Below are 93,561 nucleotides of genomic sequence, written 5' to 3'. Positions count from 1 at the left end.
TCACGCCCTGAGACATTCGACAAGCTTTTTATGGCTTCAGTAAGGGCGAGTGGCGCGCTTCGAGAGCCAGCAAATATTTTGCTTCATCGTACTGGGTTCTGGCCTTCCAGCAGCGGTAAATGATCCTTATCCATTTGAACGCCAGTGCCCGGATCGCAGACTGATGAGATTTGCCCTTCTCTCTGAGGCCCTGATAATACAGTCTGGCCCAGTATGATGAATTAACCGTCTTGGCAGCCCATTCAACAAAGGTTTGCCTGACGAACTTGGCACACTGCCATCGCCAGTGAACCCAGGATTTCTGGCCACTTCGTTCTGTCACCGGTGCAATACCTGCGTAGTTTTGAATTTCTTCAGCGCTGTTAAACCGGTCACGGTTATCACCAAGTGCAGCAAGCATTCGTGGGCCCATACACGGCCCCATGCCCGGAAGTGATTTGAACAGCTCCGCATCTGGCAATGTGTCAAACAACGCTTCGATTCGTTCGTCATAGGTTTTGATGATTTCACTCACGACTTTAATTTGTGTCGCCAGTGCTGTTGCCATCAAAGCATTAGCCTCTATAACGCTCGGGTCTGTAGTCAATGGGATCGCGTTATCAATACTCGCAACACGTTGCTCGGTAAGAGCCATTGCGCGGCCACCTTTGGCATTCAGAAAGTTGCGGATCGTGTCGCGCCTCGCTCGTTTCAGTTGTTGCAGACTGGGCCACCGGATAATCAGCTCACACAATAGTAAGCTACCCCGATGTGAGAACCACTCCAGTGGCTGAGGATAATACTGTTTAAGTGTGTTGATTATCCGGTTCACAAAACGGCGTTTATCTTCAACCAGCTGACGGCGCTGCTCAACCAGTTGCTGGAGTAACCGGATATCCGCATTGTCGGGTTCAATGGCTTTTATCTTTTGGGGATAACGCAGCATTAACTCTAATGCCAGCTCGGCATCCTGCGGGTCATCTTTAGCGCCGCTGGGCGAGAAGGCCTGCCGGTAACGAGCCAGGGACAAAGCGTGGACGGGGAAAACGGTGATAAATGGATATTTCTGAAGAGCATACACCACGGGACCTTTCTTCAGCTCAACGGCGATAGCGATCCTGCCTTTTACCTTCTGGTGTAACTCGGTAAGCCAGACATCAAGTGCTTCCGGCGTATGTTCAATCACATGGAATGTGCGTTCACCGTTTTTAAACTGAACACAGACATCGTGCTTTTTATCTGCCCAGTCCAGACCAACGTGCGCAGCAAATTGATTAGTCGCAGTCATCACCAACTCCTTTTTATCGGGGATTGGTATGCATTCCACGCTCTTCGAAAGAAATATAGCCAGCAGTTTATCTGCATGCCCTGAGTATTCGTTAGCGAACGTGGAGCACCCACTGGCTCGAAAGAAAAGCGGCGATCATCACGTGATTCTCGCTCAATATTCGTAACCAGTAAGCGCATACCCTGAATCACTTAAAGTGTAATTCTCAGGGTGCGAATGACTATATTTCGCTCTTCAGACAGACCCGGCAGGCTCAGCGCTTCAAAGGAGCGGTGCCTGAGCACTTCAGCCATCAGTTTATCCAGCCGTTCTGGCGTAATGAAGCCGTCCTTCTCACCCATTTCCAGCAGCACTTCATGGGCGGCTTTGATGGTGCCAGACGCGCCCAGCGCGACGTTCCAGCCCTGAATGCGGAACTGCCAGGTTAACGTCTCCAGTTTTTGCGCAGCGGCCATTCGGGCGCGCTGGAAATTTTCCGGGCTGATAGTACCGCCAGGAAAATAGATTTGTGCGAAACTGACGCACCCCATGCGACGGCTTTCGACCAGTTTGGGCTCGAAGTTTTCGCCGATGACTAACTCCGTCGAGCCCCCGCCGATATCGATCACAAGCTTGCGGCCTTTTTCCGGCTGCGTATGCTCCACGCCCATAAAAATCAGGCGGGCTTCTTCGTTACCGGAAATGATTTCGATCGGGTAGGGGATGACCTTCTCCGCGCGCTTTAGAAAATCGGTGGCGTTTAGCGCCTGGCGCAGGGTATGGGTGCCTACGATACACACGCTTGACGGGGAAAATCCCTGTAGGCGTTCGGCGAATAACGATAAGCAGCTTAACCCGCGTTCTATCGCTTCTTCACTTAACATATTGTCTTCGCCGAGACCATCCGCCAGATGTACGCGCTGTTTCAGCCGACCGATGATCTGCATGGCGCCATCCACCACGCGGGCAATGACCATATGAAAACTGTTCGAACCGAGGTCGACCGCCGCGAACTCCTGCGGCCGGGGTGTCTTGTCATGTATTGGCATAGCGTTAGTCAGGTTGCTCGAGTGATTTGATGTAGTCGTAAATCGCCAGTTGCGACTGCACCTTGCGACGATTTCCGCGCGGCACGTAGCGATTACTCAGTTCTTTATCTATGTAGCGGGCTTTTACCGTGTCGCTAAACAGGATGTCAATAATATCCAGCACGCGTTGCTTAAGACATGGGTCGAGCAGCGGCGCAGCAACTTCGATACGGTAATCGATATTTCTCGTCATCCAGTCAGCGGAGGAAAGATACACCTGCTTGTCGCCGCCGTTGGTAAAAATATAAACCCGGTCATGTTCGAGATAGCGATCCACGATACTGATCACGCGGATATTGTCGCTAATGCCTTCCAGATTTGGAATCAGCGAACACATCCCACGAACCAGCAGATTGACCGGCACACCCGAGCTGGATGCGGCGTACAGACGGTCGACCAGCCCCTTGTCCACCAGGTTATTCAGCTTCAGCGTAATGCCGGAGGGGAGACCTTGCTGGGCGTTGGCGATTTCTTTATCGATCATCTCGTACAGCAGGCGTCGTGAGTTCTGCGGAGAGACCAGCAAATAGTCGAACGTCACCGGGCGGTAAGGGTTCTCGATAAAGTTGAACACGCGACGGACTTCGTTCGTGATACGCGCATCGGCGGTCAGTAAGGAATAGTCGGTGTACAGGCGTGCCGTTTTTTCGTTGAAGTTCCCTGTGCCGATGTGCGCATAACGCACCACCTCATCGCCTTCTTTACGCGAGATGAGGAACAGTTTGGCGTGAATTTTCAGGCCTGGCGCCGAGAAGATCACATGTACGCCTGCTTCGGTCAGCCGCTTCGCCCAGTGGATATTCGCCTCTTCATCGAATCGCGCCTGCAATTCTACCACCACGGTGACTTTCTTGCCGTTATGGGCGGCGTGAATCATCGAGTCGATGATGCGTGAATCCTTCGCCACACGGTAGATGTTGATTTTGATCGCCAGCACGCTGGGGTCAAAGGAGGCCTGGCGCAGCAATTCCAGCACATGTTCGAAAGTGTGATACGGATAATAGAGCAGAACGTCGCGCTCGCGAATGGCGTCGAACCCGTTGCGGAACTTCTCTTTATCGAACCAGAGATGGCGCAGTCGCGGCAGCGGCTTGTTCACCAGATTGGCTTTGCCCACGTTGGGGAAGCTAATGAAGTCTTTGAAGTTGTGATACCGACCGCCGGGTACGATGGAGTCGTAGCGGGAGATGGTCAGCTTTTCACGCAGCACTTCCACCAGCGCGTTTGGCATATCGCGCTGATAAACAAAACGCACCGGCTCGGCGGTCAGGCGTTGTTTCAGGCTGGAGGACATCAGCTCCATCAGGCTCGATTCCATCTCGTGCACCAAATCGTATTCGGCATCACGGGTCATCTTCATTGAGTAGGCATTCAGCGCGTCGTAGTCAAAGAAGCCTTTGAAGATGTCGTCCAGGCAGTAGCGCAAAATGTTATCCAGCAGGATCATCGGCTTACGGCGACGCGGCGCTTCCGGCGGCAGATTCACAAAACGCGGCACTTTGTCGGATGGAATTTCCAGCAGCGCGTAGCGGATAGCATCGCCACGAATAATCTCTACGGCCAGATAGGTGTAATCATCTTTCAGAAACTGAACTAAATCTGTCTCGCGATTGATCAGAATTGGCGTGATGTGTTGGCGTAAGTAGTGTTTAAAATAATGCCGCAGCCAGCTTTGCTGGTTGGCCGACAGTTGGCGTTCGTTGATTAAGAAGATCTGATTACGCGCCATTTCCAGCAGCAATTCGTTGTACAGGCTGTCGAATTCCTGGTCGGCTTTTAGTACCCGGGACTGGATCTTACCTAGCAGATGGCGAGAATGAGAATTAGAACCCTGTTCTTCGCTGATTATGATGCGACGTTTCAGTTCGGCGAAACGAACTTTATAGAACTCGTCAAGGTTATTGGAATAGATGCCCAGGAAGCGCATGCGTTCAATAAGCGGATTTGATTTATCCGCAGCTTCCTGGAGCACGCGTTCGTTGAACGCTAACCAACTTAGCTCTTTCTCGATGTATAGTTTTTCCTGACCCATTACAACTCACACTCCGTTTTATTCACGGGACACTGCCTGATTATTATGGCGAGCATTGCGCTCAGATGTCCAACTGTGCCAGAAAAATATGACAATAAACCGTCAGATAAGCAAAGAGATGAGGGGAATTCCTGAGGCGTAGGCCGGATAAGGCGTTGACGCGCCACCCGGCATTGAAACGTTGGATTGCCTGATGGCGCTTCGCTTACCCGTCCTGCGAGGGAATGTTATTACTCGGCGGCATAGCCTTGCGGCGGCAGGCGATTGCCATCCAGCCAGGCGGCGTTATCACGCATTTCCAGACGGCCATCCACAAACCAACTGACGACCAGCGGATAGATAGCGTGTTCCTGCGTCTGAACGCGGGCCGTAATTTCATCTTCGCTGTCGCCTTCAAAGACCGGAATCTTCGCTTGCAGAATAACCGGGCCGCCGTCGAGTTCATCGGTAACAAAATGGACAGAGGTTCCGTGTTCTTCATCGCCGTTTTCCAGCGCCTGACGGTGCGTATGCAACCCCGGGTATTTTGGCAGCAGGGAAGGGTGAATATTGAGTAGACGCCCCTCATAGTGGGCGACGAACGCGGGGCTCAGGATGCGCATATAGCCCGCCAGCACCACGAGATCGGGGGCGTAAGCGTCTATTTCACGCATCAGTTCGCGGTCAAACGCTTCACGGCTGGCGAATTGATCGGCCGTTAACGCATGTGCCGGAATTCCGGCCTCACGCGCGCGTTCAAGGCCGAACGCGTCGGCCTTGTTGCTGAATACTGCCCGAAGGGTGCCTTTGATTTTTTTCTCTTTGCAGGCATCGATAATCGCCTGCAAATTGCTTCCGTTGCCGGAAATAAGCACCACAAGATTCATCATTGAATAACCACGCGCTGTTCGGAATCAGAAGCTTTAATGATACCGATTTTCCAGGCGTTTTCACCTTTTGCTTTCAGCAGGGCGAGGGCGTTATCCACTTCCGCTTCCGGCAGGGCGATCACCATCCCGACGCCGCAGTTGAAGGTGCGATACATTTCATGCTGGCTGACGTTGCCCGCGGTTTGCAGCCAGTTGAAGACGGCTGGCCATTGCCAGGAAGATTCGTCAATCACCGCCTGGGTGTTGTCCGGCAATACGCGAGGAATATTTTCCCAGAAACCGCCGCCGGTCAGGTGGGCGATGGCGTGCACATCGACTTTTTCAATCAGTTCCAGAATGGACTTCACATAAATGCGGGTTGGCGCCAGCAGGTGATCGGCTAACGGTTTGCCTTCCAGCTCGGTGTTTTCCGGGTCGCAACCGCTGACTTCAACGATCTTGCGTACCAGAGAATAGCCGTTGGAGTGCGGGCCGCTGGAGCCAAGGGCAATCAGCACATCGCCATCGGCCACTTTGGAACCGTCGATAATTTCTGATTTTTCCACCACGCCGACGCAGAAACCGGCGACATCGTAATCTTCGCCATGATACATCCCTGGCATTTCAGCGGTTTCGCCGCCGACCAGCGCGCAGCCTGATTGCAGACAACCTTCGGCAATACCGTTGATCACGCTGGCGGCGGTATCGACGTCCAGCTTGCCGGTCGCGTAGTAATCCAGGAAGAACAGCGGCTCCGCGCCCTGAACGACCAGATCGTTGACGCACATCGCCACCAGGTCGATCCCGATGGTGTCGTGGCGTTTCAGATCCATCGCCAGACGCAGTTTTGTCCCTACGCCGTCAGTGCCGGAAACCAGTACAGGCTCACGATATTTTTGCGGCAATGCGCACAGCGCGCCGAAGCCACCCAAACCACCCATGACTTCCGGGCGGCGAGTTTTCTTCACTACGCCTTTGATTCGATCAACCAGAGCATTACCAGCGTCAATATCAACACCGGCATCTTTATAGCTAAGAGAGGTTTTGTCGGTCACTGCTTAGGTCCCCACGCGTTACTTGCGGTGAAAATTAAATTCGGCGCAATTCTAACAGGGAAAGCAAACGTTTGCGAGCCTGCTCTGCATCCGTTTTTATCTGCCGAATTTTTCAGCGTTTTACCGTTGTGTACCCATTTGTTTGAACTGCTCCACGAAAATGAAACCGGGTTCATTACCGTGCTTGAAACCTGCGCCAGTTATGCACAGTATCGTACTGAAACCGGTTTCTGTTTTGCTTCGGGTTGTCAGCGTAGCGGCGTTAACATTGCAATTACAATGAGGGAAACGTATGTCTGGATTTAAAGCGAATTTCATGTGGGGCGGCGCCGTTGCCGCTCACCAGTTAGAAGGCGGCTGGCAGGAAGGCGGAAAGGGGATTAGCGTGGCGGATGTGATGACCGCCGGTGCGCATGGCGTTCCGCGGGAAATTACCGACGGCGTGATCGCCGGGAAAAATTATCCTAACCATGAGGCTATCGATTTCTATCACCGCTACAAAGACGATATTAAGCTCTTTGCCGAGATGGGCTTTAAATGTTTTCGCACCTCTATCGCCTGGACGCGCATTTTCCCGCAGGGGGATGAATTACAGCCGAATGAAGCGGGTTTGCAGTTTTATGACGCCCTGTTTGATGAATGCCTGAAGTACGGTATTGAGCCGGTGATTACGCTGTCGCATTTTGAAATGCCTTACCATCTGGTCACGGAATATGGCGGCTGGCGTAACCGTAAGCTGATCGATTTCTTCGTGCGCTTCGCGAAAGTGGTATTTACCCGCTATCAGCACAAAGTGAAATACTGGATGACCTTCAATGAGATCAACAACCAGGCCAATTATCACGAAGATTTCGCGCCGTTCACCAACTCGGGGCTGAAATACCTGCCGGGCGAAGATCGTGAACCAGTGATGTATCAGGCGGCGCACTATGAGCTGGTCGCCAGCGCGCTGGCGGTGAAAGCGGCGCGGGAGATCAACCCGGCATTGCAGATTGGCTGCATGATCGCCATGTGTCCGATCTATCCGCTGACCTGCGCGCCGGACGATATGATGATGGCGATGAACGCGATGCACCGTCGCTACTGGTTTACGGATGTGCATGTGCGCGGGAAATATCCGCAGCATATCCTCAACTACTTTGCGCGTCGGGGCTTTGCGCTGGATATCACCGATGAAGATCGCACAGCCCTGTTACAGGGCTGTGTGGACTATATCGGTTTCAGCTATTACATGTCTTTTGCCACGAAAGCGACCGCAGATAACCCACAGCTCGATTACGACGAAACGAAAAGTCTGGTCTCCAATCCGTATGTGCAGAAGTCGGACTGGGGCTGGCAGATCGATCCTGTGGGGTTACGCTACTCGCTCAACTGGTTCTGGGATCACTACCAGCTACCGCTGTTTATTGTCGAGAACGGCTTTGGCGCGATAGATATTCAGCAGGCAGATGGTTCCGTTGACGATCGGTATCGTATCGACTATCTCGCAGCGCACATTCGTGAAATGAAAAAAGCCGTTGTGGAAGATGGCGTTGATTTGATGGGCTACACTCCGTGGGGCTGTATTGATTTGGTGTCGGCGGGGACGGGCGAGATGAAAAAACGTTATGGCTTTATCTATGTCGATAAAAATAATGACGGCAGCGGGACGTTAGCGCGCCATCCGAAGAGATCTTTTGCCTGGTATCAAAATGTGATTAAAAACAACGGAGAAAATATTTAAGATTCAATGCGTTGTTATTCAGCCCCGCCATCTGTGCGGGGCGTGTTTTATACTCATTCTCCAGACGTATGTCACTTTGGTTGATCCATGTCAAGCATACGTTGTGTTGCGCCAGAGAGGAAAAGCGGTATAATCCGGCGATTTTTTTTGTGGTTGCCACTCGTCTGAGGAAAGGAGAAGAGTATGAAGATCGTGGAAGTCAAACACCCACTCGTCAAACACAAGCTGGGTCTGATGCGTGAAAACGACATTAGCACCAAACGCTTTCGTGAACTCGCCTCGGAAGTAGGCAGCCTGCTGACCTATGAAGCGACCGCAGACCTGGAAACCGAAACGGTAACCATCGACGGCTGGAATGGCCCGGTTGAAATCGAACAAATCAAAGGTAAAAAAATCACCGTGGTTCCTATCCTGCGTGCCGGTCTGGGCATGATGGAAGGCGTCTTGGAGCATGTGCCGAGCGCGCGTATCAGCGTGGTGGGCATCTACCGTAACGAAGAAACGCTGGAGCCCGTTCCGTACTTCCAGAAACTGGTATCCAACATTGATGAGCGTATGGCGCTGGTGGTTGACCCGATGCTGGCAACCGGCGGTTCAATGATTGCGACGATCGATCTGCTGAAAAACGCAGGCTGCCACAGCATTAAAGTGCTGGTGCTGGTTGCTGCGCCGGAAGGCATTGCGGCGCTGGAGAAAGCGCACCCGGATGTTGAGCTGTACACCGCATCGATTGATAAGGGACTTAACGAGCACGGATACATTATTCCGGGCCTCGGCGATGCCGGCGATAAGATCTTTGGTACGAAGTAAGTGAATGAATAATAAAGAGCCGACTTTAAGAGTCGGCTTTTTTTTGAATAAAACACCCATAACATACAACACTCAGAGGAAAACACTATGACGCGCCGTGCTATCGGGGTAAGTGAAAGACCGCCGCTTTTACAGACAATCCCGCTTAGTTTGCAGCATTTGTTCGCCATGTTTGGCGCAACCGTGCTGGTGCCAGTCCTGTTTCATATCAACCCGGCTACCGTTCTGCTGTTTAACGGCATCGGTACGTTGCTGTATCTCTTTATTTGTAAAGGTAAAATCCCTGCATATTTAGGGTCGAGCTTTGCCTTTATTTCGCCGGTTCTGCTGCTGTTGCCGCTGGGGTATGAAGTGGCGCTGGGTGGTTTTATCATGTGCGGCGTGCTGTTCTGCCTGGTCTCTTTTATCGTGAAGAAAGCCGGAACCGGCTGGCTGGACGTGATGTTCCCGCCTGCGGCGATGGGCGCAATCGTTGCCGTTATCGGTCTGGAACTGGCGGGCGTGGCTGCGGGAATGGCCGGGTTGCTGCCTGCTGAAGGGCAATCCCCGGATACCAAAACCATTACCATCTCCCTTGTGACCCTGGCGGTGACGGTCTTTGGCTCCGTGCTGTTCCGGGGTTTCCTGGCCATTATCCCGATCCTGATCGGCGTGCTGGCAGGCTATGCGCTGTCATTTGCAATGGGAGTGGTGGATACCGCGCCAATTGCCGAAGCGCACTGGTTCGCGCTGCCGACGTTCTATACGCCGCGCTTTGAATGGTTTGCCATTCTGACAATCCTGCCAGCGGCGCTGGTGGTGATTGCCGAACACGTAGGCCACCTGGTCGTGACGGCGAACATCGTTAAAAAGGATCTGGTTCGTGACCCTGGCCTGCATCGTTCGATGTTTGCCAACGGGTTATCAACGATGATTTCCGGGTTCTTCGGTTCTACGCCGAACACCACCTACGGTGAAAACATCGGTGTTATGGCGATCACCCGCGTGTACAGCACCTGGGTTATCGGTGGCGCGGCGATTTTTGCCATTCTGCTCTCCTGCGTGGGTAAACTGGCCGCTGCGATTCAGATAATCCCGCTGCCGGTAATGGGCGGCGTATCGCTGCTGTTGTACGGCGTGATCGGCGCATCCGGTATTCGCGTATTGATTGAATCAAAAGTCGATTACAACAAAGCGCAGAACCTGATCCTGACCTCGGTGATTTTGATCATCGGCGTCAGCGGCGCGAAAGTGCATATTGGCGCGGCGGAACTGAAAGGAATGGCGCTGGCGACCATCGTTGGGATCGGCCTGAGCCTGATCTTCAAACTGATCAGCGTACTGCGCCCGGAAGAAGTGGTGCTGGATGCGAAAGACGCGGATACGCCGCAGCAATAATCCTGAAACCGGGCAGTGCTGCTGCCCGGTTCTATCGTGATGGAATTCTGTGGTAAACTCATCGCGATTTTATGGAATCCTGGATTGAGGTATCTCTGAACACTCCGGCACAGCTCTCTCTGCCACTTTATCTTCCTGACGACGAAACTTTCGCAAGTTTCTGGCCGGGGGATAACGCCTCTTTACTGGCTGCACTGCAAAACGTGCTGCGTCAGGAACATAGCGGATATATTTATCTCTGGTCGCGTGAAGGCGCGGGCCGTAGTCATCTGCTGCACGCGGCGTGTGCTGAACTGTCGCAACGCGGCGACGCGGTAGGCTATGTGCCGCTGGATAAGCGCACCTGGTTCGTACCGGAAGTGCTTGACGGCATGGAACATTTGTCGCTGGTGTGTATTGACAATATTGAATGTGTCGCCGGAGATGAACTGTGGGAAATGGCGATCTTTGATCTCTATAACCGCATCCTTGAGTCGGGAAAAACGCGCCTGCTGATCACCGGCGATCGTCCTCCACGTCAGCTAAAGCTGGGATTACCCGATCTGGCTTCTCGTCTGGACTGGGGGCAAATCTACAAGCTGCAACCTCTCTCTGATGAAGACAAACTCCAGGCGTTACAACTGCGCGCCAGACTGCGTGGGTTTGAACTGCCGGAAGATGTCGGGCGTTTTCTGTTGAAGCGGCTGGATCGCGAGATGCGTACGCTATTTATTACGCTGGATCAGCTCGATCACGCCTCAATCACCGCACAGCGTAAACTCACCATTCCGTTCGTTAAAGAGATTCTGACGCTGTAACGCTGCCGTTTTTGCCCGGTGACCGGGCAAAAAACTCAGGCAATATCTTCCAGTAAGTGCTCAACCAGCAGTGGAATCGGCCTGCCGGACGCGACGCTTCTGCCGTTTTCTCGCCATAGCGCTGTACCGCTAATATCCAGATGTGCCCACGGGATATCCGACGGGCAAAAATGATGCAGTAACCAGGCTGCGGAAGCGCTGATTGCCGCATTGTTCGTCGGCGTATTACAGAGATCGGCTATGGCGCTTTCGGTCTGCTTTTTCAGTCGTGCATCCAGAGGTAAAGACCAGACTTCATCTCCGCTCTGCCGTCCAGCCTCTGTTAGCGCCTGTCTTAACGCATCGTCCTGAGTCATCAGCCCGCTGAGTTCGTAGCCAAGCGCTTTCACCACCGCACCGGTCAAGGTTGCCATGTCGATGATATAACGGGCCTGCGGTTGTCGTTGGCTCGTCCATGCAATGGCGTCGGCCAGCACCAGCCGTCCTTCGGCGTCGGTGTTATTGATTTCCACTGTCATACCGTTGCAGGCGCGAGCAACGCTGCCAGGCTGCATTGCGTTCGGGCCGATCGCGTTTTCGGCCAGCGCCAGTACGCCCATTATGCGTACGGGCAGTTTTAACTCCGCAACCGTCAGGAGCAGTCCCAACACGTTGGCTGCGCCACACATGTCATATTTCATGGTGTACATACCCGCGCCCTCTTTCAACCACAGGCCACCGGTATCAAACGTTATCCCTTTACCTATGTAGCAGCGTACCGGGCCGTCACTTATGCCGTTGTAATGAATGGCAAGTAAACGCGGTGGACAGGTCGATCCTTTGCCAACTGCATGGAGCAGTCCGAGACCTTGTTCAACAATTTGTTGTTCATCAAGGACTTCACAGTGCAGCGCAGGAAAAGAGGCGCACAGGGTTTGTGCCTCGTTGACCACGAACTGCGGCGTACAGCAATCGGAGGGGGTATCCGCCAGCCGCCTTGCAGTGACCATGCCGTTGGCAATAGCCTGCTGCTGCCTGAACACTTTTTCACGTTTCTCGTATTGTTCTGGCTGGCAGAACGCGGTGATATGGCGGATGCGAGTGGCAGTGGCATCCGTTTTTTTCAATTGTAAATCATTGAGCGTATACGCCTGATTAAACAGAAAACGCAGCAGCAGCGCCAGTACAGTGTCATTTATTTCGGTGACATCAATCAGCACATTTTCGCTGGCAGGCGAGGCCAGCAGCGGTCGTATCGCATTGAGTAAACCTTCGGTCAGGCTGTCCTGCCAGAGCGCATCAGGCAACAGGGTAATTCGCGTAAAAGGCGCGCAGCCAAAGCGGGTATCCGCTACTTTATCTTGCGCCAGTACGCGCATTTCCGCGAGCAGAGCGGAATCCCGCAATAAAGAACAGCCAGGAGGCGCGATAAGATGGCCTTGTGGTTGAACCTCTGCGGGTGAGCAAATCAGTTGGTATGAAATCATTTTTCTTCCTCGACTGGAGCACGTATCCGTGCGGCATAGTCTTGCATCCATTCTTCATCGACGGGGTGATAATGGGTTTTCTCGTGCTGGCGTTCGGCGCGAAATACGGTGAGCGGTTGGCGTGCGGTAGCGACAACGAACGAGAATGTTTTGATGTTAGTGGCTGCGCCAAACTCGCCTTTACGGTTCATGCAGACCACCGAGAGGTCGCCTGTGCGACCAAATCGCGACATCAATTTATCTTCCAGCTCAAACACGACAGAATCAGCCGCTTGTTGCGGTGTCATTCCCTGCGCCATGCGACGAACAATTTCATAGCTGGCGCAGCCTTTCATCAGATCTTCACCGACGCCCGTTGCCGTCGCCGCGCCGACTTCACTGTCGCAATAGAAGCCGGAACCAATAACCGGCGAGTCGCCAATGCGGCCGCGTTTTTTCATAAACAGGCCGCTGGTGGAGGTGGCAACGCTCATCGACCCCAGTTTATCCAGACCAATAATGCCAACCGTATCGTGGCCGTTATATGGACTTAAGCCTTTATCCAGCGTCTCCCGGCAGCGTTTTTGATAGTGCTGGATGGCTCTGTCGGTGAGCATGGTTTTATCCGCAAATCCCTGGCTCAGTGCCCATTCACGCGCACCCTGGCCAACCAGCAGACAGTTATAGCGCTGACGGCTTAACGCATGTGCGACGCGCACCGGGTTGGCAATATCCACCAGATTTCCGACCGCCCCAAACGCGAGGGTATCGCCGTCCATATAGGCGGCATCCAGTTCGACCTCGCCATTTTCAGTAGGCAGTCCGCCATAGCCCACGGATTTATAAAACGGAAAGTCCTCAACGGTTGCGACGGCGTCTACCACCGCCATTGCGACCGGGTTTCCCGCAGCCAGTGCAGACGCGGATTCCGCCACACCTTCAAGCGCCATTCGCCAGGTTGCGATAATTCCCCACATGGTTTACTCCTGTTTTGCAAGTGGTGCATCGGGCTGCGTTACGGCAGCCAGTTCCGCCGCGCGGTACTGTTTATCGACGATCCGCATAAAGGGCAGATACAGCATTGCGCCAATCAGCAGGTTAATGAGCTGCATGACGCTGCCGCTAATATGTCCGGTAACGATAAAACCGCTAATGACTGGCGGCAGCGTCCACGGAATAAAGACGCCCGTGGTGACGGCGACCGCGCCGAGCTTCATCGCGGTATACTGCACGGTGACCAGCACCAGCGGCACCAGGTTGAAGGGGATCAGCATTATCGGATTCATTATCACCGGCAGACCGAACAGAATCGGTTCGTTGATGTTGAACACGGACGCTCCGGCACCGAGCCGCGCCACTTCCCGCATGTTTTTACTGCGTGCAAAGAAAAGCATGGCTAACACCAGCGACAACGTTGCGCCCGCGCCGCCCATCCAAATCATGTCAAAAAACTGTTCTGTAATGATGTGTGGGGGTGTGGTGCCAGCCTGAATAGCCGCAATGTTGTCGGTCTGGTTTTCCATCCATAGCGGGCGGATGATGCCGTTAACCATTGAGCCGGAGTTAATACCGACCGACCACAAAATAGTGATGCTGAACACTGTCATCAGCGCGCCAAAGTAAGAGGTGCCGTAATGACGAACCGGTGTGGCGACCACTTCGTAAATAAACTGATGGATGGTCTGGTAATGGGTGTTTTCAAACAAGATGCGAATGCTCAGTACCAGTATCATGACCAGTAAGGCGGGGATCAGCGCGGCAAAAGATTCTTGCACCGCCGGTGGCACACCTTCTGGCATTTTGATCACCAGATTTTTACGCTTTAGCCAGCAGAAAAGTTCAGTCCACAGCAGCGAACCGATCATCGCGACGAACAACCCTTTTGTGCCAATCCATTCTACGGGGATCACGGTAATACCGCCGTTTTCCGCCACTTTGATAAACGGTGTAAGGATCAGAAAACAGACCAGCGCCAGAATGCCGCAGGAGATGCGATCTTCGCCGTAGTGTTCCGCCAGACGAAATGCGACCAGGAAACTGATAAACAGCGACATCGTTGAGAACACCGCGTTAAACGGGATCTCAATAATCGCACTCCAGCTCTCGCCAAAAGCCTGAGACATAAACTGCTGATAGTTTTGATTCGGAAACGAAGAGATCACCAGCAGAATAGAGCCGACGATAATAAACGGCATAAACGAAACGTATGCGCCACGAATCGCGCCGAGATGCCGCTGCTGAGCGGTTTTCGCCGCCAGAGGCATCAGTTTTGCTTCAAGAAATCCCAGAACATTGTTCATTGTGAACTCCGTACAAGATTAACTCACGTTGTGTGTGCTATGCATGAGGATTATCTGCGAAGGCGTGTGAACGAAAGGTGAAATAGCTCACAATGTGATCGCGATTAGCATATAAATCTCATAAGATTAATTATCTAAAAATCGACAGGGATTCTTGCGATGGAAATAAAATTGCACGCCAATGCCACTACCACACCGCGTATTCGTCGCTATCTTCAGCAGTCTGAAAAAAGCGACAGAGAGCTTGCCGCCGAGCTTGGGATTTCTGTTACGACAGTGAGGCGATGGCGACATCGTGATCGGGTTAGTGATGGGCAAACTACGCCGAAGACGATATACAAAGCGATGAGACAAGAACAGGTTATTCTGGTGAACGCCTTGCGTGACGCAACAGGTGCGCCGCTGGATGACCTCTTATTGTTGGTGAACGAGGTGCTGGGCATTGTTGTGTCGCGCGCGACGTTGAATCGTTATCTTAAACCGGCGACACCTCGGCGACAGCGGGTGTCGTTACAAGGGAAAAAAGCGTTAAAATCCGGGATGCTGCTGAATCATCTGGCGCTGTATCACCTTCCACTCTCGTTACATATGGACGACGGTGGCGAACATCATTTGTTCTGGGCGCGCGAGCCGATGAGCGGCTGGTGCTTTGCCCGACTGTATGCGGGTATTTCACCGCAGCGGGTCGTGGTCTGGCTGGATGAATTGCTGGAAACCTGCCCGGTTGATATACAATCTATTGAGACAAATATTTCTGATCGCATATGCCCGCAGCTAAAAACGCACCTGGCGACGCGCGGCATGTCATGCCAAATAACCGGTACGATTCCCGGTTGGGTGCCGGTGACAATACCGCTGAATGAGATTGTTCCCCGGCTAAATAGTGAATCTGCCAGCGAGCTGCTTATCCGCTTATGTGAATGCTACAACCGTGGTAAGACACAGAAAAAACTGGGGGATTGTACGCCGCAGGACTTTCTGGAAGCGCTGCGGCGCATGGATTAGCTCACGATTTCCAGCACCTGCTCCGGCGGGCGGCCAATACGCGCCTGACCGTTGGCGACGACAATCGGTCGCTCCATCAGTTTCGGGTTTTCCACCATCGCCTGAATCAGCGCCTCTTCGCTCAGGTGGCTGTCAGCCAGATTGAGAGACTTGTAGAGATCTTCTTTCTGGCGCATCAGTTCGCGTGCGCTGGACATCCCTAACATACGCAGCAGTTCACGCAGCGTCGCCGCGTCGGCAGGTGTTTCCAGGTAAAGCACCACTTCCGGTTCAACGCCGTTGGATTTCAGCAGGCTCAGCGTGTCGCGACTCTTTGAACAACGCGGGTTGTGGTAGATTTTTACTGCATCAGACATGATTTCTCCTTTAGCGCGAACTGTAGGCCGGATAAAACGCGATAGCGTCGCCACCCGGCAACAGAACGAATACTACATTTTGGTGTATGGCTTAAAGCGTTCCTGCAACTGGCGCAGCTGGTCGATACGGGCATCGTAACGCGCCTGTTGCTGGCTGCCCAGCTTGACCTGAGAACTTGCGCTGCTGAGCATAGAGATCGCCTGATCCAGTCGCCCGGCCAGCGCATAGCCTTCGGCGCGCGCCGCCAGTTCCTGATCGCGGTTATTGAGCGCCGCTTCAGCCTGCGCCAGGAGATCCCAGCCGTTGCCGTCGTCTTTATTGTTGAAAGTGTAGCGATTGAGGATGGTCGTGGCTTCTCTGGCTTGCCCGCCCTGTAAATAAGCATTCGCCAGGTTTAGCTGCAATACCGGGTTTGCGCGCAGATCGCGGGCATTTTTCAGACGGTTAATCGCTTCGCTGGTTTTCTTCTGCCCCAGATCGATATCGGTCGCCAGGTCGAGATACCACGCGTTATTCGGTTCAGCCGTCAGCAACGGTTGCAGCGCTTTGCGAGCTTCGTCGTACTTGCTGGCTTCCATCGCCTGTAGCGCCCGGCCATATTGCGCCGCACGCTGTTGGCGCACGTTTCCTTTTTCCCATGCGTCGAGCAGGTCGCTGGTAAGCTGATTACGGCCAGAATTGTACATCCCCAGCGTACGCGCCTTCGCCAGATAAAAATCTTCCGACGATTCCACTACCACCGGGCGCATCTGGTTTGCACGGTTGCGGGCATCCGCCAGACGGCTTTCCGGCAGGGGGTGCGTCAGCAAAATTTCGGGAGGACGCGTGGAGTAGCGCGCCTGGTCGAGCAGTTTTTCCAGGAACGTCGGCATCGCTTGCGGATCGAACCCTGAACGTTGCAGCACCTGAATACCGATTCGGTCTGCTTCCTGTTCGTTTTGTTGGGTGAAGCTGATCATCCCCTGACGCGTTCCCGCCAGCGTACCGGTCAGCGCCGCCATACCGGCCTGTGGGCTGGCCATCGCCAGAAGAATAGAGCCTAAGGCGCCGACCCAGGTCAGCGGAGCGCTGCGCTTTTGATCTTCCATCGCGCGCGCCAGATGGCGTTGGGTTACGTGGGAAATTTCGTGCGCCATCACCGAGGCCAACTGACTTTCGTTATCGGAATAGCGAAAGAGCGCGGAATGCAGCACAACGTTGCCGCCGAAAAAGGCGAAGGCGTTAATTTCGTCGTTGTTAATCAAAAAGAAATGGAACGGGGTTTTCACGGAGTCCGCATGAGAGACTAAACGCATCCCCAGCGCGTTGATGTACTGACTTAACAGCGGATCGTTGATCAACGGCGCGCTGCCGCGCAACTGGCGAACGTAATAGTCGCCCATTTGCATTTCCTGACCGATAGAAAGCGTGCTTCCTGCTGAGGTCCCCATATCCGGTAGCGTGTCTGCGGAATCTGCAAACGCGGGGGCTACCTGACCGATAGTCAGCGCAGCGATGAGGGTAGCAACCAGGTTTTTCTTCAACAGCCTGAACATAGACCTCTGTCCTGTTTTCTTTAATATAGCCATTTGACCGATGCCGCGACGTATCGTTCCGCCACGCCAGCACAGGGAGTGTAACTGCGAAACCCGGTGGTGAATACCCCGCTCAAATGACTTTTCAGTTTCCTGAATCAGCAACAAAAAGCGAAGTCTTTTTTGTGACATTTAGATACAATTCGGGATCGCAATCCCGCTATTGAGGTTCAGGGAACGGTTTCTATGCTTGAGATGTTGATGCAGTGGTATCGCCGTCGTTTTAGCGACCCGGAGGCGATCGCCTTGCTGGTTATCTTGGTTGCTGGTTTTGGCATCCTTTTCTTTTTCAGTGGGCTTCTGGCGCCGTTGCTGGTGGCTATTGTCCTCGCTTACCTGCTGGAGTGGCCTACGGTCCGTCTGGAGGCGATTGGCTGCTCCCGGCGTTGGGCCACCTCAATCGTACTGATTGTTTTTGTCGGCATTTTACTGCTGATGGCGTTTGTCGTGATGCCGGTGGCCTGGCAGCAGGGGATCTATTTGATTCGCGATATGCCGGGCATGCTCAATAAGCTCTCTGATTATGCCGCCACGTTACCCCGTCGTTACCCGGCGCTGATGGATGCCGGGATCATTGATGCGATGGCGGAAAACATGCGCACCCGGATGCTGACGTTAGGTGATTCGGTCGTGAAATACTCCCTGGCCTCTCTGGTCGGGTTGTTGACGCTGGCGGTGTATCTGGTGTTGGTGCCGCTGATGGTCTTCTTCCTGATCAAGGATAAAGAGCAGATGCTGAATGCCGTGCGCCGGGTTCTGCCGCGCAATCGCGGGCTGGCCGGGCAGGTCTGGATGGAGATGAACCAGCAGATCACCAACTATATTCGCGGCAAAGTGCTGGAGATGGTGGTGGTTGGCGTAGCGACCTGGCTTGGCTTCCTGCTCTTTGGTCTCAACTACTCGCTGCTGCTGGCGGTTCTGGTTGGATTCTCGGTATTAATCCCCTACATCGGCGCGTTCGTGGTGACCATTCCGGTGATTGGCGTGGCGTTATTCCAGTTTGGCCTCGGAACGGAGTTCTGGAGCTGCTTTGCCGTGTATCTGATCATTCAGGCGCTGGATGGAAACCTGCTGGTGCCGGTACTGTTTTCAGAAGCCGTCAACCTGCATCCGCTGGTGATTATTCTGTCGGTGGTGATTTTCGGCGGCCTGTGGGGCTTCTGGGGCGTGTTCTTCGCCATCCCGCTAGCGACGTTAATTAAAGCCGTGGTACATGCCTGGCCGGACGGACAGGTCAGCGACGGTTAAGCACGATTATCACTCTGCCCGGTGGTGCAACGTCATCGGGCGTTCCACGTTTTATCCGCTTTCTCCTTTCCTGAACGTTTTCCGAATGTGCTGTCCCGCCCTCCTTTTTTGCTTTCAACTTACCGGTATAGATGGTTTTTTAATCTCACAAGGACAAGACCAACCGGAGAAAAAAATGGGTCATCAGATGCACACGCAGCAAAAAGTGGGGTGGGGCGGTTATCTCGCCTTTTTTATTACCATTATCCTTTTTTCAGGCATGTTCGCGAAAAGTACGGAATGGTGGCGAGTGTTTGATTTTACCGTGCTCAATGGCGCGTTTGGCCTGGTTAACGCGGCAGGCGACATGGCGGTTTCATTTCGCGGCACTGGCGGTACCGGGGCGAGAGACGGCTTTTTATTCGCACTGGAGCTGGCGCCATCGGTTATTTTATCGCTCGGCATTATTTCCGTGACGGAAGGGCTGGGCGGACTGCGCGCCGCGCAGCAGTTGATGACGCCGATACTCAGGCCGATTCTGGGCATCCCCGGCATTTGCTCTCTGGCGCTTATCGCCAATTTACAAAATACGGATGCCGCCGCCGGGATGACCAAAGAGCTGGCGGAAGAGGGGGTGATTACCGAACAGGAACGGGCGATTTTCGCCTGCTGGCAGACAAGCGGCAGCGCGATTCTGACGAACTACTTCTCATCAGGCGCCGCGCTATTTGCCACGATAACCGTACCGGTTATTACGCCGCTGGCGGTCATTTTAGTCTTCAAATTTATCGGTGCGAACCTGTTGCGGGTGTGGATCGCGCAGCTTGAACATCGTCGTATGAAACAGGAGGCCTGAAATGAGCGCACAGGTACGTAAAAACGTTATGGATCTGTTTATCGACGGCGCGCGGCGCGGTTTTACCATCGCCACCACCAGCCTGTTGCCCAACGTCGTCATGGCCTTTGTCATTATTCAGGCGCTGAAGGTGACGGGGTTGCTGGATATCGTCGGGCGAGTGTGTGAACCGGTAATGGCGCTATGGGGTTTGCCGGGAGAATCGGCGACCGTTTTGCTGGCTGCGGTGATGAGTATGGGCGGCGGCGTGGGCGTCTGCGCCAGCCTGGTGGTTACTGGCGCGCTGTCCGGTCACGATGCCACTGTGCTGTTACCCGCCATTTACCTGATGGGCAACCCGGTTCAAAATGTAGGGCGCTGCCTGGGAACGGCGGGCGTTCATCCGCGTTATTACCCGCATATTATTGCGGTGTGCGTGATTAATGCCCTGGTCTCTATTTGGGTAATGCAGGCTATTGTTTAAAAAGGACTATCATGGACTGTTCCATTCTTAATCTGACGCTTTTTCAGCGCGGACACGTATATGCCCCGGACGATCTGGGCCAGCAGGACATTCTGGTTGCCAACGGCAAAATTGTCGCTATTGCGCCGACTATCGCTGCGAAAGACTTCCCCGGTTGCCAGCAGATCGATCTTCACGGTGATATCGTCTGCCCGGGATTTATCGATCAGCATGTTCATCTCATCGGCGGTGGCGGCGAAGCCGGGCCGCATACCCGTACGCCAGAGGTGCGGCTGTCACGGTTGGTTGAAGCCGGTATCACCTCCGTTGTCGGGCTGCTGGGAACGGACGGCATCACCCGCCATCCTGAATCTCTGCTGGCGAAAACGCGCGCGCTGGAATATGAAGGGATCAGCGCATGGATGTTAACGGGGGCGTATTCTCTGCCCTCGCCAACCATCACCGGGAGCGTCGATCGCGATGTGGCGTTGATCGATAAAGTGATTGGCGTGAAATGTGCCGTCTCCGATCATCGTTCTTCGGCGCCGAATTCCGCCGCGCTGGCGACAATGGCGGCGCAGTCCCGCGTGGGGGGATTACTGGGCCAGAAGCCGGGAATCAGCGTCTTTCATATGGGCGACAGCCCACACATGCTGGAACCGCTGTACGATATTCTCGCCAACGCCGATGTCCCTATCACGAAACTGCTGCCGACGCATGTTAACCGTGCCGAACCGCTGTTCCAGGCGGCGCTGGAATACGCGCTTGATGGCGGCTACATCGATATTACCAGCAGCATTGATGAACCGATCGATCCGGCGACGGCCATCGTGACAGCCTTGCGCCATGAGGTTCCGCTGTCGTGCATTACCCTGAGTTCTGATGGCAACGGCAGCCAGCCGGAATTTGATGAGCATGGGAATTTGACGGGCATTGGCGTGGCGGGTTTTGAGTCGCTGATCGGCACGCTGCGTCAGTTAGTTACGCAGCATAAACTGCCGCTGGAGCAGGCGCTGCGTCCGCTTACCCGCACCGTTGCGGAATTTCTCGGCTTTGAGCATAAAGGACGTCTGGCGGCAGGTTGTGACGCCGACATTCTGGTGCTGAATCAGGCGCTGGAAGTCAGCCATCTGTGGGCGAAAGGCAAAGCGGTGGTGAAAGACGGCAAAGCGTGCGTGAAAGGAACGTTTGAATAAACGACGCGTATGCCGGATGGCGGCCTGATAAGACGCGTTAGCGCCGCATCAGGCTTTATCCGGCAAAACGTAAATCAGGCGTTTTCTTTCAGCCAGTTCAGCACCACATCGTGGTGGTTACTGGTTTTAAAGTCGTCAAATACGTGTTCGATCTTGCCGTCAGCGTCGATCAGGAAGCTGATGCGATGGATGCCGTCGTAGGTTTTCCCCATAAAGGATTTTTCCCCCCAGACGCCGAATTGCTCGCAGACCTGATGATCCTCATCGGACAGGAGCGTAAAGTTAAGCAGCTCTTTTTCGGCGAAACGAGACAGTTTTTCAGGTTTATCGGTGCTGATCCCCAACACGTCTACGCCTGCTTTTTTCAGATCGTCCATGTTATCGCGTAAACCACAGGCCTGTACGGTACAGCCGGGCGTCATGGCTTTAGGGTAGAAATACACCAGTACGCGCTGTCCCTGGAAGTCGGTCAAATTTACTTGTTCTCCGTCTTGATCCGGCAAGCTAAATTTCGGTGCGATGTCACCGGCTTTCAGTGGATTCATTACTTAACTCCATCCTGTTCATCATGTTGTGAGTAATTAACAACGTTAATACTGCCTTGCGCATTGAGTTCTGTACATAGTGCTTTAAAGGCATGCTCAATATTTACGGCATCATGGGATGCCGGACTGTGCGCGGTGATTTGAACAAACAGCTGTGCAGCCTTTTCATTTTCAGCAGGTTGCGTGCGGGAGACCAGCTCAGCGATGTTCATCTGATGGCTGTCGAAAAGCGCGGTAAAACGTTCAATTAAATGCGGAGAATCTTCCACCTCGACCTGTACCCATACCGTTGCGGGCATGGCCGGACGGGGGCGAGCAGTGGTGCGCTTCATCACAATCAACAAATCCAGCTCTGCGCCTTTCAACGGCAAGGTTGATTCAATCAGGGTGATGGCGTTCCAGGAACCAGACAGCAGCATGATAAACGTGAATTCATCGCCCAGCATGGCCAGTCGGCTGTCTTCGATATTGCAGCCGCAACTGCTGACATGGCGGGTGATAGTATTCACAATTCCCGGGCGATCGGCACCCAGCGCAGTGATAACCAGGTAATGTTGTGATGACGATGTCAAACCGGTTCTTCCTTTGAGAGGTGAGGTAATCATAAGGAAAGCATAAAAAAAACCTGCATACAATAATCAGAAGGGCTATGGTCTCTTGCTTTTATTGTCGTACCAAACGTACCATTGAGAAACTTGTTTGCACAGAGGATGGCCCATGTTCACGGGAAGTATTGTCGCGCTTGTTACACCGATGGATGAAAAAGGTAATGTCTGCCGGTCAAGCCTGAAAAAACTGATTGATTATCATGTCGCCAGCGGTACTTCGGCGATTGTTTCTGTTGGCACCACCGGCGAATCCGCCACGCTGAGCCATGACGAGCATGGCGATGTGGTCATGATGACGCTGGAGCTGGCGGACGGGCGTATTCCGGTTATCGCCGGAACGGGCGCGAACGCGACGGCGGAGGCCATTAGCCTGACGCAGCGTTTCAACGACAGCGGCGTTGTCGGTTGCCTGACAGTGACGCCTTACTACAACCGCCCGACTCAGGAAGGTCTGTTCCAGCATTTCAAAGCCATCGCTGAACATACTGACCTGCCGCAAATTCTGTATAATGTGCCGTCCCGTACAGGCTGCGATATGCTGCCGGAAACCGTCGGCCGTCTGGCGAAAGTAAAAAATATTGTCGCAATCAAAGAGGCGACAGGGAACTTAAGTCGGGTTCACCAGATCAAAGAGCTGGTTTCAGACGATTTTATTCTGCTCAGCGGTGATGATGCGACCGGGTTGGACTTCATACAGCTCGGCGGTCATGGCGTGATTTCCGTTACCGCGAACGTTGCGGCGCGTGATATGGCGGAAATGTGCAAACTGGCGGCGGAAGGTCGTTTTGCTGACGCGCGGGTGATTAATCAGCGTCTGATGCCGTTACATAACAAACTATTTGTCGAACCCAATCCGATCCCGGTGAAATGGGCATGTAAGGAGTTGGGACTTGTGGCGACCGATACGCTGCGCTTGCCGATGACGCCGATCACCGATACGGGTCGTGAGATTGTCAAAGCGGCGCTCAAGCATGCCGGTTTGCTGTAAAGTTTAGGGAGATTTGATGGCTTACTCAGTACAAAAGTCGCGCCTGGCCAGGGTTGCGGGTGTTTCGCTCATTATGCTGCTCGCGGCCTGTAGCTCTGACTCGCGCTACAAGCGCCAGGTGAGCGGTGATGAATCCTATCTGGAAGCCGCGCCGCTTGCTGAACTTCATGCGCCAGCAGGGATGATTCTGCCGGTAACGACGGGCGACTATAACATTCCGGTGACCAACGGCAGCGGCGCTGTCGGCAAAGCGCTGGACATTCGTCCGCCTGCTCAGCCGTTAGCGCTGGTGACCGGCGCGCGTACCCAGTTTACGGGCGATACCGCAACCTTGCTGGTGGAAAATGGTCGCAATACTAACCTGTGGCCGCAGGTTGTCAGCGTGATTCAGTCCAAAAACTACACGATTGAAAAACGTGATGACGCCAGCCAGACTCTGACGACCGATTGGGTTGAATGGAACCGTCTGGATGAAGACCAGCAGTACCGTGGACGTTATCAAATCTCGGTGAAACCGCAGGGTTATCAGCAGGCTGTAACGGTGAAACTGGTGAATCTGGAACAGGCTGGCAAGCCTGCCGCAGATGCCGCTTCGCTACAGCGTTATAGCGCTGAGATGATGAACGTAATCTCGGCGGGTCTGGATAAAACCGCCACCGACGCTGCGAACGCCGCGCAAAACCGTTCTGCCGCTACGATGGATGTGCAGAGCGCCGCAGATGACACCGGTTTGCCAATGCTGGTCGTCCGTGGGCCGTTCAACGTGGTGTGGCAGCGTCTGCCAGCCGCGCTTGAAAAAGTGGGCATGAAAGTGACCGACAGCACGCGTTCTCAGGGCAGCCTGGCAGTGACCTACAAACCGCTGTCTGACAGCGGCTGGCAGGATCTGGGCGCAACCGATCCGGGGCTGTCGTCCGGCGACTATAAATTGCAGGTGGGCGATTTAGACAACCGCAGTAGCCTACAGTTTATCGATCCGAAGGGGCATACCCTGACGCAGAGCCAGAACGACGCGCTGGTTGCCGTCTTCCAGGCAGCGTTCAGCAAGTAAAAATTGAGGGGCTGGAGCAATCCAGCCCTTTTTTCTGATATGATACGCAAACGTGTGCGTCAGCAGAAAAACGCAATTTTTACCGTAATTTCGCCCCCAGGCTGTAGGTCGGATAAGGCAACGCCGCCATCCGGCAAAGTGTGGCAGAAAATGAATTTTTATCGTTAATTCACACCAGGAGTAATAAAGATGCAAAAGCAAGCTGAGTTGTATCGTGGTAAAGCGAAGACCGTATACAGCACGGAAAACCCGGACCTGTTGGTGCTCGAATTCCGCAATGATACGTCAGCAGGGGATGGCGCGCGCATTGAACAGTTTGATCGCAAAGGGATGGTGAACAACAAGTTTAACCATTTCATCATGACCAAACTGGCAGAAGCGGGCATCCCGACCCAGATGGAGCAGCTGCTGTCCGATACCGAGTGTCTGGTGAAAAAGCTGGATATGGTGCCGGTCGAGTGCGTGGTGCGTAACCGTGCGGCTGGTTCTCTGGTCAAGCGTCTGGGCATTGAAGAAGGCATCGAACTGAACCCACCGCTGTTCGACCTGTTCCTGAAAAACGATGCGATGCACGATCCGATGGTCAACGATTCTTACTGCGAAACCTTCGGCTGGGTGAACAAAGAGAATCTGGCGCGCATGAAAGAGCTGACCTACAAAGCTAACGACGTGCTGAAAAAGCTGTTTGACGATGCCGGTCTGATCCTGGTCGATTTCAAACTGGAGTTTGGTCTGTACAAAGGCGAAGTAGTGCTGGGCGATGAATTTTCCCCGGACGGCAGCCGCCTGTGGGACAAAGAGACGCTGGATAAAATGGACAAAGACCGTTTCCGCCAGAGTCTGGGCGGCCTGATCGAAGCCTATGAAACCGTCGCACGTCGCCTGGGCGTGCAGTTAGATTAATTCTTCCCCCGTCAGCATCAACCGGAGAGTCAATGCTCTCCGGTTTTTCTCTACCACCATTATTCTAATGGTAATCTTGCGCTGAACCGCCTACGATCATCATCATAATGAATAGTATGTTGAGGTGATTATGCGCTGGCAAGGGCGTCGTGAAAGTGACAATGTAGAAGACAGACGCAATAGCTCCGGCGGCCCGTCAATGGGCGGGCCGGGTTTTCGTTTGCCCAGTGGCAAAGGCGGAATCATTCTGCTGATTGTCGTGCTGGTGGCGGGCTATTACGGGGTGGATCTTACCGGTTTAATGACCGGGCAGCCGATTTCTCAGCAGGAAACGACGCGTTCGATCAGTCCAAATGACGACGAGGCCGCGAAGTTTACCTCCGTCATTCTGGCGACCACAGAAGATACCTGGGGTCAGCAGTTTGAGAAAATGGGGCGCACATATCAGCAGCCTAAGCTGGTGATGTACCGTGGCGCGACGCGCACAGGATGCGGTGCGGGTCAGTCCGTGATGGGGCCGTTCTATTGCCCGGCGGATGGCACGGTCTACATCGATCTTTCCTTCTACGATGACATGAAAAACAAACTGGGCGCGGATGGCGATTTTGCCCAGGGTTACGTTATCGCCCACGAAGTGGGGCACCATGTGCAAAAACTGCTGGGCATCGAACCGAAGGTCCGTCAGCTGCAACAGACCGCATCGCAAGCGGAAGTGAACCGACTCTCCGTACGTATGGAGCTACAGGCGGATTGCTTCGCGGGCGTCTGGGGGCACAACATGCAGCAACAGGGCGTACTGGAATCCGGCGATCTGGAAGAAGCGTTGAATGCGGCGCAGGCGATTGGCGACGATCGTCTGCAACAACAAAGTCAGGGACGCGTGGTGCCGGACAGCTTCACTCACGGCACTTCCGAGCAGCGCTATACCTGGTTTAAACGCGGTTTTGATAGCGGCGATCCGGCGCAATGTAATACCTTCGGCAAAGGTTTTTAACATACCGGGGCAGGGATGTCTGACAATGACGCATTGCGGGCGCTAACCGCACAAATGGCGCAGGAAGGGATTCGTCGGCTGCTGGTGCTCAGCGGCGATGCGTCCTGGTGTCGTGAACGGGCGCTGGCGCTGCGAGAAGCATTGGCTGGCGACTGGCTGTGGGTGGCAACCGATGCGCCCGCCGCGCCGCACTGTACGCCGCAGGCGTTACAAACGCTACTGGGACGCGAGTTCCGCCACGCGGTTTTTGATGCGCAGTTGGGGTTTGATGCCTCGGCATTCGCGGCGCTGAGCGGCACGCTGCGAGCCGGAAGCTGGCTGGTGCTGCTGACGCCGCCGTATTCTGCATGGGAATCCCGTCCCGATGCGGATTCGCTGCGCTGGAGCGACTGCCCGCAGCCTGTTGCAACGCCACATTTTATCCAGCACCTCAAACGCGTGATGTCCCGTGACGAGCAGACGTTGCACTGGCAGCAGTCTCAACCGTTTTCATGGCCGCGCTTTCCTGCCCGTCCCCACTGGCGACCCGCTACGGGTGAACCACAGCCTGAGCAGGCCGCGATTTTGCGGCATCTGTTGCGGATGCCGCCCGGCGTGGCCGCCGTTACGGCAGCGCGAGGTCGGGGTAAATCGGCGCTGGCCGGGCAGTTAATTTCGCGGATGAGCGGGACGGCTATTGTAACTGCGCCGTCGAAAGCGGCGACGGACGTACTGGCGCAGTTTGCCGGTGAGAAATTTCGCTTTCTCGCTCCTGATGCGCTGCTGGCGGGCACGGAAACGGCCGACTGGCTGATTGTCGATGAAGCGGCGGCAATTCCTGCGCCGCTGCTGCATCGCCTGGCGTCGCGTTTTTCACGCATATTGTTGACCACCACCGTTCAGGGTTATGAAGGGACGGGACGCGGTTTTCTGCTGAAGTTCTGCGCCCGTTTTCCTCATCTCCGGCGTTTTGAACTGCGACAGCCTGTTCGCTGGGCGCAGGGGTGCCCGCTGGAACAATGGGTCGGCGAAGCGCTGATATTCGACGACGAGACGTTTGCCCATGCGCCGCAGGGGGCGATTCGGTTCTCTGCTTTTACGCAGGCGCTCTGGCATACCGGGCCGGCGCAGCCGCTGGCGGTGTATCAGCTGCTTTCCGGCGCGCACTACCGTACCTCTCCACTCGATCTGCGTCGCATGATGGATGCGCCGGGGCAGCATTTTCTCGGCGCTTTTACGGCTGAGCGGGTAGCGGGGGCCGCCTGGCTGGTGGAGGAGGGCGGATTATCGGCCGCGCTGAGCCAGGCCGTGTGGGCGGGCTATCGTCGCCCGCGCGGAAATCTTGTCGCGCAGTCGTTGGCCGCTCATGGCGGCGATCCGCTGGCGGCGACGCTGATCGGGCGTCGGGTGAGCCGTATTGCCGTCCACCCGGCCCGCCAGCGGGAAGGGATTGGGCAGCAGCTAATCGCTGAGGCATACGGCGGTGCCAGCCAATGCGACTATCTCTCCGTCAGTTTTGGTTATACCGCCGAACTCTGGCGATTCTGGCAGCGTTGCGGTTTTGTGCTGGTGCGGATGGGGAACCACAAGGAGGCGAGCAGCGGCTGTTATACGGCGATGGCTTTGCTGCCCATCAGCGAGGCCGGCGCGCGGCTGGCGCACCGCGAGCACCAGCGTCTGCGCCGGGATGCGGAGATACTGGCTCGCTGGAACGGCGAAGCGATCCCGGTTATCCCGCTGAAAGCGTCTACGCTTAATGATGATGACTGGGATGAACTGGCGGGCTTTGCGTTTGCCCATCGACCGTTGCTCACGTCGTTAGGCTGTCTGAGTCGACTGCTTGAGCGCTGCGAGCTGGCGCTCCCCGCGCTGCGTGGACGTCTGGAGGAGAAATGCAGCGACGCGAATCTGTGTATCCGGCTGGGTTTGTCTGGGCGCAAAGCGCTGCTTATCGCCCAGCGCCGGGAAGTCGTCCATGCGCTTACCGCGCTGGATGACGAACGGGCGCAGCGGTTACGCGAACGCGTTTTGCAATGGCAATTTTTTCACTAACTCCTTCAATTTCCTGGCATGGTCATTGTGATTAAGCGGCGTAGAATCTGTTCTATCAGTTAAGGAGATCGCCATGAAACATGACCATTTTGTTGTTCAAAGCCCCGATAAACCCGCGAAACAACTGCTGTTGCTGTTTCATGGCGTGGGCGATAACCCGGTCTCAATGGGAGAAATTGGCTCCTGGTTCGCACCGTTATTTCCAGAGGCGCTGGTGGTCAGCATTGGCGGCGCGGAACCTTGTGGCCCGGCGCCTGGGCGTCAGTGGTTTTCGGTTCAGGATGTGACGGAAGAGAACCGCCAGGCGCGGGTTGATGCGATTATGCCGGTATTTATCGAGACGGTTCGCTACTGGCAGAAACAGAGCGGCGTTGGGCCGGAGGCTACCGCGCTGATTGGGTTTTCGCAGGGGGCGATTATGTCTCTTGAGAGCATCAAAGCCGAGCCGGGTCTGGCATCGCGCGTGATTGCTTTCAACGGACGCTACGCCAGCTTACCGGAAACCGCCACGACCGCCACAACGGTACATTTGATTCACGGCGGTGAAGACCGGGTGATTGAGTTATCTCATGCGGTTGCCGCACAGGAAGCGTTAGTCCGTGCCGGAGGCGATGTGACGCTGGATATCGTCGAGGATTTAGGCCATGCGATTGACGATCGCAGTATGCAGTTTGCGCTCGACCATTTGCGCTATACCGTGCCGAAACACTACTTTGATGAAGCGTTGAGCGGCGGTAAGCCGAATGATGATGATATTATCGAAATGATATAAGCCGGAACTGAACCGTAGGCCGGATAGGGCGAAGCCGCCATCCGGCATTCAGACGGTATGTTGACTGATGGCGACACGCTTATCAGGCCTACAGGTTTATCTGACTATTTCTTTGGCTGATCTTTCTTCGGCCAGTCGTCGTCATCGTCCCACTTATCGTTAAAATCACGATGCGGGGGCAGCTCCGGTTTATTGGCGAGGAATTTTTTGTGATCGACCCGCTTGAGGTCTTTGATCACATTGATCAGTACGCCCACCAAAAACACCAGCACCAGAATCCACCAATATTTTGCCAGCCAGTCCATGCTTATTTCCTCTTACAGGAACACGCGTCAGGCGACGAGTTGTTCCATGATACGTTGATACATGCGGGCAAGCAGTTGCAGATCGGCTGCATTAACACATTCATTAATTTTATGAATGGTGGCGTTGACCGGCCCGAGTTCGACTACCTGCGCCCCCATACGCGCAATAAAGCGCCCGTCGGACGTTCCACCCGTAGTGAGTAACTGCGGTTTTATCTCATTATAGTGCTCAATGGCGTTCACCACCGCATCCACCAGCTTGCCGCGCGCCGTCAGGAACGGCTGGCCGGAAAGCCACCAGTCCACCGTGTAGCGTAATTGATGTTTATCCAGCAGTGCGTGAACGCGCTCTTTGAGAGTCTCATCGGTCAGTTCGGTGCTGAAGCGGAAATTGAACTGAATAAACAGCTCGCCCGGAATGACGTTATTGCTGCCGGTGCCAGCCTGAATGTTGGCAATCTGCATACTGGTCGCCGGGAAAAATTCATTTCCCTGATCCCACTCGATCGCCACCAGTTCATTCAGCATCGGCGCTGCGCGATGCACCGGGTTATCCGCCAGATGGGGATAAGCGACGTGCCCCTGCACACCGTGGATCGTCAGGTTACAGGTCAGCGACCCGCGACGGCCATTCTTGACCACATCCCCGACGATTTCAGTGCTGGACGGTTCGCCGACCAGGCAATAATCCAGACGTTCGTTACGCGCCATCAGCGTTTCGACCACCTTCACGGTGCCGTTTTTCGCGCTGGCTTCTTCATCCGAGGTGATAAGGAACGCCAGACGCCCCTGATGATCTGGATGCTGGGCGACGAAACGTTCAGCCGCAACGACCATCGCCGCCAGAGAGCCTTTCATGTCCGCCGCACCACGGCCAAACAGCATTCCGTCGCGGATTGTCGGTTCAAAAGGCGGGTTGATCCAGCGATCGACATCACCCGCTGGTACGACATCGGTATGCCCGGCAAAGGCCAGCGTTTCACCTTGTCCGCGCCATGCCCAAAAATTCTGTGTATCGCCAAAATCCATATGCTCAACGGTAAAACCGATTGCACGCAGGCGTTCAATCATTAACGCCTGGCATCCTGCGTCATCTGGACTCAGGGAAGGGCGGCGAATAAGCTGCTGTGTCAGCTCAATAACCGGGCACGACATAGACTACACCTCATCAAAAAACTGCTGATAACTGGATTCGCTAAAACCCAGCAGCATAGGCTTCCCGGTCGCGCAGAGCAATGGGCGTTTGATAATTGCTGGCATTTCAGTCATTAATGCTGCGGCGGACGCCGCATCCGTGATGCCGTTACGCGTGGCTTCATCAAGTTTACGCCATGTCGTTCCGCGTGTATTCAGCAAGGGCTGCCAGCCTGACTCCGCAATAAACGTATTCAATAACGCGGCATCGATTCCGTCTGCGCGGTAATCGTGAAAGCGGTAGTCAATATCGTGCGCCTCCAGCCAGCGCCGCGCCTTTTTAATCGTGTCACAATTTTTGATGCCGTAGACGGTGATCATGTTGAATCCTTTTACGCGAATTACGAATAATTAAGCAATATTATCGTGGTATCCGTCAGTGCGGAACTGCCATATACCGGTTATTTATCATGACATAATAAACGGTAAATATAACATTGTTGAACTCTTGTGAATAATAATTCTGAAATGTTGCTTAATAAGCATCTCATCGGGAAGTATAAATCCAGCGAGCTGCAATAGGCTGTTTCTTAACTGAAATGAGCGCGGTTTTCAGAAGTGGATTAATGTTTCAAAATATTGCAGTAAGTCACATAAAATTTATGGTTACAGGGTCATAGTAATGCCATGAACCCCATTCACCGGAGGATGTAATCACTGCAATCGGTTAAATTATCTTCTCTTGAGGATAATGTTTTCGTAGAATAGCCATAATAATAAGAGAGGTTGTTATGATTGAACGTGAACTGGGGAACTGGAAAGATTTTATCGAAGTTATGCTTCGCAAATAAATTTCTGGAAGATATCCTGATCCTGAAAAGGATAAGAAAAAGGCGACTCAAAGTAAGTCGCCTTTTTTGTGCCTTATTCCGGCTTCGGTTTCAGCGGGAAGCGGCGACGTACCAGCACAAAGAACAGCGGTACGAAGTAAATCGCCAGAATGGTGGCGGAGATCATCCCGCCCATGACGCCTGTCCCGACGGCATGCTGGCTCCCGGAACCCGCCCCGTTGCTAATCGCCATCGGCAGCACCCCGAAAATAAAGGCCAGAGAGGTCATCAGAATTGGGCGTAAACGCTGGCGGCAGGCATGCAGCGTGGCATCCAGCAGATCGTGGCCTTTCTCGTTCATCTCATTGGCGAATTCGACAATCAGGATCGCGTTTTTCGCGGAAAGGCCGATCACCGTTAGCAACCCGACCTGGAAGTAAACGTCATTTTCCAGTCCGCGCATCCAGGTGGCGAGCAGCGCGCCAATAACGCCCAGCGGCACCACCAGCATAACCGAGAACGGCACCGACCAGCTTTCATACAGCGCGGCCAGACACAGGAAAACGACCAGCAGCGAAATGGCGTACAGCGCAGGCGCCTGCGCGCCAGAGAGGCGTTCCTGATAAGACATCGCCGTCCATTCAAGCCCAAATCCCGTTGGCAACTGGCGAACCAGCGACTCCATTACATCCATTGCCGTACCGGTACTGACGCCAGGCGCCGCTTCGCCGACAATCTCGACCGCCGAGTAGCCGTTATAGCGCTCCAGACGCGGAGAGCCCGTTTCCCAGCGTGACGTCGCAAAGGCGGAGAAAGGCACCATGCCGCCGTCTTTATTACGCACATACCAGAGATTGATATCGTCCGGCAGCATGCGGTATTTCGCCGCCGCCTGTACATAGACCTTCTTCACGCGACCCCGGTCCATAAAGTCATTGACGTAACTGGAGCCCCATGCGGTTTGCAGCGTGTCATTGATGTCGTCGATAGAGACGCCCAGCGCCTGGGCTTTGCGCTGATCGATATCAATTTGCAACTGCGGACTGTCGTCCAGACCATTGTGACGCACGCGGGTCAGCGCACTGTCCTGCGCCGCCAGCTCAATCAAACGATCGCGCGCGGCCATTAAGGCATCATGACCGGCGCCCGCGTGATCCTGAAGTTCCATATCAAACCCTGCGGAACTGCCCAGACCGCTGATTGCCGGTGGACTGCTGGCGTAAACGCGCGCTTCTTTAATCTTGTTAAAGGCTTTCGTGGCGCGTTCAATAATGGCAAACGAGGTGCCGGTTGTGGCGTTGCGTTCGTCCCAGTCTTTTAAGCGGACAAACATGCGCGCCACGTTTTGACCGTTCCCGCCAGGCCCCGATCCCACCGTCGAGAAGACGGACATGACGTTGTCTTTCTCCTGGGTGAAGTAATATTTTTCAACTTCTTGCACCACTTTTAAGGTCTGCTGCTGCGTGGAGCCGCTTGGCAACTGTACCGAGGTAATAAACATCCCACGGTCTTCCTGCGGCAAGAAGGAGGTCGGCAGACGCAGGAACAGCACCACCATCGCGCCGAGCAACAGAACGTAGATCAGTATCCAGCGCAGGCTGCGATGCAGGATCTTCGCAACGCCTTTCTCGTAGCGTTCAGCGTTGCGGTTGAACGTCCGGTTAAACCAGCCGAAGAAGCCTTTCTGTCCGTGATGCTCGCCTTTGTGCAGGGGTTTTAGCAACGTGGCGCACAGGGCGGGCGTCAGGATCATCGCCACCAGCACGGAGAGCACCATCGCGGCGACAATCGTGATGGAGAACTGGCGATAGATAGCCCCGGTTGTACCGCCAAAGAAAGCCATCGGCACAAATACGGCTGACAGCACCATCGCGATACCGACCAGCGCCCCTTGTATCTGCCCCATCGATTTTCTGGTGGCTTCGCGCGGCGAAAGACCTTCCTCGCTCATGATGCGCTCGACGTTTTCCACCACCACGATGGCGTCATCGACCAGCAGGCCGATCGCCAGCACCATCGCGAACATCGTCAGCGTGTTAATGCTGTAGTCGAAGGCATACAGGACGGAGAACGTCCCCATCAATACCACCGGTACGGCGATAGTGGGGATCAGCGTGGCGCGGAAGTTTTGCAGGAACAGGTACATCACCAGGAACACCAGCGCGATGGCTTCCAGCAGGGTTTTCACCACATCGATAATCGAGGCTTTGACGAAGGAAGTGGTTTCATACGCCACCTTATACTCCAGACCGTGCGGGAAGTATTCGGCCAGCTCGTCCAGGCGGTTAAGCACCAGTTTGGCGGTTTCCATTTCGTTGGCGCCAGAGGCCAGTTTTACCCCCAGACCGGAGGCCGGATTACCGTTGAAGCGGCTGAGATAATCATATTTTTCAGCGCCCATTTCGACGGTCGCCACATCGCCCAGCTTGACCTCTGAACCGTCCTGGTTGACGCGCAGCGTGATATCACGGAACTGCTCGGGCGTTTGCAGCAGCGACTGGGCGTTGATTGTCGCATTGAGCGCCTGCCTGTCGACCGAAGGCGTGCCGCCAAGCTGCCCGACGGCAATTTGCGCGTTCTGTGATTCGATGGCATCCGTGACATCTTTCGCGGTCATCTGGTAGCTGTTGAGTTTGGCCGGGTCCAGCCAGATACGCATCGAATATTGCGAACCGTAGGCGTCGATATCCCCTACGCCGTTTACGCGGCTGAGCGGGTCCTGGATATTACTGGCGACATAGTCGGCGATGTCCTGTTTATCCATTGAACCGTCGGTGGAGACAAACGCAATGGTCAGGATGTTGGTGTCCCCGGTTTTACGGACCGTGACGCCCTGGTTCTGTACCGCCTGCGGCAATTTACGCATTGCCGATTGCAGCTGGTTTTGTACCTGCTGGACGGCTTCATCGGGGTCGGTTCCGGCCACAAAACTGAGCGTCACCGTTGCCTGGCCCGTCCCGCTGCTTTGCGACGACATATACATCAGATTATCGAGGCCGGTCATATTCTGTTCGATAACCTGAGTGACGGTATTTTCCAGCGTCTGCGCGGATGCCCCCGGATAATTCGCGGTAATGCGGACGTTTGGCGGCGCCAGGTCGGGATATTGCTCTACGGGCAAAGAGAGAATGGCCAGGGTGCCCGTCAGACACAACAGGATTGCCAGCACCCAGGCAAAAATGGGGCGATCGATAAAGAAATTCGCCATTAAAGGAGGACCTCGTGTTTCTGCGTATAATTATTGGGTATGACCTGCTTCACTGTAGCGGCAAGGTACGTGTCAAACGTGGAGAAAAAAAGAAGATAATGTAAATTATCATGCACGTTTACAGCATACATTTTGTGCCAGTGCCGCCCTGTCTGTATTCCCGCCGTGCGGTGCTTTGCCGTTCTTTACGCTAATTGACCCTCTTCATCTTCCGATGAGCGAAAACTGATGCTGACCAGCGTCCCGCCCCCTGACGGTTGCGAGAAATTCAGCGTGCCGCTAAGTCTTTCCGCACGCTCGCGCATAATGTTCAGACCGTAGTGCCCCGTTGGTTCGTTCGGTTCGCCAATGCCGACGCCGTTATCCCGAATATAGACCGTATGGTTGCCATCGGGGGCGGTGACGCAGCTAACGGCGATCTCCGTGGCGCTGGCGTGTTTAATCGCATTCAGCACCGCCTCGCGAACGATTTGTAACAGGTGCACCTGCATTTGCGCATCCAGCGCCAGCGTCGGTAAACGGCAATCCAGCGTCAGTTTCGCAGAGGTCTGGCTTTGCAGGGTATCCAGCATTTCATGCAGCGCAGAAGGTAAGTCGGCCTGCTGTAAGGTCAGGCGGAAGGTGGTCAGCAGCTCGCGCAACTGACGATAAGCGTCGTTCAGCGCCCGGGAGAAATCTGCCATGATGCTTTGCGCGGGGAGATTATCTTCTGGAATTGAGCGCTTCAGCAGCGTCAACTGAATGCGCAAATAGGAGAGCACCTGCGCCAGTGAGTCATGCAGCTCGCGGGCGATAGTCGCGCGCTCTTCCATCAGCAGCAGTTGCTGGAAATGTTTTTGCGCCTGATTAAAGTACAAACCGCGCCCCAGCATGGTCGATACGCTGTGCAGCAGCGGGGTGGAGGCGCTGACGTTGGGGCTTTGCCAGTGCAGTTCGCCGTAGACCGTTTCCTGCATCGTGACCGGTAGAATCTGCATGGGCAAATCAGCGCTTTCCGCTCCTTCGCTGATCCGCCAGTTATCGCCCACGGTTAATTCCAGATAGTAAGCGGCGTCATGTTCGCGGACGATCTGTAAAATATGGCGGAAACAGTGAACGTCGATTTGGCTGGTATTGAGCGCCTGTGAGCACTGGTACAGCACTTCCAGACGGCGGTTGGCTTCGTGCAGATCGTGGGTTTTTTCTTCTACCGAAGCTTCGAGAGAGCGGTACAGCTTATGCAACTCGCTCGACATCTGGCTAAACGTTTTGGCCAGCAGCCCCAGCTCATTCGGCAAGTGGGTATTCAGCGGCGGGATGTCGAACTGACCATGTTCAATGTGCTGGCTGGCGGCGACCAGTTGGTTAAGCGGCTGGACTACCTGCTGGCGAATACGCCGCAGGGTGAAAAAGACCAGCGTGAAGATCCCGATACCGCCCGCCAGCGATATGCCGACCACCAGCATCACCTTGCGCTCGGCATAGTGTTGCAGCGCCAGAACGAAGAGATCGATCTGATCGACATAGTTATTGATATTGGCGCGATACCACTTTATATCCGCATCCACCAGTCTCGTGTTCATCTCCAGCCAGTTCGCATGCAGTTGCCCGTAACGGCTTTTAACCGTCTGCGGGACGTACCAGGCGTTCAGGTTACTTAACGCGGGAGAGTTGAGCGCTTGCTGAAAAAGCTGACGGTGCGCGTTCAATTGCGGACTGCCGCTTTGCAGATCGTAACCCAGTCGGTAGCTCTGCATACGCAGTGAACCGGCCACGTTAATGGCCTCGGCATCCCGCAAACTGCTCGCCAGCGTCAGCAGGGCGATACCGGTTGAGAGAATCGACAGCAGCACAATGTAAAAAAAGGCCCGGGCCAGGCTGGCCGAGACAGGGCGTTTGACGACCACGCGCGTAATCCCCGAAAAATATGCTCACAGTGAACGGATAAATATTGGCAAGTGTAACTGAAACGCAATTTCACCAGCGATGAAATAAATTGATCTGCCACAGGTTCTGGATAAATAGTTGTGCGTCCTGGGCAAATGAACATTGCCGACCCCTTCGGCGTCGGTTAATAACATTCATATAAAGAATAAGGTTTTTGCCACCAAAACAGAAGGACGCCATGAATCGTTTTATTATGGCCAATAGCCAACAGTGCCTGGGATGCCATGCCTGTGAGGTCGCTTGCGTAATGGCCCACAATGATGAGCAACACGTACTGCACCAGCGGCATTTTCAGCCCCGAATTACGGTGATCAAACATCAGCATCAGCGCAGCGCGGTAACCTGCCACCACTGCGAGGATGCGCCTTGCGCCCGGAGTTGCCCAAATGGCGCAATCCGTCATGTCAAAGACAGCGTTCAGGTCAACCAGCAAAAATGTATCGGCTGTAAATCCTGCGTGGTTGCCTGTCCCTTCGGCACAATGCAGATAATCCTTACGCCAACAGGTCAGGATCAGGTTAAAGCCACGGCGCACAAATGTGATTTGTGTCTGGATCGCGAAGGCGGCCCGGCCTGTGTTGAAAACTGCCCGGCAGATGCGTTGCAATTGGTAACGGAGGCGTCGCTGACCCGGCTGTCGAAAGCGCGGCGTCTGCGCACCGCGCGTCAGGAAAATCAGCCTTGGCATGCCTGTGTGACGGGAGTCACTCCTGGTGCGCTCAATAAAGTCGAACAGATGCGGGCGACACCCCCACGCGGCGAGCCGGATAAGCTGGCGATTGACGCGCGAAAAACCAGCTTTGATGAAATCTACCTGCCGTTTCGTACCGCGCAGGCTGAACGCGAAGCGGCCCGTTGCCTGAAGTGCGGTGAACACAGTATCTGCGAGTGGACGTGCCCGCTGCACAACCATATTCCGCAGTGGATTGAGCTGGTAAAAGCAGGAAACATTGACGATGCGGTGGCGCTGTCGCACCAGACTAACTGCCTGCCGGAAATTACCGGGCGCGTATGCCCGCAGGACAGGCTGTGCGAAGGCGCCTGTACGGTGCGCGATGAGTATGGCGCGGTGACGATCGGCAATATTGAACGCTACATTTCCGACCGGGCGCTGGACAAAGGCTGGCGGCCAGACCTGAGCGGCGTGCAGCAGCAGGATAAACGCGTGGCGATTATTGGCGCAGGCCCGGCCGGGCTGGCCTGCGCGGATGTGCTGGCGCGTCATGGCGTGAGCACGACCGTGTTCGATCGCCACCCTGAAATTGGCGGCCTGCTGACCTTTGGCATTCCCTCTTTTAAGCTGGATAAATCACTGCTGGCGCGCCGTCGCGAAATCTTCAGCGCGATGGGAATTCATTTTGAACTGAACTGCGAAGTCGGCAAAGACGTCAGGCTGGCGTCGCTGCTGGATGAGTACGATGCGGTTTTTGTCGGCGTCGGCACATACCGTTCCATGAAGGCCGACCTGCCAAACGAAGATGCGCCGGGCGTATATGATGCGCTGCCGTTCCTGATTGCCAACACGAAACAGGTTATGGGGCTGGATGAATTGCCTGACGAACCTTTTATCGACACCGCTGGGCTTAATGTTGTGGTGCTGGGCGGCGGCGATACCGCGATGGACTGCGTGCGTACCGCGCTGCGTCATGGCGCAAGCCAGGTGACCTGCGCATATCGTCGCGACGAGGCGAATATGCCGGGGTCGAAAAAAGAGGTAAAAAACGCGCGGGAAGAGGGGGCGAACTTTGAATTTAACGTACAGCCGGTTGAACTGGTGCTGAATGCCGACGGTTGCGTCAGCGGCGTGCGTTTTTTACGTACTCAGCTTGGCGAACCCGATGCGCAGGGGCGTCGCCGCCCGATGCCCATCGCGGGCAGCGAGTTTGTCATGCCCGCCGATGCGGTAATTATGGCGTTTGGTTTTCATCCGCATGGTATGCCGTGGCTGGAGGCGCACGGTGTGAAAGTGGACGACTGGGGGCGCATTGCGGCAAATGTCGAAAGCGCGTTCCGTTACCAGACCAGTAATCCTAAAATCTTCGCGGGCGGTGACGCCGTGCGCGGCGCCGATCTGGTGGTGACGGCGATGGCGGAAGGGCGTCACGCCGCGCAGGGGATTATTCAGTGGCTGGGGATCATGCAAACCGGATAAGTCTCCATTCGGCGCGAGCAGCATGATAGCGCGCAGACAAAACCGGCCTTGCGGCGTAAGATTACCTGTCTTCTTATGCTGTGGAGCCGGTATGTCGCAAAAAATTACTCTCATCAAAGACAAAGTTCTCTCTGATAACTACTTTATCCTGCGCAATATTACCTACGATCTGACCCGTAAAAATGGCGATGTGATTCGCCATAAGCGCGAGGTTTACGATCGCGGTAATGGCGCAACGATCCTGCTGTATAACCGCGAAAAACAGACCGTGGTGCTCATCCGCCAGTTTCGCGTTGCCACCTGGGTGAACGGCAATGAAAGCGGCCAGTTGATAGAAACCTGCGCCGGGCTGCTGGATAACGACGAGCCGGAAGCGTGCATTCGCAAAGAAGCGATTGAAGAGACCGGCTATGAAGTGGGTGAGGTGCGTAAACTTTTTGAGTTATACATGTCGCCTGGCGGCGTGACGGAACTGATTCACTTCTTCATTGCAGAATACAGCGACAGCCAGCGGGCAAACGCAGGCGGCGGTGTGGAAGATGAAGATATTGAGGTACTGGAACTGCCATTGACACAGGCGCTGGAGATGATCAAAACCGGCGAGATACGAGACGGTAAGACCGTGTTATTGCTCAATTATTTGCATTTTTCCTCGCTAATGGATTGATAAATAAGGTTTATATTTCTTTACATAATGATGTCGCTATCCGACAAATCTGATTGAGCCACAGGAGTCACGCAAGGAAGATACCGCCTAAAGCCGTTTCGTTTTTCTTCTGGGGTTGTACCGTCCATGCGCAATCGCGTTATTTTCGTTTTCCTGCTCGGCCTGCTGCCGACGTCGCTGACGTGGGCGGCGCCAGCGCAGCAGACTTTCTCTGACTGGCAGGTCACCTGTAACAATCAGAATTTTTGCGTGGCGCGTAATACCGGCGAACATCGCGGGCTGGTGATGACCTTAAGCCGCAGCGCCGGGGCGCATACCGATGCGGTACTTCGCATTGATTTGGGGGGGCTGACCTCACCCGGTGCGAAAGAGGCGGAGATTGCGCCGCGTCTGCTGCTGGATGAAAAACCGCTGCCGCTAAATGCCGGGCAATGGCGCATTACGCCCTGGCATCTGATGACGGACGACACCGCCACCATTGCTGCGTTTTTACAGACCATTCAGGAAGCCCAGGCGATTACCCTGAAAAAGGGAAAACAGACGATTTCTCTGGTGGGGCTTAAAGCTGCGCTGTTGTTTATCGACGCACAGCAAAAACGCGTTGGCAGCGAAACGGCGTGGATTGATAAAGGGAATGATCCACCGCTCAGCGTGCCGCCCGCGCCAGCGCTGAAAGGCGTGGCTATCGTCAACCCAACGCCGACGCCGCTCTCTTATGATGAACGCAACGATCTGCTGGATTACGGTAACTGGCGGATGAGCGGTATTCACTGCTCGCTTGACCCGATGCGCCGGGAAGTGCGCGTCGCGGCCCTGACCGATGACAAAGCCCTGCTGATGACCGGTTGCGAAGCCGGAGCCTATAATACGGTCGATCTCGCGTGGATTGTCTCACGCAAAAAACCATTCGCTTCCCGCGCCGTACGGTTGCGTTTGCCCTTTAACTCCGGGGCTGAAAGCAATGATATGGAGCTGATGAACGCGGTTTTTGACGAGAAATCCCGGGAATTAATCACGCTGGCAAAAGGGCGTGGGTTGGCCGATTGCGGTATCCAGACGCGCTGGCGTTTTGACGGCCAGCGTTTTCGTCTGGTGCGTTATGCCGAAGAGCCAAGCTGCGATAACTGGCATGGGCCAGATGCCTGGCCCACGTTGTGGATCACACGTTAGGGGCGCCCGGTGGCGCTAACGCTTACCGGGCCTACGGCTGTTTTGTAGGCCGGATAAGACGCATCGCGTCGCCATCCGGCAAAGCGCCCGGTGGCGCTAACGCTTACCGGGCCTACGGGCCATTTTGTAGGCCGGATAAGACGCATCGCGTCGCCATCCGGCTTCCGACCCACTCATCCATTTTCACGCTTTAAGCACCTTATGCGCTTTTTCGACGATATTCTCGACCGTAAAGCCGAAATAAGGGAACAGTTTTTCGGCCGGGGCCGATTCGCCATATCCCGTCATCCCGACAATCGCGCCTTTCAGCCCGACATATTTGTACCAGTAGTCGGCAATGCCCGCCTCAATCGCCACGCGAGCGGCAACGTTCGACGGCAGCACGGATTCGCGATACGCCTCATCCTGAGCATCAAAAATATCCGTCGAAGGCAGGGATACCACCCGGACGTTATGGCCTTCTCCGGTCAGCTTTTCCGCCGCCAGTAGGGTGATTTCCATTTCAGACCCGGTGGCAATCAGGATCACATCCGGCTTACCGCCGCTGTCTTTCAGCACATAACCACCACGGGCGATCTCCTTCACCTGCTCCGGGGTACGCTCCACCTGCGCCAGATTCTGCCTTGAGAGAATCAGCGCCGTCGGGCCGGTATGGCGCTCAACCGCCAGCTTCCAGCCGACTGCCGCCTCAACCTGATCGCACGGACGCCAGGTGCTGAAATTTGGCGTCAGACGCAGGCTGGCCAGCTGCTCCACGGCCTGGTGCGTCGGCCCATCTTCACCCAGCCCGATGGAGTCGTGGGTATAAACCATGATCTGCCGGGCTTTCATCAACGCCGCCATTCGCGCCGCGTTACGGGCGTATTCCACAAACATCAGGAAGGTCGCGGTGTAAGGCACAAATCCGCCGTGGTGGGCAATGCCGTTGGCAATGGCCGTCATACCAAATTCGCGCACGCCGTAGTGAATGTAATTCCCGGCCGGATCTTCTTTCAGCGACGTCGAACCTTTCCAGATAGTCAGGTTACTGGGCGCGAGATCCGCCGAGCCGCCGAGCAGTTCCGGCAGTATTGGGCCGTAGGCGTTCAGCGTATTTTGCGATGCCTTGCGGGTGGCGATTTTGGCCGGGTTGGCCTGCAATTCAGCAATGTATTTTCGCGTCGTGGTTTCCCAGGACTCTGGCAACTCGCCGCGCATTCGTCGGGTAAACGTTCTTGCCAGATCGGGATATGCTTTCTGATACGCCGCGAACTTCTCCTGCCATGCCTGCTGCGCTTTTTCACCTTTTTCACGCGCATCCCAGGCACGGTAAATCTCTTTCGGGATCTCAAAAGCAGGGTGATGCCAGCCCAGTTTCTGGCGGGTCAGCGCCACTTCTTCTTCTCCCAGCGCCGCGCCGTGAGACTCCTCTTTCCCGGCTTTATTCGGTGAGCCGAAGCCGATTACCGTCCGGCAAATAATCAACGACGGTTTGTCTTTCACACTCTGCGCTTCAAGAATCGCTTTCTTCACGGCTTCGGGATCGTGTCCGTCGATCTCATGCACTACATGCCAGTGATACGCTTCGAACCGTTTGGCGGTATCGTCGGTAAACCAGCCTTCGGTTTCGCCATCAATTGAGATGCCGTTGTGATCGTAGAAGCCGATTAGCTTGCCCAACCCCAGCGTACCCGCCAGCGAGCAGACTTCGTGCGAAATCCCCTCCATCAGGCAGCCATCGCCCATAAAGACATACGTGTAGTGATCGACGATGTCATGATCGGGCTGATTAAACTGCGCGGCCAGCGTGCGTTCGGCAATCGCCAGACCGACGGCGTTCGCCAGTCCCTGACCTAATGGCCCGGTGGTGGTTTCAACGCCTGGCGTATAGCCGATTTCCGGGTGTCCCGGCGTTTTTGAATGGAGCTGACGGAAGTTTTTCAGCTCCTCGATTGGCAGATCGTAGCCGGTCAGGTGCAGCAGGCTGTAGAGCAGCATTGACGCGTGGCCGTTGGAAAGAATAAAGCGATCGCGGTCATACCAGGTGGGGTCGGTCGGGTTGTGGCGGAGAAAATCATTCCACAGCACTTCAGCAATATCCGCCATGCCCATCGGCGCGCCGGGATGACCGGAATTGGCTTTTTGTACGGCATCCATACTGAGCGCACGAATGGCATTGGCAAGGTCTTTTCGGGACATAAATCACTCCGTGGCAAGGTTTACAGTTTGGCGGCGAGCAGGTCTTCCAGTTTGCGTTGGTCAACGGCGAACAGGCGGATACCTTCCGACAGTTTCTCAACGGCCATCGCGTCCTGATTATGTTCCCAGCGGAATTCCGCTTCGGTCATCGGGGTTGGGCGATGGAACGTCTGCGATGACGGCACCAGTTTGCGGATCACCGGCTCTTCTTTTTCTTGTAGCGCTTTCAGTAGGTTGGGAGAAATGGTCAGGCGATCGCAGCCTGTCAGCGCCAGGATTTGCTCGGTGCGACGGAAACTGGCCCCCATGACGATGGTTTCGTAGCGGTGACGTTTGAAGTAGTCATAGATATTACGTACCGATTTCACCCCCGGATCTTCTTCCACGACGTAGGGGTCCATCGGGCTGTGCGCCTGATACCAGTCATAGATACGCCCGACGAACGGCGAAACCAGAAAAACGCCCGCTTCCGCGCAGGCGCGCGCCTGTGCAAAAGAGAACAGCAGCGTCAGGTTACAGTTGATGCCTTCTTTCTCCAGCTCTTCCGCCGCCCGTATCCCTTCCCAGGTTGACGCGAGCTTAATTAAAATGCGCGATTTTTCCACGCCCTGCTGCTGGTAGAGGTCAACCAGGTGGCGGGCCTTCTGCATACTTTTTTCTTTATCGAAGGATAAGCGCGCGTCCACTTCCGTAGAGACCCGTCCGGGGACGATTTTCAGAATTTCCGCACCGAAATTGACGGCCAGTTTATCGCTGGCCTCGGCGACCTGCTGCTCCTGGGTTTTACCGCGTTTCTTGCCCCAGGCGATCGCGTCATCAATCAAATGGCTGTATTGCGCAAGGCCAGCCGCTTTTAGCAGCAGTGAGGGATTGGTGGTGGCGTCCTGAGGCTGATAATGGCGAATGGATTCGATATCGCCGCTGTCTGCCACGACAGTGGTGAATTGTTTGATGCCGTCTAACTGGTTCATAGGAAATACTCCTTGAAAAGTAAAGCGTTAGGTGAGTGCGTTGATTCACACTTCTGAGAAATTCATGCAGTACACAACAAAAAAGCATAGCAGACAGGCATGGTAATGCGGGTTTAAGCGGGTAACATGGATGCTATAAATTGATAACAAATTCTTTCTTTGAGTAGTGAGAGTATGGCTACCTTCAAAGTTTATGCCGCGCAGGGAGGTGATAATGTGCGGCGCACCAGAGGTTACCCGCGCCACTTTTTTGATCGATACGTGAAAGGAACAACAAGATGGATGACCAATTAAAACAAAGCGCCCTCGATTTCCACGAATTTCCCGTTCCAGGTAAAATCCAGGTTTCCCCGACCAAGCCCCTTGCCACACAGCGCGATCTGGCGCTGGCCTATTCGCCTGGCGTAGCGGCGCCGTGTCTTGAAATTGAAAAAGACCCGCTGGCGGCTTACAAATACACCGCTCGCGGCAATCTGGTCGCGGTGGTCTCTAACGGAACGGCGGTGCTCGGCCTGGGCAACATCGGCGCGCTGGCCGGTAAACCGGTAATGGAAGGTAAGGGCGTTCTGTTTAAGAAATTCGCGGGCATCGACGTGTTTGATATTGAAGTCGATGAACATAACCCGGATAAATTCATTGATGTCGTTGCTGCGCTGGAGCCGACGTTCGGCGGGATTAACCTCGAAGATATTAAAGCGCCTGAATGTTTCTATATCGAGCAGAAACTGCGTGAGCGCATGAATATTCCGGTATTCCATGATGACCAGCACGGAACGGCGATTATCAGCACCGCCGCTATTCTTAACGGCCTGCGCGTGGTGGAAAAAAATATCTCTGACGTGCGGATGGTGGTTTCCGGGGCAGGGGCGGCGGCAATCGCCTGTATGAACCTGCTGGTGGCGTTGGGGATGCAGAAACACAATATCGTGGTCTGTGACTCGAAAGGCGTTATCTATAAAGATCGCGAACCCAACATGGTGGAGACCAAAGCGGCCTATGCGGTGGTGGATGACGGCAAACGCACGCTGGATGACGTGATCGACGGGGCGGACATTTTCCTGGGCTGCTCCGGCCCGAAAGTGCTGACCCAGGAGATGGTGAAAAAAATGGCGCGTGCGCCGATGATCCTGGCGCTGGCGAACCCGGAGCCGGAAATTCTGCCGCCGCTGGCGAAAGAGGTGCGTTCAGACGCCATCATCTGTACCGGACGTTCCGACTATCCGAACCAGGTCAACAATGTGCTCTGTTTCCCGTTCATCTTCCGTGGCGCGCTGGATGTCGGCGCAACCGCGATCAACGAAGAGATGAAACTGGCGGCGGTACACGCCATTGCCGAACTGGCGCACGCCGAACAAAGTGAAGTGGTCGCTTCCGCCTATGGCGATCAGGACTTGAGCTTCGGCCCGGAATATATCATTCCAAAACCGTTCGACCCGCGCCTGATTGTGAAGATTGCGCCTGCCGTGGCGAAAGCGGCGATGGACTCCGGCGTGGCGACGCGGCCGATCGCTGATTTCGATGCCTACATCGATAAGCTGACCGAATTTGTCTACAAAACCAACCTGTTCATGAAGCCAATCTTCTCTCTGGCCCGTAAAGCGCCGAAGCGCGTGGTGCTGGCGGAAGGGGAAGAGGCGCGTGTCCTGCATGCGACGCAGGAGCTGATTACGTTAGGTCTGGCGAAACCGATCCTGATTGGTCGCCCGAGCGTGATCGAAATGCGCATTCAGAAGCTGGGGCTACAGATCAAATCGGGTGTGGATTTCGAGATCGTCAACAATGAATCCGATCCGCGCTTCAAAGAGTACTGGGGTGAATACTATAAGATCATGAAACGCCGTGGCGTGACGCAGGAACAGGCGCAGCGGGCGGTGATCAGCAATACCACGGTGATTGGCGCGATCATGGTTCTGCGCGGTGAAGCGGATGCGATGATCTGCGGCACCATCGGCGAATACCACGAACACTTCAGCGTGGTGCAGGAACTGTTTGGCTACCGTGAGGGCGTCCACGCGGCGGGGGCGATGAACGCCTTGCTGTTGCCGAGCGGCAACACCTTTATCGCCGACACCTATGTCAATGACGATCCGACGCCGGAGCAACTGGCGGAAATTACGTTAATGGCTGCGGAAACGGTGCGCCGCTTTGGTATTGAGCCGAAGGTGGCGCTGTTGTCGCACTCCAACTTTGGTTCGTCTAAGTCGGTCGCTGCTTGCAAAATGCGTCAGACGCTGGAGTTAGTACGCGAACGCGCGCCTGAGCTGATGATCGACGGCGAAATGCACGGTGATGCCGCGCTGGTCGAAAGCATTCGCAACGACAGAATGCCGGACAGCCCGCTGAAAGGGGCGGCGAATATTTTAATTATGCCTAACGTGGAGGCCGCGCGTATTAGTTACAACTTACTGCGTGTCTCCAGCTCGGAAGGCGTGACGGTAGGGCCGGTATTGATGGGCGTTGCCAAACCGGTGCATGTATTAACGCCGATCGCTTCTGTTCGCCGTATCGTTAATATGGTGGCGCTGGCGGTGGTCGAAGCGCAAACGCAGCCACTGTAATTTCACTTTAATTCATTCCGGCGCGGGGTTCCCCGCGCTTTTTTATTTCCTCCTTTCTTAGTGATCTACTTCACCTTTTAAATCTGCTTGCCGAATTTTGTTATTTACTCTGACAAAAAATTGCCACGATGAGGTCAGTTTCAGCGGAGGCGGTGAGCAATGGATAAAGAACGCATTATTCAGGAATTTGTGCCGGGGAAACAGGTCACGCTGGCGCATCTGATTGCCCACCCGGGTGAAGAACTGGCGAAAAAGATCGGCGTTCCCGAAGCGGGCGCCATCGGCATCATGACGCTAACGCCAGGGGAAACGGCGATGATCGCGGGCGATTTAGCCATGAAAGCTGCCGATGTTCATATCGGTTTTCTCGATAGATTCAGCGGCGCGCTGGTGATTTATGGCTCCGTTGGCGCCGTCGAAGAAGCCTTATTGCAAACGGTCAACGGGCTGGGACGCTTATTAAATTTCACGTTGTGCGAATTAACAAAAAGTTAATTGGGGGGCGGCAATGAAACGTATTGCGTTTGTCGGCACCGTTGGCGCGGGGAAAACAACGCTTTTTAACGCCTTGCAGGGAAATTATTCCCTCGCCCGAAAAACACAAGCCGTGGAATTTAATGACAACGGCGATATCGATACGCCGGGAGAATATTTTAGCCATCCTCGCTGGTATCACGCCTTAATTACCACGCTACAGGATGTGGATACGCTGATTTATGTACATGCGGCAAATGACCGCGAAAGTCGCTTACCCGCCGGGTTATTGGATATTGGCGCCAGTAAACGACACATCGCCGTCATCAGCAAAACGGACATGCCGGATGCCGACGTCGCCGCCGCGCGACAGCTACTGAGCGGGTTGGGATTTCAGGAGCCGATTTTCGAGCTCAACAGCCATGACCCGCAAAGTGTGCAGCACCTGGTGGATTATCTGGCAGCACTCACCGAACAGGAGGAAGGCGCAGGTGAAGAAACTCATCACAGCTAACGATATTCGTGCGGCTCACGCACGCGGCGAACAGGAAATGTCGGTTGTTCTGCGCGCCAGCATCATTACCCCGGAAGCCCGCGAAGTTGCGGAACTGCTGGACTTCACGATCGTGGAATGCGACGAATCGGCACCGGCTGTCGCGCCGGTGGAAGACGCGAAAACCGAAAGTCAGCGCATTCGTGAAACCATCATCGCGCAACTGCCGGAAGGGCAATTTACCGAAAGCCTGGTCGCGCAGCTGATGGACAAAGTGATGAAGGAAAAACAGTCGCTGGAGCAGGCTGACATGCAGCCGGGCTTTAAGTCGGTCACCGGCAAGGGCGGCGTAAAAGTGATCGACGGCAGCAGCGTGAAGTTTGGTCGCTTCGACGGCGCGCAGCCCCACTGCGTCGGCTTAACGGATTTGGTCACCGACAAGGACGGCAGCAGCATGGCCGCCGGGTTCATGCAGTGGGATAACGCCTTTTTCCCGTGGACGCTGAACTACGACGAGATCGATATGGTACTGGAGGGCGAACTGCATGTGCGTCATGAAGGCGAAACCATGATCGCGAAAGCCGGGGACGTGATGTTTATCCCGAAAGGCTCCAGCATTGAGTTTGGCACACCGTCGACCGTGCGCTTCTTATACGTTGCCTGGCCTGCGAACTGGCAGTCCTGCTAAGGCGGATGTATGAAGGATTTCATTACCGAAGCATGGCTCAGAGCGAATCATACGCTCAGCGAAGGAGCGGAGATCCATCTTCCCGCTGACGCTCGCCTGACGCCATCTGCCCGGGAATTGCTGGAAAGCCGCCATTTGCGTATCAAGTTTCTGGATGAGCAAGGCCGTCTTTTTGTCGATGACGATGAGCAGCAATTACAGCCGGTGCACGGTTTGACCAGCAGCGATACGCACCCTAAGGCGTGCTGCGAACTGTGTCGCCAGCCGGTGGCAAAAAAGCCCGATACGCTGACCCACCTGACCGCCGACAAAATGGTTGCGAAAAGCGATCCGCGCCTGGGATTTCGCGCCGCGCTGGACAGCACCATCGCGCTGGTGGTGTGGCTGCAAATTGAGTTGCCGGAGCAGTGGCAACCCTGGCTTGCTGACATTCGTTCCCGCCTGGGCAACATCATGCGTGCCGATGCGATGGATGAACCGCTGGCCGCGCAGGCCATTGTGGGGCTAAACGAAGACGAATTGCATCGTCTGTCCCATCAGCCGCTGCGCTATCTCGATCACGATCATCTGGTGCCGGAAGCCAGCCACGGCCGCGATGCCGCGCTGCTGAATCTGCTGCGTACCAAAGTGCGTGAGACGGAAGTCGTGGCCGCTCAGGTCTTTATCACCCGCAATTTTGACGTGCTGCGCCCGGATCTTCTACAGGCGTTGAACCGCCTCTCCAGTACGGTCTACGTGATGATGATTTTGTGCGTGACGAAGCATCCGCTCACCGTCAGCCAGATTCAACAGCGACTGGGAGGGGAGCAATGATCATTGAACGTTGCCGCGAACAGGCCTTACGCGCGCCCGCCAGGGTGGTCTTCCCGGATGCGCTGGATGTCCGTGTCCTGAAGGCGGCGCACTATCTGCAACGGCATGGTCTGGCGCGACCGGTTCTTGTCACCAGCCCGTTTGCGCTACGCCAGTTTGCGCTCACTCACCGTATCGCGATGGATGGCATTCAGGTGATTGACCCACAGAGCAATCTGTCTATGCGCGAGGTGTTCGCCGGGCGTTGGCTGGCGCGGGCGGGAGAGAAAACACCGCCGGATGCGCTGGAAAAACTGAACGACCCGCTGATGTTCGCCGCCGCGATGGTGAGCGCAGGTCATGCCGATGTGTGCATTGCCGGCAACCTCTCTTCGACAGCGAACGTGCTACGGGCAGGGCTACGCCTGATCGGTTTGCAGCCGGGCTGCAAAACGCTGTCGTCGATCTTCCTGATGCTGCCGCAGTACACCGGGCAGGCGCTGGGATTCGCCGATTGCAGCGTGGTGCCGCAACCCACGGCGGCGCAACTGGCGGATATCGCCATCGCCAGCGCGCAGACCTGGCGAACCATTACCGGAGAGGAGCCTCGGGTCGCCATGCTGTCGTTCTCCAGTCATGGCAGCGCGCGTCACCCCAATGTCGCCAATGTGCAGCAGGCGACAGAGATCGTTCGTGAGCGCGCGCCGGATTTGATTGTTGACGGCGAGTTGCAGTTCGACGCCGCTTTTGTCCCGGACGTCGCCGCGCAAAAAGCGCCCGCCAGTCCGTTACAGGGCAAAGCCAATGTGATGGTCTTTCCGTCACTGGAAGCGGGCAACATTGGCTACAAAATCGCCCAGCGTCTGGGAGGATATCGCGCCGTTGGGCCGCTGATTCAGGGGCTTGCCGCACCACTTCACGATCTCTCCCGAGGCTGTAGCGTACAGGAAATTATCGAACTGGCGTTGGTGGCAGCAGTGCCGCGCCAGACTGACGTGAGTCGTGAACACGACTCGCAAACACTGGTTGTATAAAGGTCCCGTCTGGACCCCCTTACCGAAGAGGAAAACACAATGGAAGCATTAGGAATGATTGAAACCCGGGGCCTGGTTGCACTGATTGAGGCCTCTGATGCGATGGTTAAAGCAGCACGCGTGAAACTGGTTGGCGTGAAGCAGATTGGCGGCGGTCTGGTCACCGCGATGGTGCGTGGCGATGTGGCAGCGTGCAAAGCCGCTACTGATGCCGGCGCCGCAGCGGCGCAGCGTATTGGCGAACTGGTTTCCGTACACGTCATTCCGCGCCCGCACGGCGATCTGGAAGAGGTGTTCCCGATCAGCTTCAAAGGTGACAGCAATATCTAAGCTGGATGGCTACGTCTGATCGTGTAGGCCGGAGAAGACGCGAACGCGTCGCCATCCGGCAATGAGATGGCATCGATGCCGGATGGCGCCTCGCTTATCCGGCCTACAGTTTCGGCACGCAACACACAACACATGGAGGCGGGTATGAAGCTGGCAGTCGTCACAGGACAAATTGTTTGTACGGTGCGCCATGAAGGACTCGCGCATGACAAATTGCTGATGGTGAAAATGATTGATGCCGAAGGGAATCCCGACGGGCAGTGCGCCGTTGCAATCGACAGCATTGGGGCGGGAACCGGGGAGTGGGTGCTGCTGGTTAGCGGCAGTTCTGCCCGCCAGGCGCATCGAAGCGAATCCTCACCTGTCGATCTGTGCGTGATTGGTATTGTCGATGAAGTGGTGGCTGGCGGGAAAGTCGTTTTCCATAAATAGGACTGAACATCATGAATCAACAGGATATTGAACAGGTGGTAAAAGCGGTATTGCTGAAAATGAAAGACAGCAGTCAACCTGCCGCCGCCGTTCATGAAATGGGCGTCTTTGCCTCCCTGGATGACGCCGTTGCCGCAGCGAAAGTGGCTCAGCAGGGGCTGAAGAGCGTGGCCATGCGCCAGCTCGCTATTCATGCGATACGTGAGGCGGGTGAAAAGCACGCCAGAGAACTGGCGGAACTTGCCGTGTCAGAAACCGGCATGGGACGCGTCGAAGATAAATTAGCGAAAAACGTGGCGCAGGCGCGCGGTACGCCGGGCGTGGAATGCCTCTCGCCGCAGGTACTGACCGGCGATAACGGTCTGACCTTAATTGAAAATGCGCCGTGGGGGGTTGTGGCGTCGGTCACGCCGTCCACCAATCCGGCGGCAACCGTGATTAACAATGCCATTAGCCTGATTGCCGCAGGCAACAGCGTGGTCTTTGCGCCGCATCCGGCGGCGAAAAAGGTTTCTCAGCGCGCCATTACGCTGCTTAACCAGGCGGTTGTTGCCGCAGGCGGCCCGGCTAACCTGCTGGTGACCGTTGCGAATCCGGATATCGAAACCGCCCAGCGCCTCTTTAAATATCCCGGTATCGGTCTGCTGGTGGTGACCGGCGGCGAAGCGGTCGTTGAAGCTGCCCGTAAACACACCAACAAACGTCTGATTGCCGCAGGCGCCGGGAACCCGCCGGTGGTGGTGGATGAAACCGCTGACCTGGCGCGTGCCGCGCAGTCCATCGTCAAAGGCGCATCCTTCGATAACAACATCATTTGCGCCGACGAGAAGGTGCTGATTGTTGTCGATAGCGTTGCCGATGAACTGATGCACCTGATGGAAGGGCAGCATGCGGTGAAACTCACCGCCGCACAGGCCGAACAGCTTCAGCCGGTATTGCTGAAAAATATCGACGAGCGTGGCAAAGGAACGGTCAGCCGCGACTGGGTTGGGCGTGATGCCGCCAAAATCGCCGCCGCGATTGGGCTGACGGTGCCGGAGCAAACGCGCTTGCTGTTTGTGGAAACGCCTGCCACGCACCCGTTCGCGGTCACGGAACTGATGATGCCGGTACTGCCGGTGGTGCGGGTCGCCAATGTAGAAGAGGCCATTGAGCTGGCGGTCACGCTGGAAGGCGGTTGCCACCATACGGCGGCGATGCACTCGTGCAACATCGACAACATGAACCGGATGGCAAACGCCATTGATACCAGCATCTTCGTCAAGAATGGGCCGTGTATCGCCGGGCTGGGTCTGGGCGGCGAAGGCTGGACCACCATGACCATTACTACGCCAACCGGGGAAGGGGTGACCAGCGCGCGCACCTTCGTGCGTCTGCGTCGCTGCGTGTTGGTGGATGCGTTTCGCATCGTCTGATACCGGCCCCGCAGACTGTCTATAAGGAGAAAAGAGATGGCGCACGATGAACAACGTTGGCTGACGCCGAGACTCCAGAAAGCCGCTGAGCTGTGTAATCAGCATCCCGTCGCCAGCGATTCGCCGCTGTGGCTGGGTATTGATTTAGGGACGTGCGATGTGGTGTCGATGGTTGTCGACCGCGATGCGCAGCCGGTCGCCGTTTGTCTGGACTGGGCTGACGTCGTGCGTGACGGCATCGTCTGGGACTTCTTCGGCGCCGTCACCATCGTGCGTCGCCATCTCGACACGCTCGAACGCCAGCTTGGCTGCCAGTTCACCCACGCGGCGACCTCATTTCCGCCAGGCACCGACCCGCGTATCTCCATCAATGTTCTGGAATCCGCCGGGCTGGAGGTCAGCCATGTGCTGGATGAGCCGACCGCCGTGGCGGATCTGCTGCGACTGGATAACGCGGGCGTGGTGGATATCGGCGGCGGTACGACGGGGATCGCCATTGTGAAGCAGGGCAAGGTGACTTACTCCGCTGATGAAGCGACCGGCGGACACCATATTTCCCTGACGCTGGCCGGAAACCGCCGCATCGAACTGGAAGACGCTGAGCAGTTCAAGCGCAGCAATGCCCGGGAGATTTGGCCGGTGGTAAAACCGGTGTACGAAAAGATGGCGGAGATTGTTGCCCGGCATATCGAAGGGCAAGGTATAGCCGATCTGTGGCTGGCGGGCGGCTCCTGTATGCAACCGGGCGTGGATGAACTATTCCGTAAACGCTTCCCGGAACTGCGGGTGCATTTACCTGAACACAGCCTGTTTATGACGCCGCTGGCGATTGCCAACAGCGGAAAAGAAAAAGCGGAGGGGATCTATGCAAAGTGAATTGCAGACCGCGCTCTTTCAGGCATTCGATACCCTGAATCTGCAACGGATAAAAACGTTCAGCGTTCCGCCCGTCACGCTGTGCGGCCTGGGGGCGCTTAGCGCCTGCGGGCAGGAAGCGCAAACGCGCGGGCTGACGCATCTGTTTGTCATGGTTGACAGTTTTCTGCATCAGGCAGGGATGACCGCCGGGCTTGAACGGAGTCTGGCGATGAAAGGCGTGGCGATGAGCATCTGGCCCTGCCCGGTGGGAGAACCTTCCATCACTGACGTTTGCGCGGCGGTCGCGCAGCTGCGCGAATCAAAATGTGACGGCGTGGTGGCGTTTGGCGGCGGCTCGGTGCTGGATGCGGCAAAAGCCGTAGCGCTGCTCTTTACCAACCCAGGGCAGACGCTGGCGGATATGACGGCGCAGAGCGTACTGCGCCCGCGTCTACCGCTGATTGCCGTGCCGACGACGGCGGGGACGGGGTCGGAAACCACCAACGTGACGGTGATTATTGATGCGGTAAGCGGGCGCAAGCAGGTTCTGGCGCATGCCTCGCTGATGCCGGACGTTGCCATTCTGGATGCGGCGCTGACGGAAGGGGTGCCTTCTCACGTAACGGCGATGACCGGGATTGACGCGTTGACCCATGCGGTTGAGGCGTATAGCGCTCTGAATGCCACGCCGTTTACCGACAGCCTGGCGATTGGCGCTATTGCGATGATCGGCAAGTCGCTGCCGAAAGCGGTGGGGAACGGGCACGACATGGCGGCGCGGGAAAACATGCTGCTGGCGTCCTGCATGGCGGGGATGGCTTTTTCCAGCGCGGGGCTGGGGCTGTGTCATGCGATGGCGCACCAGCCGGGCGCGACGCTGCATATTCCGCATGGCCAGGCGAACAGTATGTTGCTGCCGACGGTGATGGGATTTAACCGCATGGTGTGTCGCGAACGGTTCAGCCATATCGGCCGGGCGTTACTCAACAAGAAAGCGGACGATCGCGACGCGATCGGCGCAGTTAGCGAACTGATTATTGAAACCGGGCTGACAAAACGCCTCGCCGATGTTGGCGCGACGTCCGCGCATTACAGCGCGTGGGCGCAAGGCGCGCTGGAAGATATTTGTATTCGCAGTAACCCACGAACCGCCACACAGGAACAGATTATCGACCTGTACGCGGCGGCACAATAAAGCATACCAGGATGTAGGCCGGATAAGGCGTTCGCGCCGCCATCCGGCAAAAACGCGGCACTATTGCCTGATGGCGCTGCGCTTATCAGGCCTATGAAACACCTGGCAAATGGAGATAGGGCTATGGGAATTAATGAAATCATCATGTACATCATGATGTTCTTTATGCTGATTGCCGCCGTGGACAGGATCCTGTCGCAGTTTGGCGGTTCGGCGCGTTTTCTCGGTAAATTCGGTAAGAGCATCGAGGGGTCGGGCGGTCAGTTTGAAGAAGGTTTTATGGCGATGGGCGCGCTGGGGCTGGCGATGGTCGGTATGACCGCCCTGGCGCCGGTGCTGGCGAAGCTGCTCGGGCCGGTGATTATCCCGCTGTATGAAATGCTCGGCGCGAACCCGTCGATGTTCGCCGGAACGCTGCTGGGCTGCGATATGGGCGGCTTCTTCCTCGCCAAAGAACTGGCGGGCGGCGATGTGGCGGCATGGCTGTACTCCGGCCTGATCCTGGGTGCGATGATGGGGCCGACGATCGTCTTCTCCATTCCGGTGGCGCTCGGCATTATCGAGCCGTCTGACCGCCGCTACCTGGCGCTGGGCGTGCTGGCGGGAATTGTCACCATTCCCATTGGCTGTATCGCCGGTGGTTTAGTGGCGATGTACTCCGGCGTGGAGATCAACGGGCAACCGGTGGAGTTTACCTTCGCGCTGATCCTGATGAACATGATCCCGGTGATCATCGTTGCGGTGCTGGTTGCGCTGGGGCTGAAATTTATCCCGGAGAAAATGATCAGCGGTTTCCAGATCTTCGCTAAATTCCTGGTGGCGTTGATCACCATTGGTCTGGCGGCTGCGGTGATTAAATTCCTGCTGGGATGGGAGCTGATCCCAGGCCTCGACCCGATCTTCATGTCCCCTGGCGACCAGCCTGGCGAAGTGATGCGCGCCATTGAAGTGATCGGCTCTATCTCCTGCGTTCTGCTCGGCGCCTATCCGATGGTGCTTCTGCTGACCCGCTGGTTTGAAAAACCGCTGATGCGCGTTGGCGGCCTGTTAAAAATCAACAATATGGCGGCAGGCGGCATGGTCGCGACGCTGGCGAACAATATTCCGATGTTCGGCATGATGAAACAGATGGATACCCGCGGCAAAGTGATCAACTGCGCCTTCGCGGTCTCCGCTGCCTTTGCGCTGGGCGACCACTTAGGCTTTGCGGCCGCCAACATGAACGCGATGATCTTCCCGATGATTGTCGGCAAGCTGATCGGTGGCGTGACGGCGATTGGCGTGGCGATGATGCTGGTGCCCAAAGATGAAGACGTTCCGGCAGAAACGGAAGTGGAGGCGCAGTCGTGAACACTCGCCAGCTACTGAGCGTCGGTATCGATATCGGCACCACCACCACTCAGGTGATCTTCTCACGCCTTGAGCTGGTTAACCGTGCGGCAGTGTCGCAGGTGCCGCGCTACGAATTTATCAAACGTGAAATTAGCTGGCAAAGCCCGGTCTTTTTTACCCCTGTGGATAAGCAGGGCGGATTGAAAGAGGCCGAACTTAAGGCGCTGATTCTGGATCAGTATCAGGCGGCGGGGATTGCGCCGGAGACGGTGGATTCCGGGGCGATCATCATTACCGGCGAAAGCGCGAAAACCCGCAATGCGCGTCCGGCAGTGATGGCGCTGTCGCAGTCTCTCGGCGATTTTGTCGTCGCCAGCGCCGGGCCGCATCTGGAATCGGTGATTGCCGGGCACGGCGCGGGGGCGCAGACCCTGTCTGAACAGCGCTTGTGTCGCGTGCTCAATATCGACATCGGCGGCGGCACCTCGAACTATGTTCTGTTTGACGCCGGAAAAGTGAGCGGCTCCGCCTGTCTGAACGTGGGCGGCAGATTGCTGGAAACGGACGGTCAGGGGCGGGTGGTGCATGCGCATAAACCGGGGCAGATGATCGTTGAGGCGGTGTTCGGCGCGGGCACTGACGCCCGCTCGCTCAATGCCACACAGCTGGCGCAGGTTGTGCGGCGGATGGCGGATTTGATTGTCGAAATCATTGACGGCGAGCCTTCGCCGCTGGCGCAGGCGCTGATGCAAACCGGATTACTGCCCGCAGGGGTGAAACCGGAGGTGATCACCCTTTCCGGTGGCGTCGGGGAGTGCTACCGCAATCAGCCTGCCGATCCGTTCTGCTTTTCTGATGTCGGCCCGCTGCTGGCGACGGTGCTGCATGAGCACCCGCGCCTGCGTGAGATGAACGTGCAGTTCCCGACGCAAACCGTGCGCGCCACGGTGATTGGCGCGGGGGCGCACACGCTGTCGCTGTCCGGCAGCACCATCTGGCTGGAGGGGGTTGCGCTGCCGCTGCGCAACCTGCCGGTGGCGATTCCACAAGATGAAAGTGAACTGGTGGCCGCCTGGGAACAGGCGCTGACTCAGCTCGATCTCGACCCTGGCACTGACGCATACGTGCTGGCGCTTCCCGCCCGGCTTCCGGTGCGCTACGCGGCATTACTCACGGTCATCGACGCGCTGCTGGCGTTTACCGCGCGTTTTCCCAATCCGCATCCCCTGCTGGTGGTGGCCGAGCAGGACTTTGGCAAAGCCCTGGGCATGTTATTGCGCCCACAGTTACAGCAACACCCGCTGGCGGTCATTGACGAAGTGAGCGTCCGGGCGGGGGACTATATCGACATTGGTACGCCTCTTTTTGGCGGATCGGTTGTGCCGGTGACGGTGAAATCACTCGCATTTCCTTCCTGAGGGAACGACTTATGAAACTAAAGACCACATTGTTCGGCAATGTTTATCAGTTTAAGGATGTAAAAGAGGTGCTGGCAAAAGCCAACGAACTGCGTTCGGGGGATGTGCTGGCAGGTGTTGCGGCTGAAAGCTCACAGGAGCGCGTTGCCGCGAAACAGGTGTTGTCGGAAATGTCGGTGGCGGATATTCGCAACAACCCGGTGATTTCCTATGAAGAGGACTGCGTGACGCGTCTGATTCAGGACGACGTCAATGAAACGGCCTATAACCGCATTAAAAACTGGAGCATCAGTGAGCTGCGCGAATATGTGCTGAGTGATGAAACTTCCGTCGATGACATTGCGTTTACGCGTAAAGGGCTGACTTCGGAAGTGGTGGCGGCGGTCGCGAAGATCTGCTCCAACGCCGACCTGATCTACGGTGGTAAGAAGATGCCGGTGATCAAAAAGGCCAATACCACCATCGGTATTCCGGGCACCTTTAGCTGCCGTTTGCAGCCGAACGATACCCGTGACGATGTACAGAGTATCGCCGCGCAAATCTATGAAGGGCTCTCTTTCGGGGCGGGCGATGCGGTGATTGGCGTTAACCCGGTAACGGACGACGTGGAAAACTTAAGTCGCGTGCTGGATACCGTGTACGGGGTGATCGACAAGTTCAATATTCCGACGCAGGGCTGCGTGCTGGCGCACGTCACCACTCAGATTGAAGCCATTCGTCGCGGCGCGCCGGGCGGGCTGATTTTCCAGAGTATTTGCGGCAGTGAAAAAGGATTAAAAGAGTTCGGCGTGGAGCTGGCGATGCTGGATGAAGCGCGTGCGGTCGGCGCGGAGTTTAACCGTATCGCCGGGGAAAACTGCCTGTACTTTGAAACCGGGCAGGGGTCTGCGCTTTCGGCTGGAGCCAACTTCGGCGCCGACCAGGTGACGATGGAAGCGCGTAACTACGGCCTGGCGCGGCACTACGATCCGTTCCTGGTGAATACGGTGGTCGGTTTTATCGGGCCGGAGTATCTCTACAACGACCGGCAGATTATTCGCGCCGGTCTGGAAGATCACTTTATGGGTAAGCTGAGCGGCATCTCAATGGGCTGCGACTGCTGCTACACCAACCACGCCGACGCCGATCAGAACCTCAACGAAAACCTGATGATTCTGCTCGCTACCGCAGGCTGTAACTACATTATGGGCATGCCGCTCGGCGACGACATCATGCTCAACTACCAGACCACCGCATTCCACGATACCGCAACGGTACGTCAGTTACTCAACCTGCGTCCGTCGCCGGAGTTTGAGCGCTGGCTGGAAACGATGGGCATTATGGAAAACGGTCGCCTGACCAAGCGGGCGGGCGATCCGTCACTGTTCTTCTGATGACGCGGGGATGACATACGATGGATCAAAAACAGATTGAAGAAATTGTACGCAGTGTAATGGCGTCAATGGGCGAGTCGCAGCCGCAGGCCCCCGCAGAATCCGCGCCAGCCTGTAGCGCTAAACAATGTGCCGCGCCTTCAGCGCCTTCAGCGCCTTCAGCGGCGGAAAGCTGCGCGCTGGATTTAGGTTCGGCTGAGGCGAAAGCCTGGGTAGGCGTGGAGAATCCGCATCGCGCGGATGTGTTGGCCGAACTGCGCCGCAGCACCGCTGCGCGCGTGTGTACCGGTCGCGCTGGCCCACGTCCGCGTACCCTGGCGCTGTTGCGCTTCCTGGCGGATCACTCTCGTTCGAAAGATACCGTCCTGAAAGAGGTGCCGGAAGAGTGGGTGAAAGCACAGGGGCTGCTGGAAGTGCGTTCGGAAATCAGCGATAAAAACCTCTACCTGACCCGCCCGGATATGGGGCGTCGTCTGAGCCTGGAGGCCATTGACGCGCTGAAAGCGCAGTGTGTCGCCAGCCCGGATGTCCAGGTGGTGATTTCCGATGGTTTATCGACGGATGCGATTACCGCCAACTACGAAGAGATCCTGCCGCCGCTGCTCTCTGGCCTGAAACAGGCGGGGCTAAAAGTCGGGACGCCGTTCTTTGTACGCTATGGCCGCGTGAAGATTGAAGATCAGATCGGCGAAATTCTCGGCGCGAAAGTGGTGATTCTGCTGGTGGGCGAGCGTCCTGGCTTAGGTCAGTCGGAAAGCCTCTCCTGCTATGCGGTTTACTCACCACGGGTGGCAACCACCGTTGAAGCGGATCGTACCTGTATTTCGAATATTCACCAGGGCGGCACGCCGCCGGTTGAAGCCGCAGCGGTAATTGTGGATTTGGCGAAACGTATGCTGGAGCAGAAAGCATCCGGCATCAATATGACCCGTTAAGGAGGCAACATGCCAGCATTAGATTTGATTCGACCGTCGGTCACCGCAATGCGCGTGATTGCCTCGGTGAATGACGGTTTCGCGCGTGAGCTTAAATTACCGTCACATATACGTAGCCTCGGTCTCATCACGGCAGACTCTGATGACGTAACGTATATTGCGGCAGACGAAGCGACAAAACAGGCGATGGTGGAAGTGGTGTATGGCCGTTCACTGTATGCCGGAGCGGCCCACGGGCCGTCGCCGACGGCCGGTGAAGTCTTGATTATGTTGGGCGGCCCGAACCCGGCGGAAGTGCGGGCGGGTCTGGATGCGATGGTGGCGCATATTGAAGGCGGCGCAGCGTTCCAGTGGGCCAACGATGCGGAAGATACAGCATTCCTGGCGCATGTGGTTTCGCGTACCGGGTCTTATCTCTCATCAACCTCAGGCATCGCGCTGGGCGATCCTATCGCCTATCTGGTGGCGCCGCCGCTGGAAGCGACGTTTGGCATTGATGCGGCGATGAAATCCGCCGATGTCCAACTGGTGACCTACGTGCCGCCGCCGTCAGAAACCAACTACTCTGCGGCGTTTTTAACGGGGAGCCAGGCCGCCTGTAAAGCCGCCTGCAACACCTTTACCGATGCCGTTCTGGATATTGCCCGTAATCCCGTCCAGCGCGCGTAAGAGAGGTAGCGATGATCAATGCACTGGGATTACTGGAAGTGGATGGCATGGTTGCCGCCGTTGATGCGGCGGACGCCATGCTGAAAGCCGCCAATGTGCGATTGCTCAGCCACGAAGTGCTCGATCCCGGCAGGCTGACGCTGGTGGTGGAGGGCGATCTGGCGGCGTGTCGCGCGGCGCTGGATGCCGGAAGCGCCGCAGCACAACGCACGGGCCGTGTTATCAGCCGCAAAGAAATTGGGCGGCCGGAAGACGACACCCAGTGGCTGATCGGCGGCTTTAAGCGCCAGCCAACGAAAGTCGGAAAGACGCCAGATGCGCCTGTTACCTCTGAATCCTCAGAAGCGCTGTTGGCGTTATTAGCATCAGTACGTCAGGGAATGACGGCAGGGGAGGTGGCCGCGCATTTTGGCTGGTCACTGGAGCGCGCCAGAAATGCGCTGGAGCAACTCTTTTCTGACGGGGCGTTGCGTAAACGCAGTAGTCGCTATCGTCTGAAGAAAGTATAACCTGTCGGAGGTGCCGGGGACGTTGCGCCCCGGCTTTGAAGATCATGAAAAAGACTCGTACAGCAAACTTGCACCATCTTTATCATGAAGCGTTACCCGAAGACGTTAAACTTACGCCTCTGGTTGAGGTGGATAATGTTCACCAGCGGCTGACAACGGACGTCTATGAACACGCCCTGACGATAACCGCCTGGCAGCAGATTTACGATCAGCTGCATCCCGGTAAATTTCATGGGGAATTCACGGAAATCCTGCTGGATGAAATTCAGGTGTTCCGTGAGTACACCGGTCTGGCGCTGCGTCAGTCTTGCCTGGTCTGGCCGAACTCCTTCTGGTTCGGTATTCCGGCAACGCGCGGCGAGCAAGGTTTTATCGGCACGCAGTGCATTGGCAGCGCGGAGATCGCCACCCGTCCTGGCGGGACGGAGTTTGAGCTGAGCACGCCGGATGATTACACCATCCTTGGCGTGGTTATCTCGGAGGAGGTGCTTACCCGGCAGGCCAATTTCCTGCATCACCCGGAAAGGGTGCTGCATATGCTGCGTAACCAGTCTGCGCTGGAGGTGAAAGAGCAGCATAAAGCGGCGCTGTGGGGCTTTGTCCAGCAGGCGCTGGCGACGTTCAGCGAGAACCCGGAAAACCTGCATCAGCATGCGGTGCGTAAAGTGCTGGGGGATAACCTGCTGCTGGCGATGGGGACGATGCTGGAAGAAGCGCAGCCGATTATAACGGCAGAAAGCGTCAGCCATCAGAGCTATCGAAAATTGCTGTCCCGCGCGCGGGAATACGTGCTGGAGAATATGTCGGAGCCGCTGACGGTACTCGATCTGTGCAATCAGCTGCACGTCAGCCGCCGCACGTTGCAAAACGCGTTTCACGCGATTCTGGGGATTGGCCCGAACGCGTGGCTGAAGCGGATTCGATTAAACGCGGTGCGAAGGGAGCTGATCAGTCCGTGGTCGCAAAGTTCGACGGTCAAAGAGGCGGCAATGCAGTGGGGGTTCTGGCATCTGGGGCAGTTCGCGACCGATTACCAGCAGCTGTTTGCCGAAAAACCGTCGCTGACGCTGCATCAGCGTATGCGCCAGTGGATGTGATGACATTATTGTGCCGGATGCGACGCTTTGCGTCTTATCCGGCCTACGGGCGCTACCGTTGCAGTTGTAGGCCGAATAAGGCGTTAGCTGTCATCAGGCAAAAACGCGGCCAGGTAAATTATACCCAGTCGCGGACTTTGATAAATTCGCTCAGCGCCGCTTCCGGGCTGCCTTCTTCCGGCTGCCAGTCGTACTCCCAGCGCACCAGCGGCGGCATCGACATCAAAATGGACTCGGTGCGTCCGCCCGTTTGCAGGCCAAACAGCGTGCCGCGATCCCACACCAGATTAAACTCCACATAGCGGCCCCGGCGATAAAGCTGGAAATGACGCTCGCGCTCGCCCCAGGCCATTGCTTTACGCCGCTCGACAATTGGCAGAAAAGCATCGGTATAGCCTTTGCCTACCGCCTGCATAAAGCGAAAGCAGCTGTCGAAATCCGGCGTGTTCAGATCGTCGAAGAAAAGCCCGCCAATGCCGCGCTGCTCATCGCGATGCTTCAGGAAAAAGTAATCGTCGCACCATTTTTTATAGCGCGGATAGACGTCCTCGCCGTAGGGCTGGCACAGATCCCGCGCCGTGCGGTGCCAGTGAATGGCATCCTCTTCAAACGCGTAATAGGGCGTCAGGTCGAAACCGCCGCCAAACCACCAGACTGGCTCCGCGCCGGGCTTCTCCGCAATAAAAAAGCGAACATTGGCATGGCTGGTTGGAATGTACGGGTTCAACGGATGCACCACCAGCGACACGCCCATCGCTTCAAAACTGCGCCCAGCCAGCTCCGGGCGGTGTGCCGTCGCGGAGGCGGGCATCGCGTCGCCGTGAACATGGGAGAAATTTACCCCAGCCTGCTCAAAGACACCGCCGTTACGCAGTACCCGGCTGCGCCCGCCGCCACCCGCGTCGCGCTGCCAGCTATCTTCAACAAAATCAGCGCCATCAACGGCGGCTAACTGCTGGCAAATATCATCCTGAAGGCTGAGCAGGAACTGTTTTACGCGTTGTGCATCGGGTTTCATGATTACCGTTTCTTCGAGTGTGCTTTCTGGTTATCAAACCAGTGGAAATAACTGATCACGCCATTGGCTATCGCGGTGGCGATTTTCTGCCGGAATGCGGTGGTGCCTAACAGACGCTCCTCTTCCGGGTTGGTGATAAATGAGGTTTCTACCAGTACGGAGGGAATTGACGGTGATTTTAGCACCACAAACGCCGCCTGTTCCGTATTGCGACTGTGCAGACGATGCACTGGCTTGATCTTCTTAAGAATATGCGATCCCAGCGTCAGGCTGTTTTTGATGGTGTCGGTTTGCACCAGATCGAACAATACCTGCTGCAACAGATGATCTTTATCGGTCGCTTTTTTTCCCGCGACTTCATCAGCGCGGTTTTCACGGTCGGAGAGGTATTTCGCCATGGCGCTACTGGCGCCGCGATTAGAAAGCGCAAACACCGAGGCTCCTGCGGCGCTGGGGTTGGTAAAACCATCTGCGTGGATGGACATAAACAGATCCGCGCCGTGCTTGTGGGCGATTTCCACGCGATCGTACAGGGGAATAAAGGTGTCGCCCGTGCGTGTCAGGCGCGCATCAATCCCCTGGTTGCGCAAAATCGCGCGCACGTTTTTGGCGATCTCCAGCACGACGTGTTTTTCCTTCGAGCCGTTGCGACCAATTGCGCCGGTGTCGATACCGCCGTGGCCGGGGTCGAGAACAACAATGCGTCTGGCGCCTGCTTTTTTGGCCTTCGGTTTGCTGTGACCATTACTGGTCTTTAGCGCTTCTTCTTTAGCGATGGCGTGCGACATGCCCGACAGCGTCAGAGCCGCCAGCCCGGCTTTCAGCACCTGGCGGCGCGATGTGAGAGTTTTTAAGGGTTTAAAAGTGCTCATACAGCCTGAGTTGTGAAAATTGAGTTCCAGATGTTATATCGTATCGCGTAATCCGTTACGACTGTTCGTGATGAGAATTGTTTTACTTTTCATTTCAATACGTGACAATCCGTCATTATGCCATTTTTTTCGCCGTTTCGCGTCAGATATTGGCTAAATCAGTCGTTCGCGCCATAATCGGAGTTTTAACCTTGAAAAGGGTCTCAATACCATGGAGATACGCGTTTTTCGCCAGGAAGATTTCGAAGAGGTGATCACCCTCTGGGAGCGCTGCGATTTGCTGCGTCCGTGGAACGATCCTGAAATGGATATCGAACGTAAGCTGAACCATGACGTCAGCCTGTTCCTGGTTGCTGAGGTGAATGGCGAGGTGGTCGGTACGGTCATGGGCGGCTATGACGGCCATCGGGGTTCTGCCTATTATCTTGGCGTACACCCGGAGTTTCGCGGTCGTGGCATCGCCAACGCGCTGTTGAACCGGCTGGAGAAAAAGCTCATTGCTCGCGGCTGTCCGAAAATCCAAATCATGGTGCGGGAAGACAACGACATTGTACTGGGCATGTACGAGCGCCTGGGTTATGAACATTCGGACGCGTTAAGTCTGGGCAAGCGTCTGATTGAAGATGAAGAGTACTGAGTTTCATCCTGCTGACTACGACGGTCATGGGCGCTTGCGCCTGCCTTTTCTGTTCTGGTGCGTGCTGCTGCTTCAGGCGCGTACCTGGGTGCTGTTTGTGATTGCTGGCTCCTCCCGCGAGCAGGGCAATACGCTGCTGAATCTGTTTTATCCCGATCACGATACGTTCTGGCTGGGGTTGTTGCCCGGCGTCCCGGCGGTACTGGCGTTTTTACTGAGCGGGCGGCGCGACGCTTTCCCGGTGCTGTGGCGCGGGCTGCGCGGCTTGTTGATTCTGGCGCAGGGCGTTCTGCTCTGCTGGCAACCGGTACTGTGGCTGTACGGTGAACCGGTAAACGGCATCGGGCTGGCGCTGGTGGTGGCCGATATTGTCGCGCTTATCTGGTTGCTCTCTAACCGCCGTGTACGCGCCTGCTTTGCGCCGGTAAAAGAATAACGGCACTTTTTGGCGAAACCGGACTCCAAACAACGTTGATTAATAAAGAAAGGAAGTGAGATGAAATCGCTGCGTTTGATTTTATGCGCAATGCCGCTGGTGCTGAGCGGCTGTTCAACCCTCTCGTCGGTGAACTGGTCTGCTGCGAATCCGTGGAACTGGTTTGGCTCGTCGACAGAGGTCACTGAGCAGGGCGTTGGGACATTAACTGCGTCCACGCCGCTGGATGAAAAAGCGATTACTGACGCGCTGGATGGCGACTATCGCCTGCGTAGCGGAATGAAAACCCAGAACGGCAACGTGGTGCGTTTTTTTGAAGCGATGAAAGAGGACAAGGTTGCGCTGGTTATCAATGGCGACCAGGGAACCATCAGCCGTATTGATGTGCTGGACAGCGATATTCCATCGCAGGCAGGCGTCGAAATCGGTACGCCGTTTAGCGACCTTTATAGCAAAGCCTTCGGTAACTGCCAGAAAGCGACGGGCGATGACAGCGCGTCGGTCGAGTGTAAAGCACAAGACAGTCAACATATTAGCTATCTGTTCTCCGGCGAGTGGAACGGCCCGGAAGGGTTAATGCCTCCTGACGACACGCTGAAGAACTGGAAAGTGAGCAAAATCATCTGGCGCCGTTAATTTGCGTCTGAACAAACCGCCTCGCTGAAAAAACGGGTACAATACGCCCATCAATGCCACGCAGCCGTGGCATTCTTATTTTTCAGGAGGAACAATGTCTCAGGTTCAAAGTGGCATTTTGCCAGAACACTGCCGCGCGGCGATTTGGATTGAAGCCAATGTAAAAGGGGATGTCGATGCCCTGCGTGCGGCCAGCAAAGCGTTTGCCGATAAACTGGCAACCTTCGAAGCGAAATTCCCTGACGCGCATCTGGGCGCGGTTGTCGCATTTGGCAACAACACTTGGCGCGCCCTGAGCGGCGGCGTTGGGGCTGAAGAGCTGAAAGATTTTATCCCTTACGGTAAAGGTCTGGCGCCAGCAACCCAGTACGATGTGCTGATCCACATTCTTTCACTGCGTCACGACGTGAACTTCTCTGTCGCGCAGGCGGCAATGGCGGCTTTTGGCGAGTGCATCGAGGTGCAGGAAGAAATCCACGGTTTCCGCTGGGTGGAAGAACGCGATCTCAGCGGCTTTGTCGACGGGACGGAAAACCCGGCGGGAGAAGAGGTTCGCCGCAACGTGGCGGTCATTAAAGACGGCGTGGATGCGGGCGGCAGCTACGTGTTCGTTCAGCGCTGGGAACACAATCTGACGCAACTCAACCGCATGAGCGTTCACGACCAGGAGATGATGATTGGTCGTACTAAAGAAGCCAACGAAGAGATCGATGGCGATGACCGTCCGGTCACGTCTCACCTGACCCGCGTGGATCTGAAAGAAGACGGCAAAGGGCTGAAAATTGTGCGCCAGAGCCTGCCATACGGTACGGCCAGCGGCACCCACGGCCTCTATTTCTGCGCTTACTGCGCGCGTCTGTACAATATTGAGCAGCAGTTGCTGAGCATGTTTGGCGATACCGACGGGAAGCGTGATGCCATGTTGCGCTTCACGAAGCCGGTGACGGGCGGCTATTACTTCGCACCGTCTCTGGACAGATTGATGGCGCTGTAATTTCTTTTGCCGGATGGCGGCGTCGTTTTACCCGGCCTACAGAGACTTTTTGTAGGCCGGGCAAGCGAAGCGCCCCCGGCAGTCCTGCCTTATCGGTTACTCATGTTTTAGCGCCGCGTATATCTGATCCACCACCCAACCGTATGTGGCTATCGGCATCAGTCCGCTGTTAAACATATTCGGGTTCTTTTGCGGGTCGGCGACGGGTGAGTGCGGTTTGTTGCTCAGCATCACAATCGCCATCTGATTGGCCGGGTCGATAACGGTCAGCGTCCCTGTCCATCCGGTATGGCCGTATGCCTGCGCGCTGGCCAGCGTGCCGAATGTCGGCGTCATGGACGCATTGCCGTTAACGCGCCAGCCGAGACCAAACGTGGCATCCTCCGGCGAGGATTGCGTGAACATTTTCACGGTTTCCGGGCTGAACAGCGTCACGTTACCGTACCCTCCGCCATTCAGCATGGTCTGCATCAGTACCGCAATATCGCCGGTATTCGAAAACAGTCCTGCATGTCCCGAAACACCGCCCATCGAGTAGAATGCTTTTTCATCATGCACCTGGCCCCATAGGGTGGTCGTGCGGATATTGGGGAAATGAATCACGCCATCCCGGGTATTGCCGTTCAGTTCCGTCGCGGCGATCTGCTGTTGGCGGAAGCCTTTCTGTAGCGGGTTAAAGACCGTATGCGTTAAACCGAGCGGGCGATAGAGGTTCTCTTCAACATAACGATCGAGCGGCTGGCCCGTCACGGACTCCACGATAAACCCAAGCAGCATATAATCCACATCGCTGTAGATGTGTTTCGTGCCGGGGCGGTACGCCAGCGGCGTGCGTTTGATCATCTCCAGCGTGGTGGCTTTATCCTGCGAATACAACTCGCCCGCGACGGCCTGGTTCGGGTATTGCGGGTCAGCGGGGAAACCGCCGGAATGATGCAGCAGATCCGCAATGCGTAACGTGCTTTTCCCTTTAATCGCATCCCCCGGGCGATCGCCAAAATCGGGAATGTATTTCGAGATAAGATCGTCCGGCTGTAATTTGCCCTCTGACATCAGTTTTTGCAGGGCAAAGTTCGTGGCATACATTTTTGTATTTGATGCCAGGTCGTACAGGGTGTCAGTGGTTGCCTTGACGGGATGAGACATCAGGACGCTGCCGTCATATTTTTTAGCCTGACCCCAGGCCTTACGATAAACAATATGACTGTCTTTAATAATGAGCAGGTTAACGCTTGGATAACCGGCATCAACCTGTTGCGCTATCCAGTTATCCAGCGCGTTAAGCCGTTCAATATTAAATCCTGCTTTTTCCGGCGCGGCGTCAGTCAATACCGGAAATGGCGCGGCGCTGGCAGTGCAACTGAGCGCCAGCAGGGAAGCAAAAAGTAATGTCATTTTCATGGTATTAGTCCAGATTCACATTACGGCAGCCAAAGAGAGCGGTAAAAATAAACCCGCCAAGATACGCAATCAGCATTCCTCCGGCATATACCGCCATTGCGGGCAGAATACCTTGCGCGGACGTCATTAACGGCAGCGCCACCAGACCGGATGGGCCAAAGGCGCTGTTTAAGCCCATCGGCAGACCCGACCAGGCCACTAAGCCGATGAAAAGCCCCCCGGCAGCGCCGCCGAGGCAGGCGGTGATAAACGGTTTCATTCGTGGCAGCGTAACGCCGTAAATCAGCGGTTCGCCAACACCGAGTAAGCCGGGAATAATCGCCCCGCGAACCTGGCTGCGTAACACGCTGTGTTTTTCTGCTCGCCAGTAGAGCGCCAGTGCGGCGCCGACCTGACCCGCGCCCGCCATAGAAAGAATAGGGAACAGGCTGTTGAATCCCTGGCTACTCATTAATGCCAGATAGACGGGAATGAAGCCCTGATGGACGCCAAACACCACCGAAACAAGAAACAGACCCGCCAGAACGGCGCAGCCCAGCGGGTTGCTGTTGAGGTGGATAAAGAGCCATGACATCCCTTCGAACAGCCAGCCGCCCAGCGGCATGATGATCAGGTAGGCCAGTGCGGCGGTGACCAGCAGGGTTAACATGGAGGTCAGCAGCATGTCCAGATCGTCGGGCATAAAGCGTCGGATAAAGCCCTCAATACGCGCGCTGGCCCAGGCGGCGATCAGTACGCCGATAATGTTGCCGCGCGGGTCGATCGGCAGGCCAAAGAAGTCCTCAATACCGGAGAAATAGCCCGTGGTGGCGGCAGGGTTGTATCCCAACAGGAACAGCGAGGCGATGATCGCCCCGTTAACGCCGGTGCCGCCGAAAGCCTGCGCGGCGTTATAGCCAATAAGAATGACCAGAAAAGTAAACAGCCCTTTACTGAACACTTTCATAAAGTTCAGGGCGTCGGGAAGCATACCTTGCGCATCGGCCGGAACGTGCAATACCGTACCCAGCAGCGTGGCAATCCCCAGCAGCAGACCCGCAGCAATAAAACCGGGAATGAGTGGCGTAAAAATAGTGGCGAACTTCGACAGGAATTGCTGAATGCCTGAAGTTTGTTTCGCTTTTAGCTGGCTTTTGGTTTTGGCGGCGATATCTGCCGCCTGCGTGACGGTGCCGCTGTTGTCGCTCAGTAGCGCATTCATGGCATCTGCCGCCCGCTGCGCTTTACCGGGGCCAAAAATGACCTGCACCTGGTTATTCGAGAGGACCACGCCTTTCACGCCTTCGAGCGTTTTAATTGCCGGATCGACCCGATCGCTGTCATGTACCGCCAGGCGTAAACGGGTCATGCAGTTCCCGCAGGTGGCAATGTTACCCGGGCCGCCGACCCGGGAGATAATCGTATTCAGGAGATCATTACTGATTTCTTTTGCCATTCGCTTTATTCCTCTTCCAGTACCTGGCGAATGAAGCCGCCATGTTGCTCAAGACGCAGACTGGCTTCTGTTGCGTTGAGGTTTTTCAGTAGCATGACGATAGCGGTTTTGCAGTGACGGCCACAGGCCATCAGCGCGGCTTCAGCCTGTTGCCCGGTGCAGCCTGTCGCATTTTTCACAATATTTACCTGACGCACGTTGAGTTTTTCGTTCGTGGCGACAACATCCACCATCAGGTTGCCAAACACCTTGCCGGATTTAATCATCAGGCCGGTGGACAGCATGTTGAGAATCAGCTTCTGCGCGGTGCCCGCCTTCATACGGGAAGAACCGCTCACCACTTCGGCGCCGACTACGGGCGTGATGGCAAGCTCCGCCGCCTTTGCTACGGCGCTCCCTGGATTACAGGAGATCCCGACCGTCCGGCAGCCGAGCGTACGGGCATATTCCAGACCGGCAATCACATACGGCGTGCGACCGCTGGCCGCAATGCCCACAACCACATCTTTTTCATTGAGTGCGAGGGCCTTCAGGTCGTTGACCCCAAGCTCGCGGTTGTCTTCCGCGCCTTCAATCGCATGCTGTATCGCGCGCTCGCCACCGGCGATCAAACCGATAACCAGGCCTGATTCCACGCCATAGGTCGGGGGGCATTCGCTGGCGTCAAGGATACCCAGGCGACCGGACGTTCCGGCGCCGGTATAAATCAGCCGCCCGCCAGCGCTGACCTGCGCATAAATGATGTCGATAGCCGCGGCGATCTCGGGCAGAACCTGCTCCACGGCGAGTGGAACCGTTTTATCTTCATCATTAATGATGCGGCACATATCGAGGGTGGAAGCCCGGTCAATCTCAAAAGAGGCGCGGTTAACACCTTCGGTAATCATATTTTCAAGTTGCATATTACTTACAGCCTTACAGGTTTAGCGCCCATTTCAGGAATGCTTTTTTCTGGGTGTCGTCAGCTTTCAGATACAGTTGCTGTAGCTGGGAGAGCTGGTCATGCGAAGTGGCGGGCGCCGCCGGGGAAGCGGAGCGCGCCGGAGAAGGTATCATCGTGCTGTCATCGTTGACGATGGCGCTCAGGTCGGTGAACACGGTGATGCTGTCACGGTCGAGAATTTTGATATCAAACGGTACGGGTTTCCCGGCCGCCGTCAGGGTGAATACCGGTTTTTGCGCCATCTGGCTGGCTTCTTTTTCGTCCAGCGGTTTTCCCGCAGACAGTTGCAGATCCACATTGCCGGAAGCGTTAAACGAGATGATATACGGGTTAGACGTCACGCGGCCCCGGTTATTGTTCACCGATTCAGGATTTGCCGGACTGTCGAACTTCACTACCATTTTTTGAGCGCCGTCTGGCAGCGCCACGTCTTTACTAAAAATACTGACTTTTGCCGAACGGGCCGCCAGCACGCTGACGTTATCGCCAATAAAGAGATGCGGAGCGGCAAAAGCCTGGCTGCAAAACAACAGTGCTGCGGCGGACACAAAATATTTCTTCATTTTTACTCTCCCGGAAAAGGGGAATCAGAATTCGTAACGTAAGCCAAGGTGGAAATAGTCATCAGCCGGGTTGCTGCCGCCAAAGGAGACATCATTGCCGTTCGTCCGTTTTTTCCCTTCTTCACCATTACGCCAGGAGTAAGACGCAAATATGGAACTGCGAACGGTGAGTTTGTACTGCGCTTCAAAGGTGGTATCGCGAAGTTTCAGCCCGTCGCCGTCCTCATTTTTCAGATGGCGATAGCCGGTACGTAACGCCCAGTCCGGGCTGACGTTCCAGACCAGCGTTGCTTCGTAATCTTTATCTGTGCTGTCCGCAGAACCGTCGAGGTAGGTCACTTTATCCTGGGCATAGAGCAGGCCGAACATGAAATCGCCCAGGTAGTAGCGGGTGCCGATGCCATAAAAGGTGTACTTATCGACATTATTATCCGACAGCGTGGATGTATCGTCATGGCTCGCTTTCTCTGTCTGACCGGCAATCACCGGCTGGAGGCGGCCAAAATCGCCCATATCGAGCGTATAGCGAAGGGCGGCATTATAACCGTAATCCAGATCGGAGGTGTTGTTGCCCAGAATATAGGCGGTAGAGAAATCAAAATTGCCGAATGTGTTCTGGTACTGAATGGTGCCGTCCTGACGGAAAACCTGTACCGCCGTCGGGTCAACAAAGTTTGCCTGGCGAGCCATTGCGACATCGGAGCTGGCGAACACATCGCCGATATCCGTGAACATGATCAGGCCGGATGACACGCGCCCGCCGGTCAGCTTGCCGTATTCGGCAAAATCGATCCCTGCCCAGACGTAACGCGCGGTGAAGTCATTCGGGTTTTCCGCGCTGATGTTGTTCGCGTACTCTGCGGCATTTACCTGATACTGCGTAAAACCAATAACGGCCAGCTTGTCATTAATCGCCTGGCGGGCGGAGAAACCGATACGCGCGTCAAAATCGCCCGAGGTGTCGCCTGATTTCTTGTCAGAGATATTGAATCCGAGACGCCCGTAGAGATCGATATTCGATCCGTCATTGGCCTGGTAGATCACGGCGGCATGGCTGGCGCTGGTTGCGAGGAGAGTAAAGATTGCCAGGGACTTCAGAGTACGTTTCATTATGATTATCCTTTTCTGTGTGTAGTTTTTTGTTGCTATGAAAGACGCAAGGAATCATATATTCCATAAAAATATTTACAATAGAATCATTGAATCGTAATACAAATATTGTGAGGGCTATCAAATTCTCACCCGCGTTGTGTTATCCTGCGAACAGTGCGTTGGAATTAATGATTCCATGATGACGGGAGCGGAAGAGCGATGTTGTATCTGGCGAAAATGCGTAATGCAGAGGGAGAGTTAACGGAAAATGAACAGAAAATTGCCAGCTTTCTTTTGGCCCATGTCAGCGAGCTAAAAACCGTTTCTTCCCGCAATCTGGCGAAGCAGCTGGAAGTCAGCCAGTCCAGTATTGTGAAATTTGCCCAGAAACTTGGCGCGAAGGGATTCACCGAGCTCAGAATGGCGCTCATTGAGGAGTACAGCGTCAACCGGGAAAAGAAACATGACACGGCGCTGCATCTGCACAGTACGATTACCAGTGAAGACAGCCTGGAGGTGATTGCCCGTAAGCTGAACAGAGAAAAAATGTTCGCGCTGGAGGAAACCTGTAGTCTGATGGATTTCGATCGCCTGAAGCAGGTGATTAACCTGATCAGCAAGGCCCGGCTTATTCAGATTACGGGCGTCGGCGGTTCGGCGCTGGTAGGACGGGATTTATCCTTCAAGCTGATGAAAATTGGTTATCGCGTGGCCTGCGAGGTCGATACCCATGTGCAGGCAACCATTGCTCAGGCCTTGCAGGAAGGGGACGTGCAAATAGCCATTTCCTACAGCGGGTCGAAAAAGGAGATCGTGCTTTGCGCTGAAGCAGCGCGTAAGCAGGGGGCGACGGTGATTGCGATCACCTCTTTGACGGACTCTCCGCTGCGGCGGCTGGCCGATTACACGCTGGATACCGTATCCGGTGAGACCGAATGGCGCAGTTCGTCTATGTCCACCCGAACCGCGCAGAACTCGGTGACCGATCTGCTGTTTGTTGGCATGGTGCAGCTCAATGATGTTGAGTCGCTTCGTATGATTGAGCGCAGCAGCGAACTGATTAATCTTTTAGGCAGGAGCTAGGGACTTTTACGTAAGATTTACCCTAATTAGTGAGCTGTTCCGCAGCACTTATTTGTTTTTTCTGTATTTTCAATGTTAATGGAGTGTAAGGCTTCATCGTAGTTTCGCTGGAGACGAGAGTAGCGCATAAGACGCACCGCTTATGCGCTGCAACAGACTGAAAAGGAGAACATTGAAATGGGTAAACTCACGGGCAAAACGGCATTGATTACCGGCGCGTCACAGGGCATTGGCGAGGGGATCGCCAGAGTGTTTGCTCGCCACGGCGCGAATTTAATTTTGCTGGATATCTCCGATGAGGCGGAAAAACTGGCGGATGAGCTGGGCGGACGCGGTCATCGTTGTACCGCCATCAAAGCGGATGTCAGGGATTTTGCATCGGTCGCGGCGGCAGTGGCGCGCGCGAAAAAGATAGAAGGTAAAATTGATATTCTGGTCAACAATGCGGGTGTTTGCCGGTTGGGCAACTTCCTCGACATGAGCGAAGAAGATCGCGATTTCCATATCGATATTAATATCAAAGGCGTCTGGAACGTCACAAAAGCCGTTCTGCCGGAAATGGTTGAACGCAAAGATGGGCGTATCGTCATGATGTCCTCCGTGACCGGGGATATGGTGGCCGATCCAGGCGAAACGGCTTATGCCCTGTCTAAAGCGGCGATTATCGGACTCACCAAGTCCCTGGCCGTGGAGTATGCGCAGTCCGGCGTTCGTGTGAACGCAATCTGTCCGGGTTATGTCCGCACGCCGATGGCGGAAAATATTGCCCGTCAGTCTAATCCTGACGATCCTGAATCGGTACTCACCGAAATGGCGAAAGCGATCCCGATGCGCCGTCTGGCCTGTCCGCTCGAAGTGGGTGAACTGGCGGCCTTCCTGGCGTCGGATGAGTCCAGCTATTTGACCGGGACGCAAAACGTGATTGATGGCGGCAGCACGCTGCCTGAAAGCGTGAGCGTGGGTGTCTGATTAACGCCGCTTTCCTCCTCACCGCATGTGGGGAGGGATTCTCTTATTCCCTTTTCGACTTTCAAATCATCAAACGGTATATAAAACCGTTACTCCTTTCGTACCCGTTATAAATATTATGACCATAAGAAAGTCATCAAATTTATAAGGGTGCGCAATGGCTGTTAACTTACTGAAAAAAAGATACCTGGCGCTGAGCGCGATGCTGTTGTTGGTCACGCAGGCGCAGGCAACAGAGCTGCTGAACAGCTCATACGACGTTTCTCGCGAACTGTTTGCCGCCCTTAATCCGCCGTTTGAACAGCAGTGGGCGAAAGATAACGGCGGCGATAAGCTGACCATCAAACAGTCTCACGCCGGTTCGTCAAAACAAGCGCTGGCGATCCTGCAAGGGCTGAAAGCTGACGTAGTGACCTATAACCAAGTCACGGATGTGCAGATCCTGCATGACAAAGGCAAGCTGATCCCTGCCGACTGGCAAAGCCGTTTGCCGAATAACAGTTCACCGTTCTATTCCACGATGGGATTCTTGGTGCGCAAAGGGAATCCGAAAAATATCCATGACTGGAATGACCTTGTGCGTTCCGATGTAAAACTGATTTTCCCGAACCCGAAAACCTCAGGCAACGCCCGTTACACCTATCTGGCTGCATGGGGCGCGGCGGATAAAGCTGACGGTGGCGATAAAGCCAAAACCGAGCAGTTTATGACCCAGTTCCTGAAGAACGTCGAAGTGTTTGACACCGGCGGTCGCGGCGCGACCACCACCTTTGCGGAACGCGGCCTGGGCGATGTGCTGATTAGCTTTGAATCGGAAGTGAATAACATCCGTAAACAGTATGAAGCGCAGGGATTTGAAGTCGTTATCCCGAAAACCAATATTCTGGCCGAATTCCCGGTGGCATGGGTGGATAAAAACGTACAGGCCAACGGTACTGAAAAAGCGGCGAAGGCTTACCTGAACTGGCTCTACAGCCCGCAGGCGCAGACCATCATCACCGACTTCTACTACCGCGTGAATAACCCGGAAGTGATGGACAAACTGAAAGATAAATTCCCACAGACCGAACTGTTCCGCGTGGAAGATAAGTTTGGCTCCTGGCCGGAAGTGATGAAAACCCACTTCGGCAGCGGCGGCGAGCTGGACAAACTGTTGGCGGCGGGGCGTAAGTAATGTTCGCAGTATCGACAAGACGTGTGCTGCCCGGCTTTACCTTAAGCCTCGGAACCAGCCTGTTGTTCGTCTGCCTGATATTGCTGCTTCCGTTGAGCGCGCTGGTGATGCAGCTGGCGCAAATGAGCTGGGCGCAATACTGGGAGGTTATCACCAACCCGCAGGTGGTGGCGGCCTACAAAGTCACGCTGTTGTCGGCGTTTGTGGCATCAATCTTCAACGGCGTATTTGGCCTGCTGATGGCGTGGATCTTAACCCGCTATCGCTTTCCGGGACGTACTCTGCTGGATGCGCTGATGGATCTGCCGTTTGCCCTGCCGACGGCGGTGGCGGGTCTGACGCTGGCGTCATTGTTTTCCGTGAACGGTTTTTACGGCGAATGGCTGGCGAAGTTTGATATCAAAGTGACTTACACCTGGCTTGGCATCGCGGTAGCGATGGCTTTTACCAGCATCCCGTTTGTGGTGCGCACGGTGCAGCCGGTACTGGAAGAGTTAGGCCCGGAATATGAAGAAGCGGCGGAAACGCTCGGCGCAACGCGCCTGCAAAGTTTCCGCAAAGTGGTGTTGCCGGAGCTGTCTCCTGCGCTGGTGGCGGGTATTGCGCTCTCGTTTACCCGAAGCCTCGGCGAGTTCGGCGCGGTGATTTTTATTGCCGGGAACATTGCGTGGAAAACTGAAGTGACCTCGCTGATGATTTTTGTTCGTTTGCAGGAGTTTGACTATCCGGCGGCCAGCGCGATTGCGTCGGTGATCCTCGCGGCGTCGTTGTTGCTGCTGTTCTCGATTAACACCCTGCAAAGTCGCTTTGGTCGACGTGTGGTAGGTCACTAATGGCGGAAGTTACCCAATTGAAGCGTTATGACGCCCCCCGCATTAACTGGGGAAAATGGTTTCTGATTGGCACCGGGATGCTGGTTTCGGCGTTTATTTTGCTGGTGCCGATGATTTATATCTTCGTACAGGCCTTCAGCAAAGGGCTGATGCCGGTCTTACAGAACCTGGCCGACCCGGACATGCTGCACGCGATCTGGCTGACGGTGTTGATTGCGCTGATTGCCGTACCGGTAAACCTGGTGTTTGGCGTTTTGCTGGCGTGGCTGGTGACGCGCTTTAATTTTCCCGGTCGCCAGCTGCTGCTGACGCTGCTGGATATTCCGTTTGCCGTCTCGCCGGTGGTGGCCGGTCTGGTCTACCTGCTGTTTTACGGCTCGAACGGCCCGCTGGGCGACTGGCTGGATGAGCACAACCTGCAAATTATGTTTGCCTGGCCGGGGATGGTGCTGGTCACTATTTTCGTCACCTGTCCGTTTGTGGTGCGTGAACTGGTGCCGGTTATGCTGAGTCAGGGCAGTCAGGAAGATGAAGCGGCGATTCTGCTTGGCGCTTCCGGCTGGCAGATGTTCCGTCGCGTTACGTTGCCTAATATTCGCTGGGCGCTGCTGTACGGCGTGGTGCTGACCAACGCGCGCGCCATTGGCGAGTTCGGCGCGGTGTCGGTGGTTTCCGGCTCGATTCGCGGCGAAACCCTGTCGCTGCCGTTACAGATTGAATTACTGGAGCAGGACTACAACACCGTCGGCTCCTTTACCGCCGCCGCGCTGCTGACGCTGATGGCGATTATTACCCTGTTTTTGAAGAGTATGTTGCAATGGCGCCTGGAAAATCAGGAAAAACGCGCGCAACAGGAGGAAAATCATGAGCATTGAGATTGCCAATATTAAGAAGTCTTTTGGTCGCACCCAGGTGCTGAACGATATCTCGCTGGATATTCCTTCAGGTCAGATGGTTGCCTTGCTGGGGCCGTCCGGTTCCGGTAAAACCACGCTGCTGCGTATTATTGCCGGGCTGGAGCATCAGACCAGCGGGCACATTCGTTTTCACGGTACAGACGTAAGCCGTCTGCACGCGCGCGATCGTAAAGTCGGCTTTGTTTTTCAGCACTATGCGCTGTTTCGTCATATGACGGTGTTCGACAATATCGCCTTTGGCCTGACGGTTCTGCCGCGTCGCGAACGTCCGAATGCGGCGGCCATTAAAGCGAAAGTGACGAAACTGCTGGAAATGGTGCAACTGGCCCATCTGGCGGAGCGTTTTCCGGCACAGCTTTCCGGCGGGCAGAAACAGCGCGTGGCGCTGGCGCGCGCGTTAGCGGTTGAGCCGCAGATCCTGCTGCTGGATGAACCGTTTGGCGCGCTTGATGCGCAGGTGCGTAAAGAGCTGCGCCGCTGGCTGCGTCAGCTGCATGAAGAGTTGAAATTCACCAGCGTGTTTGTCACCCACGATCAGGAAGAGGCTACGGAAGTGGCGGATCGCGTGGTGGTGATGAGCCAGGGCAACATTGAACAGGCCGATGCGCCGGATCAGGTGTGGCGTGAACCCGCCACCCGCTTTGTGCTGGAGTTTATGGGCGAAGTGAACCGTTTGCAGGGGACTGTTCGCGGCGGTCAGTTCCACGTTGGCGCGCATCGCTGGCCGCTGGGGTATACGCCAGCGTACCAGGGAGCGGTCGATCTGTTCCTGCGTCCGTGGGAGGTGGATGTCAGCCGCCGCACCAGTCTGGATTCCCCGCTGCCGGTACAGGTGCTGGAGGCCAGTCCGAAAGGTCACTACACCCAATTAGTCGTGCAGCCTCTGGGGTGGTATAACGAACCGCTGACGGTGGTGATGCAGGGGGATAATCCCCCACAGCGCGGCGAGCGGCTGTTTGTCGGGCTGCAAAATGCGCGGTTGTACAACGGCAACCAGCGCATTGAGACGCGCGAAGAGGAGCTTGCTCTGGCAGAATCGGCCTGATAGGTTAATATCACGTAGTTTTGCCGGGTGGCGCTGCGCTGACCCGGCCTACAATATGATCTGCGTCGGCCCGGTAAGCGAAGCGCCACCGGGCTTTTTACTGGACAGAGAAGTGAACACATTAGAACAAACAATTGGCAATACGCCTCTGGTGAAATTGCAGCGGATGGCGCCGGATAACGGCAGTGAAATTTGGGTCAAGCTGGAAGGCAATAACCCTGCCGGGTCAGTGAAAGACCGGGCGGCGCTGTCGATGATCGTCCAGGCAGAAAAGCGCGGGGAAATTAAGCCCGGCGATGTGCTGATTGAAGCGACCAGCGGCAATACCGGTATTGCGCTGGCGATGATTGCCGCACTGAAAGGCTATCGCATGAAACTGCTGATGCCGGACAACATGAGCCAGGAGCGCCGTGCGGCGATGCGCGCCTATGGCGCGGATCTGATACTGGTGTCTAAAGAGCAAGGGATGGAAGGCGCGCGCGATTTGGCGCTGGAAATGGCCGAACGCGGCGAAGGTAAGCTGCTCGACCAGTTTAACAATCCCGACAACCCTTACGCGCACTACACCACGACCGGGCCGGAAATCTGGCAGCAAACCTCAGGTCGCATCACCCACTTTGTCTCCAGTATGGGAACAACCGGTACGATTACCGGTGTGTCGCGCTTCCTGCGCGAACAGGAAAAACCGGTAACGATTGTTGGCCTGCAACCGGAAGAGGGCAGCAGCATTCCGGGGATTCGTCGCTGGCCCGCAGAATATATGCCGGGTATTTTTAATGCTCAGCTTGTGGATCAGGTGCTGGATATTCACCAGAGCGAGGCGGAAAACACCATGCGCGAACTGGCAGTACGCGAAGGTATTTTCTGCGGCGTGAGTTCTGGCGGCGCGGTTGCCGGTGCGTTACGCGTTGCCCGCGCGACGCCGGGGGCCGTGGTGGTGGCGATCATCTGCGATCGCGGCGATCGCTATCTTTCTACCGGCGTCTTTGGCGAAGAACACTTCAGCCAGGGGGCTGGGATTTAGCCTGTAGGCCTGATAAGCGTAGCGCCATCCGGCAACCGTAAAGTACGATCGCCGGATGACGACGCAAAGCGTCTCATCCGGCCTGCAACGTCAAGCGTTACGTTTCTCAACCAGCAGGTCGAGGAAGCGCCACAGTTTCTCGTTCATCTCCTGATAATTCCACTCGCGCATTTCGGCGTTCGAGCGAATAAAGCGCTTCCCTTTTGCCGCAGCCAGTTCCTGTTCTGAATGCTGGATCAGCCCTTCTACCGCCTCGGCGGTAAACTCCATATGGCACTGAAAACCGTAGACGGCGTTACCGTATTGCACGATCTGGCGCGGACATCCTTCGCTTGTCGCGAGAACGACCGACTGATCGGTTAACCCTGGCATATCGTTGTGCCAGTGCCCGACCACAAGCGGGGAGCCGAAATGAGCGAGCAGCGGATTCTGTTTCCCGGCTTCCGTTAGCGTAATCGGGTAGTGGCCGATCTCCTTTTCCGGGCTCTGGCGTACTTTTGCGCCCAGCGCCTCACCAATCAACTGGGAACCAAGACAGATGCCGATCACAATACGACGCGCAGAGATCGCCTGATTAATAAGCCGCTGCTCCGCTAAAGAGTCAAAATACGGGCACTCTTCGAGCGTAGTACGCGGTGACTGCGGGCCGCCAAACACCACCAGCATATCGAAACCATCCGCATTGGCGGGGACAGGTTCACCGGCATACACGCGGGACCAGGAGAGGGGATAACCGCGATCCTCAGCCCATTGCAGGTAGGCTCCGGCAGATTCGAAAGACTCATGAACGACAAAATGAACTCGCACTTTTTCTCTCCTGTTAACGTTTCAACGCCTGATGGATATCAGCCGCCAGTTTGTTGATATCGCCGTCGCCCAGTGTCGATAGCGTAATACGCAGACCGTGGGCGGGCGCGTTGACGCCAAATGCTTCGCCTTCCCGTACCAGCCAGCCCGCTTTCGCCAGCATAAACGCGATGCCCTGGCTGTGGCTTTTCAACGGCAACCACGCATTCAGCCCATCGCCGGGGGCGTGTGTAAGCCCGGTTCGCTGGAGCGCGCAGGCCAGCTTCTGCTGCTGCGAAGCATAAAATTGCCGGGTCTGCGCCAGCGTTCGCTGATAGTTTTTGTCACTCAGACAGGCATGCACTAAATCTTGCAACAGATGACTGACCCACTGACTGCCGGAATTAAGGCGCAGACGCAGTCTGGCTGAGGTGGCGGGATCGCTGGCGACAATGGCGAGACGCAGATCCGGCCCCAGCGTCTTTGACATCGAGCGAACCACTGACCAGTGTAGCGTCTCCGGGGCGATCACCGGGTGCCAGGGAGATGAAGAGAGCAGGGCAAAGTGGTCGTCGATAATAACCAGCGCTTGTGGGTATTTCGCCACAATGTTCTGTAGCGCGGCGGCGCGGGAGGCGCTCAAACTGCACCCCGTAGGATTGTGGGCGCGCGGGGTTAAAATGACGGCGCGGGCGCCATTTTTCAGCGCCTGTTCCAGCATCTCAGGCTGCATACCTTCGCTATCGACGCCGACGGGGATGGCGGAAAACCCGGCGTAGCGCAGCATACTGATGCTGCTTAAAAAGCAGGGATCTTCCACCGCCACGCTGTCACCCGGCAGTAAATGGGCGCACAGCAGACGCTCGATGGCGTCAATCGCCCCACTGGTGATATCAATCTCGCCTTCGTCAGGTACGGCATCCTGCATCCACTGCTTCGCCCACGCGTGAAGGGCGGGAGAAACAGCCGCATCGCCGTAAAGACGCGGTGACTTATTTATTGTTGAAAAATAACTGCTGAGATCGGGCAGCCGTTGGGGATCGGGATTGCCGCCGGAAAGATCGGTCAGCGGCGTATCGGGACTGCTTCCTTCCAGCGCGAGCGGAGAAGGCGCACCTTTAATGACCGTACCGTTACGCCCCTGGCTCAGGGCCAGGCCGGATGTCACCAGCCGTTTGTAAGCCGCCGCGACAGTATTGCGGTTCACGTTTAATTCCGATGCCAGTTCCCGCACCGGCGGCAGCGTTTCCCCTGGCGCCAGTGCGCCGGTGGTGACATGCTGACGAATACTGTCAAAGATTTCGCTGGCGGTTTTTCCGTCGATCATTATTGACCTATGACAAAATGAATTTTAGCATATGACGATAATAGTGAGGCGTTAGCCCGCTGTCCAGTGAGAGGAGAGGTAAATGGGGCAGGATAGTGAAATACAGTCAGTGCTCTTCGACGATAAGCATCGGGCTTTACAGACCGACATTGTCGCCGTTCAGTCACAGGTGGTGTACGGCAGCGTAGGCAACAGTATTGCCGTACCGGCGATTAAAGCGCAGGGCTTGCGGGTGACGGCGGTACCCACGGTGCTGTTCAGCAATACGCCGCATTATGAAACGTTTTACGGCGGCATTATTCCTGCCGACTGGTTCAGCGGTTATCTCCAGGCCTTAAATGAGCGGGATGCGCTGCGTGAGCTTAAAGCGGTCACGACAGGCTATATGGGCAGTGCGGAACAAATCGTTCTGCTGGCGAAATGGCTGGAAACGGTGCGGATCGCGCATCCTGAGGTGTGTATTCTGGTCGATCCGGTGATTGGCGACACGGACAGCGGAATGTATGTGAAAGCGGAAATCCCGCAGGCGTATCGTCATTATCTGCTGCCGCTGGCGCAGGGGCTGACGCCGAATGTGTTTGAGCTGGAGATGCTCAGCGGCAAACCGTGCGGCACGCTGGATGAAGCGGTTGCGGCGGCGAAATCGCTGCTCTCCGACACGCTGAAGTGGATTGTGATCACCAGTGCGCCAGGCCAGACGGCGGATACCATCAATGTGGCGGTGGTGACGAACGGCGGCGTGGATGTGATTGAACACCCGCGTGTGGAAACCGATTTAAAAGGGACGGGCGATCTGTTCTGCGCCGAACTGGTGAGCGGTATTGTGCAGGGGAAAGCGCTGACGGCGGCGACGCGACATGCCGCAGAGCGTGTGCTGGAGGTGATGACCTGGACGCAGCGCTGCGGGTGTGATGAGTTGATTCTGCCACCGGCAGGGGAGGCGCGATGAAGAGTTATCGGCTGGTGGTTCGCCAGCAGGGGCGTGTGGTTGGTCACTTTGAAACGAGCGGGCTTGATGCGCTGGAGGATATCTGCGTGGCGCGCGCGATGTTCGGCATTGCGGGCGGCTATCAGTGCGAATTGCTGGTGTCGGACTCGGAGAAGCGGATGCTGGAAAGCGGGCCGGAAGGGATGAAGATCCTGATGCGCGAGAAGTGCTATCGTCCGGTCACCTCGCTGTTGTGAGTGCGTAACTATGCCGGATGGCGGCGAAAAACGCCTTATCCGGCCTACGATCTTTTATTGTAGGCCTGATAAGCGCAGCGCCATCAGGCAAACATCGCCTTATCCGGCCTACGATCTTTTATTGTAGGCCCGATAAGCGCAGCGCCATCAGGCAAACATCGCCTTATCCGGCCTACGATCTTTTATTGTAGGCGCTGATAAGCGAAGCGCCATCAGGCGCGGTTTTACCGTAACCAGGATAAAAAAATGGCGCCAGTCGGCGCCATTTTTCCCTGCGGCAAGAATTACTTCTTGATGCGGATAACCGGGGTTTCACCCACAGTCACGCTACCGGACAGTTTGATCAGTTCTTTGATTTCGTCCATGTTGGAGATAACAACCGGAGTCAGGGTAGACTTGGCTTTTTCTTCCAGCAGCGGCAGATCGAACTCAATTACCGGATCGCCAACTTTAACGCGTTGACCTTCTTCAGCAATACGCTTGAAGCCTTCGCCTTTCAGTTCAACGGTGTCGATACCGAAGTGAACGAACAGCTCAATGCCGCTATCCGATTCGATAGAGAACGCATGGTTGGTTTCAAAGATTTTGCCGATGGTGCCGTCTACTGGCGCGACCATTTTGTTACCGGTTGGTTTGATAGCAATGCCATCGCCAACGATTTTCTCGGCAAAAACTACATCCGGCACGTCTTCGATGTTGACGATCTCGCCAGAGAGCGGAGCAACAATCTCAATAGTTCCGGTGTCTTTCTTATCATCAGAAACCAGAGATTTTAGTTTATCGAACAAACCCATGATCTTCTCCTAAGCAGTAAATTGGGCCGCATCTCGTGGATTAGCAGATTGTTTTTTCTTCAATGAACTTGTTAACCAGCGTCATTAACTCGTCCGTTGTCGGTTGAGCAAGAGCCTGCTCTGCTAACACCTTCGCATCTTCGAAGTTCGTGTTACGGATAATCTTCTTAATGCGCGGGATAGAAATGGCGCTCATAGAGAATTCGTCCAGACCCATCCCCAGCAACAGAAGTGTAGCACGTTCGTCGCCTGCAAGCTCACCACACATGCCAGTCCATTTACCTTCAGCATGAGAAGCATCAATAACTTGCTTGATCAAGTTCAGCACGGACGGTGACATTGGCTGGTAAAGATGTGAAATCATATCATTACCACGGTCAACTGCCAGGGTGTACTGCGTTAAATCATTGGTGCCGATACTAAAGAAATCAACTTCTTTGGCTAAATGACGAGCAATGGTTGCCGCAGCCGGTGTTTCCACCATCACGCCAATCTCAATGCTTTCATCAAATGCTTTACCTTCGTCGCGCAGTTCCTGTTTGTAGATTTCAATCTCTTTGCGCAGCGCGCGAACTTCTTCAACAGAGATGATCATCGGGAACATGATGCGCAGTTTACCGAACGCAGAAGCGCGCAGAATGGCGCGAACCTGGTCACGCAGGATCTCTTTGCGATCCATAGCGATACGTACCGCACGCCAGCCCAGGAACGGGTTCTCTTCTTTCGGGAAGTTCATGTACGGCAGTTCTTTGTCGCCGCCGATATCCATAGTACGGACGATAACCGCCTGAGAGCCGCAGGCTTCAGCGACGGCTTTGTACGCCGCAAACTGTTCTTCTTCAGTCGGCAGCGCGTCACGGTCCATGAACAGGAATTCAGTACGATACAGACCAACGCCTTCCGCGCCATTGCGCTCTGCGCCTTCAACGTCACGAACGGTACCGATGTTGGCGCAAACTTCTACCTGATGACCGTCCAGCGTGATAGCCGGCAGATCTTTCAGTTTAGCGAGTTCCGCTTTCTCGGTTGCAACCTGCTCCTGAACGGCGCGCAGTTTTTCAATCTCTTCGTTGGTTGGGTTGACGTAAACCTGATTGTTTACGGCATCCAGAATCAGATAGTCGTCGTTTTTCACCTGAGAGGTGACGTTACCGGTGCCCACGATGGCCGGCAGTTCCAGAGAACGCGCCATGATAGAGGTGTGGGAGGTACGGCCGCCTGCGTCAGTGATGAAACCCAGCACCTTTTGCAGGTTCAGCTGTGCGGTTTCTGATGGGGTCAGGTCAGCGGCAACCAGGATGACTTCGTCCTTGATTGCGCTCAGGTCGATGATTGCCAGACCCAGGATGTTGCGCAGCAGGCGCTTACCAATGTCACGCACGTCAGCCGCACGTTCTTTCAGGTATTCATCATCCAGTTCTTCCAGGGCAGTGGCCTGACCTTCGATAACTTCATGCGCAGCTGCGTCAGCCGTCATGTTCTTATCTTTAATCAGGGCTATGATTTCCTGCTCCAGCTCCTCATCTTCGAGCAGCATGATATGCCCTTCAAAGATGGCTTCTTTTTCTTCACCGAACGTTTCACCAGCTTTCGTTTTGATCGCTTCCAGTTGCGCAGATGCCTTGGCACGACCGCTCAGAAAACGTTCAACTTCCTGATCAACCTTGTCGGCAGAAATTTTTTTCCGGTCAATGACGATTTCGTCTTCTTTCAGCAGCAGTGCTTTGCCGAAAGCGATACCCGGGGATGCTAAAATGCCTGAAATCATAACCCTACCTTACTTGTGACTGATTTTTAAAAGAACCCGGGAACTTACTCGAGTTCCGCCATCAGTTTGACCAGATGCTCTACCGCTTTTTGTTCGTCTTCGCCTTCAGCAGCGATGGTGACAACGGTGCCCTGAGTCAGGCCCAGAGTCTGTAGTTTGAACAGGCTTTTTGCGCTGGCGCTTTTGCCGTTGGAAGTCACAGTAATCTCAGAAGTGAAGCCTTTCGCTTCTTTAACAAACTGAGCAGCAGGGCGGGTGTGCAGACCGTTCGGAGCGGTAATGGTAACTTCTTGCTGGAACATTGTATTTCCCCAACTTATAGGTTTAGTGTTGTGGAACTAAAGTCTAGCCTGGCGGTTTGACTTTAGCCTGTATTGTTAGCGTCGGCGTAAACGGGACGCGACACACCAGGTGTTATGCGCAATCCGTTGCTGGCAACTGCTGGCCGCTGACGTTTCGCTCGTCATTAAACATTATGCCGTGAAAGGAAGACTTGAACCAAATCATTAAATCGATTCAGCTAGCGCTTTTCCTGTAACGATTAATTTCGGGCATCAAAATAATTAGTCTGGTTAAATACCAGACCCGGCAGGGTGAATCAATGCCAGGAGGGTTGAAAATTTGAAGCAGGCCACAAAAAAGCACCCAAAAGGGTGCTTTTTTACGCGTTTTTAACATGCTGGCATTACTGTTGCAGTTCTTTTTCAGTAAAGAGATCGGCAAACAAAGCAGTGCTCAGATAACGCTCACCCGATGACGGTAGGATAACCACAATATTCTTATTGGTAAAGGTTTCATCTTCCTGGAGCTTAAGTGCTGCCGCAACGGCCGCGCCGGAAGAGATCCCCGCCAGAATACCTTCTTCTTCCATCAGGCGACGAGCGGTGGAAATGGCTTCTTCATTTGTGATGCCGACAACTTTATCAATCAGTTTCAGATCGAGGTTGCCCGGAATGAAGCCTGCGCCAATGCCCTGAATTTTGTGCGGGCCGGGCTTCAGTTCTTCACCAGCCAGCGCCTGTGCGATAACCGGAGAGTCGGTCGGTTCTACTGCTACGGTAATGAGGTCCGTTTTGCCTTTGGTGCCTTTGATGTAGCGGGTGACGCCTGTCAGCGTACCGCCGGTGCCGACGCCGGAGATAAAGACATCGACCTGACCATCGGTATCTTCCCAGATTTCCGGGCCGGTGGTTTTTTCGTGAATTTCCGGGTTAGCCGGGTTGCTGAACTGCTGAAGCAGCAGGTATTTTTCTGGATCGCTGGCGACAATCTCTTCCGCTTTCTGGATAGCGCCTTTCATGCCTTTCGCGCCTTCGGTCAGTACGAGGTTCGCCCCCAGCGCTTTGAGCAGTTTGCGACGCTCAACGCTCATGGTGTCTGGCATGGTCAGCGTCAGCTTGTAGCCACGCGCGGCAGCAACATAAGCCAGCGCGATACCGGTGTTGCCGCTGGTCGGTTCCACCAGTTCGACGCCCGGTTTCAGCACGCCGCGTTTTTCGGCATCCCAAATCATATTGGCACCGATACGGCATTTAACGCTGAAGCTCGGGTTACGTGATTCCACCTTCGCCAGAATGCGTCCGTTACCGATACGGTTCAGTCGAACCAGCGGCGTATGACCGATAGTCAGCGAGTTATCTTCAAAAATCTTACTCATGGCCTGTCCTTAACTGTATGAAATTGGGATACATGGGCTAGCATACCTGCTCAGAGAATATGCGGAAGTAAGGATTTAGCATATCTATATTCGGAAGGGAAATAATGGCTACCTGGATGGAATAAGGAGCGGCATAAGCCCCTCCTTTTTTATACAACTATTTTACAGGTTTATGGGTGTGCTGTGATTCATTTCCATGACCCATGTCTGGAACGGTAGCAATCAACCCACATCGCCGTTGCGCCACACACGGCGACGGGCATGATCACCAGGTTAAGCACCGGGATCATGGTGAACAAACTGGTTAACACGCCGAACTGCATATTGGCGACTTTCTGCGTGCGCAGGGCGGCGCGCATCTCTTTGAACGGGACTTTGTGGTTGTCGAAGGGATAGTCGCAATACTGAATCGCCAGCATCCACGCGCTGAACAGGAACCACAGCACCGGGGCGACGGTTTGCCCGACTCCTGGAATAAAATAGAGAATTAACAGCACAATGGCGCGCGGCAGATACCAGATGAACTTTTGCCATTCGCGTTTCATAATGCGCGGCACATCTTTCATAATCCCCAGTACGCCGGTATCTGGCGGCGTTGCGCCGGTCAGGCGCGCCTCAAGCTGTTCCGCCAGCAGACCATTGAAAGGGGCGGCGATCCAGTTGGCAATGGTTGAAAAGAAATAGCCGAAGACCAGTAAAACCGAGATGACCGCAATGGGCCACAGCAGATAGCTTAACCACTGCAACCAGTCGGGAACGTGGCTCATCAGCGAAGGGATCCAGACGTCCAGTTGCGTAAACAGCCACCAGAATGCGCCGCCCATCAGCAAAATGTTTACCAGTAACGGCAAAATAACAAAGCGACGGATCCCCGGTTGCGTGACCAGTTTCCACCCCTGTGAGAAATAGTAAAAGCCGCTGCGAGGTGCAGTTGCGGATGATGACACCATAATCAGGACATGCTCCTTTAATAAAGCCCCGGGTAAACTTTGCGTATCTTACCGGGTTGTGACGCGTTCGCCAGTTAAGAAATGTTCGAAAAAACAGCAAAAAGCACGATTTCGTTCATCTTTATGCTGTGAAAGCCAAGAGCGCACTTGCACTTGACGTAATCGGCAAATACTCTTAGTGAGTAAATGTTTGCCGTGGTGGCAAGGTGTTAGAACAACAGAGAATATAATGATGCAGGATTTGCGTCTGATATTAATCATTGTTGGCGCGATCGCCATAATCGCTTTACTGGTACATGGTTTCTGGACCAGCCGTAAAGAACGATCTTCTATGTTCCGCGATCGTCCACTGAAACGCATGAAGTCAAAACGTGACGACGATTCTTACGACGATGACGTCGAAGAAGAGGAAGGCGTGGGTGAAGTTCGTGTTCACCGCGTGAATCATGCCCCCGGCAACGCTCAGGAGCATGATGCGCCTCGTCAGTCGCCGCAACACCAATACCAGCCGCCTTATGCGTCTGCGCAGCCTCGTCAACCGGCTCAGCAGCCGCCTGAAGCGCCAGCGCAGCCGCAGCAACGGCCGCAGTATGGGCAGCCGTCGCAACCGCAACCGGCACAACAACCGGCACAGCCTGTGCAGCAGCCAGTACAGCAACAGTCGGTAGCGCCGCAGGTTCAGTCTGCGCCGCAACAGCCTGTTCAGCCAGCGCCACAGCAACCTGCGCCTCAGCCTGCTCCGCAGACTTTCCAGCCAGCGGAACCTGTCGCAGAGCCTGCGCCAGCGCCTGAACCAGTAGTGGAAGAAGCGCCCGTCGCGGAAAAACCGCAGCGTAAAGAAGCGGTCATTATTATGAACGTCGCCGCTCATCATGGCAGCGAGCTTAGCGGCGAAGTGCTGCTGAACAGCATCCAGCAAGCGGGCTTCAAATTTGGCGATATGAATATTTTCCATCGCCACCTGAGCCCGGATGGCAGCGGCCCTGCGCTGTTTAGCCTGGCCAACATGGTGAACCCGGGAACGTTTGATCCTGAAATGACCGGTGATTTCTCCACGCCGGGGGTCACTATCTTTATGCAGGTGCCTTCTTACGGCGACGAGCTGCAAAACTTTAAGCTGATGCTCCAGTCTGCGCAGCATATCGCTGATGAAGTCGGCGGCGTGGTGCTTGATGATCAGCGCCGGATGATGACGCCGCAGAAACTGCGTGAATATCAGGATCGCATTCGCGAAGTGAAAGAATCCAACGCCTGAGAAACCCAGGCGTGATCCCCCCTTTCTGAACCCCCGCCTGTCGGGGGTTTTTTATCATTGATGGTGCGATATGGAATCAATCGAACAACAACTGACAGAACTGCGAACCACGCTTCGCCATCATGAGTATCTTTACCATGTGATGGATGCGCCGGAGATCCCGGACGCTGAGTATGACCGTCTGATGCGCGAACTTCGTGAGCTGGAAGCGCAGCATCCAGATTTAATTACGCCGGACTCCCCGAGCCAACGTGTCGGAGCGGCGCCGCTGGCGGCGTTCAGCCAGATTCGCCACGAAGTGCCCATGTTGTCGCTGGACAACGTGTTTGATGAAGAGAGTTTTCTGGCGTTTAACAAGCGCGTGCAGGATCGGCTAAAAAACAGCGATAAACTGACCTGGTGCTGCGAGCTGAAGCTGGACGGCCTGGCCGTCAGCATCCTGTATGAAAACGGCGTGCTGATCAGCGCGGCAACGCGTGGCGATGGAACGACTGGTGAGGACATCACCTCCAATGTGCGTACCATTCGCGCTATTCCGCTGAAGCTGCGTGGCGATAACATTCCGGCGCGTCTGGAGGTTCGTGGCGAAGTTTTCCTGCCGCAGGCCGGGTTTGAAAAAATTAATGAAGAGGCGCGCCGCACCGGTAATAAAGTGTTTGCCAACCCGCGTAATGCTGCGGCGGGGTCGTTGCGCCAGCTTGATCCGCGTATTACCGCGAAGCGACCGCTCACTTTCTTTTGCTACGGCGTCGGTATTCTGGAAGGTGGCGAACTGCCCGATACGCATCTGGGGCGCTTGCTGCAATTCAAAGCCTGGGGGCTTCCGGTAAGTGACCGGGTGACGCTGTGCGACTCTCCCGAAGCGGTGCTGGACTTCTACCACAAAGTGGAAGAAGACCGCCCGACGCTGGGTTTTGACATTGACGGCGTGGTGATTAAAGTCAACTCGATGGCGTTGCAGGAACAGCTTGGATTCGTCGCCCGCGCGCCGCGCTGGGCGGTGGCCTTTAAGTTCCCGGCGCAGGAGCAAATGACGTTTGTACGCGATGTAGAGTTCCAGGTGGGGCGGACTGGCGCGATCACGCCCGTCGCCCGTCTCGAACCGGTGCATGTTGCGGGTGTGCTGGTCAGCAACGCCACCTTGCACAACGCGGATGAAATTGAGCGTCTTGGCCTGCGCATTGGCGACAAAGTGGTGATTCGCCGCGCGGGGGATGTGATCCCGCAGGTGGTGAACGTGGTGCTTTCCGAACGCCCGGAAGAGACGCGCCCGGTCGGGTTCCCGACGCATTGCCCGGTGTGCGGTTCTGATGTTGAGCGCGTGGAAGGCGAAGCGGTCGCTCGCTGTACCGGCGGCCTGATCTGCGGCGCGCAGCGCAAAGAGTCGCTCAAGCACTTTGTTTCCCGCCGGGCAATGGACGTTGACGGCATGGGCGATAAAATTATCGACCAGCTTGTCGAGAAAGAATATGTCCACACCCCGGCAGATCTGTTCCGTCTGACGGCAGGCAAACTGACGGGTCTGGATCGTATGGGGCCGAAATCGGCGCAGAATGTGGTGAATGCGCTGGAAAAAGCGAAAGAGACCACCTTCGCGCGATTCCTCTATGCGCTCGGTATCCGCGAAGTGGGCGAAGCCACGGCGGCAGGGCTGGCGGCGTACTTCGGTACGTTAGAGGCGCTGGAAGCGGCCTCTATCGACGAACTGCAAAAAGTGCCGGATGTCGGCATTGTGGTTGCTACGCACGTCTTCAACTTCTTTGCTGAAGAGAGTAACCGGGACGTGATCGGGCAGTTACTGGCGGAAGGCATTCACTGGCCTGCGCCGATCGTGGTTAACGCCGACGAAATCGACAGCCCGTTTGCCGGTAAAACGATCGTCCTGACGGGCAGCCTCAGCCTGATGTCGCGAGATGATGCGAAAGCGCGCCTCGTGGCGCTGGGGGCGAAAGTGGCAGGCAGCGTATCGAAAAAAACCGATCTGGTGATTGCGGGCGAAGCGGCGGGATCTAAGCTGGCGAAAGCGCAGGAACTGGGGATTGACGTGATCGACGAAGCAGAGATGCTCCGCTTACTGGGTGTCTGATATGGAAAAAGAGCAGCTGATTGAGATAGCCAACACGGTGATGCCGTTCGGCAAGTACAAAGGGCGTCGGCTCATTGATGTGCCGGAGGAGTATTTGCTGTGGTTTGCCCGTAAGGATGAATTTCCGGCGGGAAGACTGGGCGAGCTGATGCAAATCACGCTGCTGATTAAAACCGAGGGGCTGACGCAACTGGTGCAGCCCCTGAAACGGCCTCTTTAAGCCTTCGCGGCGCGGCCTTCTTGCTGCGCCTGCAACTTATCGGTCTGGCGTTTGTAGCGACGCGCCAGCATCGCGCAGACCATCAATTGGATCTGATGGAAGATCATCAACGGCAGCACCATCATCCCAATCACTGAGGTGGGAAACAGGATATTGGCCATCGGGATGCCGTTCGCCAGACTCTTTTTCGACCCGCAGAAGACAATGGTTATCTCATCTGCTTTGTTGAATCCGAACCTGCGGGCGGCAAACACGTTAACGCCAATGACAATCGCCAGCAGCACAAGGCTGACGACGACAATAAACAACAACGAGCCCCATCCCACTTTGTGCCAGATACCGTTAACGACGGCTTCGCTGAATGCGGAATAGACGACCAGCAGAATGGAGGTCTGGTCCGTTTTCGCAATCCACTTTTTATGACGCGCGACCCAGTTGCCAATCCACGGACGCGACAGGTGCCCCAGTACAAACGGAAGTAACAGTTGCAGCATGATCTTGCCGACCTGTTCCAGGCTGCCTTCCGCTCCGTGGATATTCATCACCAGGCCGACGAGCAGCGGCGAAAGAAAAATCCCCAGCAGGCTGGAGGCCGATGCCGAACAGACGGCCGCCGCGACGTTTCCTCCCGCCAGAGAGGTAAAGGCGATGGCAGACTGTACGGTCGCGGGCAAAATACACAGGTACAGGAAACCGGTATACAGCATGGGATCGACATTGACGGGCGCCCACCAGGCAAATAGCACCCCGAGAACCGGAAACAGGATGAAGGTGCTGCACATTACCCACAGGTGCAGCCGCCAGTGGCTGCCGCCCGCGATAATGGCTTCGCGTGAGAGTTTTGCGCCATGCATAAAAAACAGCAGCGCAATCGCGGCGGTGGTTAAGCCTTCAAAAAACGGAACGAAATCCCCTTTGGCCGGAAAAAAGGAGGCCAGCAAAACGACGGTGATAAGCGTCAGCGTGAACGGATCAAGAATACGAAAAAGTTTCATAAAAACTCCTGAAAGTCGATGCAGGTATTTTGCTTTTTTCCGTTTGAGAAATAAAATTGATTTATTGCATCTATATATGAATTTAACAGATGAATTATTCTCTGCGTCAACTTCGTATCTTCGTCACCGTTGCTCAGGCTAAAAGCTTTAGTCGGGCAGGGGACGTCATTGGTCTGAGTCAGTCTGCGGTGAGCCACAGCGTAAAAGAGCTGGAACGGCAGACGGGAGTTAAGCTGTTGGATCGCACCACGCGAGAAGTGACGCTGACGGAGGCGGGTCAGCAGCTGGCGGGGCGTCTGGAGCGTGTTCTCGATGAACTGCACAGTACTCTGCGGGAAGCCGGAAGAGTGGGGACGCAGTTAACCGGCACCGTGCGCGTGGCGGCCAGCCAGACGATTTCCGCGCATCTTATCCCGCAGTGCATCGCGCAGAGTAACCAGCTGTACCCGGAAATTGATTTTGTACTGCACGATCGTCCCCAGCAGTGGGTGCTGGAGAGCATTCGTCAGGGTGATGTGGATTTTGGCATTGTCATCGATCCCGGGGCTGTTTCGGATTTGCAATGTGAAGCCGTGCTGTCGGAACCCTTTTTGCTGTTGTGTCGCCAGGATAGCCCGTTAGCGCAGCGGGAGTGGGTTAACTGGCAGGATCTTAAACATGAGCGGCTGGTATTGCAGGATTACGCCTCCGGCAGCCGCCCGTTGATTGACGTGGCTTTCGCGCATTTTGCCATTGATGCCACGATCGTGCAGGAGATTGGGCATCCCGCAACGCTGTTTCCGATGGTGGAGGCGGGGATTGGCATCAGCGTGTTGCCCGCGCTGGCGTTGCCGCTGCCTCAGGGAAGTCATTTGCAGGTGAAACGGCTGACGCCCGTCGTCGAAAGGCAGTTGATGCTGGCGAGACGCAAGAACCGGTCGCTCTCTACGGCGGCTCAGGCGCTGTGGGACGTCGTGCGTATACAGGCCAGTGAACTTACCGCTGGCCGTGCACGCGATCCGTTGTATCAGATATAAACATCAATTTGGTGATCGTCGGAAGGCGCGTTGACACCTTCGGCCCTGAGTTGTTTCTGCTCCTGCTTCTGCTGCGTTTCTTCTGCCTGCTGGCGCTGTAATTGCGCCAGCTGCGCCTGCAACATTTTAATTTGCGTCTGTATCAGTTCCTGCTGCTTTTGTTTCTCTTCTGTGCTGCCACTGCCGTCAGCAACCTCTTTGAGCTGCTGTGTAAGCTTTGTAATTTGCTGCGTGATGCGTGAGATTTGCGCAGACAGATCGTTACCGGTAGCGGCTTTGCTGCCCGTGCTGCCGCTCTGAACGGCGGAGACTGAAGTGTTGATCGTCGTCATTACCATTTCCTCTTGCCTTAAAACGTTAATATCGGCAGAGGTGAACAGACCTTCAGCAGTCCCTGCCATTTCTGGTGGGCAAATCAGGCAAAGTCTGACCATTTTATTTTACGTATCAATATACATTTTATATCGATCGTCCGGGAAAACGGTATTGGTAATCGGTTGGTTACTCTCGTTATAACAACGACGTACCCAACGTATTTATCGATTATTCCGTTTTTAAGGACCTCTTATGACCCACACCCTTTTTTCGCAGAATCCCTGGTACAGCGCTGACATCATTCGCGCGCGCAAGCCTGATTTTACCCCGCGTGTTGCTTTCATTCTTGGCTCCGGTCTGGGAGCGCTGGCGGAGCAAATTGAAGACGCGGTGGCGATTTCTTATGCGCGTTTGCCTGGTTTTCCGGTCAGTACCGTTCACGGGCATGCGGGGGAACTGGTGCTGGGGAATCTGGCTGGAGTCCCGGTGGCATGTATGAAAGGCCGTGGGCACTTTTACGAAGGTCGCGGCATGACGATCATGACTGACGCGATCCGTACCCTGAAACTGCTGGGCTGTGAACTGCTGTTTTGCACTAACGCCGCCGGCTCTCTGCGCCCGGAAGTCGGGCCAGGCAGCCTGGTCGCGTTGAGCGATCATATTAATACGATGCCGGGCACGCCGATGGAGGGGATGAACGACGAACGCTTTGGCGATCGCTT

General features: G+C 55.4%; 90 protein-coding genes and 1 pseudogene (1 of these 91 cut by a window edge). 56 read left to right on the top strand and 35 right to left on the bottom strand.

The annotated features are described in order from the left end of the window. Window positions 1-28 precede the first annotated feature (28 nt). The 5 genes and pseudogenes from OGV50_RS16825 to purM form a co-directional block, all read right to left on the bottom strand. A complete protein-coding gene (locus OGV50_RS16825; protein ID WP_003030308.1) occupies window positions 29-1,267 on the bottom strand; it encodes an IS110 family RNA-guided transposase in 1,239 nt (412 codons plus the stop codon). Between the two features lie 218 nt (window positions 1,268-1,485). Next, window positions 1,486-2,295: pseudogene (locus OGV50_RS16820) on the bottom strand (Ppx/GppA phosphatase family protein); the annotation flags it as partial. A 4-nt stretch (window positions 2,296-2,299) separates the two neighbouring features. Then, on the bottom strand, window positions 2,300-4,366 hold the full coding sequence (ppk1, locus tag OGV50_RS16815; RefSeq protein ID WP_012131280.1) for a polyphosphate kinase 1: 2,067 nt from the start codon (window positions 4,364-4,366) through the stop codon (window positions 2,300-2,302). 230 nt (window positions 4,367-4,596) lie between these two features. Further along, on the bottom strand, window positions 4,597-5,232 hold the full coding sequence (gene purN, locus OGV50_RS16810) for a phosphoribosylglycinamide formyltransferase (protein WP_077956824.1): 636 nt from the start codon (window positions 5,230-5,232) through the stop codon (window positions 4,597-4,599). Further along, the gene (purM, locus tag OGV50_RS16805; protein WP_024130122.1) at window positions 5,232-6,269 is read right to left on the bottom strand and encodes a phosphoribosylformylglycinamidine cyclo-ligase; all 1,038 of its coding nucleotides are present in this window, start codon (window positions 6,267-6,269) and stop codon (window positions 5,232-5,234) included. Before purM ends, purN begins: the two co-directional genes overlap by 1 nt. 27 nt (window positions 6,270-6,296) lie before the next feature. On the opposite strand from purM, the gene OGV50_RS16800 reads away from it, so the two are divergent. From OGV50_RS16800 to OGV50_RS16780, 5 genes are all read left to right on the top strand, one after another. Next, window positions 6,297-6,575: a hypothetical protein gene (locus OGV50_RS16800; RefSeq protein WP_071258055.1), complete on the top strand. Its 279-nt coding sequence runs from the start codon at window positions 6,297-6,299 to the stop codon at window positions 6,573-6,575. After that, complete coding sequence (locus OGV50_RS16795) at window positions 6,562-7,992, top strand: 6-phospho-beta-glucosidase (protein ID WP_071258054.1); 1,431 nt, start codon at window positions 6,562-6,564, stop codon at window positions 7,990-7,992. The genes OGV50_RS16800 and OGV50_RS16795 overlap by 14 nt, the downstream gene beginning before the upstream one ends. A 183-nt stretch (window positions 7,993-8,175) precedes the next feature. Beyond that, window positions 8,176-8,802, top strand: coding sequence for a uracil phosphoribosyltransferase (gene upp, locus OGV50_RS16790; protein ID WP_012131286.1), 627 nt, complete (start codon window positions 8,176-8,178; stop codon window positions 8,800-8,802). 87 nt (window positions 8,803-8,889) lie between these two features. Continuing rightward, entirely contained in the window at window positions 8,890-10,179 is a 1,290-nt protein-coding gene (gene uraA / locus OGV50_RS16785) for a uracil permease (protein ID WP_012131287.1), read from the top strand. Between the two features lie 95 nt (window positions 10,180-10,274). Beyond that, entirely contained in the window at window positions 10,275-10,976 is a 702-nt protein-coding gene (locus tag OGV50_RS16780; RefSeq protein ID WP_213164963.1) for a DnaA inactivator Hda, read from the top strand. Between the two features lie 35 nt (window positions 10,977-11,011). Here the strand turns inward: OGV50_RS16780 and OGV50_RS16775 are convergent, their stop codons facing one another. From OGV50_RS16775 to celB, 3 genes are read right to left on the bottom strand one after another with little or no spacing between them, the layout of a single operon-like run. Further along, window positions 11,012-12,442: a leucyl aminopeptidase family protein gene (locus OGV50_RS16775; RefSeq protein ID WP_200090896.1), complete on the bottom strand. Its 1,431-nt coding sequence runs from the start codon at window positions 12,440-12,442 to the stop codon at window positions 11,012-11,014. Then, window positions 12,439-13,398, bottom strand: coding sequence for a glycosylasparaginase (locus OGV50_RS16770; protein ID WP_012131290.1), 960 nt, complete (start codon window positions 13,396-13,398; stop codon window positions 12,439-12,441). Before OGV50_RS16770 ends, OGV50_RS16775 begins: the two co-directional genes overlap by 4 nt. A gap of 3 nt (window positions 13,399-13,401) precedes the next feature. Then, entirely contained in the window at window positions 13,402-14,721 is a 1,320-nt protein-coding gene (gene celB, locus OGV50_RS16765; protein WP_047462068.1) for a PTS cellobiose transporter subunit IIC, read from the bottom strand. 159 nt (window positions 14,722-14,880) lie between these two features. Between celB and OGV50_RS16760 the strand changes: the two genes are divergently transcribed. After that, window positions 14,881-15,726, top strand: coding sequence for a helix-turn-helix domain-containing protein (locus OGV50_RS16760; RefSeq protein WP_200090894.1), 846 nt, complete (start codon window positions 14,881-14,883; stop codon window positions 15,724-15,726). Here the strand turns inward: OGV50_RS16760 and arsC are convergent. Continuing rightward, window positions 15,723-16,082, bottom strand: a complete 360-nt coding sequence (gene arsC, locus OGV50_RS16755; protein ID WP_012131294.1) for an arsenate reductase (glutaredoxin) — start codon at window positions 16,080-16,082, stop codon at window positions 15,723-15,725. The two genes, OGV50_RS16760 and arsC, sit on opposite strands and share 4 nt — an antisense overlap. A 72-nt stretch (window positions 16,083-16,154) precedes the next feature. Beyond that, window positions 16,155-17,618: a beta-barrel assembly-enhancing protease gene (gene bepA, locus OGV50_RS16750; protein ID WP_024130125.1), complete on the bottom strand. Its 1,464-nt coding sequence runs from the start codon at window positions 17,616-17,618 to the stop codon at window positions 16,155-16,157. A 225-nt stretch (window positions 17,619-17,843) separates the two neighbouring features. Here bepA and OGV50_RS16745 point away from each other — a divergent pair, with 225 nt between their 5' ends. From OGV50_RS16745 to iadA, 4 genes are all read left to right on the top strand, one after another. After that, window positions 17,844-18,905 (top strand): AI-2E family transporter, encoded by a 1,062-nt coding sequence (locus OGV50_RS16745; RefSeq protein ID WP_012131296.1) that lies wholly within the window; start codon window positions 17,844-17,846, stop codon window positions 18,903-18,905. Between the two features lie 175 nt (window positions 18,906-19,080). Beyond that, window positions 19,081-19,740 (top strand): nucleoside recognition domain-containing protein, encoded by a 660-nt coding sequence (locus tag OGV50_RS16740; RefSeq protein ID WP_200030504.1) that lies wholly within the window; start codon window positions 19,081-19,083, stop codon window positions 19,738-19,740. Window position 19,741: 1 nt separating this feature from the next. Beyond that, a complete protein-coding gene (locus OGV50_RS16735; protein ID WP_047462074.1) occupies window positions 19,742-20,203 on the top strand; it encodes a YjiG family protein in 462 nt (153 codons plus the stop codon). Between the two features lie 11 nt (window positions 20,204-20,214). After that, complete coding sequence (gene iadA, locus OGV50_RS16730) at window positions 20,215-21,378, top strand: beta-aspartyl-peptidase (protein ID WP_112001774.1); 1,164 nt, start codon at window positions 20,215-20,217, stop codon at window positions 21,376-21,378. Between the two features lie 74 nt (window positions 21,379-21,452). On the opposite strand, the gene bcp is transcribed toward iadA, so the two are convergent. Beyond that, the gene (gene bcp, locus OGV50_RS16725) at window positions 21,453-21,923 is read right to left on the bottom strand and encodes a thioredoxin-dependent thiol peroxidase (RefSeq protein ID WP_012131300.1); all 471 of its coding nucleotides are present in this window, start codon (window positions 21,921-21,923) and stop codon (window positions 21,453-21,455) included. Further along, window positions 21,923-22,495 (bottom strand): glycine cleavage system transcriptional repressor, encoded by a 573-nt coding sequence (locus tag OGV50_RS16720; RefSeq protein ID WP_024130128.1) that lies wholly within the window; start codon window positions 22,493-22,495, stop codon window positions 21,923-21,925. Before OGV50_RS16720 ends, bcp begins: the two co-directional genes overlap by 1 nt. A gap of 145 nt (window positions 22,496-22,640) precedes the next feature. Between OGV50_RS16720 and dapA the strand changes: the two genes are divergently transcribed. From dapA to ypfH, 6 genes are all read left to right on the top strand, one after another. Beyond that, complete coding sequence (dapA, locus tag OGV50_RS16715; protein ID WP_012131302.1) at window positions 22,641-23,519, top strand: 4-hydroxy-tetrahydrodipicolinate synthase; 879 nt, start codon at window positions 22,641-22,643, stop codon at window positions 23,517-23,519. A gap of 16 nt (window positions 23,520-23,535) precedes the next feature. Then, window positions 23,536-24,570 carry an outer membrane protein assembly factor BamC gene (gene bamC, locus OGV50_RS16710; RefSeq protein ID WP_012131303.1) on the top strand — a complete coding sequence of 345 codons (1,035 nt, stop codon included), beginning with the start codon at window positions 23,536-23,538 and terminating at the stop codon, window positions 24,568-24,570. 189 nt (window positions 24,571-24,759) lie between these two features. Beyond that, on the top strand, window positions 24,760-25,473 hold the full coding sequence (purC, locus tag OGV50_RS16705) for a phosphoribosylaminoimidazolesuccinocarboxamide synthase (RefSeq protein ID WP_115181296.1): 714 nt from the start codon (window positions 24,760-24,762) through the stop codon (window positions 25,471-25,473). A 130-nt stretch (window positions 25,474-25,603) separates the two neighbouring features. Further along, on the top strand, window positions 25,604-26,467 hold the full coding sequence (gene ypfJ / locus OGV50_RS16700; protein ID WP_024130129.1) for a KPN_02809 family neutral zinc metallopeptidase: 864 nt from the start codon (window positions 25,604-25,606) through the stop codon (window positions 26,465-26,467). 15 nt (window positions 26,468-26,482) lie between these two features. Next, a complete protein-coding gene (locus tag OGV50_RS16695) occupies window positions 26,483-28,498 on the top strand; it encodes a tRNA(Met) cytidine acetyltransferase TmcA (RefSeq protein ID WP_200090892.1) in 2,016 nt (671 codons plus the stop codon). Between the two features lie 73 nt (window positions 28,499-28,571). Next, entirely contained in the window at window positions 28,572-29,270 is a 699-nt protein-coding gene (gene ypfH / locus OGV50_RS16690) for an esterase (protein ID WP_058667868.1), read from the top strand. Between the two features lie 104 nt (window positions 29,271-29,374). Here ypfH and OGV50_RS16685 read toward each other — a convergent pair whose 3' ends face one another. From OGV50_RS16685 to OGV50_RS16675, 3 genes are read right to left on the bottom strand one after another with little or no spacing between them, the layout of a single operon-like run. Continuing rightward, window positions 29,375-29,575, bottom strand: a complete 201-nt coding sequence (locus OGV50_RS16685; RefSeq protein WP_012131308.1) for a YpfN family protein — start codon at window positions 29,573-29,575, stop codon at window positions 29,375-29,377. 27 nt (window positions 29,576-29,602) lie between these two features. Beyond that, on the bottom strand, window positions 29,603-30,730 hold the full coding sequence (dapE, locus tag OGV50_RS16680) for a succinyl-diaminopimelate desuccinylase (RefSeq protein WP_012131309.1): 1,128 nt from the start codon (window positions 30,728-30,730) through the stop codon (window positions 29,603-29,605). A 3-nt stretch (window positions 30,731-30,733) separates the two neighbouring features. Beyond that, a complete protein-coding gene (locus tag OGV50_RS16675) occupies window positions 30,734-31,090 on the bottom strand; it encodes an ArsC family reductase (protein WP_200090891.1) in 357 nt (118 codons plus the stop codon). Window positions 31,091-31,500: 410 nt separating this feature from the next. On the opposite strand from OGV50_RS16675, the gene ypfM reads away from it, so the two are divergent. Then, window positions 31,501-31,560: a protein YpfM gene (ypfM, locus tag OGV50_RS16670; RefSeq protein ID WP_001386977.1), complete on the top strand. Its 60-nt coding sequence runs from the start codon at window positions 31,501-31,503 to the stop codon at window positions 31,558-31,560. A 73-nt stretch (window positions 31,561-31,633) separates the two neighbouring features. Here the strand turns inward: ypfM and acrD are convergent, their stop codons facing one another. Next, window positions 31,634-34,747, bottom strand: a complete 3,114-nt coding sequence (gene acrD / locus OGV50_RS16665; RefSeq protein WP_012131312.1) for a multidrug efflux RND transporter permease AcrD — start codon at window positions 34,745-34,747, stop codon at window positions 31,634-31,636. A gap of 185 nt (window positions 34,748-34,932) precedes the next feature. Then, window positions 34,933-36,633, bottom strand: coding sequence for a nitrate/nitrite two-component system sensor histidine kinase NarQ (narQ, locus tag OGV50_RS16660; RefSeq protein WP_104868364.1), 1,701 nt, complete (start codon window positions 36,631-36,633; stop codon window positions 34,933-34,935). Between the two features lie 218 nt (window positions 36,634-36,851). Between narQ and aegA the strand changes: the two genes are divergently transcribed. The 3 genes from aegA to OGV50_RS16645 all read left to right on the top strand — a co-directional run bounded on the left by aegA (window position 36,852) and on the right by OGV50_RS16645 (window position 40,662). Beyond that, window positions 36,852-38,825 (top strand): formate-dependent uric acid utilization protein AegA, encoded by a 1,974-nt coding sequence (gene aegA / locus OGV50_RS16655; RefSeq protein ID WP_275165760.1) that lies wholly within the window; start codon window positions 36,852-36,854, stop codon window positions 38,823-38,825. Between the two features lie 91 nt (window positions 38,826-38,916). After that, the gene (nudK, locus tag OGV50_RS16650; RefSeq protein WP_286488643.1) at window positions 38,917-39,492 is read left to right on the top strand and encodes a GDP-mannose pyrophosphatase NudK; all 576 of its coding nucleotides are present in this window, start codon (window positions 38,917-38,919) and stop codon (window positions 39,490-39,492) included. Between the two features lie 126 nt (window positions 39,493-39,618). After that, window positions 39,619-40,662, top strand: coding sequence for a DUF1176 domain-containing protein (locus OGV50_RS16645; protein ID WP_286488642.1), 1,044 nt, complete (start codon window positions 39,619-39,621; stop codon window positions 40,660-40,662). A 183-nt stretch (window positions 40,663-40,845) separates the two neighbouring features. On the opposite strand, the gene tkt is transcribed toward OGV50_RS16645, so the two are convergent. Continuing rightward, a complete protein-coding gene (gene tkt, locus OGV50_RS16640; protein WP_058667858.1) occupies window positions 40,846-42,840 on the bottom strand; it encodes a transketolase in 1,995 nt (664 codons plus the stop codon). Window positions 42,841-42,860: 20 nt separating this feature from the next. Further along, on the bottom strand, window positions 42,861-43,811 hold the full coding sequence (gene tal / locus OGV50_RS16635) for a transaldolase (protein WP_104868368.1): 951 nt from the start codon (window positions 43,809-43,811) through the stop codon (window positions 42,861-42,863). A gap of 278 nt (window positions 43,812-44,089) precedes the next feature. On the opposite strand from tal, the gene maeB reads away from it, so the two are divergent. The 18 genes from maeB (at window position 44,090) to eutR (ending at window position 61,413) form a co-directional block, all read left to right on the top strand. Next, window positions 44,090-46,369 carry an NADP-dependent oxaloacetate-decarboxylating malate dehydrogenase gene (gene maeB / locus OGV50_RS16630; RefSeq protein ID WP_012131325.1) on the top strand — a complete coding sequence of 760 codons (2,280 nt, stop codon included), beginning with the start codon at window positions 44,090-44,092 and terminating at the stop codon, window positions 46,367-46,369. Window positions 46,370-46,528: 159 nt separating this feature from the next. Next, the gene (gene eutS, locus OGV50_RS16625; RefSeq protein WP_047462111.1) at window positions 46,529-46,864 is read left to right on the top strand and encodes an ethanolamine utilization microcompartment protein EutS; all 336 of its coding nucleotides are present in this window, start codon (window positions 46,529-46,531) and stop codon (window positions 46,862-46,864) included. 13 nt (window positions 46,865-46,877) lie between these two features. Beyond that, the gene (gene eutP / locus OGV50_RS16620) at window positions 46,878-47,357 is read left to right on the top strand and encodes an ethanolamine utilization acetate kinase EutP (protein WP_012131327.1); all 480 of its coding nucleotides are present in this window, start codon (window positions 46,878-46,880) and stop codon (window positions 47,355-47,357) included. After that, window positions 47,335-48,024 carry an ethanolamine utilization acetate kinase EutQ gene (eutQ, locus tag OGV50_RS16615; RefSeq protein WP_012131328.1) on the top strand — a complete coding sequence of 230 codons (690 nt, stop codon included), beginning with the start codon at window positions 47,335-47,337 and terminating at the stop codon, window positions 48,022-48,024. Before eutP ends, eutQ begins: the two co-directional genes overlap by 23 nt. Before the next feature lie 9 nt (window positions 48,025-48,033). Beyond that, entirely contained in the window at window positions 48,034-48,837 is an 804-nt protein-coding gene (gene eutT / locus OGV50_RS16610; RefSeq protein ID WP_012131329.1) for an ethanolamine utilization cob(I)yrinic acid a,c-diamide adenosyltransferase EutT, read from the top strand. After that, the gene (pta, locus tag OGV50_RS16605) at window positions 48,834-49,850 is read left to right on the top strand and encodes a phosphate acetyltransferase (protein ID WP_012131330.1); all 1,017 of its coding nucleotides are present in this window, start codon (window positions 48,834-48,836) and stop codon (window positions 49,848-49,850) included. Before eutT ends, pta begins: the two co-directional genes overlap by 4 nt. A gap of 39 nt (window positions 49,851-49,889) precedes the next feature. Next, window positions 49,890-50,180: an ethanolamine utilization microcompartment protein EutM gene (gene eutM / locus OGV50_RS16600; protein WP_000387720.1), complete on the top strand. Its 291-nt coding sequence runs from the start codon at window positions 49,890-49,892 to the stop codon at window positions 50,178-50,180. A gap of 144 nt (window positions 50,181-50,324) precedes the next feature. Further along, on the top strand, window positions 50,325-50,612 hold the full coding sequence (gene eutN / locus OGV50_RS16595) for an ethanolamine utilization microcompartment protein EutN (RefSeq protein ID WP_024130131.1): 288 nt from the start codon (window positions 50,325-50,327) through the stop codon (window positions 50,610-50,612). An 11-nt stretch (window positions 50,613-50,623) separates the two neighbouring features. Further along, complete coding sequence (locus OGV50_RS16590) at window positions 50,624-52,027, top strand: aldehyde dehydrogenase family protein (protein WP_198448643.1); 1,404 nt, start codon at window positions 50,624-50,626, stop codon at window positions 52,025-52,027. A 36-nt stretch (window positions 52,028-52,063) separates the two neighbouring features. After that, window positions 52,064-52,903 carry an ethanolamine utilization protein EutJ gene (eutJ, locus tag OGV50_RS16585; RefSeq protein WP_012131333.1) on the top strand — a complete coding sequence of 280 codons (840 nt, stop codon included), beginning with the start codon at window positions 52,064-52,066 and terminating at the stop codon, window positions 52,901-52,903. After that, complete coding sequence (eutG, locus tag OGV50_RS16580) at window positions 52,893-54,080, top strand: ethanolamine utilization ethanol dehydrogenase EutG (RefSeq protein WP_012131334.1); 1,188 nt, start codon at window positions 52,893-52,895, stop codon at window positions 54,078-54,080. The genes eutJ and eutG overlap by 11 nt, the downstream gene beginning before the upstream one ends. A gap of 123 nt (window positions 54,081-54,203) precedes the next feature. Further along, on the top strand, window positions 54,204-55,430 hold the full coding sequence (gene eutH, locus OGV50_RS16575) for an ethanolamine utilization protein EutH (protein WP_286488641.1): 1,227 nt from the start codon (window positions 54,204-54,206) through the stop codon (window positions 55,428-55,430). Beyond that, on the top strand, window positions 55,427-56,830 hold the full coding sequence (gene eutA, locus OGV50_RS16570; RefSeq protein WP_286488640.1) for an ethanolamine ammonia-lyase reactivating factor EutA: 1,404 nt from the start codon (window positions 55,427-55,429) through the stop codon (window positions 56,828-56,830). Before eutH ends, eutA begins: the two co-directional genes overlap by 4 nt. A gap of 11 nt (window positions 56,831-56,841) precedes the next feature. Continuing rightward, window positions 56,842-58,203, top strand: coding sequence for an ethanolamine ammonia-lyase subunit alpha (eutB, locus tag OGV50_RS16565; protein WP_012131337.1), 1,362 nt, complete (start codon window positions 56,842-56,844; stop codon window positions 58,201-58,203). Between the two features lie 20 nt (window positions 58,204-58,223). Next, window positions 58,224-59,138 (top strand): ethanolamine ammonia-lyase subunit EutC, encoded by a 915-nt coding sequence (gene eutC / locus OGV50_RS16560; protein WP_286488639.1) that lies wholly within the window; start codon window positions 58,224-58,226, stop codon window positions 59,136-59,138. Window positions 59,139-59,147: 9 nt separating this feature from the next. Next, window positions 59,148-59,807 carry an ethanolamine utilization microcompartment protein EutL gene (gene eutL / locus OGV50_RS16555; RefSeq protein WP_286488638.1) on the top strand — a complete coding sequence of 220 codons (660 nt, stop codon included), beginning with the start codon at window positions 59,148-59,150 and terminating at the stop codon, window positions 59,805-59,807. A gap of 11 nt (window positions 59,808-59,818) precedes the next feature. After that, window positions 59,819-60,316, top strand: coding sequence for an ethanolamine utilization microcompartment protein EutK (gene eutK, locus OGV50_RS16550; RefSeq protein WP_012131340.1), 498 nt, complete (start codon window positions 59,819-59,821; stop codon window positions 60,314-60,316). Between the two features lie 44 nt (window positions 60,317-60,360). Continuing rightward, window positions 60,361-61,413 (top strand): HTH-type transcriptional regulator EutR, encoded by a 1,053-nt coding sequence (gene eutR, locus OGV50_RS16545; protein ID WP_012131341.1) that lies wholly within the window; start codon window positions 60,361-60,363, stop codon window positions 61,411-61,413. A 118-nt stretch (window positions 61,414-61,531) separates the two neighbouring features. Here eutR and hemF read toward each other — a convergent pair whose 3' ends face one another. Continuing rightward, window positions 61,532-62,431 carry an oxygen-dependent coproporphyrinogen oxidase gene (hemF, locus tag OGV50_RS16540; protein ID WP_101744322.1) on the bottom strand — a complete coding sequence of 300 codons (900 nt, stop codon included), beginning with the start codon at window positions 62,429-62,431 and terminating at the stop codon, window positions 61,532-61,534. 2 nt (window positions 62,432-62,433) lie between these two features. Beyond that, window positions 62,434-63,303: an N-acetylmuramoyl-L-alanine amidase AmiA gene (gene amiA, locus OGV50_RS16535; RefSeq protein WP_071258031.1), complete on the bottom strand. Its 870-nt coding sequence runs from the start codon at window positions 63,301-63,303 to the stop codon at window positions 62,434-62,436. Window positions 63,304-63,514: 211 nt separating this feature from the next. Between amiA and OGV50_RS16530 the strand changes: the two genes are divergently transcribed. The 4 genes from OGV50_RS16530 (at window position 63,515) to yfeX (ending at window position 66,006) form a co-directional block, all read left to right on the top strand. After that, the gene (locus OGV50_RS16530) at window positions 63,515-63,940 is read left to right on the top strand and encodes a GNAT family acetyltransferase (protein WP_012131345.1); all 426 of its coding nucleotides are present in this window, start codon (window positions 63,515-63,517) and stop codon (window positions 63,938-63,940) included. Next, entirely contained in the window at window positions 63,927-64,376 is a 450-nt protein-coding gene (locus OGV50_RS16525; RefSeq protein WP_114848617.1) for a DUF2919 domain-containing protein, read from the top strand. Before OGV50_RS16530 ends, OGV50_RS16525 begins: the two co-directional genes overlap by 14 nt. A 60-nt stretch (window positions 64,377-64,436) precedes the next feature. After that, on the top strand, window positions 64,437-65,012 hold the full coding sequence (locus OGV50_RS16520) for an RpoE-regulated lipoprotein (RefSeq protein WP_200090885.1): 576 nt from the start codon (window positions 64,437-64,439) through the stop codon (window positions 65,010-65,012). Between the two features lie 94 nt (window positions 65,013-65,106). Further along, complete coding sequence (gene yfeX / locus OGV50_RS16515; protein ID WP_200090878.1) at window positions 65,107-66,006, top strand: porphyrinogen peroxidase; 900 nt, start codon at window positions 65,107-65,109, stop codon at window positions 66,004-66,006. Between the two features lie 96 nt (window positions 66,007-66,102). Here the strand turns inward: yfeX and pbp4b are convergent, their stop codons facing one another. Genes pbp4b through OGV50_RS16490 form a run of 5 tightly spaced genes read right to left on the bottom strand, consistent with a single transcriptional unit; the run spans window position 66,103 to window position 71,458 of the window. Further along, entirely contained in the window at window positions 66,103-67,407 is a 1,305-nt protein-coding gene (gene pbp4b / locus OGV50_RS16510) for a penicillin binding protein PBP4B (RefSeq protein ID WP_047462148.1), read from the bottom strand. 4 nt (window positions 67,408-67,411) lie between these two features. Continuing rightward, window positions 67,412-68,842, bottom strand: coding sequence for a PTS N-acetylmuramic acid transporter subunit IIBC (gene murP / locus OGV50_RS16505; protein ID WP_012131350.1), 1,431 nt, complete (start codon window positions 68,840-68,842; stop codon window positions 67,412-67,414). A gap of 5 nt (window positions 68,843-68,847) precedes the next feature. After that, window positions 68,848-69,744 (bottom strand): N-acetylmuramic acid 6-phosphate etherase, encoded by an 897-nt coding sequence (gene murQ / locus OGV50_RS16500; protein ID WP_115608984.1) that lies wholly within the window; start codon window positions 69,742-69,744, stop codon window positions 68,848-68,850. Between the two features lie 13 nt (window positions 69,745-69,757). Next, entirely contained in the window at window positions 69,758-70,348 is a 591-nt protein-coding gene (locus OGV50_RS16495) for a DUF2057 family protein (RefSeq protein WP_012131352.1), read from the bottom strand. Between the two features lie 24 nt (window positions 70,349-70,372). Continuing rightward, the gene (locus tag OGV50_RS16490) at window positions 70,373-71,458 is read right to left on the bottom strand and encodes a porin (RefSeq protein WP_012131354.1); all 1,086 of its coding nucleotides are present in this window, start codon (window positions 71,456-71,458) and stop codon (window positions 70,373-70,375) included. A 201-nt stretch (window positions 71,459-71,659) separates the two neighbouring features. Here OGV50_RS16490 and murR point away from each other — a divergent pair, with 201 nt between their 5' ends. The 7 genes from murR (at window position 71,660) to cysM (ending at window position 78,485) form a co-directional block, all read left to right on the top strand. Beyond that, complete coding sequence (murR, locus tag OGV50_RS16485; RefSeq protein ID WP_012131355.1) at window positions 71,660-72,523, top strand: HTH-type transcriptional regulator MurR; 864 nt, start codon at window positions 71,660-71,662, stop codon at window positions 72,521-72,523. A 177-nt stretch (window positions 72,524-72,700) separates the two neighbouring features. Then, window positions 72,701-73,492 carry an SDR family oxidoreductase UcpA gene (ucpA, locus tag OGV50_RS16480; RefSeq protein ID WP_012131356.1) on the top strand — a complete coding sequence of 264 codons (792 nt, stop codon included), beginning with the start codon at window positions 72,701-72,703 and terminating at the stop codon, window positions 73,490-73,492. Window positions 73,493-73,649: 157 nt separating this feature from the next. After that, window positions 73,650-74,666, top strand: a complete 1,017-nt coding sequence (gene cysP / locus OGV50_RS16475) for a thiosulfate/sulfate ABC transporter substrate-binding protein CysP (RefSeq protein ID WP_058667843.1) — start codon at window positions 73,650-73,652, stop codon at window positions 74,664-74,666. Then, on the top strand, window positions 74,666-75,499 hold the full coding sequence (cysT, locus tag OGV50_RS16470) for a sulfate/thiosulfate ABC transporter permease CysT (protein WP_012131358.1): 834 nt from the start codon (window positions 74,666-74,668) through the stop codon (window positions 75,497-75,499). The genes cysP and cysT overlap by 1 nt, the downstream gene beginning before the upstream one ends. Continuing rightward, window positions 75,499-76,374 carry a sulfate/thiosulfate ABC transporter permease CysW gene (gene cysW, locus OGV50_RS16465; protein WP_012131359.1) on the top strand — a complete coding sequence of 292 codons (876 nt, stop codon included), beginning with the start codon at window positions 75,499-75,501 and terminating at the stop codon, window positions 76,372-76,374. The genes cysT and cysW overlap by 1 nt, the downstream gene beginning before the upstream one ends. After that, on the top strand, window positions 76,364-77,461 hold the full coding sequence (gene cysA, locus OGV50_RS16460; protein ID WP_071258012.1) for a sulfate/thiosulfate ABC transporter ATP-binding protein CysA: 1,098 nt from the start codon (window positions 76,364-76,366) through the stop codon (window positions 77,459-77,461). Before cysW ends, cysA begins: the two co-directional genes overlap by 11 nt. Before the next feature lie 112 nt (window positions 77,462-77,573). Beyond that, window positions 77,574-78,485, top strand: a complete 912-nt coding sequence (gene cysM, locus OGV50_RS16455) for a cysteine synthase CysM (protein ID WP_024130134.1) — start codon at window positions 77,574-77,576, stop codon at window positions 78,483-78,485. Window positions 78,486-78,575: 90 nt separating this feature from the next. Here cysM and OGV50_RS16450 read toward each other — a convergent pair whose 3' ends face one another. After that, window positions 78,576-79,292, bottom strand: coding sequence for a type 1 glutamine amidotransferase (locus OGV50_RS16450; RefSeq protein WP_012131362.1), 717 nt, complete (start codon window positions 79,290-79,292; stop codon window positions 78,576-78,578). A gap of 13 nt (window positions 79,293-79,305) precedes the next feature. Further along, window positions 79,306-80,598: a MocR-like B6 salvage transcription factor PtsJ gene (ptsJ, locus tag OGV50_RS16445; protein ID WP_110493975.1), complete on the bottom strand. Its 1,293-nt coding sequence runs from the start codon at window positions 80,596-80,598 to the stop codon at window positions 79,306-79,308. Between the two features lie 82 nt (window positions 80,599-80,680). Here ptsJ and pdxK point away from each other — a divergent pair, with 82 nt between their 5' ends. Both pdxK and OGV50_RS16435 read left to right on the top strand, forming a co-directional pair. Further along, window positions 80,681-81,547: a pyridoxine/pyridoxal/pyridoxamine kinase gene (gene pdxK / locus OGV50_RS16440; protein WP_012131364.1), complete on the top strand. Its 867-nt coding sequence runs from the start codon at window positions 80,681-80,683 to the stop codon at window positions 81,545-81,547. Next, window positions 81,544-81,783 carry a hypothetical protein gene (locus tag OGV50_RS16435; protein ID WP_012131365.1) on the top strand — a complete coding sequence of 80 codons (240 nt, stop codon included), beginning with the start codon at window positions 81,544-81,546 and terminating at the stop codon, window positions 81,781-81,783. Before pdxK ends, OGV50_RS16435 begins: the two co-directional genes overlap by 4 nt. A gap of 284 nt (window positions 81,784-82,067) precedes the next feature. Here the strand turns inward: OGV50_RS16435 and crr are convergent, their stop codons facing one another. From crr to cysZ, 5 genes are all read right to left on the bottom strand, one after another. Beyond that, window positions 82,068-82,577 (bottom strand): PTS glucose transporter subunit IIA, encoded by a 510-nt coding sequence (gene crr, locus OGV50_RS16430; RefSeq protein ID WP_000522253.1) that lies wholly within the window; start codon window positions 82,575-82,577, stop codon window positions 82,068-82,070. Window positions 82,578-82,617: 40 nt separating this feature from the next. Further along, window positions 82,618-84,345 (bottom strand): phosphoenolpyruvate-protein phosphotransferase PtsI, encoded by a 1,728-nt coding sequence (ptsI, locus tag OGV50_RS16425; protein ID WP_047462162.1) that lies wholly within the window; start codon window positions 84,343-84,345, stop codon window positions 82,618-82,620. A 44-nt stretch (window positions 84,346-84,389) separates the two neighbouring features. After that, on the bottom strand, window positions 84,390-84,647 hold the full coding sequence (gene ptsH / locus OGV50_RS16420; RefSeq protein WP_005971891.1) for a phosphocarrier protein Hpr: 258 nt from the start codon (window positions 84,645-84,647) through the stop codon (window positions 84,390-84,392). 383 nt (window positions 84,648-85,030) lie between these two features. Further along, window positions 85,031-86,002 carry a cysteine synthase A gene (cysK, locus tag OGV50_RS16415; protein WP_047462171.1) on the bottom strand — a complete coding sequence of 324 codons (972 nt, stop codon included), beginning with the start codon at window positions 86,000-86,002 and terminating at the stop codon, window positions 85,031-85,033. 188 nt (window positions 86,003-86,190) lie between these two features. Further along, window positions 86,191-86,952 carry a sulfate transporter CysZ gene (cysZ, locus tag OGV50_RS16410; protein ID WP_286488637.1) on the bottom strand — a complete coding sequence of 254 codons (762 nt, stop codon included), beginning with the start codon at window positions 86,950-86,952 and terminating at the stop codon, window positions 86,191-86,193. 229 nt (window positions 86,953-87,181) lie between these two features. Between cysZ and zipA the strand changes: the two genes are divergently transcribed. From zipA to OGV50_RS16395, 3 genes are all read left to right on the top strand, one after another. Continuing rightward, window positions 87,182-88,207 (top strand): cell division protein ZipA, encoded by a 1,026-nt coding sequence (zipA, locus tag OGV50_RS16405; RefSeq protein ID WP_115181312.1) that lies wholly within the window; start codon window positions 87,182-87,184, stop codon window positions 88,205-88,207. A gap of 70 nt (window positions 88,208-88,277) precedes the next feature. Further along, entirely contained in the window at window positions 88,278-90,293 is a 2,016-nt protein-coding gene (gene ligA, locus OGV50_RS16400) for an NAD-dependent DNA ligase LigA (protein WP_200090876.1), read from the top strand. Between the two features lies 1 nt (window position 90,294). Beyond that, window positions 90,295-90,513: a DUF3820 family protein gene (locus tag OGV50_RS16395; protein WP_012131373.1), complete on the top strand. Its 219-nt coding sequence runs from the start codon at window positions 90,295-90,297 to the stop codon at window positions 90,511-90,513. On the opposite strand, the gene OGV50_RS16390 is transcribed toward OGV50_RS16395, so the two are convergent. Then, window positions 90,510-91,508, bottom strand: a complete 999-nt coding sequence (locus OGV50_RS16390) for a bile acid:sodium symporter family protein (protein WP_012131374.1) — start codon at window positions 91,506-91,508, stop codon at window positions 90,510-90,512. The two genes, OGV50_RS16395 and OGV50_RS16390, sit on opposite strands and share 4 nt — an antisense overlap. An 89-nt stretch (window positions 91,509-91,597) precedes the next feature. Here OGV50_RS16390 and OGV50_RS16385 point away from each other — a divergent pair, with 89 nt between their 5' ends. Continuing rightward, entirely contained in the window at window positions 91,598-92,524 is a 927-nt protein-coding gene (locus OGV50_RS16385; RefSeq protein WP_286488636.1) for a LysR family transcriptional regulator, read from the top strand. Here the strand turns inward: OGV50_RS16385 and OGV50_RS16380 are convergent. After that, the gene (locus OGV50_RS16380; RefSeq protein ID WP_024130136.1) at window positions 92,515-92,856 is read right to left on the bottom strand and encodes a FlxA-like family protein; all 342 of its coding nucleotides are present in this window, start codon (window positions 92,854-92,856) and stop codon (window positions 92,515-92,517) included. The genes OGV50_RS16385 and OGV50_RS16380 overlap by 10 nt on opposite strands. 235 nt (window positions 92,857-93,091) lie before the next feature. Between OGV50_RS16380 and xapA the strand changes: the two genes are divergently transcribed. Next, a protein-coding gene (gene xapA, locus OGV50_RS16375; RefSeq protein ID WP_200090866.1) for a xanthosine phosphorylase crosses the window boundary here: on the top strand, window positions 93,092-93,561 show its 5' portion. Its footprint extends 364 nt past the window's final position; the window shows 470 of its 834 coding nt (coding positions 1-470); it begins with the start codon at window positions 93,092-93,094; its stop codon lies off the right edge, out of view.

The sequence above is a fragment of the Citrobacter sp. CK180 genome, from assembly GCF_030333655.1.
GTDB lineage: Bacteria > Pseudomonadota > Gammaproteobacteria > Enterobacterales > Enterobacteriaceae > Citrobacter_B > Citrobacter_B koseri.
This window is presented reverse-complemented; position numbering and strand designations above follow the sequence as displayed.

Bases quoted from the DNA above. Each gene is read 5' to 3' on its own strand.
- OGV50_RS16825 (WP_003030308.1), bottom strand. From the start codon at position 1,267: ATGACTGCGACTAATCAATTTGCTGCGCACGTTGGTCTGGACTGGGCA.
- ppk1 (WP_012131280.1), bottom strand. From the start codon at position 4,366: ATGGGTCAGGAAAAACTATACATCGAGAAAGAGCTAAGTTGGTTAGCG.
- purN (WP_077956824.1), bottom strand. From the start codon at position 5,232: ATGAATCTTGTGGTGCTTATTTCCGGCAACGGAAGCAATTTGCAGGCG.
- OGV50_RS16795 (WP_071258054.1), top strand. From the start codon at position 6,562: ATGTCTGGATTTAAAGCGAATTTCATGTGGGGCGGCGCCGTTGCCGCT.
- upp (WP_012131286.1), top strand. From the start codon at position 8,176: ATGAAGATCGTGGAAGTCAAACACCCACTCGTCAAACACAAGCTGGGT.
- uraA (WP_012131287.1), top strand. From the start codon at position 8,890: ATGACGCGCCGTGCTATCGGGGTAAGTGAAAGACCGCCGCTTTTACAG.
- OGV50_RS16775 (WP_200090896.1), bottom strand. From the start codon at position 12,442: ATGATTTCATACCAACTGATTTGCTCACCCGCAGAGGTTCAACCACAA.
- OGV50_RS16770 (WP_012131290.1), bottom strand. From the start codon at position 13,398: ATGTGGGGAATTATCGCAACCTGGCGAATGGCGCTTGAAGGTGTGGCG.
- celB (WP_047462068.1), bottom strand. From the start codon at position 14,721: ATGAACAATGTTCTGGGATTTCTTGAAGCAAAACTGATGCCTCTGGCG.
- OGV50_RS16760 (WP_200090894.1), top strand. From the start codon at position 14,881: ATGGAAATAAAATTGCACGCCAATGCCACTACCACACCGCGTATTCGT.
- arsC (WP_012131294.1), bottom strand. From the start codon at position 16,082: ATGTCTGATGCAGTAAAAATCTACCACAACCCGCGTTGTTCAAAGAGT.
- bepA (WP_024130125.1), bottom strand. From the start codon at position 17,618: ATGTTCAGGCTGTTGAAGAAAAACCTGGTTGCTACCCTCATCGCTGCG.
- OGV50_RS16745 (WP_012131296.1), top strand. From the start codon at position 17,844: ATGCTTGAGATGTTGATGCAGTGGTATCGCCGTCGTTTTAGCGACCCG.
- OGV50_RS16740 (WP_200030504.1), top strand. From the start codon at position 19,081: ATGGGTCATCAGATGCACACGCAGCAAAAAGTGGGGTGGGGCGGTTAT.
- OGV50_RS16735 (WP_047462074.1), top strand. From the start codon at position 19,742: ATGAGCGCACAGGTACGTAAAAACGTTATGGATCTGTTTATCGACGGC.
- iadA (WP_112001774.1), top strand. From the start codon at position 20,215: ATGGACTGTTCCATTCTTAATCTGACGCTTTTTCAGCGCGGACACGTA.
- bcp (WP_012131300.1), bottom strand. From the start codon at position 21,923: ATGAATCCACTGAAAGCCGGTGACATCGCACCGAAATTTAGCTTGCCG.
- dapA (WP_012131302.1), top strand. From the start codon at position 22,641: ATGTTCACGGGAAGTATTGTCGCGCTTGTTACACCGATGGATGAAAAA.
- bamC (WP_012131303.1), top strand. From the start codon at position 23,536: ATGGCTTACTCAGTACAAAAGTCGCGCCTGGCCAGGGTTGCGGGTGTT.
- purC (WP_115181296.1), top strand. From the start codon at position 24,760: ATGCAAAAGCAAGCTGAGTTGTATCGTGGTAAAGCGAAGACCGTATAC.
- ypfJ (WP_024130129.1), top strand. From the start codon at position 25,604: ATGCGCTGGCAAGGGCGTCGTGAAAGTGACAATGTAGAAGACAGACGC.
- OGV50_RS16695 (WP_200090892.1), top strand. From the start codon at position 26,483: ATGTCTGACAATGACGCATTGCGGGCGCTAACCGCACAAATGGCGCAG.
- ypfH (WP_058667868.1), top strand. From the start codon at position 28,572: ATGAAACATGACCATTTTGTTGTTCAAAGCCCCGATAAACCCGCGAAA.
- OGV50_RS16685 (WP_012131308.1), bottom strand. From the start codon at position 29,575: ATGGACTGGCTGGCAAAATATTGGTGGATTCTGGTGCTGGTGTTTTTG.
- dapE (WP_012131309.1), bottom strand. From the start codon at position 30,730: ATGTCGTGCCCGGTTATTGAGCTGACACAGCAGCTTATTCGCCGCCCT.
- OGV50_RS16675 (WP_200090891.1), bottom strand. From the start codon at position 31,090: ATGATCACCGTCTACGGCATCAAAAATTGTGACACGATTAAAAAGGCG.
- acrD (WP_012131312.1), bottom strand. From the start codon at position 34,747: ATGGCGAATTTCTTTATCGATCGCCCCATTTTTGCCTGGGTGCTGGCA.
- aegA (WP_275165760.1), top strand. From the start codon at position 36,852: ATGAATCGTTTTATTATGGCCAATAGCCAACAGTGCCTGGGATGCCAT.
- nudK (WP_286488643.1), top strand. From the start codon at position 38,917: ATGTCGCAAAAAATTACTCTCATCAAAGACAAAGTTCTCTCTGATAAC.
- OGV50_RS16645 (WP_286488642.1), top strand. From the start codon at position 39,619: ATGCGCAATCGCGTTATTTTCGTTTTCCTGCTCGGCCTGCTGCCGACG.
- tkt (WP_058667858.1), bottom strand. From the start codon at position 42,840: ATGTCCCGAAAAGACCTTGCCAATGCCATTCGTGCGCTCAGTATGGAT.
- tal (WP_104868368.1), bottom strand. From the start codon at position 43,811: ATGAACCAGTTAGACGGCATCAAACAATTCACCACTGTCGTGGCAGAC.
- maeB (WP_012131325.1), top strand. From the start codon at position 44,090: ATGGATGACCAATTAAAACAAAGCGCCCTCGATTTCCACGAATTTCCC.
- eutS (WP_047462111.1), top strand. From the start codon at position 46,529: ATGGATAAAGAACGCATTATTCAGGAATTTGTGCCGGGGAAACAGGTC.
- eutP (WP_012131327.1), top strand. From the start codon at position 46,878: ATGAAACGTATTGCGTTTGTCGGCACCGTTGGCGCGGGGAAAACAACG.
- eutT (WP_012131329.1), top strand. From the start codon at position 48,034: ATGAAGGATTTCATTACCGAAGCATGGCTCAGAGCGAATCATACGCTC.
- pta (WP_012131330.1), top strand. From the start codon at position 48,834: ATGATCATTGAACGTTGCCGCGAACAGGCCTTACGCGCGCCCGCCAGG.
- eutM (WP_000387720.1), top strand. From the start codon at position 49,890: ATGGAAGCATTAGGAATGATTGAAACCCGGGGCCTGGTTGCACTGATT.
- eutN (WP_024130131.1), top strand. From the start codon at position 50,325: ATGAAGCTGGCAGTCGTCACAGGACAAATTGTTTGTACGGTGCGCCAT.
- OGV50_RS16590 (WP_198448643.1), top strand. From the start codon at position 50,624: ATGAATCAACAGGATATTGAACAGGTGGTAAAAGCGGTATTGCTGAAA.
- eutJ (WP_012131333.1), top strand. From the start codon at position 52,064: ATGGCGCACGATGAACAACGTTGGCTGACGCCGAGACTCCAGAAAGCC.
- eutG (WP_012131334.1), top strand. From the start codon at position 52,893: ATGCAAAGTGAATTGCAGACCGCGCTCTTTCAGGCATTCGATACCCTG.
- eutH (WP_286488641.1), top strand. From the start codon at position 54,204: ATGGGAATTAATGAAATCATCATGTACATCATGATGTTCTTTATGCTG.
- eutB (WP_012131337.1), top strand. From the start codon at position 56,842: ATGAAACTAAAGACCACATTGTTCGGCAATGTTTATCAGTTTAAGGAT.
- eutC (WP_286488639.1), top strand. From the start codon at position 58,224: ATGGATCAAAAACAGATTGAAGAAATTGTACGCAGTGTAATGGCGTCA.
- eutL (WP_286488638.1), top strand. From the start codon at position 59,148: ATGCCAGCATTAGATTTGATTCGACCGTCGGTCACCGCAATGCGCGTG.
- eutK (WP_012131340.1), top strand. From the start codon at position 59,819: ATGATCAATGCACTGGGATTACTGGAAGTGGATGGCATGGTTGCCGCC.
- eutR (WP_012131341.1), top strand. From the start codon at position 60,361: ATGAAAAAGACTCGTACAGCAAACTTGCACCATCTTTATCATGAAGCG.
- hemF (WP_101744322.1), bottom strand. From the start codon at position 62,431: ATGAAACCCGATGCACAACGCGTAAAACAGTTCCTGCTCAGCCTTCAG.
- amiA (WP_071258031.1), bottom strand. From the start codon at position 63,303: ATGAGCACTTTTAAACCCTTAAAAACTCTCACATCGCGCCGCCAGGTG.
- OGV50_RS16530 (WP_012131345.1), top strand. From the start codon at position 63,515: ATGGAGATACGCGTTTTTCGCCAGGAAGATTTCGAAGAGGTGATCACC.
- OGV50_RS16525 (WP_114848617.1), top strand. From the start codon at position 63,927: ATGAAGAGTACTGAGTTTCATCCTGCTGACTACGACGGTCATGGGCGC.
- OGV50_RS16520 (WP_200090885.1), top strand. From the start codon at position 64,437: ATGAAATCGCTGCGTTTGATTTTATGCGCAATGCCGCTGGTGCTGAGC.
- yfeX (WP_200090878.1), top strand. From the start codon at position 65,107: ATGTCTCAGGTTCAAAGTGGCATTTTGCCAGAACACTGCCGCGCGGCG.
- pbp4b (WP_047462148.1), bottom strand. From the start codon at position 67,407: ATGAAAATGACATTACTTTTTGCTTCCCTGCTGGCGCTCAGTTGCACT.
- murP (WP_012131350.1), bottom strand. From the start codon at position 68,842: ATGGCAAAAGAAATCAGTAATGATCTCCTGAATACGATTATCTCCCGG.
- murQ (WP_115608984.1), bottom strand. From the start codon at position 69,744: ATGCAACTTGAAAATATGATTACCGAAGGTGTTAACCGCGCCTCTTTT.
- OGV50_RS16495 (WP_012131352.1), bottom strand. From the start codon at position 70,348: ATGAAGAAATATTTTGTGTCCGCCGCAGCACTGTTGTTTTGCAGCCAG.
- OGV50_RS16490 (WP_012131354.1), bottom strand. From the start codon at position 71,458: ATGAAACGTACTCTGAAGTCCCTGGCAATCTTTACTCTCCTCGCAACC.
- murR (WP_012131355.1), top strand. From the start codon at position 71,660: ATGTTGTATCTGGCGAAAATGCGTAATGCAGAGGGAGAGTTAACGGAA.
- ucpA (WP_012131356.1), top strand. From the start codon at position 72,701: ATGGGTAAACTCACGGGCAAAACGGCATTGATTACCGGCGCGTCACAG.
- cysP (WP_058667843.1), top strand. From the start codon at position 73,650: ATGGCTGTTAACTTACTGAAAAAAAGATACCTGGCGCTGAGCGCGATG.
- cysT (WP_012131358.1), top strand. From the start codon at position 74,666: ATGTTCGCAGTATCGACAAGACGTGTGCTGCCCGGCTTTACCTTAAGC.
- cysW (WP_012131359.1), top strand. From the start codon at position 75,499: ATGGCGGAAGTTACCCAATTGAAGCGTTATGACGCCCCCCGCATTAAC.
- cysA (WP_071258012.1), top strand. From the start codon at position 76,364: ATGAGCATTGAGATTGCCAATATTAAGAAGTCTTTTGGTCGCACCCAG.
- ptsJ (WP_110493975.1), bottom strand. From the start codon at position 80,598: ATGATCGACGGAAAAACCGCCAGCGAAATCTTTGACAGTATTCGTCAG.
- pdxK (WP_012131364.1), top strand. From the start codon at position 80,681: ATGGGGCAGGATAGTGAAATACAGTCAGTGCTCTTCGACGATAAGCAT.
- OGV50_RS16435 (WP_012131365.1), top strand. From the start codon at position 81,544: ATGAAGAGTTATCGGCTGGTGGTTCGCCAGCAGGGGCGTGTGGTTGGT.
- crr (WP_000522253.1), bottom strand. From the start codon at position 82,577: ATGGGTTTGTTCGATAAACTAAAATCTCTGGTTTCTGATGATAAGAAA.
- ptsI (WP_047462162.1), bottom strand. From the start codon at position 84,345: ATGATTTCAGGCATTTTAGCATCCCCGGGTATCGCTTTCGGCAAAGCA.
- ptsH (WP_005971891.1), bottom strand. From the start codon at position 84,647: ATGTTCCAGCAAGAAGTTACCATTACCGCTCCGAACGGTCTGCACACC.
- cysK (WP_047462171.1), bottom strand. From the start codon at position 86,002: ATGAGTAAGATTTTTGAAGATAACTCGCTGACTATCGGTCATACGCCG.
- cysZ (WP_286488637.1), bottom strand. From the start codon at position 86,952: ATGGTGTCATCATCCGCAACTGCACCTCGCAGCGGCTTTTACTATTTC.
- zipA (WP_115181312.1), top strand. From the start codon at position 87,182: ATGATGCAGGATTTGCGTCTGATATTAATCATTGTTGGCGCGATCGCC.
- ligA (WP_200090876.1), top strand. From the start codon at position 88,278: ATGGAATCAATCGAACAACAACTGACAGAACTGCGAACCACGCTTCGC.
- OGV50_RS16395 (WP_012131373.1), top strand. From the start codon at position 90,295: ATGGAAAAAGAGCAGCTGATTGAGATAGCCAACACGGTGATGCCGTTC.
- OGV50_RS16390 (WP_012131374.1), bottom strand. From the start codon at position 91,508: ATGAAACTTTTTCGTATTCTTGATCCGTTCACGCTGACGCTTATCACC.
- OGV50_RS16385 (WP_286488636.1), top strand. From the start codon at position 91,598: ATGAATTATTCTCTGCGTCAACTTCGTATCTTCGTCACCGTTGCTCAG.
- OGV50_RS16380 (WP_024130136.1), bottom strand. From the start codon at position 92,856: ATGACGACGATCAACACTTCAGTCTCCGCCGTTCAGAGCGGCAGCACG.